Raw genomic sequence first — 93593 nt, 5'->3', positions numbered from 1 at the left:
GGCGCTTCCCAAGCGTGTCTCGACTTCGCTCGACACGAACGGGAATAGAAGGCGGTCTGGAATCCACCCCAATGCAGACATCGCAAAATCAGGACACATCCCGCGCCGGCAAACTCAGTGTAAAGCGCGCGCCCTGTCCCGGGGCGCTGTCGATGGTCAGGTCACCATCCATCGCACGCGCGAGCCGGCGGGCGATGTAAAGGCCGAGGCCCGAGCCGCCGCTGTCGGTGCGGCCGAGCCGCTCGAACTTTTCGAACACTACCGCCTGCTGGTCGTTCGATATCCCCTGACCCTGATCGGCGACGGTGACCATCGCGCGGTCACCTTCGCGGTCGACGCGTATCCATATCTGCGAGTTTTCGGGCGAGTATCGGATCGCATTGCCGAGCAGATTCAAGAGCACCTGCAACACGCGGCGGAACTCGCCGGTCGCGGGCATCTTGTCGTCGGTGCGCGGCGCATCGATGCGAATCGCCTTTTCTTCGGCCTTCATGCCGAGCAGCCCGACCGCGCGGCGCGCGAGGTCGCCGAGGTCGATTTCGTCGGCGGCGGCCTTGAATCCCGGACGCTCGATATTCTGAAGGTCGGCGAGGTCGTCGACGAGGCCGAGAAGATGGCGCCCCGCATGCGCGATGTCGCCGGCATAGCGGGCATAATCGGCGCGGATCGGGCCATCGAATTGCCCATGAATCGTCTCGGCGGTCGCGATGATGCGGCTGAGCGGGCCGCGTAGCGCACCATCGATGCGGCGGCCGAACTGCGGATCGGACAACGGGAGCGAACCGAAAGCGGGGTCGGCGAGCGCGGCGGTGGTTTCGCTCGCGTGGCTGTTTTTGGCCCCGATCGGGGTTTCGGGCTCGACCATGGCCTCGCCGCGAAAGCCAGTGAAACGTCCCGTCGCGTCGAACAGCGGATCGGCCGACAGGATCATCGCGATGCGGCCGGCAGCACCATCGGCGCGAACATGCTGGGCCTCGAAATGCGTCTGACGGGCGAGCGCGCGCAGCACCGGAAAGCGGCCTTCCTCGTCCGGCTGCAATTCGAAAAGCTCCGAAAGCGAACGGCCTTCCCAGTCCGCGGGAACGGGCGGGGCCTCATCGCCGCGGCGCAGCGCGATCATCCGCAACTGCTGGTCGCATTCCCAGGTCCAGCCGTGCGGCGCCATGGCCATATCGCTGGCCTGAGGTGCCGGCATGGGCTGTGCCATCGGTCCCGCGTGCCAATCGCTGATCTCGAGGCTCGCCCCGCTCTCGTCAGGAAGGATACGGACGAGCGCATGGATGTCGCTATGGTCGTCGGCAGTGTAGAGCGGGCGCGCAATGTCGCGCTGGAGCCGCTGCGCCAGCGCGACGAGCCGGGCGAGCTGCGGCAGCGCGAGCGGCTTGCCGAGCCCGGCGCCCGCGCGCTGCTGAAGCCGTAGCAGTGGCGCGTCGGCGCTGACGAGCACGCCGCTGTCGTCGATCCGGCCGCGGATGAGGCGCGCGCTCATCGGATACCCTCCTCGGCGCGCCCGGGCAGGGCGGCGAGCGAGGCTTCGAGCGGGGCGAGCGATGCGCGGTCGAGGCGGAGCGGCGCAAGCAGCGACGGCAGCGCGGCGGGTTCGGCGCTGACCAAAGCGAGCGCCATGTCGGAATAGGTGCGGCGGCTGCTCGCCGCGGCAAGCGCGATCAGCGCCAGCCAGTCGTGGCCAGCGATGGCGGAAGCCGCTTCGGCCGCGGCGTCGGCGGTGTCGAACGCGGCGTAATAGTCGGCCGCGGCGCGGTCGAGCCCTGCGGGCGAGACGCGCCGATCGAGCGCGCGCTCAACAAGGGTTTCGGGGTCGGCTGTCGCGCCGGCCTCGGCGTCAGCGTGCGCGATTCGCCACGCCGCAATGTCGCGCAGCAGGGCCCGAAACAGGTCCGCATCGACATCGGCGATCGCAATCCGCGGATGGCCCTGATCGTCGAACCGGCGCCGGTCGGCGATCTGCAGCGCGAGGTAAACGCCATCGATGGCTGCCGCTCTTTCGGCGGGAGAGGGGCGCGCGGTGTCGGTATTGCCCTCGCCGCCGTCAGGAGCGCTCGTCTGCATTGCCGAATATTCGCGCCAGCGATGTTCTTCGGCGCGCGCGAAACAGGCTGCAGCAAGGCGCGCGGCGGTCGGCAAGCCGGCGCCCAGCCAGTCGGCCCAGAGCTTCGCGCCATCGATCCCTTCGTCGAGCGTCCGCGCCGCATCGACGGCCAGCCGCCGTGCGATGCCGAGCGATAGCGCGCGCTGCTCCTCGGTCAGCCGGCCCATCAGCGGCGCGCCCAGATAGTCCGCCAGCTCGCGCAGGCGCGCCGACAGCGTCGGCGACGGCGGATCGATGCCGGGTGAGGAGAGGGATTCGGCCATGCACGCCCGCGATAGCAGCCCATCGTTAATAGGCATTAAACCTTGAAGCGCTTTGCTCTAGCGCCCCTCTCGCATCAGCGCGCCTCCGGCCGCCGCGCGAGGCGCAGCCACAGCAGGATCTGGAGCAGCGCGAGCAGCGGCAGGATCGCGAACATCAGCGAGGCGAAGTCGAACAGCAGCGCCGGGACGAGCATGATCCACGCCTGATCGGAGTCGGGAAGGAGCCAGTGGAAGCGGCGCTTGTCGCCCGAATCTTCATAAAGAGCGCGCGCGAGCAGGATTGCGGCGGCGAGGCAGGGGGCGAGCGCGGCTTCAGAGAAACGCGGCATCAGATGGTCGGCGCCGCCCATCGAGACCAGCCATGGATAGGCGGCGAGCAGCAGCCAGCCGAAGATGCGGATGACATCGCGAACCCGGTCCTGTGCCGCGCTTTCGGCGCGGAAGGCCGAGAGGAACCGCATCGCCGCGAGCCCGAACCCGCCGAGCACCGCGACGATGGCGCCCGCTGCGGCGAGACCACTGCCCGCGAGCGCTGCGACCATGATCCATAAAAATGCGGTTATATAAGGGAGATATCGAGCGGTCTTGGGTGACTTTACCAAGAGGGGGCCGGCGAGCCGGATCAGCGGCATCATGATCGCCGAGCGGCCGAGGCCCATGCCGCCATATTCGACCTGTTGCAGGCTCGACTGCTCGATCAGGGCCGCGGTCGGGCGGTCGGTGACGATCGCGATCTCGCCCTGTTCGAACAGCGCGGGCTCGCAATAGAGCCGCCGCGAGCCCGCCTGCACCGCGAGCCGCAGCAGGGTCAGCATCATGTCCCATTCGCCGGGCATCGCCGCGAGGTCCGCGACCATCGGCTGCGATATGCTCGCGAGCCCGCCCCAGCGCCGCGTCGCGTCGATCCGCTCGAACCCCTGCGTCAGCATCGTGTCGCCGGTGACGAGGATCGCTGGCGATCCTGGGCGGGCGATCGCAGCATAATGGGTGCCCCCGGCGCGAAGCCCGTCGGCGACGAGGATGATCCGGTCGTCGCTTTCGACCAGCGGGATGAGATCGGCGGCGGCGCGCACCGGCGTCACCTTCATGCCCCGGCGGCGGATGCGGTCGCAGGTGGCGAGCAGTTCGGCGGGAACCGCGGCGACGGCGACCGCGATATGCGTCACGCCGGCGTCGGCGAGGCGTGCTGCCTGCCGCTCGATCAGCGTCTCGCCCGCCACGGTGACGAGCGCGCGCAGCAACCCGTCGGGCAGCGTTTCGCTCGCGCCGACGAGCGCGATCAGGGCCACCGGCGCCCCCCAGGCAGGCAGTTGCTCATCGCGCGGCAGCTTTAGGGGCGGGCGCGCGATTGGCAAGCGGCTTGTCGCGCGTCATGACGTCGCCCGACGCGCCGCGATGCCGTGCGATTCCACCGGCATTTCAATCATAAAAATTATCCCGGAAAAGCTCCGAATCGCTGGCCTTTCGCGCCTCCATCGGCTAGGCCCGAACCACCTCCCGATAAGCAGAAAAAAGGCCGGGTCTTGACCGAAGAAAATACGCCTGTGCAGCCGTCCGACGACGGCGTTTCGCCGATCAATATCGTCGACGAAATGAAGACCAGCTACCTCGATTACGCGATGAGCGTGATCGTCAGCCGCGCGCTCCCCGACGTGCGCGACGGCCTGAAGCCTGTGCATCGCCGCATTCTTTACGCGGCGCAGGAAGGCGGCTTCATCCCCGGACGTCCGTACAAGAAATCGGCGAAGATCGTCGGCGACGTCATGGGCAACTATCACCCGCACGGCGACAGCGCGATCTACGACGCACTCGCGCGTATGACGCAGGACTGGTCGCTGCGCGTCCCGCTGATCGACGGGCAGGGCAATTTCGGCTCGATGGACCCCGACCCACCGGCGTCGATGCGCTATACGGAAGCGCGGCTGGCCAAGACCGCGATGGTCCTGCTCAACGACCTCGACAAGGATACGGTCGACTTCCAGCCCAACTATGACGCGAGCCGCGACGAGCCGACGGTGCTCCCCGCGCGTTTCCCGAACCTGCTCGTCAATGGCGCGGGCGGGATCGCTGTCGGCATGGCGACCAACATCCCGCCGCATAATTTGGGCGAAGTCATCGACGCGACGCTCGCGACCATCGATAATCCGTCGATTTCGCTCGAAGACCTGATGGCGATCGTTCCCGGACCGGACTTTCCGACCGGCGCGCTGATGCTCGGCCAGGGGGGCGCGCGCAACGCCTATCTGACCGGACGCGGTTCGATCATGATGCGTTCGACCCACATCATCGAGGAAGGAAGAAACGACCGGCAATCGATTGTTCTAACATCGATTCCCTATCAGGTTGGCAAATCCGGCCTCGTCGAGAAGATCGCCGAAGCCGCGCGCGACAAGCGCATCGAGGGTGTCGCCGACATCCGCGACGAATCGAACCGCGAGGGTGTGCGCGTCGTTATCGAGCTGAAGCGCGACGCGACCGCCGAGGTGGTGCTCAACCAGCTCTGGCGCCATACCCCGGCGCAGTCGAGCTTCCCCGCGAACATGCTCGCGATCCGCGGCGGCCGCCCGGAAATGCTGGGCCTCAAGGAGATTTTGACCTCCTTCATCGCCTTCCGTGAGGAAGTGATCACCCGCCGCTGCAAGTTCGAGCTCGCCAAGGCGCGCGACCGCGCGCACATCTTGCTCGGTCTCGTCGTCGCAGTCAGCAATCTCGACGAAGTCGTCCGCATCATCCGCGGTTCACCGTCGCCCGCCGCGGCGCGCGAAGCGTTGCTCGCCCGCGAATGGCCGATCGGCGAAATCGCGCCCTACATCCGCCTCGTCGAGGCGATCGAGGGCGAGATGGAGGAAAGCGCCACCTATCGTCTGTCGGAAATTCAGGTGAAGGCGATCCTCGACCTTCGTCTCCATCGCCTGACCGCGCTCGGCCGCGACGAAATCGGCAAGGAACTCGGTGAGTTGGCGGCCGAGATTGAAGAGTTGCTTTCGATCCTCGCCGACCGCGAAAAGCTTTATGCGGTGATGCGCGAGGAACTCGTCGCGGTGCGCGACGAATTCGCGACGCCGCGCAAGACGCTCGTCGCCCCCGCCGCCGACGGTATCGACGACGAGGATCTGATCGAGCGCGAGGAGATGGTCGTCACCGTCACCCTCGACGGCTATATCAAGCGCACCCCGCTCGACACCTTCCGAGCGCAGCGCCGTGGCGGCAAGGGCCGCGCGGGCATGGCGACGAAGGACGAGGATGTCGTCACCGAACTCTTCGTTACCTCGACCCACACGCCGGTGCTGTTCTTCTCGACCGCGGGCAAGGTGTACCGCATGAAGGTCTGGCGCCTGCCCGAGGGCGGGCCGGCGACGCGCGGCCGTCCGATGATCAACCTGCTGCCGCTGGCGCAGGGCGAAACCATCTCGACCGTGCTGCCGCTGCCCGAGGACGAGGCCGAATGGGGCAAGCTGCACGTCATGTTTGCAACCGCGAAGGGTAATGTGCGTCGTAACAGCATGGACGCTTTCACCAACGTGCCCTCGAACGGCAAGATCGCCATGAAGTTCGAGGGCGAGGACGAGGACGACCGGCTGATTGGCGTCGCCTTGCTCGACGAAAGCGACGATGTGCTGCTCGCGACACGGCAGGGCAAGGCGATCCGCTTCGCCGGCGACGATGTCCGCGAGTTCCAGAGCCGCAATTCGACCGGCGTGCGCGGAATGCGGCTGGCGGACGGCGACGAAGTGATCTCGCTCTCGATCCTCCATCGCGGCGGGATGCGCGATCAGGACGAGCGCGAGGATTATCTGCGCTTCGCTCCATGGAAGGCCGAAAAGGACGGCGCGCCCGAGATGGATGCCGACCGCTTCGCCGATCTTGCGGGCCGCGAACAGTTCATCCTGACCGTTTGCGCCAACGGCTATGGCAAGCTGTCGTCGGCCTATGAATATCGCCGCACCGGCCGCGGCGGGCAGGGGATCACCAATATCGACAATATCGGCCGCAACGGGCCGGTCGTCGCAAGCTTCCCAGCGACGCAGGCGCATCAGCTGATGCTCGTCACCGATCAGGCAAAGCTGATCCGCATGGGACTCGACAGCCTCCGCGTCATCGGCCGCGGGTCGGCGGGCGTGCGCCTGTTCGACGTGGCGAACGACGAGCATGTCGTATCGGCGGCGCTGATCGAGGAAGATGAGGCCGAGGGCGCCGGGGGCGCGGTCGAAGAAACGCCGGCAACGGAGGCTCCTTCGGAATGAGCGCATCGACGGCCTTCAAGGTGCTGACGCAGCAGCAATGGGCCGATTTCGAGCGCGAGCGCGTGTTCCGCGGTGCGCCGGTGGATATTGCCGATGGCTATATCCACCTGTCGGCCGCGGAACAGCTCGAGGGTACGCTGGCGAAGCATTTCGCCGGGCAGACCTGTCTGATGATCGCCGAGGTGGATTTGCTTCAGCTCGGCGATGCGATCCGCTGGGAGGAATCGCGCGGCGGCGACCTGTTCCCGCACCTCTACGCCGAATTGCCGATCCATGCGGTGGTGAGCCTGCAAAGGCGGGATTGAGGCGAGGGGTAGAGCATCCGGGATTCGGTTCGTGGGTGTCGGGCGATCATCTGCTTTGGGGTGGGGAGCGGACGCTGCCCTTTCTTTACTTCGTCATCCCCGCGAAAGCGGGGACCCAGAGCGTCCGTCCGCTTACCCATCCCTGGGTTCCCGCTTTCGCGGGAATGACGAAGGGAGAGTGTGCGGCAACTCTCGGCCGCTTCCAGCCATTCCGCCACTAAAGAAAAAGGGGCCGTGAAAGCGGCCCCTTTTTCTTTTCCCTGCGCTCGCTCAGCGCTTGTCGACCGGCACATACGGACGGTGCGTCGGGCCGGTGTAGAGCTGGCGCGGACGGCCGATCTTCTGCGCGGGGTCCGAAATCATCTCGTTCCACTGCGCGACCCAGCCGACGGTGCGGGCGAGCGCGAAGAGGGCGGTAAACATCGTCGTCGGGAAACCGATCGCCGACAGGATCACGCCCGAATAGAAATCGACGTTCGGGAACAGCTTCTTCTCGACGAAATAGCTGTCGTTCAGCGCCATTTCCTCGAGTTGCAGCGCGACCTCGAACACCGGGTCGTTGACCTTCAGTGCGTCGAAAACCTCGCGCACCGTCTTCTGCATCACGGTCGCGCGCGGATCGTAATTCTTGTAGACGCGGTGCCCGAAGCCCATGAGGCGGAACGGATCGTCCTTGTCTTTCGCGCGGGCGATATATTCGGGGATGCGTTCCGGCCGGCCGATCTCGCGGAGCATGTTGAGCGCGGCTTCATTGGCGCCGCCGTGCGCAGGGCCCCAGAGGCAGGCGATGCCCGCTGCGATGCATGCGAAGGGGTTGGCGCCCGACGAGCCGGCGAGACGGACGGTCGAGGTCGAGGCGTTCTGCTCGTGGTCGGCATGCAGGATGAAGATGCGGTCGAGCGCGCGGACCACCGCCGGATCGACCTCATAGTCCTCGGCGGGGACGCCGAAGGTCATGCGCAGGAAATTATGCGTATAGCTCAAGTCGTTGCGCGGATAGACGAAGGGTTGGCCGACCGCATATTTATAGGCCATCGCGGCGATCGTCGGCATCTTCGCGATCAGCCGGTGGCTCGCGATCATCCGCTGGTGCGGATCGTGAATCTCGGTCGAATCGTGATAGAAGGCGCTGAGAGCCCCGACGACGCCGCACATGACCGCCATCGGGTGCGCGTCGCGGCGGAAACCGCGATAGAAGGTTGCGAGCTGCTCGTGGAGCATCGTGTGGCGGGTGATGGTAGTGTCGAAATCGGTCAGTTCCTGCGCGTTCGGCAGCTCGCCGTTGAGCAGCAGATAGCAGACCTCCATGAAGCTCGAATGCTCGGCGAGGTCGCCGATCGCATAGCCGCGGTGAAGGAGGACGCCTTCGTCGCCGTCGATATAGGTGATCTGCGATTCGCAGCTCGCGGTCGACGTGAAGCCGGGGTCGTAGGTGAAGGCGCCCGTCTGGGCGTAGAATTTGCGGATATCGACGACATCGGGGCCGACCGTGCCCTTGAGCACGGGATCTTCGACGGTGGTGTCGCCCAGGGTGATTTTTGCGGTATCGGTCATTATTCTTCCCCTGATCTGACGGCGGGAGAGTTGCGGTTACGCCCCTGCCGGATAATTGTGCGCTGCGTCAAGTCGCGCCAGGCTTGCATCGCGGCCGAGGAGCAGCAACACGTCGAAAATCCCCGGAGACACGGTGCGTCCGGTCAGCGCTGCGCGCAGCGGCTGAGCGAGTTTGCCGAGCCCGACTCCGGCCGACTCGCTCGTTTCGCGAACCGCGGCCTCGATGTCTTCGGCGTTCCAGCCGTTCAGCCCGCGCAGCTTTTCGGTAACGCCGGCGAGCACTCCCTCCGGCGCATCCCTTAGCACCTGCACGGCCTTTTCGTCCACCGCCAGCGGCAGCGATTCGAACAGGAAAAGCGCTCCCTCGGCGATTTCGTCGAGCGTCCTGGCGCGCGGTTTGAGCGATTCCATCGCGCGCGTCAGCAGATCGCGGTCGAGGCCATCGAGCGCACGGCCCACGAGTTTTTCGACGCGCGGCGCGACGAGATCGGCAAGGCGGGCGTTATCGGCTTCGCGGATATAATGACCGTTGAGATTCTCCAGCTTCTTGAAGTCGAAGCGCGACGGCGAGCGGCCGACATGATCGAGGTCGAACCATTCGACGGCCTGTTCGCGGCTGATGATTTCGGCGTCGCCATGGCCCCAGCCGAGGCGGAGGAGATAATTGTTCACCGCCTCGGGCAGATAGCCCATCTCGTCGCGATAGGCATCGACGCCGAGCGCGCCGTGACGCTTCGACAGTTTCGCGCCGTCGGCGCCGTGGATCAACGGGACATGGGCATAAACCGGCTCACGCCAGCCCATCGCGCGGATCAGCGCAAGCTGCCGAAAGGCGTTGTTGAGATGGTCGTCGCCGCGGATGACATGGGTGATCCCCATGTCGTTATCATCGACGACGACGCTCAGCATATAGGTCGGCGTGCCGTCGCTGCGCAGCAGGATGAAATCGTCGAGCTCGGCATTCTGGACAGTGACCGCGCCCTGAACCTTGTCAAAGATCGTGACCTCGCCTTCCTGCGGCGCGCGCAGGCGGATGACGTGCGGGACCGACGGGTCGCCGTCGTCGCGATCGCGCCACGGACTGCGGACGCGGAAGGGGATGCGCTTTTCCTGCGCTTCGGCGCGCATCGCGGCGAGCTCGTCCTGCGTGAGGTAGCAGCGATAGGCCTCGCCCCTGGCGAGCAGCTCGTGCGCGACCTCGGCATGACGCGGAGCACGCGCAAACTGATGGACCGTTTCGCCGTCCCAATCCAAATCCAGCCACTGCATGCCGTCGAGGATCGCGTCGATTGCGGCGTCGGTCGAGCGTGCGCGGTCGGTATCTTCGATACGGAGCAGGAACTTGCCGCCGTGATGGCGCGCGAACAGCCAGTTGAACAGCGCGGTGCGCGCGCCGCCGATGTGCAGATATCCGGTCGGGGAGGGGGCGAAGCGCGTCACCACGTCGGCGCCCGTCGCTTCGGGGGTCGCTTCTGCCATATTGGTCGGGTTTTCGGTTGCCACCATGGCCTCTTTCAAACAGGTTGTTCCCTCGGCGAGGGAGGATCGGGGCAGCCCCTAGCATGGCGACAAGGCCGCTTCAAACGCCCATTGGCGCGCGCGTGTTGGCGATGGCGCGCGGGCTTGCGGAGCGGATCGAGACGCGACTCGATGCCGAGCGCGAACGGATGGGGCTTTGGCTTCCTGTCGCGCTGGGTGCGGGGATCGGCGCCTGGTTTGCGCTGCCGACGGCCGCGCAGTGGATCGGCCTGCTCTTTCTGTTCGCGGCAGGGGCATCTGCGGCGCTGCTCGTCGGGTGGCACCGGCGATCCGGGCGTATCGTGGCGATCGGCTGCGCGGCGATGATGATCGGGATGCTGCTGATCTGGGCGCGTGCGTCCTGGGTGGCTGCGCCGGTGTTGGCACAGCCGGTGACGACGCAGTTTTCCGCGCGCATCGAAGCGGTCGAGCCGCAGCCGGCGCGCGAGCAGACGCGGCTGATCGTCCGTCCGCTGCGGCGTCCCGACCTGCCGCCGCGGATTCGGGTGACGATGCGCGGCGAGAGCGGCGGAGTCGCGCCGGGTGATCTCATTGGGCTGCGCGTGCGGCTGATGCCGCCGCCGACCGCGAGCCTGCCGGGTGGCTATGATTTCGCGCAGCGCGCCTGGTTCGACCGGATCGGGGCGGTCGGGACGGTGTTGGGGGACGTGGCTAAATCACCGGGCGCCCGAAATGGTGGCCAGCCGTTGCGCGCGCGGCTGAGCGCGCATATCCACGCGCAGGTCGCGGGATCGCCGGGCGGGGTCGCGGCGGCGCTGGTCACGGGCGATCGCGGTGCGATCTCGGCCGAGGATGACGAGGCGATGCGGCGTGCGGGCCTCGCGCATCTGCTGTCGATCAGCGGACTGCACGTTACCGCGGTGATCGGCTTCGCGATGTTCGCCGCGATGCGGCTTTTCGCGCTCAGCCGGCGGCTCGCCCTCGCGGGCTATGTGCTGCCGATCGCCGCGGCGGCAGGCGCGTTGGCGGGGGCGGGTTATACCTGGCTCGCTGGCGCCGAGGTGCCGACGCTGCGATCGCTGATCGCGGCGCTGCTTGTTCTCGCCGCCTTTCTGATGGGGCGCGAGGCGGTGACGCTGCGGTTGGTTGCGGCGGGCGCTCTGCTCGTACTGCTGTGGCGTCCCGAATCGCTCGCGGGGCCGAGCTTTCAGCTCAGTTTCGCGGCGGTGACCGCGATCGTCGCGCTCCACGAAAGCCCGATGATGCAGCGCTTCGTTGCGCGGCACGATGAGGCACTGCTGCTGCGATGGGCGCGCGGGTTGGCGGGATTGCTGATCACGGGCTTCGTCGTCGAGGCTGCACTTGCGCCGATCGCATTGTTCCATTTCCACAAGGCGGGGCTGTACGGTGCGCTGGCCAATGTCGTCGCGATCCCGCTCACCACCTTCGTGATCATGCCCGCCGAGGCGCTGGCGCTGCTGTTCGACACCGTCGGGCTCGGCGCGCCCTTCTGGTGGGTGGCCGACCGTGCGCTCCGCGCGCTCATCGCGCTCGCCCATGCCGTTGCGGACACGCCGGGGGCGGTTGCGACACTGCCGACCTTTCCGCCCTGGGGGGTCGCGCTGGCAGTCTGCGGCGGCTTGTGGATCCTGATCTGGCGCACCGGCTGGCGCTGGGCAGGAGCCGTGCCGGTGGCAATCGGCATGGCTGCGCTGCTCGTACAGCCGCGCCCGGACTTGCTCGTCACCGGCGATGGCCGCAATATCGCCGCAGCTGTTCCTGCGGGCGGCTATGCGCTGCTGCGCGATCGCGCGGGGGATTTCGTCCGCGACACGATGAGCGAGGCTGCGGGTATCGACACGCCGCTCGGCGCGCTCGCCGGCCTCGATCATGTCGAATGCAACGCCGATTTCTGCCGCTGGCGGCAGGGCGCGGAAGGCGTGCAACGCATCATTCTCGCTTCGCGCGGGCGCGACCGGATCGAGGGCGCCGAGATGGCGGCAGCGTGCGCTGCTGCCGACGTCGTGATCAGCGACCGCTGGCTGCCACGCGAATGCGTCGGCCGCTGGTTGACGATCGACCGAGACAGCCTCGCGACAAGCGGCGGGCTGGCGATCTACCTCGGCGAGCGGCCCCGCGTCGTCGCGGCGCTACGCGCGGGCGACGAGCATCCGTGGCGCCGCCCGCAGCAGCTTAGTGGTAACGACGAAGCAATCCCGACAGCCGCCCCTGCACGATGACGCGCCCCGCCTCGTAGCGCTGGGGTTCGTAGGCGCTGTTCGCGGGGTCGAGCCGGATCATCTTGCCCTCGCGGCGGAAATATTTGAGCGTCGCATCCTGCCCATCGACGAGCGCGACGACGATATCGCCTTCGCGTGCGGTGCTGGACTTCTGGATGAGCGCATAGTCGCCGTCGAAGATGCCAGCCTCGACCATCGAGTCGCCCGACACTTCGAGCGCATAATGCTCGCCTGCGCCGAGCAGCGCGGCGGGAACCGCGAGCTGGTTGTGATTCTCGAACGCTTCGATCGGGACGCCAGCGGCGATCTTGCCATGCAGTGGCACCTCGATGATGTCGTTCGCGGCGATCGGCTTCAGCGCCGGCGCGGGCTTGCGGAGCGGCACCACATTGTCGCGATCGTTGCGCACGGGCGCCTTGGCGCCTTCCGCGGTCTTGAGCACCTCCAGCGCGCGGGCGCGATTGGGGAGGCGGCGAAGAAAACCTCTTTCTTCCAAGGCGCTTATGAGGCGATGGATGCCCGATTTCGACTTGAGGCCAAGCGCCTCCTTCATCTCCTCGAACGAGGGCGAGATGCCGCTTGCGTCGAGGCGCTGCTGGATGAAGTGCAGCAGTTCGTGCTGCTTCGCGGTCAACATCTCTCGTTCTCCATGATGCCAGTTCCGGACATAGGGAGAACGATAGTGGAACAAAGCGGAACTTGTCAAGCGATGTCGATATAATCCGCCGCCTCGCCTGCGACTTTCGCGGGCGCGCCGATTTCGCGGATCACGAGGGCGTTCGCTGCGGCAAGCGGAAAGGTGCGGCCGCTGTCCTGCCCGTCGATGACGGCGAGCGCGCCGCCGGCAAGCTGCGCGCGGAGATAATCGCGCCGGGTTCCGCCGGGGCCGAGCGCGGAGGCGAGCGGTGCGTGACGGATTTCGGGCAATGGATTGCGCGCTCCCGCGAGATGGCGGACGAGGGGGAGCAGGAAGAGGGTCGCGGTCACGAACGCCGACGAGGGATTGCCGGGCAGTCCGAGCAGGATCGCGTCGCCGACTGTTCCCGCGATCAGCGGCTTGCCGGGCTTCATTGCGATTTTCCAGAAATCGATCCGCCCGCCGGCATCCTCGATCGCGCCGCGGACATGGTCATGATCGCCGACCGAAGCGCCGCCGACGGTGACGATGACGTCGTGACGTCGCGCCAGGTCCTTCAATACACGCGCAATCATCGTCCGGTCGTCGCGCATGTGAAGCGGCAGGCTGGCCTCGGCAGGCTCGTTCGCGAGCATGGCGGCGAGCATCGTGCCGTTGCTGTCGGGGATCTGGCCGGGGGCGAGCGGGTGTCCCGGCTGGACGAGCTCGTCGCCGGTGGTCAGGAGCGCGACGCGGGGGCGCGTCCCGACCGGAAGCTGGGCCGCGCCGCTCATGATCGCGGTCGCGATTGCGCCGGGGGTGAGGCGGGTGCCGGCCTGAAGGAGCGAACTGCCCGCCGCGAAATCGCAGCCGCGCGGGCGGACATGCTGTCCGGGCGCGACCGCATCGCCGGTGGCGAGACTCAATGCCGTGCCCGCGGCGGCCACATCTTCCTGCATGACGACCGTATCGGCACCGCCGGGAAGGATCGCGCCGGTGAATATCCGCATGGCCTGGTCCGCATCGAGCGAGGCGGGGGGAGGGGCGCCCGCGGCCGCCTCGCCGATGATCGTCCACGGGCCGGGAAGGTCGGCAAAGCGGATCGCATAGCCGTCCATCGCCGAGAGCGGCGCCGAAGGTTGATCGCGCAATGCGACCAAGTCCTGAGAAAGATAACGGCCAAGTGATTGCGAAAAGGCAATCGTTTCGGATGATAGCGGCTCGTGCATCGCCAGAAGACGCGCTTGCGCGTCCGCGACGGGAAGCAGCCCGGTCATTCGGCGCGCCAGTCGCCCGAGCGGCCGCCGCTCTTTTCGAGCAGACGAATGCCCTCGATGACCATTGCGCGATCGAGCGCCTTCGCCATGTCGTAGAGCGTCAGCAATGCGACCGAGGCGGCAGTCAAGGCTTCCATCTCGACCCCGGTGGGGCCGGTGGTTGCGGCGACGGCGCGGACCGAAAGGCCAGTGTCTTCCCAGTCGAATTCGACCGAAACCTGGGTTAGCGCGATCGGATGGCAGAGCGGGATGAGGTCGGCGGTGCGCTTTGCGGCCATGATGCCGGCGATGCGCGCGGTCGAGAGGACGTCGCCCTTCGGAGCATTGCCGCTGCGGATCGCTTCGAGCGCTTCGGCCGACATGGCGATGCGGCCACCGGCGATGGCGCGGCGCCCGGTGGCGGGTTTGGCGCCGACATCGACCATATGCGCGGCGCCGCTGTCGTCGAGGTGAGTCGGTTTGTTGGTCATCGCCGGGAAGCGAAGCAATCCGGGCGGAGAAAGGCAAGGGGGATGGCGGTTTTCGACCAGGAGTTGCCGCACTCTCTCCCTTCGTCATTCCCGCGAAAGCGGGAACCCAGGGATGGGTAAGCGGACGGACGCTCTGGGTCCCCGCTTTCGCGGGGATGACGAAGTAAAGAGAGGGCAGCGTCCGCTACCCACCCCAATGCAGACATCCGGGATCAGCCCTTCAGCAGCGCCCGCGTCGCGGCCTCGACATCGTCCTGCCGCATCAGGCTTTCGCCGACGAGGAAGGCGTGGACCCCGCATTGCGACAGGCGGTGACAGTCGGCGTAGGTCGCGATGCCGCTCTCGCCGACGAGCAGCGTGCCCGCCGGCGCGCGCTTCGCGAGCCGTTCGGTGACGGCAAGATCAGTCTCGAAAGTCTTGAGATTGCGGTTATTTACCCCGATCAGCCGCGACGAGAGCTGCATCAGCGCGCGGTCGAGTTCGGCTTCGTCATGGACCTCGACGAGGACGTCCATGCCGCGTTCGATCGCGGCGGCCTCGATCTCGCGCATCGCGCCATCGTCGAGCGCGGCGACGATGATCAGGATCGCGTCGGCGCCGATCGAGCGCGCCTCGGCGACCTGCCATGGGTCGATCATGAAATCCTTGCGGAGGACGGGGAGTTCGCAGGCGGTGCGGGCGGCGATCAGAAATTCCTCATGCCCCTGGAAATAGGGCGCGTCGGTCAAGACCGACAGACAGGCTGCGCCGCCTGCGGCATAGGCGCGAGCATGGTCTGCGGGATTGAAATCTTTTCGTATCAATCCTTTGGATGGTGATGCTTTCTTGATTTCGGCAATCAGGCCGAAATCGCCGTCGCCGATTTTCCGTTCGAGCGCGGCCTTGAAACCTCGCGGGGCGCCGGCGTCGATGCGGTCGAGGTCGGCGATCGAATAGGCCTGGCGCCGCTCGGACACCTCCTCTGCCTTGGTCGCGAGGATTTCGGAGAGTTTGTTCACGGATTGTGCCCTATTTTCGCGTCATCGCGAGGAGCCGAAGGCGACGCGGCAATCTCCAGCTATCGGCCTTTGCGCAAGGCCGATGGCTGGAGATTACTTCGCTTCGCTCGCAATGACGATGTGCCTGCTTGTTCATTTATAGGCGATCCAGCAATTGAGCAGGGCGTTGGCGAGGCCCTTGTCGATGGCTTCGGCGGCTTCCTCGACGCCATCGACGAGCGTGTCGACCGCGCCCGCGACGACCAGCGCTTCAGCGGCGTTATACAGCACCGCATCGCGATAGGCACTGGCTTCGCCCAGCAGCAGCGCGCGCAGCGCCTTTGCGTTCGATTGCGCGTCGCCGCCGCGGATCGCCGCGATCGGGTGGCTGGGAAGCCCGGCGTCGGCGGCGGTGCTGCGCTGCATCCGCACGCCTTCGGGGGTGATGACGGCGACCTCATTACCCCCGGCGAGCGACAGTTCGTCGAGACCTTCGTCGCCCGAAATGACGCACGAGTGATCGGTGCCGAGCCGGTGCAGCGCCTCGGCATAAACGGGGACATAGGCGGGGCGCGCGATGCCGATCAGCTGGCGCGAGACGCGCGCCGGATTGGCGAGCGGACCCATGAGGTTGAAGATGGTGCGGCGGCCGATCGCCTTGCGGATCGGCTGGATGTGCTTCATCGCCGGATGATGGTTGGCGGCGAAAAGGAAGCAGATGCCGAGGTCGGCGAGCTGTGCTTCGGCCATCGCGCCCGCGCGCTCCATGTCGAGCCCGAGTGCCTCGAGCGTATCGGCGGCACCTGATTTGGAAGAAGCGGCCCGATTTCCGTGCTTTGCAACCGGAACTTCGCACGCCGCGACGACGATTGCGACCGCGGTCGAGACGTTGAGCGTGTGGTGGCCGTCGCCGCCTGTGCCGCAGACGTCGATCGCGCCGGCGGGCGCGTCGATCGGGATCATGCGGTCGCGCATCGCCTGCGCGGCGGCGGCGATCTCGACCATCGTCTCGCCGCGGTCGGACAGGGCGATCAGGAATCCGGCGATCTGCTCGTCGCTGGCCTTGGCGTCGAGGATCGCCGCGAAGGCGGACGCCGCCTCGTCATGATCCAGCAGCGCGGTGGGATCGGGAAGCGGCCCGAAGCGGCTCATGCCGCCTGTCGCGCCGCGACCGGCAACCCCGCGAGACGCAGGAAATTGGCGAGCATCGCGTGACCATGTTCGGTGGCGATGCTTTCGGGGTGGAACTGGACGCCGTGGATCGGGAGGCCGGTGTGGCGGAAGCCCATCACCGCGCCGTCGTCGCTCGTCGCATTGATCGCGAGGCAGGCGGGAATATCGACGACCTCGAGGCTGTGGTAGCGTGTCGCGGTGAGCGGCGACGGGAGATCGGTGAAGAGGCCGGTGCCGTCGTGACAGACGGGCGAGGTCTTGCCGTGCATGAGATGGCCGCGCTGCACGGTGCCGCCGAAATGCTGGCCGATCGCCTGATGGCCGAGGCAGACGCCGAGCAGCGGCTTGTTCGCCTCGGCGCAGGCGGCGACGAGGTCGAGGCTGACCCCGGCCTCGTTCGGGGTGCAGGGGCCCGGCGAGATGAGGAAGGCCGAGGCGCCCGTCGCCAGCGCTTCGGCGGCGGTTAGCGTGTCATTGCGTTCGACGCGGACGTCGGCTCCCAGCTCGATCAGATAATGAACGAGGTTGAAGGTGAAGCTGTCGTAATTGTCGATGACGAGGATCATGGGGGCGCCCTAACGGCTTTGCGGGGGTTGGGGAAGCTTTACGAACTATTCCGCGGACAATCGTGTCTTCGTCATTCCGCCATCAGCTTCGCGAGATCGTCTTTCCAGAATTTGGCCCAGGTGTGCGTGCTGTGGCCCTTGGTTTCGGCGCTCGCCGGGATCAGGATATATTTCGCGCGCGGCATCCGTTTCACCCCGTCCTGCGGGTAGCTGTAGCCCGGCGGGTTGATGAAATCGTCGGCGGAGTTGATCCAGAGGACCGGAACCCCGATCTTTTCGAGGTTCGGCCACGGATTGTAATTGCGCGACGAATCAAGCTGATAGATGGTGTCGTTCGCATCGTTGCGGCCGAAAATGCGCGCGAAGGCTTCGTCCTTGTATTTTTCCGCTGCGGCGCGCGTCGGATATTGCGCCTGCAAGGCATAGGGGTTGGCGCCCGCGATCATCGAGAGCGAGGCGGCGGTGCGCAGGCCCGACAGCGGCGGATCGGTGTAATTGCCGTCCTTCCACAGCGGGTCGGCCTTGATCGCGTCGATCGACAGCGCACGCCACATGCGGTTTTCGCCCGCGATCTCGACCGGTTGGCACGCGAAAGGCGCGAGCCGCTCGGCGAAGCCCGGATGCGTCTCGCCCCAGACGAACGCGTGCATGCAGCCCATCGAAGTGCCGAGAATCAGCTTCAGGCTCTTCACGCCGAGCTTTTCGGTGAGCAGCCGGTATTGCGCGGCGACCATGTCGTCATAGTCGTAGTGCGGGAATTTCATCCTGAGGCCGTCGCTGGGCTTCGACGAGCCGCCATGGCCGATGTTGTCGGGGAGAATGATGTAATATTTCGCGGTATCGAGCGGCTGGCCGGGGCCGAACAGTTCGTCGGCAAACTGCGGCTGGAAGAATTGCTTGCCGGTGCCGCCGGTGCCGTGGAGGATCATCACGGCGTTGGTGACATTGCCCTTTGCGTCATGCTGCGGCGTGCCCAGCGTGATGTAACGGATCGTGAGTTCGGGCAGTTTCTCGCCGCTGGCGAAGGTGAAGTCTTCGAGGACGGCATCGACCCCGGCGGCGCCGTCGACGCTGAACCGCCAGGGTTCGGCGTGGGCGGGAACGGCGCTGGCGAGCAGCAGGGCGAGCGGGACGAGGATCTTGCGCATGCGATGATGCTAGCGCCTTTGACGGCGGGAGATAAGTCTTGCCTGAGGCGGACACATCATTTGGTTTCGCGATGAGGAAGGTTGCTAGTTCCGGTTCAATCCCATTTCACGGCTTTGTAGCTTGCGCTTCCATAAAGATTCCCGAAAATCCAGATCGCCCTTGGTAGTATCCGATCCGCATATTTCCAATATGCTGACCTGATAGTCGCTCAGGTCACGGCTTTTCAGGCCGACGTTGCCGCCATGCCCCGTCGCCACGTAAGAGAGCCATCGCCCCCAGAAGCCAGCTTCGCCGAACGCCTGGCCGACATATTGCTCTTTGGTGCGGGGACAAGTCAGCAGGTAGATGCCGCTCACTGAGGAAAGCGCGGTCCGCCAACCCATGGGCAGGTTCGCGAGGCCGCTGAGTGTCGAAATGAACTTCTTATAACCCGGAAAATGGGGCTCCGAAAATCTTTCCCGAATCTCGGCAATGGGCTTGTTCCGGCCGGCGTCGCTGTCCGCTCGCTGCACCCAGCTTCGCGTCCCCGGACCCCATTCGATAATGAGCCGTCCGATCAGATCGCGGATATGATCGGTCAGGAGGCAATCATATTGATCGACCTTGCCGATCTCTCCGGCAGGAAGTGGCTTCTCGTCGAACGGGTGCAGATACCCGGCGTTGGCTGGCCCCCGGAGTGACGCTGCGAAAATACCCACGAACATCGTCTTCCCGTCGGGCTGAACCACGAAGCTGGCCCAGAATGGCGCGGCGAAACGTGGGCGTCGGTCGGTTCGCTGAACTTCCTGGTAGCGGCGCAGTTTGTCGGGAGACTCGACCCATAAGCTATAAGGTGTTTGGCCCCTTGGCCCATATTCCTGATGCCGCAAGAGCCGGACATCGTCGAGATGAAGGCCGGTTTTCAGGAGGATGTCGTTGAAGTGGAGAATCTGGGTCACTGCCCGTAACCCGGCGCGTTCGCGAGCTTCACCGCCTCGCACGCCGCCGCGAAAAGCGCGCCGGCCTTGGCTTCGCATTCGCGCTGCTCATAGGCGGGGTCGCTGTCGGCGACGATGCCTGCGCCGGCCTGCACATGCATCTCGCCGTCCTTGACGATCGCGGTGCGGAGCACGATGCAGCTGTCCATGTTTCCGTCGGGCGCGAAATAGCCGACGCCCCCGGCGTAAGGCCCGCGCGCATCGGCTTCGAGTTCGGCGATGATCTGGCAGGCGCGGACTTTCGGCGCGCCGCTGACCGTGCCCGCCGGGAAGCCCGCGAACAGCGCGTCGATCGCGTCCTTGCCGGGTGCGATACGGCCGATGACGTTCGACACGATGTGCATGACATGGCTGTAGAATTCGACCGTGTAGCTGTCGGTCACGGTCACGCTGCCGCCGGTCGCGGCGCGGCCGACGTCGTTGCGGCCGAGATCGAGCAGCATCAGATGCTCGGCGCGCTCCTTGGGATCGGCGAGCAGGCTTTCGCGGTTCTCGGCATCCTCGGCGCTGGTGCGGCCGCGCGGGCGGGTGCCGGCGATCGGGCGGATCGTGATCTCGCCGTCGCGGACGCGCACGAGGATCTCGGGCGACGAGCCGATCAGCGCGAAACCGGGAAGGTCGAGGAAATAGAGGAAGGGCGAGGGGTTGATGCGGCGGAGCGCGCGATAAAGGTCGAAGGGCGGCAGGTCGAACGGGGTCGAGAAGCGCTGCGACAGCACGACCTGAAAAATGTCCCCCGCGGCGATATAGTCCTTCGCCGCCGCGACCATTTCGGCGAAGCGCTCGGGCGTCGTGGCTGGATTCGCGGCGATATCGGCGGGAAGCGCATCGGTGACGGCGCGCTCGCCGTGCGCGCTGACGGTCGCAAGGCGCGCGGCGATGGCGTCGAGCCGGTCGCTGGCCGCGTCGATCATCCGGTCGATCGCGCCATTGCTGTCGGGCCAGATCGGCGCGATCAGGAAGAGTTCGTCGGCGAGGCGGTCGAAGACGAGGATCGTCGTCGGGCGCACGAACACCATGTCGGGGAGGCCGAGCCCTGCGCCCGGCGCGCGCGCGATGCGCTCGACGAGGCCGATCGTTTCATAGGCGAAGAAGCCGACGAGCGTCGCGAGCGCCTTGGGCAGCCCCTCGGGCACGTCGAAACGGCATTCGGCGACGAGATCGCGCAGCGCCTGGAGCGCCCCGGCCCCGAGCGGAACGAACGCATCCTTGTCGTGGCGCCAGTCGCGGTTGATCCGCGCGGCGTCGCCGATGACTTCGAACAGCAGGTCGGGATCGAGCCCGATCAGGCTGTAGCGCCCGCGCGTCTCGCCGCTTTCGACCGATTCGAGCACCCAGTCGCCGCGCCCGGGCTCGATGAGCTTGAGCGCTGCCGAAACCGGCGTCTCGATGTCGGCGATCAGCCGCTGCCAGACGACTGCGCCGCGACCGCCGGCGAGCGCTTCGAGCGCCGCGGCCCTGCCTTCGAGCGTCACTATTCGCCGACCGGAGCGGTGCCGGTCAGTTCCTTGCGGAGCTGTTCGACCAGATCCTTGTTGATCTTGACGCCGACGCGGCGCTTCGCTTCGGCGGCGAACTGCTCGACCAGCTCGTTGCCGAACGCGGGCGACAGCGGCTGCGCGATCGCCGCGACGCGTGCCTGTTCGATCGCCTTGGGATCGGGGCGATCGACCTCGCCGAGCGCGACGACCATCCAGCCGCGGTTGCCGGGGACTTCGAGCGTCTTCACGCTGCCCTTCGCCATCGAGAAGAGCAGGGCGAGTTCGGGCGGAACCGGCTTGCCGCCCTGACCGAGGTCGGCGCGGCGGCCGCCGATCGTCTGGACCCCGGCCATCGCCGCGCCCGCGGCGCTCGCGGCTTCGGGAAGCTTCTTGCCGCCTTCGACCGCCTTGGCGATCGCGCGGGCCTTGTCGCGGGCGACCTTCTGTCCCTGCGCGAAGCGCCATTCGGTGAGCAGGTCGGCGCGAATCCTGGCGAAGGGCGGCGGCGCGGCGGCGGTGATTGATTTGACCGAATAGACCGCGAACTTCTCATTCTCGACGAGCGTCGCGAGCTGTGCCTCGCCTTCGCCGGCGGCCTGGAAGGCGCCGCTGACCATCGGGGCGAATTCGGGTGCCAGCGCGAAGCCCGGCATGTCGGGGGCGCGGCCGCTGGGAAGCAGGGCGGGAGTCTCCTCGACCTTGAGCTTGCGGTCGGCGGCGATTTCCTCGATCGAGGCGCCGCCGTTCACGGCGTCCTGGATTGCGTTGTAATAATCGACGATCGCTTCGTTCGCCTTGTTCTTGGCGAGCTCGGCGCGGATTTCGGGGGTCGCTTCGGCGAGCGTGCGCGCGGGCTTGGCGGTCACCGCCTCGACGCGTGCGACGACCCAGCCGAGCCCCGACTGGACGGGGCCGAGGACGTCGCCCTGCTTTGCCGCGAAGGCGGTTTTGGCGATCGCGTCGCTGGTCGTCGCGGCGTAGGCGGTCTGGGCGAGGTCGCCGGTGGTCGAAGCGGACAGGCCTGACGCCTGCGCGGCGGCGGCAAGCGAGGTGCCACCGCGGACTTTGGTTGCGATCGCGTTGGCGGTCGCCTGATCGGGCGCAATCACCTGCGCGAAGCGGCGCGTCTCGCTCGCGGCATAGTGCGCGGCGTTGGCTTTATAGACCTTGGCGATTTCGGCGTCGCTGACCGCGGGCACGGGGACCGCGCTGCGGTCGAACAGCGCATATTGCAGGGTGCGGCGTTCGGGGATGGTGAACTTGCTGCGGTTCTGGTCGAGGAAGGTCTTGAGCGCCGCGTCGCCGGGATCGCCCGCGGGAGCGAAGGCGCTGGCCGGCACGAACAGCGCCTGACCCTGCCGCTGCTCGAGAAGCAGCGCGGCATAGGGGCGCGCGAGGCCGAGCGAGACGCGCGGCATCGACCCGATCGGCACGCCGATCTGTTCGAGCAATATCTGCTGCTTGAGCTCGCGGCGAAGCTGCGCCTCGCTCATGCCGTTCTGGCGCAGGAAGGCTTCGAAGACCTTCTGGTCGAATTTGCCTGACACGCCCGCGAAGGCGGGGATGTCGGCGATGCGGCCGTCGATCTGGCGCTTGCTGACCCCGAAGCCGAGGTCGGTCGTGAATTGTTCGAACGCCATGCCGTCGACGAGCTGGTTCAGCACCTGGTCGAGGCCGCCGCCCTCGACGAAAGCAGCCTTGGTCAGGCCGGGCTGTTGCTGGCGCGCCTGATTATAGGCCTGATTGACCCGCTCGCGCAGTTCGCCGAGCCCGATCTCGCGATTGCCGACCTTGGCCGCGTTCGCGCCGCCGAGCCCGCCGAACGAGGCGTTGCCGGTGACGTCGCCGAGCGCGAACAGCACCCCGATCAGCACGATGAAGGCAAGCGCGATGAATTTGCCGATGGTCGATCCGAAAAGGTTACGAAGAGCGGTAATCATGAAGCAGACTGTCTTTCGGCCGGGCGCCACGGGCGCGGTTCGGCGCTGCTTTAGGCGGGAGGCGGGCAGGCTTCAAGGCGGGAAAGCGCGACGGTGTGCGACCCGCTTGCCTTTGCCGCCCGCGCGCCGCTAGGGGCGGACATCATAGTGTCGGATGGAGGAGCAGGCGATGGCGCGGCGCAAATATGTGGTCGGCAACTGGAAAATGAACGGGCTGACGGCCGCGCTGGGCGAGGCGCAGGCGATCTTTGCCGCGGCCGGGGCGCATCCCGCTGTCGACATCGCGCTGTGTCCGCCATTCACGCTGATCGGCGCGATGGTCGCCGCTGCTCCGGGCGCGGTGGTCGGCGGTCAGGATTGCCATGCGGCGGCGTCGGGCGCCTTCACCGGATCGATCGCGGCGCCGATGCTCGTCGACGCGGGCGCAGCATTGGTGATCGTCGGACATAGCGAGCGGCGCGAGGGCTTCGGCGAAAGCGACGCCGATGTCCGCGCCAAGGCCGAGGCGGCGCTGTCGGCGGGGCTGTCGGTGATCTTGTGCGTCGGCGAGCCGCGCGAGGTGCGCGAATCGGGTGATGCGGTCGATTATGTGCTGGCGCAGGTCGCGGGTTCGCTTCCCGGGGCTTTCGATCCCGCGCGGCTTGCCATTGCGTATGAGCCGATCTGGGCGATCGGGACCGGGCTGGTGCCGACGGTTGCCGATGTCGCCGAAATGCACGGCGCGATCCGCGCGAAGCTGGGCGAGCAGGCAGGGGCCGAGGCCGCGGACGCGATGCGAATCCTGTATGGCGGGTCGGTCAACGGCGAGAATGCCGCCGAACTGCTGGGCGCGGGCGACGTCGACGGCGCGCTGGTCGGCGGTGCGAGCCTGACCGCGGGCAAGTTCGTGCCGATCGTCGAGGCGGCGGCGGGGCTGGGGTGAACAATATGCCCTCCCCTGGATGGGGGAGGCAGCGAGACTTGCGGACTTGTCCGCTAGTCGCAGCGGAGGGGGTGCGGCTTCGACCTGAAGCGGACGGCGCGAGGACGTACCGTCACCCCCATCCAACTTCGCCTAATCGCTTCGCGATAAGGCTCCGTATCCTTCCCCCATCAAGGGGGAAGGGAAGGGGCGGCCGGCATAGTCCCGCGCTTCTGCCTTGAACCCCCGGCGCTTCGTCTCTATGTGCGCCGCGGGCGTGGTCCGCGTGGGGCCGTGCAAGTCCGGGAATAAATAATGTCCAGTCTCTTCACCTTCCTGCTCGTCGTCCAGGCGCTGATCGCCGCGGCGATGATCGGCGTCATCCTGATGCAGAAATCGGAAGGCGGCGGTCTGGGCGTCGGCGGCAGCCCCGCGGGCCTGCTCTCGGCGCGCGGTGCGGCGGACTTCATGACCCGGCTGACGACGATCCTCGCGACCCTGTTCGTCGGCCTGTCGATCCTGCTCGCAGCGCTGGCATCGGTCGGCAGCGCGGGTGGTTCGTCGCTCGACACCTCGCTGTCGAAGGCCGCGCAGACGAGCGCTCCCGCTTCGTCGATGACCGGACCGGCGCAGGCTCCGGCGGCTGGTACGCCCGCGCAGACCGCGCCGGCTTCGGACGATCCGCTGGCGGCAGCCGCAGCGGCCGCCAGCCAGAACGCCCCGGCGCAGGCGCCCGCGAAGAAATAAGCCCAAATCCCTCCGGAAGCTTCGGTTCCCGGTTCCGTTCACGCGGCGGCGGAATTTTTTCCGCCGCATGCGATTCGACGGCTTGCGCCGTCACCCTCCTGTTGAGTAAGTCTTTCCTCCCATGGCGCGGTTCATTTTTATCACCGGCGGCGTGGTCTCCTCGCTTGGCAAAGGTTTGATGGCGGCTAGCCTTGCAGCCTTGTTGCAGGCGCGTGGCTATCGTGTCCGTATCCGGAAATTCGATCCCTATCTGTACGTCGATCCGGGCACCATGTCGCCCTATCAGCACGGCGAGGTCTATGTGACCGACGACGGGGCGGAGACCGACCTCGACCTCGGCCATTATGAGCGCTTCACCGGCGTCGCGGCGCGGCAGAGCGACAATGTCACCTCGGGCCGCATCTATCGCGACATCATCGCCAAGGAACGCCGCGGCGACTATCTGGGCGCGACCGTGCAGGTGGTTCCGCACGTGACGGACGCGATCAAGGCCTTTGCGCGCGCCGAGACCGACGATCTCGATTTCGTGCTGTGTGAGATCGGCGGCACCGTCGGCGACATCGAATCGCTGCCGTTCATCGAGGCGATCCGCCAGCTTCGCAACGAGGAGGGGCGCGAGAACACGCTCTCCGTGCATGTGACGCTGGTGCCCTACATCGCCGCCGCGGGCGAGCTCAAGACCAAGCCGACCCAGCATAGCGTGCGCGAGCTTGCCTCATTGGGCGTCCAGCCCGACGTGCTGCTCTGCCGCTGCGAAAAACCGCTGCCCGAGGGCGAGCGCGCGAAGATCGCGCAATTCTGCAACGTGCGGAAGGAAGCGGTGATCCCGGCGCTCGATGCCGATTCGATCTATTCGGTGCCGGTGCAATATCATGGCGAAGGGCTCGATTCGGAGGTTCTGCGCGCCTTCGGCATCCACGATGCGCCCGAACCCGACCTGACGGCCTGGTACGACATCATGGACCGCAAGCAGCACCCCGAAGGCGAGGTGACGATCGGCGTCGTCGGCAAATATGTCTCGCTGCCCGATGCCTATAAGTCGCTCAACGAGGCGCTGGTCCATGGCGGCATGGCGAACCGGGTGAAGGTCAATATCCGCTGGCTCGATGCCGAGATGTTCGAAAAGGGCGACGATCTTGCCGCCGAGCTCGAGCCGATGCACGGCATCCTCGTCCCCGGCGGCTTCGGCGAGCGCGGTTCAGAAGGCAAGATCGAGAGCGTGCGCTTCGCGCGCGAACAGGGCGTGCCCTTCTTCGGCATCTGTCTCGGCATGCAGATGGCCTGCATCGAGGGGGCGCGGAACACCAGCGGCATCGAGGACGCGTCGAGCACCGAATTCGGCCCGACCGGCGAGCCCGTCGTCGGCCTGATCACCGAATGGATGAGCGACGAGGGGCTGCAGAAGCGCGGCGCGAACACCGATCTCGGCGGCACGATGCGGCTCGGCGCCTATGAGGCGAAATTGTCGCCGAACAGCCATGTCGCGACCATCTATGGGGCGAACGAGATCAGCGAGCGGCATCGCCACCGCTATGAAGTCAACGGCGCGTATCGCGAAAATCTCGAAAAGGGCGGCCTCGTCTTTTCTGGCATGTCGCCCGACGGCATGTTACCCGAAATCGTCGAGCGACCGGACCATCCGTGGTTTATCGGGGTGCAGTTCCATCCGGAACTCAAATCCAAACCCTTCGATCCGCATCCCTTGTTCAAGGGATTCATCGAAGCCGCGGTGAAGAAGAGCCGGCTCGTCTGACGACCCGGGGGCGGGGTAACAGGAAGGACGTACAGAGGGCATGGATCACGCGAAACTTGCCGCACTTCAGGGCCCCGATTCGATCTTTTCCGGCCTGACGGTCGAGGATTGGGCGGAGATCGCCAGCCGGTCGGTGCAGATCAGCTTTGCCAAGGGCAAGGAATTGCTCGTTCAGGGCGACCCCGGCGACATGATGCTGATCCTGACCGAAGGCACGGCGCGCGTCTCGATGCTGACCGCCGGCGGGCGCGAGATCGTCCTCGCCTATGCCGAACCCGGCGCGGTGCTGGGCGAGATCGCGCTGCTCGACGGCGGCGAGCGCACCGCTTCGGTCACCGCGACCAGCGCGGGCAGCGCGCTCCAGCTCGGCCGCAATGCGCTCAAGGATTTCTCGGCGAGCCACCCCGAATTCACCTGGTCGCTGATGCAGCAGCTCGCGCGGCGGCTGCGCACCGCCGACCAGACGATCGAGAGCGACCGCGCCTATGCGTCGGGACCGCGGCTTGCGCGCTACCTCAAGCGCCTGATCCGCAAGGATGCTGCCGAGACGACGCACCGCGTCGAGCTCAGCCAGACCGAACTCGGCAATTTCGCGGGGATGAGCCGCGAGCATATCAATCGTCAGTTGAGGAGCTGGGAGGAATCGGGCGTGATCTCGCTGGAACAGGGGCGGGTGCGGGTGCTCGACGCCGAGATGCTCGAGGATATCAGCGAAAGCGAGGGGTAGGGCGGCTAACGACCGAACCTTGTCATTTGCCGTGGTTCAAGGTGCAGCTAAAAGCGGAGGTTCACGAAAGGGACATATGGTCGCCTACCTAGGTATCCTCTTAACCGGTTGTCTCTATCATTCGCATGATCTCTCGTGGCTTGAGAAAGCAAATTGCGATGCGCCGAATTCTGGCTTTAGGCTTGCTTGCTACATCATCTTGCGGTGTAGAACCAACCACCAGCAACCCGGTCTATGACTACTCGAATTCGAATGCGTGCATAAACCCAGACTCAGATGATCCGGCATTTCTCGCCCAGATGAAACTTGATCAAGAAGTTTTCGATCGGGCTGGGAAGGGAGAGGCGAACGCCGCAACGGAGGCCGCAATAGCCGTCAAGAAGGGCGATTTTCGTTTTTTTGCCTACTCTAGAACGGTTCCCGGAATTTTCCCTTCCGCCTACGGAGTGGAATGCCGGCCTGACCTCGTGACTCAAAATACTCCTGGCTACTTTCGTGGCATGTTCGCCGCGTCAGATGTTCCCCTCTCGGGCGAAGCTTTGCGTGCCAGTAAGCTATTCAAACAACACTATTCTGCTTTTGCAACTGCCTACAATCGCTCCGTCTTGGAGGACATTCGCTATCCTTGGCGTGATATCTGCCGAGCGGTTGATCGACCGTCCCAGTTTAGTTTGAAGGGCGAAACTGAAGCAGAATTTTATGGATATCGAGACCTTGAAGAAACTGCGTCACCCATCGACCTCGGTGAGGCAGCAAGACGGGGGACGTTGGAAAGTGTTGAACGACTGGCACGAGTAGACAGCGGCGCAATCAACCGCACTGACGCTTTTGGCCTAACGCCGCTAGCTTGGGCGGTTATCTATCAGCGCGGCGATCAAGCTGGCGCTCTTCTGAGGCACGGCGCAGCTCCGTCAGGTTCCTCGTGCCAAGGGCTATCATCCCCGACTTCGCCAATGCAATTGGCTCGATCGATGCAGTGGCGAGAGATGATCGATCAGATGAAGCCCCACGTGAAGAACGCAGCGAACGCCGCAAACGCTAAACTGCATGACCCCCCGACGCTTCTATCTAAACCACCTTATCAGGAACTGACCCGCGGCATCGAACGCAGCCGGAAACGACACGCAGGCCAGTTGGTGAAGGATGCGTCTGTAATCGCAAAAATCAGCATCGATGTGAATGGCAAGGCGCAGGCCTGCAAATTGGAATCCAATACTGGTGTGAAGCTGCTCGACGACGAAATTTGCGCCCAAGTGGTCACTGCTACGCGCTGGAAGCCCGCGCGCGGTGAATATGGGGAGCCGGTGGCTGGCGAGGGTGTCATGCGATTTCGTGTAGCTGCGGATAGGTAGTACGCCGATGATCGGGATCTCGGCTGCTTCCACGCATCGTCGCTTAAAGTCTGCAAGTTAGCTTCCCACCCCGAAGCCGTCTTTATCGTGAAGCCGCGCCGGAATCACAACGCCCGGGCCTCGCTTTCGAGACCCGGGCGCCTGTGACGAACACTCGCCATCCCCCTTGTGCGCAGACCGGCGAAGGATCTGCACTCCCTGGAGCCGGGCCTTTGGGCCGCGTTGAACCAGAAATTACGGGCTAAGCCGACAGGGGGGCTTTGTCACCCTTTCACGGTGCTTTGCGACTCCTTTTGCGCCCGCCCTGTGGCGGATGAGCAACAGGTTGTGCGAATCGCTCGCAACATGGTGGCGCTGACGCCCATTGCCAGCAATGTTCGTGCGCCCTAAAGCCCCTGCATGCATGTTGTTTGCTATGCGCTTCAAAGGCCGCGCTTCCCATGATCCTGCGATCTTATGAGCGCGCCATCTTCAAACGCTATCTGCTGCCGCAGCGCGGCGAAGGCTTCATCTTCGTCGCGGCGGCGTTCAGCTTCATCGCGGTGACGCTCGGCGTCGCGGCGCTGGTGATCGTGATGAGCGTGATGAACGGCGTGCGGTCCGACCTGTTCGACAAGATCGTCGGGCTGAACGGCCATGCGGTCGTCCAGGGCTTCGGCGGACGGCTCGACGACTGGCAGGACGTGCTGAAGCAGGCGAAGGCGACGCCGGGCGTCGTGTCGGCGACGCCGCTGATCGAACAGCCCTTGCTCGCGAGTTTCAGCGGGCGGGTCGAGGGCGTGCTGGTGCGCGGCATGACCGTCCCCGACATTCGCCGCAACGACGTGCTCGGCGGCAAGGTGCTGCAGGGCAGCCTCAATTCGCTCACCCCCAATTCGGGCAATATCGCGCTCGGCAGCGAGCTTGCGAAGAATCTGGGCGCGCAGGTCGGATCGACGGTGACGATCATCAACCCGCAGGGGCGATCGACCCCGTTCGGGACGGTGCCGCGCGAGATCGCCTATCGCGTGTCGGCGATCTTCGAGATCGGGGTCTATGATTTCGACAAGGCCTATATCGTGATGCCGATGGAAGATGCGCAGCTTCTGCTGCTCACCGGCGATCAGGTCGGGATGATCGAGGTCAAGGTCACCGACCCCGACCGGGTGGGCGAGACATTGCAGCCGCTGGCGGAGAAGGTGGCGGCCAAGGCGGTGATCTCCGACTGGCGCTCGATGAACGCCAGCCTGTTCGAGGCGCTGTCGATCGAGCGGGTCGCGATGTTCGTGATCCTGTCGCTGATCATCCTTGTCGCCGCATTCAACATCATCTCGTCGCTGATCATGCTTGTCCGCGCGAAGACGCGCGACATGGCGATCCTGCGGACGATGGGCGCGCCGCGCGATTCGGTGATGCGGATTTTCATGGCGATCGGCCTGTCGATCGGGGTTGCGGGAACGCTGGCGGGGATGGGAATCGGGTTCGGCCTCTTGTTCTTCCGGCAGAATGTGCTGCGCGGTTTCGAGTTCATCACCGGGCAATCGCTGTGGGACCCGTCGATCCGCTTCCTGACCGAATTGCCGTCGAAGCCCGATCCGTTCGAGATCACGGGGATCGCGGCGATGACGATCGTCTTCAGCTTCCTTGCAACGCTCTATCCCGCCTACAAGGCCGCGAACACCGATCCGGTGCAGGTGCTGCGCTATGAGTGATGTCGTGCTGGACCTCGTCGACCTCAAGCGCAGCTTCACACAGGGCGAGGTCACGATCGATGTGCTGCGCGGGGTGAACGCCAGCCTGCGCCGCGGCGAGATCGTCGCGTTGCTCGGACCCTCGGGGTCGGGCAAGTCGACGATGCTGCAGGCGGTGGGCCTGCTCGAAGGCGGCTTCGGCGGGACGATCCGCATCGACGGCGAGGATGTCACGCGCCTCGCGCAGGGCGAGCGGACGAAGACGCGGCGCGAGAAGATCGGCTTCGTCTATCAGTTCCACCATCTGCTCCCCGATTTCACCGCCATCGAGAATGTCGTGCTGCCGCAGCTGATCCGCGGTGCGGGACAAGCAGCGGCAGACGAGCGCGCGACCGACCTGCTTGGGCGGCTGGGGCTGGCCGAGCGGCTGCACCACAAGCCGAGCAAGCTGTCGGGCGGCGAGCAACAGCGCGTCGCGGTCGCGCGCGCGCTGGCAAACCGGCCGTTGCTGGTGCTCGCCGACGAACCCACGGGCAACCTCGACGAGGCGACCGCCGACCGCGTGTTCGACCAGTTCGTCAAGCTGGTACGCGATCATGGCTCGGCGGCGCTGGTCGCGACGCACAACGAGCGGCTCGCGGCGAAGATGGACCGTGTGCTGCGCTTGCACGAGGGGCATATCGAGGCGTAGGTTGTCGCGGGCAGGAGGGGATAGACCATGGCTTTATACGATCTTTCGGCGAAACTGCCCGGCGGCGGTGCGCAGTCGCTCGCCGACTATCGCGGCAAGGTGCTGCTGATCGTCAACACCGCGTCGAAATGCGGCTTTACCCCGCAATATGAAGGGCTCGAGGAGTTGTACCGCGATTACAAGGATCGCGGGTTCGAGGTGCTGGCCTTTCCGTGCAACCAGTTCGGAGCGCAGGAGCCCGGCGATGCCGAGGAAATCAGGAATTTCTGCTCGCTGACCTATGATGTCAGCTTTCCTTTGATGGCGAAGATCGACGTCAATGGCGACGAGGCCGATCCGATCTTCAAATATCTGAAGAAGGAAAAGACCGGCCTGCTCGGCAGCGGGATCAAGTGGAATTTCACGAAGTTTCTGGTCGATCGCGACGGCAAGGTCGTGTCGCGCCATGCGCCGACGACGAAGCCCGAGTTGCTGCGGAAAGAGATTGAGGAATTGCTGGGTTAACCCTTGGCAGAATCACCGCTGTCACTGTAGCGTCATCCGATGGCCTACAGCCCCTTTGTTCCCCTGCGCGTCTTTTCCAGTTTCACCATGCTGGAAGGAGCAATCGAGCCCAAGACGATCGCGAAAGCAGCGCGCGAGCGGGGATTTCCGGCGATTGCGGTCGCCGACCGCAACGGGCTTTATGGCGTCATGGCGTTCGGCGAGGCGTGCAAGGCGGCGGGGGTGCAGCCGATCGTCGGGGCGTTCCTGAGCGTCGCGCGGCCGGGGCAGCGGCTCGCCAATGGCGCGCCGATGATCGACTGGCTGGCGCTCTATGCGCAGGACGATGCGGGCTATAATAATCTCTGCGCGCTGGTTTCGGCGGCGCATCTCGGCCGGCCTGTGGAGCAGGAGCCGCATGTCGTGCTGTCCGACCTCGCAGGGCGCACCGAAGGGCTGGTCTGCCTGACCGGCGGCGGCGAGGGCGCGCTTGCGCGGCTGCTCGCGGGCGAGCAGAAGACGGCGGCCGACGATTACGTCGAGCAGCTCGAGGCGCTGTTCGGCGGGCGGCTCTATATCGAACTGTCGCGGCGCGGCGATGCGACCGAGATGGCGGCCGAGGATGCGCTGATCGATCTGGCCTATGCCCGCGCGCTGCCGATCGTCGCGACCAATCCGGCCAATTTCCAGGAACCGCAATTCCATGCCGCGCACGACGCGATGCTGTGCATCGCGCAGTCGGCTTATGTCGAGAGCGAGGATCGCCGCACGAGCAACCCCGAAGCCTGGCTGAAACCCGCCGAGGCGATGGAGGATGCATTTTCGGACTTGCCCGAGGCGATCCGCAACACGCTGGTCGTCGCGCAGCGCTGCGCCTTCATGGCGCCGAAGCGCGCGCCGATCCTGCCGAGCCTCGCGGGCGATCGCGAGGGCGAGGCGGCACAGCTCAAGGCGGACGCGCACGCGGGACTGGAAGCGCGGCTCAGGGTCCATCCCGAGCTGACCGCCGAAGAACGGCAAGCCTATGTCGAACGCCTCGATTTCGAGGTCGGCGTTATCACCCAGATGGGGTTTCCCGGCTACTTCCTGATCGTCGCCGACTTCATCAAATGGGCGAAGGCGCACGATATTCCGGTGGGACCGGGGCGCGGTTCGGGCGCGGGCAGCGTGGTCGCCTGGGCGCTGACGATCACCGATCTCGATCCGCTGAAGCTCGGCCTGCTGTTCGAACGCTTCCTCAATCCCGAACGCGTGTCGATGCCCGACTTCGACATCGACTTCTGCGAAACGCGGCGCGGCGAAGTGATCCGCTATGTGCAGGAGAAATACGGCCGCGACACCGTGGCGCAGATCATCACCTTCGGAAAGCTGAAGGCGCGCGCGGTGCTGAAGGACACCGGCCGCGTGCTCCAGATGAGTTACGGCCAGGTCGACCGGCTCGCCAAGCTGGTGCCGAACCACCCGACCGACCCCTGGACGCTCGAACGCGCACTGAACGGCGTCAGCGAGCTGATGACCGAATATAAGCAGGACGATGGCGTCCGCCGCCTGTTCGACATGGCGCGCCAGCTCGAAGGCTTGCCGCGGCACAGCTCGACCCATGCTGCGGGCGTGGTGATCGGCGACCGTCCGCTCGACCAGCTCGTCCCGCTCTATCGCGATCCGCGTTCGGACATGCCGGTGACGCAATTCGACATGAAATATGTCGAAAGCGCGGGCCTCGTGAAATTCGACTTTCTTGGCCTCAAGACGCTGTCGGTGCTCAAGGAGGCGCGGCGGCTGCTCGCGCTGCGCGGGGTCGATGTCGATCTCGACGCGCTCGGCTGGGACGATCCGGGCGTCTACGAATTGCTCCAGCGCGGCGAGACGGTCGGTGTGTTCCAGCTCGAATCCGAAGGGATGCGGCGCACGCTGTCGGCGGTGAAGCCGACCAATTTCGGCGACATCATCGCGCTGGTCGCGCTTTATCGGCCGGGACCGATGGATAACATCCCGCTGTTCGGCGCGCGCAAGAACGGGCGCGAGCCGATCGCCTATCCGCACCCGCTGCTCGAAGGCATCCTTGCCGAAACCTATGGCATCTTCGTCTATCAGGAACAGGTGATGCAGGCGGCGCAGATCCTCGCCGGCTACAGCCTTGGCGGCGCCGACCTGCTCCGCCGTGCGATGGGCAAGAAGGTCCAGGCCGAGATGGACGCGCAGCGCGACACCTTCGTCAAGGGATGCGGCGAACATAACAATATCGATCCCAAGGCGGCGAACGAGCTGTTCGATTTGATCGACAAGTTCGCGGGCTATGGCTTCAACAAGAGCCATGCCGCTGCCTATGCGCTGCTGTCGTACCAGACGGCGTGGCTGAAGGCGCATTATCCGCACGAATTCTTTGCGGCGTCGATGTCGTTCGACAGTCACCAGACCGATAAATTGTCGATCTTCATCGACGATATGCGGCGGCTCGACGTCGGCATCGCGCCGCCGTCGGTCAACGACAGCGAGGCCGATTTCTCGGTCGGGCGCAGCGATGAGGGGCTGACCGTCCGCTATGCGCTCGGCGCGCTCAAGGGCGTCGGCGAAAAGGCGATGGAAGCGCTGGTCGCCGAGCGGGCGAAGGGCGATTTCGCGTCGCTGGACGATTTCGCGAGCCGCATCGATCCCAAGCTGCTCAACCGGCGCCAGATCGAGGCGCTGGCGGGGGCGGGGGCGTTCGACTGTATCGAACCCGACCGCCCGCGCGCCTTTGCGGGTGCGGAGAGCCTGCTCGCCTGTGCGAACAGTTCGGCGCATGAGCGCTCGACGGGGCAGGGCGGCCTGTTCGGCGGCGACATCGCAATCGCCCCGGCGCTGCAGCTTCCCGCCGCCGAGCCGTGGACGCTCGCCGAACGGATGACGCGCGAGAAGGATGCGTTCGGCTTCTATTTCTCGTCGCACCCGGTCGAGCAATATGAGGCGATCGTCTCGGCGCGCGGCGCACGCTCCTATGGCGACATCTGCGACAATGTTGAAATGACGCCGGGCACGCGCATCCCGATGGTGATGGCGGCGATGGTCGAAAGCGCAAGGCCACGCGTGTCGCAGCGCGGCAATCGCTTCCTCAACCTGACCTTGTCGGACCGCAGCGGCCAGTTTCAGTCGAGCTGCTTCGACGAGCAGGCGGGGAAAATATTGGAGACGCTCGCGGCCGACGGCGGCTGCGCGATCCTGTCGGTCGAACTCGACCTGCTCGAAGGCGAAGAGACGCCGCGCGTGACCGTCCGCGGCGCGCAAGCGCTTGCCGACATTGCCGCGACCGCGGCGCTGCAGCTGACGTGCCGGGTCGATGTGCCCGAAGCGATGCCGGAGATCTCCCGCCTGCTCGAAACACGCGACGATGCGCGCGGCAAGGTCGTCGTCAGAACGCGCGATCCGTTGACCGATGAGGATATTCGAATCGAGCTTGGCCGCAACTTCGCGCTCGGCCCCGATACGGTCTCGCGGCTCGAACTGGTTACGGGCGTAACCGAAGCGGCGCTGTCGCTGGTCGCGCCGCGCGATTTCAGGGTGCGCTAGCCGCTTCACCCCTTGCGCAGCGCGCATTTCCGGCCCTATCCCTAGGCGGCAACGATAATCAGAGGATGCCGAAAATGGGAATGCAAGGTCAGCCGCTGCTGGTCACCAGCCTGATCGATCATGCCGCGCGCGAACATGCAGGACGCGAGATCATCTCGCGCTGGGCTGATGGAAGCGTGACGCGATCGACGTGGGGCGAGGTCGGCCGCGATGCGCGGCGCTTTGCCGCGGCAATGGAGAAGCTGGGGATGCAGAAGGGCGATCGCATCGCGACGCTCGCGATGAACCACGGGCACCATCTGGTGAGCTGGTATGGCACCGCGGGCATGGGCGGGGTCTTGCATACCGTCAATCCGCGGCTGTTCGACGAGCAACTCGTCTATATCGTCAACCATGCCGAAGACCGCGTGCTGCTGTTCGACGCGGCGTTCCTGCCGATCGTCGAACGGTTGCGGCCCGAGTTGAAGAGCGTCGAGCATTTCGTGCTGTTCGATGCGCCGGCTGAGGACGGCTATCTCTCCTATCATGATCTGATCGCGGCCGAAGATGGCAATTTTCCGTGGGTCGAACTCAACGAGCGCGATCCGGTCGGGCTCTGCTACACTAGCGGTACGACCGGGAATCCCAAGGGCGTGCTGTACGAGCATCGCTCGAATGTCCTTCACGCGATTACCGAAGTTCAGCCCGACGCCTTCGATATGTCGAACCGCAGCGTGATCTTGCCGATCGTGCCGATGTTCCATGCGAACAGTTGGGGGGTTCCCTTCGCGGCGGCGGCGGTAGGGGCGAAGATGGTCTTTTCGGCGACCAACGACGCGCAGGCGCTTTGCGATCTGATGCAGGCCGAGGGAGTGACGCACAGTGCAGGGGTGCCGACCGTGTGGCTCGCGATGTTCGCGCATATGGATGCGACCGGTATCGGCTATGGGGCGCTTCAGCAGGTCAATATCGGCGGGTCGGCGGCGCCGCGTGCGATGATCGAGCGCTTCATGAAGGCAGGGGTCTATGTCGGTCACGCCTGGGGCATGACCGAAACCAGTCCGATCGGGACGATGGGCCGTCGGCCTTGGAACTGGGACGAGTTGAGCTTCGACCAGCAGGTCGATGTCATCGGTCGTCAGGGCTGCCCGCCGTTCGGGGTCGAACTGCGCATCGTCGATGACGAGGACAAGGAACTGCCGCGCGACGGGGTGACGAGCGGGCGGCTGCAATGCCGCGGGCCGTGGATCATCCAGCGCTATTTCAAGGCCGACGCCGATGCCGCCGATGCCGATGGCTGGTTCGACACCGGCGACGTGTCGGTGATCCATCCCGATGGCGTCATGCAGATCACCGACCGCGCGAAGGACGTGATCAAGTCGGGCGGCGAGTGGATCAGCTCGATCGAACTCGAAAATGCCGCCGTCGGCGCGCCCGGGGTGCAGGAAGCGGCTGCGGTCGGCGTCTTCCACCCGAAATGGGATGAGCGGCCGATCCTGCTGATCGTGCGGAAACCGGATGCCGATGTCAGCGAGGCGAGCATCCTCGATTACCTCAAGGACAAGGTCGCCAAATGGTGGCTGCCCGACGAGATCGTTTTCGTCGACGAACTGCCGCATACGGCGACGGGGAAGATTCTGAAGCGGCAGATCCGGGACGATTACAAGGATTACAAGCTGAAGTCGCTGGTGGGAGCTTGACCGCGCCAACGGTATAACGCTTCGTCATTGCGAGGAGCCGAAGGCGACGCGGCAATCCAGCGCAGGCCTGAACCGCTCTGGATTGCTTCGCTACGCTCGCAATGACGATTTTCTAGAACAGTTCCATCTGTCCGTCTCGCTCCGGCGGCCGGAACAGGTCGCAGCGGAGCGGCGGGAAGCGGCGATCCATGCCGTGCTCGCGGGCGGCGCGCCTGACGCGCTGGCGGATGAGCTCAGGCCAGATGCCTTGCCCCTTCATGCGGGTGAAGAAATTCGGGTCGTTGTCGCGGCCGCCGCGGATGTCCTGGACCATGTGCATGACCTTGTCGGTGCGGTCGGGGTAATGCGCCGCGAGCCAGGCGCGGAAGAGCGGCGCGACCTCGAACGGCAGGCGCATCAGGATGTAAGAGGCACGGATCGCGCCGGCTTCGGCGGCGGCGGCCATGATGGCCTCGATCTCGTGGTCGGTGATTGCAGGGATGATCGGGGAGATATTGACCTGCGTCGGGACGCCGGCATCGAACAGCTTGCGGATCGCGGCGAGGCGGCGGCGCGGATGCGGGGCGCGGGGCTCGAGCGTGCGCGCAACCTTCGGATCGAGCGTCGTTACCGAAATCGCGACGCCGATCAGATTGTCGCGCGCCATGGCGGTGAGCAGATCGATATCGCGGAGCAGCCGGTCGGACTTGGTCGTGATGAGGAGCGGATGCTTCGTCTCGGCGAGCACTTCGACGATCGAGCGGGTGATGCCCCATTCGCGTTCGATCGGCTGATAGCCGTCGGTGTTGGTGCCGATCGCGAGCGGTGCGACCTTGTAGCCCCGCTTCGCGAGTTCGACCCGCAGCAGCTTCGCGGCATCGGGCTTCGCGAACAGCTTGCTCTCGAAATCGAGCCCCGGCGACAGGTCGTGAAAGGCATGGGTCGGCCGTGCGAAACAATAGATGCAGCCATGCTCGCAGCCGCGATAGGGATTGATCGAGCGGTCGAAGCCGATGTCGGGGGAAGTATTGCGTGAAATGATCGTCTTTGGATGTTCGACGGTGACCGTCGTCCGGAGCGGCGGCGGGGCGCCGTCGATATCCTCTGCCGCGTCAAGCCAGTCGCCATCGGCCTCGCGGTCCAGCGATCCCGTGCGCGTCGGGCGCAAATTGGTCGGCGCGCCGCGGCCCGAAAGCGGGGGGAGGGGTTTCGACGATTCCATCGGGGAAGGGTAATCCTCCGATGGGAACAAATAAAGAACAAATGATTGTCGCCCCCGCGAAGGCGGGGGCGACGGTTATGCTATTCCATCAGCCGCGGCATCAGCTCGACGAAGTTGCAGGGCCGGTGCCGGCTGTCGAGCTGGGTCGCCAAAATGCCCTCCCACGCGTCGGTCACCGCGCCGGTCGAACCGGGGAGCGCGAAGATATAGGTGCCGCGCGCGACCACGGCGCAGGCGCGCGACTGGATCGTCGAGGTGCCGATCGTCTGGTAGCTCAGCCAGCGGAACAGTTCGCCGAAGCCGGGAATATCCTTGCCGTCAAGGCGGTGCAGCGCCTCGGGCGTGACGTCGCGGCCGGTGAGGCCGGTGCCGCCGGTGGTGATCACCACATCGATCTCCGGATCGTCGATCCAGTTGTGGAGGCGCGAGACGATGAGGTCGCTCTCGTCGCGGATGATCGCACGCGCAGCGAGAATGTGGCCGGCGGCGGTCAGCAATTCTTCCAATTTGTCGCCCGACCGGTCGTCGGCCGCGCTGCGGCTGTCCGAAATCGTCAGGATCGCGATGCGGACCGGCTTGAAGGTCAGGCTCTCGTCAATCGGCATTGGCGAGCGCGGCGGGGCCGGCATAAGTCAGCCGGGTGCGGTCCTTGCTGTCGGGAAAACGCGGCCATTTGCCCTGCGCGAGCATCGCGCGGCTGACCGAGGGTTTGCCCTGCTGCGCCTCGTACATCCAGTAGTTGCGGAGCACGATGCCGACATAGCCGCGCGTTTCCCAATAGGGGATCGATTCGATGTAGAGCAAAGGATCGCCCCCATCGCGAATCTCGCTCTGCCAGCGCGCGATCGGCGCGGGGCCGGCGTTATAGGCGGCGATGACCTTGGGCAGCAGCCCGCCCGTCGAACCGTCCTTGCTGAGATATTCGAGATAGCGCTGGCCGAAATCCATGTTGACCGCGGGCGATTTGAGGTCGCCCGGCGCGCGGCCGTCGCCGTTCCAGCGCGCGAGGTCCGACGCGGTGCCCGGACGCACCTGCATCAGCCCCATCGCGCCCGCGGGACTGACCACCGACCGCCGGAAGCGCGATTCCTGCAGCGTATGGGCAAAGACGAGGGCGGGATCGACCCGCCAGCCGCCATTGGGTTCCCATTTGGGCTGCGGATAGCGCGCCGCCGCCGCGAGCTTGCGGCCCTGCGGCGTGTTGTGCGCGAGATAGAGCTGGGTTTCGGGCAGGCTGAGCGCCTGCGCCATGCCGACGAGCTGCGCGTGCTGGTTCGGATTGCCGATGCGCGCCTGATGCTGGAGCAGCTCGCCGGCATAGGCATCCTCGCCGATCTCGGCGAAGGCCATCGCGGCGCGGACATTGGGCAGATCCTCGAGCGCGCGCCAGGCGCTGCGGTCGGGGCGGACATTCTCGCGCTGGCTGCTCGTCTCGACACCGAGCGTCTCGGCGGCGAGCAGGCCGTAGAGCGTCTCCTCGTTCGCGGCGGCGGCGCGCAGGCGCTGCTGCACCGATTGCGGCTGACCCGCAGCGATCGCGGCGCGCGCCGACCAGTAATAGGCAGCGGCGCGCAGTTCGGCATCGGGCGCCTCGCGCGCGACGCGGTCGAAGGCGGCAAGCGAGGCGGCGTAATCGCGCAGGCGCCACGCGGCGAGGCCCTGCACCCAAGCGCCCTGCGTCGCCCAGGCGCCACGGCCCTCGGTGCAGGCCTGCGCGAGGCGGAGCGCATTCGCGTCGTCATTTTCGATATAATAGGACCAGGCGATCTTCTGCCGCCATTCGTCGCGCGCCTCGGGCGCCAGCTTGTCGGCGACGGCCGTGTAGAGTGCCTCGGCGCCCGCGGGATCGTCATTCTTGATTCGCTCGGGGATCGAGCGGGCGAGGCTCGACGCGAAGGGGTCGCTGACGCTGTCGGCGCCGACGCGGCGCGGTGCGGTGCCCGACCAACTCAGGCGGTTCTGATAGGGGAGCGTCGGAATATCGGTCGCGCCGCGCTTCGCCGCGAGCCGGCCGAGCTGTTCGGCCTGCGGCAGTTGCGGCGAACGCGCGAGGATCGGCATGATGTCGGCGACTTCGGCGCGCGGGCTGTTAGCAGCGGTGAGCAGTTCGGCGCGCAGAAAATCGCTGAGCGGGCCATTGTCGTCGCCGAGCAGCGATCTGGCTTCATCCCAGCGCTGGCCGCGGATCGCGGTCAGCACCTGCGCGTAGAGCTGCTTCTGCTTCGACGACAATATGTCGGGCACCGTCTGCGGCGCGGCGAGCAAGTCGGGCGCGCCGGCATCGGCGGCAAGAGCAGGCGATGCGGTCGCGGTCAGCGCGGCGAGCGCGCAGGAAAGAAGTTTCGCGGTCATATTCCTCATCTGTCAACGTCCCCGGTTGAGCAGTTTCAGACTGTCCCAGGCGGCGGCTTTTTGCGCCGGCCGGGCGAGCAGCATGGCGGGATGCGCGACTGCTACGGCGTCCACCTTGCCGCCATTTTGGTTAAGATCGAGTAACCTTCCGCGCGCGTCGGGAAGCGAAAGTTTCGCCGCCATCCGCACGATGTCGCTGCCGATCAGCAGCAGGCGTGCCGGTTTCGCCAGCCGCAGATGATGCCAGAGCAGCCGTTCGAGCTCGGCAGCATCGCGCTCGTCGATACGGCCACCGGGCGGGCGGGTGACGGCGAGGCTCGCGAGATAGCAGTCGGCGCGCGTCCTGCCGATCGCGCGGAGCATCGCGTCGAGCAACTGGCCCGCGGGGCCGGAAAAGAGAACGCCGTCGCGCTGGTCGTCGATCTCGGGCCATGCGGTGAGCAGCATCAGCGGAGCTTCGGCTTGCCCCTCGGGAAGCACGCGGCGCGCGTCCCATTGGCTGCCGGGTACATCGGGATTCGCCGCAAGCCATGCCTGGAAGGCGTCCCACTCATCGGGAAATACGACCGGGCCTCTGGCTTCCGCGGCTTCGGGGGGCTGCTGCCGCTGGAGCGCGGCGGGAAGAACCGGCGCTTCGGGTTCGGCGAGCGGCGACACTTTCGGCCGTGCCGCAACGTCATTCGCCGCGGGCACGTCGAGCCAGCCCGCCGGCACCTCGCCGACGAGCGAATCGACACCGGCCAGCGACCACCAGTCGTGATAGCTCGCTGCCAGCAAGGCTGAATTGCGCCCACCCATGATTTTGTTTCAAACAGGCAGTTGACGGGGCCGTCAATTGGCGGGCATCGCAATTCGTGACAGAATGAGCGCCGGACACGATGAATGATCGGCGCGGGGACGGCAGAAAGGGACTTGCGGTGAGCGAACGGGAATCGATGCCTTATGACGTCGTGATCGTCGGGGCGGGGCCTGCGGGGCTTTCGGCAGCGATCCGGCTGAAGCAGCTGGCGAACGAGGCGGGCAGCGAATTGTCGGTCTGCGTCCTCGAAAAAGGGTCCGAAGTCGGCGCTCATATCCTGTCGGGGGCGGTGATCGATCCGAAATCCCTTGACGAGTTGATTCCCGATTGGCGTGAGCAGGGCTGTCCGCTCGCCGAGGTTGCGGTGAACGACAATCAGCATTGGGTGCTGACGAAGAAGAAGAAGTTCGGCGTGCCGCACTTCATCACGCCCGGCTTCATGCACAACAAGGGCACCTATACGGGCAGTCTCGGCAATCTCTGCCGCTGGCTGGCCGAGCAGGCCGAAGGGTTGGGGGTCGAAATTTTCCCGGGCTTCGCGGCCGCCGAAATCCTCTATAACGAGGATGGCTCAGTGAAGGGCGTCGCGACCGGCGACATGGGCATCGCGCGCGACGGCAGCCACAAGCCCGACTATGCGCCCGGCCTCGAACTCCATGCGAAATATACTTTCTTCGCCGAGGGCGTGCGCGGGCATCTGACCAAGATGCTCAAGCCGCAATTCGCGCTCGACGCCGATTGCGAGCCGCAGGTTTACGGCATCGGCGTCAAGGAACTCTGGGACATCGACCCCGCGAACCATGCGCCGGGCCGCGTTATCCACACGCAGGGCTGGCCGCTGGACGAGAATGCCAATGGTGGCGGATTCCTCTACCATCAGGCGAACGGGCAGGTCGCGCTCGGTTTCGTGACCTGGCTCAACTATCGCAACCCGCACATCTCCCCCTTTCAGGAGATGCAGAAGTGGAAGACCCATCCCGAGATCGCCAAGATTTTGAAGGGCGGCAAGCGCGTCTCCTATGGCGCGCGCGCGATCAGCGACGGCGGCTGGCAGTCGGTGCCGAAGCTGGCGTTCCCCGGCGGCGCGCTGATCGGCGACACCGCGGGCTTCCTCAACGTGCCGCGCATCAAGGGCACGCATACCGCGATGAAGTCGGGGATGATGGCGGCGGAGGCAGCCTTTGCCGCCGTCACCGCGGGGCGCGAGGGAGATGTGCTCACCGCCTATCAGGACGCTTATGACGAAAGCTGGGTGAAGAAGGAACTCGGCGTCGTCCGCAACGTGCTGCCGCTGGTCGAGAAGTTCGGCGACCTTGCCGGCACGATCCTGTCGGGCATGACCATGTGGCTCGAAACGCTGGGCATTCGCGTGCCCTTCACGATGAAGCATCATCCCGACAATACGACGCTCTATCGCGCCGACCAGATGAAGAAGCCCGATTATCCGAAGGCCGACGGCGTGCTGACCTTCGATCGCCTGTCCTCGGTGTTCCTGTCGAACACCAACCATGAGGAGGATCAGCCGGTCCATCTGCAATTGAAGGACCCGTCGATCCCGATCGAATATAATCTGCCGCTTTATGACGAGCCCGCGCAGCGTTATTGCCCCGCTGGCGTTTATGAGGTGGTCGGTGAGGACGAGGGCAATCCCCGTTTCGTCATCAACGCGCAGAATTGCGTCCACTGCAAGACCTGCGACATCAAGGACCCGACCCAGAACATCAACTGGGTCACTCCCGAAGGCGGCGGAGGCCCCAATTACCCCAATATGTAAGCTCGCGAGCCTGTTGCTGATTGTCGGCACGTTTGCTGGTGGCTCTGCGCAGGCGGCACCCGTCGACAATGGGGCTGCACTCAACGCATTGGCGCAGGCGCGGCTTGCCGAGGATGCGGGCGATCCGGCGGCGGCGCTCTCGGCGCTGACGCGGGTCGCGAGCGAGGCGCCCGATCTGCCGGGACTGCGCGGCCGGATGCTCGAACAGGCGATCGACGCGGGTGATCTTGCGGCGGCGCGTGGAGCCGCGCTGAAATTATGGCAGGCGGGCGAACGGCGTTTCGATGCGCAGCTGGTGCTCGCCGTCGATGCGATGCGGCGTTCGGACTGGCGTGCGGCGCGCGACACTATCGGCGGGCAGGGGGACAAGACGGGCGGCGATGCGATCGCCAAGCTGATCCAGCCCGCTTTCAACAGCTGGATCGACGTCGGCGCGCGGGGAAAGACGCCCGAGCAGCCTTTGCTGGACGCGGCGGGGAAGGGACGTCCCGAACCCGTGCTCGCGTTCGAGGCGGCGCTTGTCCAGCTTGCCGCGAAGCGCCCCGCCGACGCGGCCGCATTGGCGGGCCGGACCGCGCCCACCGATCGCACGAGCCAGCTGGTCGCGCTGCGCCTTGCCGCGACGCTTGAGGCGGCGGGCGAGGTCGAGGCGGCACGGGCGCTGCGCGAGCGGATCGCGATGGCGGCGGGCGGGCGCGAGGACCCGATGCTGTTGCTCCCCGATCAGCCGGTCACCACCTCGCGCGGCGGCATGGCGCAATGGCTCGCCATGCTGGGCGACGGCTTCGCGCGGATGCCGAACGGCAGCCCGAAACTGTCGATGCTTTTTGCGCGCGCCGCCTGGTGGCTCGACGATCGCGACTGGACCGTGCGTTCGGCGCTTGTCGAGGCGCTCGATCGCAGCGATCGGGGTGCCGAGGCCGCGGCCTTGCTGGCGGGAGGCCGCACCGCGCTGCCGCCGGTGCTGGAAATGCGCCGCGCCGAGTTGATGGCCGATGCCGGCGATCTTGCGGGTGCGGCGGCGCTTGCCGAGAAGGCGGCGCGTGCCACGCCGTCGGCGCGCTCCATGCTCGTCCGTTTTGCCGACATCGCGCGCCGCGCGGACGATCGGGACGCGGCCGAACGCGCCTATGCGGCGATCGAGGCCACGCTCGGCGACGAGGCCGAGGATCGGGCGCTGCACGGGACGCTGCTGATCGCGCGCGCCGAATTGCGGTTGCAGGCCGACGACTGGGACGGCGCGTCGGCGCTCATCGAAAGGGCGCTTGCGCTGCGCCCGGCCGATCCGACGATCCTCAATTTCGCCGGCTATTCGGCGCTCGAGCGGCGCAAGAATGTCGGGCAGTCGCTGAAGCAGATCGAGACGGCGTGGAATGCCGAGCCGCAGAATGCGGCGATCACCGATTCGCTCGGCTGGGCCTATTTCCTGACCGGCCGTACCGCGGAGGCGGTGCCGCTGCTCGAACAGGCGCAGGCGAGCGAGCCCGGCAATGCGGTGATCGTCGAACATCTGGGCGATGCCTATTGGAAGGCGGGGCGGAAGTTTCAGGCGCGCTATACCTGGCGCGCGGCAGCGCTGCTGGCTGAGGATGACATGGCGGTGCGGCTCGATGCGAAGCTGCGCGACGGGCTGACATCGGCGACGACGGCGCCGTGATGGCGATGTTCGGCGAAACCGGTTGGGCGAAGATCAACCTGGCGCTGCACATCCGGTCGCGGCGCGCCGACGGCTATCACGAGATCGAGACCTTATTCGCCTTCGTCGATGCCGGCGATACAATAGCTGCCGAGGTGGCCGATGCCGACCGGCTGATTCTCGATGGCGAATTTGCCGGGGGATTGACGAGCGGCGCCGACAATCTGGTGCGGCGCGTTCTGACGCTGATGCGCGAGCGGAGTGGCGCGGACCGCGTGCCGCCGCTTGCGATCGGACTGACCAAGGCGCTGCCGGTCGCTGCCGGAATCGGCGGCGGATCGGCCGATGCCGCGGCGATGGCCCGGCTGATACGGCGGCATTTCCTGCCCGAGATCGGCGATGCGCCGCTCGCGCGGCTGGTCGCGCCGCTCGGCGCAGACATCGCGGCCTGCGTTGCCAGCGCGACCTGCCTCGGCACCGGGGTCGGCGAACAGTTGAGCGCGGCGCCCGAGCTCGCGCTGGCGGGAACGCCGGTGCTGCTCGTCAACCCGCGCCAGCCGGTCGCGACCGGGCCGGTGTTCGCGGCGTGGGACGGCGTCGATCGCGGGCCGCTATTCACCGGCGCCGATCTTCGCGCACAGCTTTTCGCCTCGCGCAACGATTTGCAGCGACCGGCGATCGCGCAGTGTCCGGCGATCGTCGACGTGCTGACCGAGCTTGGCGCGTTGAAGCCCTGGCTGGCGCGCATGTCGGGGTCGGGGGCGACCTGTTTCGCGCTGTTCGATGCGCCAGCCGAACGCGATGCCGCCGCGGCGCGGCTCGCGGCGAGCCATCCGCACTGGTGGCAGATGGCGGGAGCGCTGCGATGAGCGAGGCGTGGCGCCAGCTCGGAACGCCGCGTGCCGGCGGCGTCCTGCTGATCGGCGATCATGCGTCGGCTCATGTTCCGGGCGACATCGATCTTGGCATCGATCCCGCGCTGCTCCGCGAGCATATCGCGATCGACCTTGGCGTCGCCGAAGTCGCGGCGCTGCTGGTCGACGGGGGCGCCGTCGATGCGGCGATCCTCGGCGGGGTGTCGCGGCTTGTCGTCGACTGCAACCGTGACGAGGATGCGCCGGGTGCGGTGCCGGTTGCGAGCGACGGCCATGCGATCCCCGGCAACGCGCTCGATCATGCAGGACGTGAAGCGCGAATGGCGCGCTTCTTCCGTCCCTATCATGGCCATATCGCGGCGACGATCGCGGCGCATCGCCCGGCGATGATCCTGTCGTTGCACAGTTTCACGCCGTCGCTTGCAAGCGACCCGGGGCAGGCGCGGCCATGGCATGTCGGTGTGCTGTACAACGAAGACGAGCGGCTCGCGGCGCCTGCGATTGCCGCGTTGGCGGAGGAAGGTCTTACCGTCGGCGACCAGCTTCCCTATTCGGGCAAGCTGCTCAACGCGACGATGAACCGCCATGCCGAGGCGAACGACATTGCCTATGTGGGGATCGAGATGCGGCAGGATCTGGTAGGTGACACGACCGGGCAGGCGCGATTTGCCGGCTATCTTTCTCGCATGTGCAGCAAAGTTGCATTGAATCTTGCCTGATAGGCGTGTAGACGCACGTTTCTTCGCTTATTTTTGAAATAAAATTATCAGGATTGCGCAAAATGCCTTCTTATCGTTCTCGCACCACCACCCACGGCCGCAATATGGCGGGCGCGCGCGGACTTTGGCGCGCGACGGGAATGAAGGACGAGGATTTCGGCAAACCGATCGTCGCGGTGGTCAACAGCTTCACCCAGTTCGTGCCCGGACATGTTCACTTGAAGGACCTCGGCCAGATGGTCGCGCGCGAGATCGAGGCGGCGGGGGGCGTCGCCAAGGAATTCAACACGATCGCGGTCGATGACGGCATCGCGATGGGGCATGACGGCATGCTCTATTCGCTGCCGAGCCGCGACCTGATCGCCGACAGCGTCGAATATATGGTCAACGCGCATTGCGCCGACGCGATGGTGTGCATTTCCAACTGCGACAAGATCACGCCGGGCATGCTGATGGCGGCGCTGCGGATCAACATTCCGGTGGTGTTCGTTTCGGGCGGGCCGATGGAGGCCGGCAAGGTCATATTGAAGGGCAAGGAGGTCGCGCTCGACCTCGTGGACGCGATGGTCGCCGCCGCCGACGAGAAATATAGCGACGAGGAGGTCGCGGCGGTCGAGCGTTCGGCATGCCCGACGTGCGGGTCGTGCTCGGGCATGTTCACGGCGAACTCGATGAACTGCCTGACCGAAGCGCTGGGGCTGTCGCTGCCGGGCAATGGTTCGACGCTCGCGACCCACGCCGACCGCAAGGCGCTGTTCCTGCGCGCGGGGCGGATGATCGTCGAGATGTGCCGCCGCCATTATGAGGAAGGCGACGACCGGGTTCTGCCGCGCACGATCGCGAGCTTCGAGGCGTTCGAGAATGCGATGAGCCTCGACATCGCGATGGGGGGGTCGACCAACACGGTGCTGCATCTGCTCGCCGCCGCGCACGAGGCGGGGGTCGATTTCACCATGACCGACATCGACCGGCTGTCGCGCCGCGTGCCGTGCCTGTCGAAGGTCGCGCCGGCGAAGAACGACGTGCACATGGAGGACGTTCACCGTGCCGGCGGGATCATGGCGATCCTTGGCCAGCTCGAGCGCGCGGGGCTGCTCCATGCGCATCTGCCGACCGTCCACAGCGCGACGCTGGGCGATGCGCTGAACAAATGGGATATTTCGCGCACCAACGATCCCGACGTGCAGACCTTCTTCATGGCGGCGCCGGGCGGCGTGCCGACGCAGACCGCGTTCAGTCAGGATCGGCGCTGGGACTCGCTCGACCTCGACCGCGAGGCCGGGGTGATCCGCTCGGCCGAGCATGCGTTCAGCAAGGATGGCGGGCTCGCGGTGCTGTCGGGCAATATCGCGCTCGACGGCTGTATCGTGAAGACCGCCGGGGTCGACGAATCGATCCTCAAATTTGCCGGGCCGGCCAAGGTTTATGAAAGCCAGGACGCCGCGGTCGCGGGTATCCTCACCGGACAGGTCGAGGCGGGCGACGTCGTCGTCATCCGCTACGAAGGACCGAAGGGCGGACCGGGGATGCAGGAAATGCTTTATCCGACGAGCTATCTCAAGTCGAAGGGGCTCGGCGCCGCGTGCGCGCTGATCACCGACGGACGTTTTTCGGGCGGCACCTCTGGCCTGTCGATCGGCCATGTTTCGCCCGAGGCCGCCGAAGGCGGGGCGATCGGGCTGGTCGAGAACGGCGACCTGATCGAGATCGACATTCCCGCGCGCAGTATCAAGCTCGTCCTGCCCGAAGGCGAACTCGCGGAACGGCGCGCGGCGATGGAAGCGAAGGGCGCGGAGGCGTGGCAACCGGCAAAAGCGCGCCCGCGCAAGGTTTCGGTGGCGCTCCAGGCCTATGCCGCGATGACGACAAGCGCGGCGCGCGGCGCAGTGCGCGACCTGTCGCAGTTGAAAGGCAAGAGATGACCTATCGGGGGGGCGCGGCTCTGGTTTTGCTGCTTTTGGCGGGCTGCGACGGCCGCCCCGACAATGGTGCGCTGGCGGAGGCCGAGGCGCGCGGATCGAAGGAAGCGGCGGATAATGGCCGGATCGACTGCGCGCTCGAAGGCGCCAAGGTGTTCGATCGCGACTGCACGGTGACCGAGATGAACAGTGCCGACGGCACGGTGCTGGTCGTCGGGAAGTCCGATGTCGGATACAGGCGCCTGCAGATCACGAGCGACGGGCGCGGCGTGGTATCGGCCGACGGTTCGGAGCCCGCGAAGGTGACGATCGTCGACGACGGGATGATCGAGGTCGCGGTGGGCGCCGACCGCTATCGGCTGCCGGCGAATACGGGCGGGGCGAAATAGGGCCTTTGCCGACGCCAGATCCGTTCGTGCTGAGCTTGTCGAAGCGCTGTCCTTTCCTTTTCCGCAAAGGAAAGAACGGCCCTTCGACAAGCTCAGGGCAAATGGTTCAATTGAGGCTGGTTATCCTATAGGTTGCGACCATGCCCGTTCCACCTGACGCCCCGATCCTGACCAGCGATGCGATGCGCGCCGCCGAGGCCGCATGCGCCGCGGCAGGTACGTCGCTGTCCGAGCTGATGGAACGGGCGGGCGCGGCGGTGGCCGATACGGCCTGGCGCATGGCCGCTGGCGCGCCGGTGCTGATCCTCTGTGGACCCGGCAACAATGGCGGCGATGGCTATGTTGCGGCGCGGCTGCTGCGCGAGCGTGGGGCGGCGGTTCGTGTCGCTACGCTCGCGCCGCCTTCGACCGATCTGGCGAAAGCTGCCAGAGAAGCATGGGGCGGAGACATTGAGGCAATCGAGGATGACCTGATGCCCGCGCCGGTGGTGATCGATGCGCTGTTCGGGGTCGGCCTGACGCGTCCGCTCGGCGACGATCTGGCGCGGCGCCTGCGTGGCTTGACCGGCAAGCGTATTCTCGCCGTCGATGTGCCGAGCGGCGTCGATGCGGACGGCGTTCATGGCCGGGAGCCACCACTTCCGGCGAACGTCACGGTTGCGCTTGGCGCGCTCAAACCCGCGCATGTACTGCTTCCTTCGGCTGGGCATTGCGGCACGACCCTGCTCGCACCGATCGGGATCGACGCGGATCGGGCGATGCGGACGCTGTCGAGACGGGCGGCGCGGTCGCCCGATGCGACCTCGCACAAATATAATCGCGGGATGATGCTCGTGAAGGCGGGGCCGATGGCTGGGGCAGCAGGCCTTGCCGCGGCGGCGGGGCTGCGCGCGGGAGCGGGCTACGTCGTGCTGAGCGGCGCTGGCGGTGAGCTCTTTTCGGCGATCATCGCCGAGGATGAGGCGAATTATGCCGAGCGGCTCCGCGACAAGCGGCTCGGCGCGGTTGTCATCGGGCCGGGCTATCCGGCGAGCGAAGCCCTGGATCGCGATGTCGCGGCGGCGCTCGATGCGGGCAGGCCGCTCGTGCTCGACGCGGCGGCGATCGAGGCGGCGCTGCCGCGCCTGCGGCGGGGAGGCGTCGCGGCGATCCTGACCCCGCACGAAGGCGAATTCGCGCGCGCCTTTCCCGACCTTGCGGGCAGCAAGATCGATCGCGCGCGGGCGGCCGCGAAAATTGCGGGCGCGGTTATGGTCTACAAGGGCGCCGATACCATCGTCGCCGCGCCCGATGGCCGCGTCGTCGCGGCATGGCCGGGAAGCCCCTGGCTCGCGACAGCCGGAACGGGCGATGTCCTTGCGGGCGCGTGCGGGGCAATGCTGGCGCACGGCGGTGATGCGTTCGACGCGGCGGTGGCAGCGGTGGGCTGGCATATCGCGCAGGCGCGCCGTATAGGCCCCGGCCTTGTTGCCGACGATCTGATAAGGGACTGACATGAGCGAAGCCGCGCTGATCGAGCGCATTGCCGCGCGGGGCGACGGCGTGACCGCCGACGGACGCCATGTCGCGGGCGGCGTGCCGGGCGATCGTCTCGCTGCCGACGGGACGCTGATGCCGGGACCGAACCGGGCGGAGCCCGTGTGCCGCCATTTCGGCAAATGCGGCGGGTGCCAGCTCCAGCATGTCGCCGAAGCTGCACTTGCCGATTTCGTGCGCGACCGCGTCGTCGGCGCGCTGGAGGGGCAGCAGGTCGCGGCGGGCGAAGTCCTGCCCGCGTTGTTGTCGCCGCCCGCGAGCCGTCGCCGCGCGGCGTTGACCGCGCTCAAGATCGGCAAGCAGGTCGCGCTCGGCTTCAATGCGGCGCAGAGCAATCAGGTCGTCGATATGCGGATGTGTCCGCTGCTGGTGCCCGAGCTGTTTGCGCTCGTCGCTCCGATCCGCAGCCTGCTCGCCACGATTGCGCCGCAGCGGCGCCCGGTGAAGGTCAAGCTGCAGATGCTCGATCAGGGCGCGGAGGTGGTGCTGGAAGGCGTCAGGGCCGAGGGGCTCGACGCGGCGATGGCGCTGCAGGATTTTGCCGCCGAGCATCGGCTGGCACGGCTCGCGATCGATCAGGGCGACGGGCTGGAGACGCTGTGGCAGCCGGAGCCGCCGACGGTGCATTTCGGCAAGATCGGCGTCGAGGTGCCGCCCTTCGCCTTTCTGCAAGCCACCGCGACGGGGCAGGCGGCGCTGGTCGAGTCGGTGCGGAGTGCGATCGGCGAGGCCGGTGCGGTCGCCGACCTGTTCGCGGGTGTCGGCACCTTCGCGCTGTCGGTTGCGGAAGGGCGCAAAGTCTACGCCGCCGAGGGCGCGCGCGATGCGATTGCGGCCTTGACGGGGGCGGCGAACCGCGCGCGGGCGCTCGTCGCGACCGAGCATCGCGATTTGTTCCGCCGGCCGCTTGTTCCCGCCGAACTCGACCGCTTCGGCGCAGTGATCCTCGATCCGCCGCGCGCCGGAGCCGAGGAGCAGGTCAAGCAGCTCGCCGCATCGGCGGTGCCCGTGATCGCTTATGTCAGCTGCAACCCCGCGAGCTTCGCGCGCGATGCGAAGCTGCTTGTCGCGGGCGGCTATGCGCTCGACCGGGTGCAGCCGGTCGGCCAGTTCCGCTGGTCGACCCATGTGGAACTGGCCGCACGGTTCAGTCGCTGAAAGCTCAGTGCAGCACGAAGCCCATGAAGGCGTGCAGGCAGAGCGCGATCAGCGCAAGGCTGGCCAGCGCGAAGATCGCGAAGCGCCACAAGACGCGGTTCACCGTCGCCTGAACGAGGCTGTGCAGAATGCGCAGGCCGACATAGGCCCAGGCGATCTTCGCATTGAGTCCGCCGCCAAGGCCGCCGACCGCGAGCGCCAGCGCGACGGCGTAGAAGACCGTCGGCTGCTCCATCAGATGATTATAGTTGTGCGCTTTCCACTGGACCTCGGCTGGCAGCACCTCGTCGAGGCCGCGGCCCGTCGTGCCGACGAGATTCTTCGCGTCGATCTTGGCGCGGCTCATTGCCGGGATGCGCGTCGCGTACATCCAGACCCACATGACCATCGACCAGAGCGCGAGCGTCGCGACCGGTCCCAATATGGCATTCGTTTCCATCCTTCTTTCCCCCTCAGCCCAGTGTTGCGATCACGGCCAGCACCGCCAGCACGAACAGGCAGAGCGTCGATAGCAGGAACAGGGTGAAGCGCACCGGGATGCGGTTCACCGTCGATTGCCAGAGGCTGTGGACGATGCGGATCGCGACATAGGCCCAGGCGAGCCCGCGCGTCAGGCCGGTGTTGCCACCCGACAGGTGCAGGAAGATGATCGTCGCATAGAAGATGGTCGGCTGTTCGAGCAGATGGGTATAATTGTGCGACTTCCAGTTGACCTGGGGCGGGAGCACGCCCTCCAGATCGGCGCCGCGGCCGCCCGGCGGTGCGGTCTTGAGATCGACCCCCATTTTCTTGAGCGCCGGCAGGCGCGTCGCGGCGACCCAGCCGGCCATCACGAGCGTCCACAGCACGAGCACCGCGCCGGGTGCGAGCAGGCTTTGCGACATATGTTCCCCCTTTTGTCCGTGCGCGCGATGCTAGGCCGCACGCGCCATTATGCAACGGGCGATGTTCATCCCTTGCCGTGCGCGAGTTCGGCGCGGATCGCGGCGCCGTCGCCGTCGATTCTGGGCGCGAAGCCGAGTTCGCGCGCGGGGGCCGCGCCATATTTCACCGGCGGTTGCATCTCGTAGAAGCCGCCGACGTCGGGATGTTCGCGGCGGCGGAAGAATCCGGTGGCGGCGAGATGCGGGTCTTCCCGGACATCTTGAAGGTCGCGTGCTGCCTTCGCAGGAATATCGTTGGCGGCGAAGAGTTCGAGCCATTCGGCGTTGGTTTTTGCCGGCGTCTTGCGCGCGATCTCTGCATAGACGAGCGGCATCTGCTGGCCTTTCGCTTTCGCCGCCTCGAACTCGGGCGAAGCGAGAAAAGCCTCGCTGCCGATGAGGCCCATCAGCCGCGCCGTCGATTCGGGGGTGTAGGGAACGATAGCGAGATAGCCGTCGGCAGTCGGGAAGGGCTGTCGTTCGGGGTCGAGTTGGCGCGGATAGCCCGCGGGCCCGATCGCGGGGTCGAGCGTATCGTCGCGCAAATGCTCGGTCAGCATGAACGCCGTGAAGCATTCGAACATCGGCACCTCTACCGCCTGACCCTCGCCGGTGCGCAATTTATGGACGAGCGCGGCGAGAATCGCCTGCGCGCCGAAATGGCCGGCGAGCTTGTCGGCGATCAGCGACGGTATGTAGCGCGGCCGCGGATTGCCGTCGGCGCGGGGCAAGAGGCTCGTCGTGCCGCTCGCGGCCTGGATGACGTCGTCATAGGCCTGAAGGTCGGCATAGGGACCGTCCTGCCCGAAGCCGGTGCCGTGGACATAGATGATGTCCGGCTTGAGCGCCTTGCAGCTCGCATAATCGAAGCCGAGCCGCTCGATCGCCTTGCCGCGGATATTGTGGAAGAAGACGTCGGCGCCCGCGACCAGATCGCGGAGCACGGCAGCATCCTCCGGCTTCTTGAGGTCGAGCGCGATCGAGCGCTTGCCGCGGTTCACGGTCAGATGGATCGACCCCATCGTCGGATCGGGAACCCCGCTGCCGAGATAGCGCGAGACGTCGCCGAGTCCCGGGGCTTCGACCTTGATCACCTCGGCGCCGAGGTCGGCGAGCATCTGCGTCGCATAGGGGCCGAAGATGACGGTCGTAAGATCGACGATACGGATGCCGGAGAGCATGATGCTGTGCCTCCCGCCGATCAGGGCGCCGCCGGTGCTGCGGCGGGCGGCGTCCAGCCTTTGCGGTATTTTTCGAACCAGGCGAGGATCGCGGCGGCCTTGGCGGCGGATTGCGACGGCCGCGCGGCGATGCCGCCGTGGCTTGCGCCGGGCACCTTGATCAGCGCGCTGGGCACCCCGCGCAGGCGGAGTGCGGTATAATATTGCTCGGCCTCGCTGGCCGGGGTGCGATAATCCTCGCTGCCGACGATGACGAGCGTTGGTGTCCTGACATTGCCGACGAGCGAGAGCGGCGATTGTTTCCAGAAGATTTCGGGCTTTTCCCACGGCATCGCGCCGAGCCAGTAGCGCGCGAACAGGCCGGGGCCGTCGGCGGTCAGCGCCTGCGTCGTCCAGTTGATCACCGGCTTTTGCGCGACCGCCGCCTTGAAGCGGTCGGTCTTGCCGACGATCCAGCTGGTCAGCACGCCGCCGCCCGAGCCGCCGGTCACGAACAGCGCATCGGGGTCGGCGATGCCGAGCGCGACGGCGCGGTCGACGATGCTCATCAGGTCGAAATAGTCGTTGCCCGGATAGGCCTTGTCGATCTCGTTCGCGAAGGCCGCGCCATAGCTCGTCGAGCCGCGCGGATTGGCCGAGAGGACGGCATAGCCCGCGGCGGCATAAAGCTGATCGTCGGTGGAGAAATGCGGACCATAAGCCGAAAAGGGGCCGCCGTGAATTTCGAGGATCAGCGGGACGCGCTGTCCCTCGACATAGGCGGGCGGAAGGGTGAGCCAGCCCTCGATCGTCTTGCCGTCATGGCTCGACGGGACGCTGATCTTGCGGACTTCTCCGAGCGCCTTCACCTCGCGGAGCGAACGGTTGAGGTCGGTCAACATGCGGGGAGAGCCGCCGGCGCGGGTCAGCTGGACCTCGGCAGGCCGCGTGGCGGTTCCCCCGGTGAAGGCGATCGTCCCGTTGTTCGACACCGAGAAGCTGCCGCCGGTATAGGGTCGGTCGAGGCCGCCCCCCGAAAGCCCCGTGGCGACGTCGCGGACCGATCCGTCGAGGCCGATGCGCGCGACCTTGGTTTCGCCATGATCGTCATATTGGGCGTAAATGCCGCGGCTGCCGGCGTCCCAGAGGATCGCGTCGGCGCTGAAATCCCAGGCGCCGGTCAGGCTGCGCTTCCCACTGCCGTCGCGGTTCATCACATAGACCTGATTATTCTCATAGGCGCGCAGCTTGTCGTCGAAGCCGGTATAGGCGATCAGCCGGCCGTCGGGCGAAACGATCGGGCTACCGTCGGGGCCGTTGCGGTCGGTCAGCGCGGCGATTGCCCCGCTGGCGATATCGAGCGCATAGACTTCGCCATCGACCGGGTCGGTTTCCCAGCCGGGATTGCGGTTCGCGCCGAAATAGATCGTGCGCCCGTCGCGCGACCAGCTGACCGGGCCGGTGTCGTGATACGGGCCGAAGCTCAGCTGCCGCGGCGCGCCGCCGGTCGAGGGCACGACGAAAATCTTTTCGAATCCGGGTTCGAGATAGCCCTCTCCATCGGCGCGATAGGTGAGGAGCTGGTGGATTTCGAGCGGTTCCGCCCATTTCGCCCCCTCGGGCTTGTTCCCCGGTGCATGGCCGAGCCGCGGGCCTTCGTCCTTGACCAGCATCGTATAGGCGATCGAGCGGCCGTCGGGCGACCAGCTGAGGCTGGAGGGGCTGGTCGGGAGGCTGGTCAGGCGGACGGCCTCGCCGCCGTTCATCCAGCGCACCCAAAGCTGCGCGCTGCCGCCCGCGGTCGAAATATAGGCGAGGCGCTTGCCGTCGGCCGACCAGCGGGGCGAGAAGGCGGAGCCCTGATCGGCCGCGACCGGAATATCGTCCCCGGTCTGGGTGTCGATCAGCCAGATGGCGCCGACCGCCCGGTCGGACATGATATCGTTCGACCGGCGGACATAGGCGATATGGCGGCCATCGGGGCTGATCTGCGGATCGGCGGCGATGGAAAGGTCGAACAGATCCTCGCCGGTGAAGCGATGCTGCGCGGCGGTGCGCGCGCTTCCGGTCGCGGAATCGGCGGTGGCGGCTGACGGCGGAGCCTCCTGTCCGGCGCCAAGTTGCGGGTAAAGCAGGAACAGGCTTGCACCCAGAACCGTCGATTTGCGCATGAAGAGCCGCTCCCTTTGGTTTTTTGGATGAGGCCGGTCTGTAACTTTCGTCCAGCGTCGTCAATCACCTGCGCCCGTCGTTCGCCGCAGCCGACAGCAAAAGGCCGGCGGCATCGCTGCCGCCGGCCCCTGATTTTCGGTCGCCTTGGGTTCGGTCAGAAGAGCTTGGTAACCGTCGCGCTGCGGCGTTCCTGTTCGACTTCGCCAGTGTAGAGGCTCGCCATCGGTTCGTCGCTGACGACGTGGATTTCTTCCGCGCCGAAGCCGTTGAACTTGGTGCGCATCGCGCAGCCATAGGCGCCGAGCATCCCGATCTCGATGAAATCGCCCGCCTTGATGTCGCCCGGCAGGAAGAACGGCCCCGCCATATGGTCGAGGTCGTCGCACGTCGGGCCATAGAAGCTGAACGCCGTCATCTCGGCATCGCTCGCGGTTTCGCGAAGCAGCGTCACCGGAAAGCGCCAGCCGACATGCGCGGCATCGAACAGCGCGCCATAGGCGCCGTCGTTGATATAGAGCTCGTCGCCGCGGCGCTTTTCGACGCGCACAATCAGCGAACTGTACTCGGCCGACAGCGCGCGGCCCGGCTCGCACCAGAGCTCGGCCGAATAGCTGATCGGCAGGCTCTCGAAGCTGCGATGGATCGTCTCGAAATAGGCGCCGAGCGGCGGGGGCTCCATGCCCGGATAGGTCGAGGGAAAGCCGCCGCCGACGTCGATGATGTCGACCGTCACCGCCGCCGCGACGATCGCGGCGCGGACGCGCTCCATCGCCTGCGCATAGGCGTGCGGGGTCATTGCCTGGCTGCCGACGTGGAAGCAGATGCCGAGCGCGTCGGCGGCCTGACGGGTCGCCATGAGGAGTTCGGCGACCTCTTCGGGCTCGGCGCCGAACTTGGCGGCCAGGCTGAGCTTCGAATGGTCGGACGAGACGCGCAGGCGCACGAGCAGGTTGAGGTCGGCCGCGCCCTCGGTCGCGCGGACGATCTTTTCGAGCTCGTCCATCGTGTCGAGCGAGAAGGTGCGCACGCCATGCTTCCAATAGGCTTCGGAAATCGCTTCCTCGGCCTTCACCGGATGCATGAAGCAAAGCGTTGCCTGGGGCAGGGTGCGCGCGACGAGGCGCACCTCGGCGATCGAGGCGACGTCATAGTGGGTGACGCCCGAATCCCAGAGGATGCGCAGCAGGTCGGGCGACGGATTCGCCTTGACCGCGTACATGGTCGTGCCGGGAAATCGCTCGATGAAGAAACGCGCTGCGCGCGCCGCGGCGTGCGGACGGACAAGCGTGACAGGTTCGACCGGCGAAAGTGCCTGAATCAGCCCGTGGGCGCTATGATGCTGGTGCAACTCAAGGGACCCCCAAAAATAACGTTAAACACAAAGGCTGCCTTGCGGTTATTGGAAGTCCCCCTGGGGCAGCGGGGGCGATATATTGAGGGGGGTCCCCCCTGTAAAGACCCTATCGCGCAATTTTGTAACGCGGCGGCAACAGGCGCGCCGAACCGGGGCTGCGCTGCGCCGAAGGGGGGCAAGACAAGTGCACGGGCCCGCGCTAGACACGATGGACGCCCGCAGAAAGGACACGCCCGCTTATGGTTTCCCGTGCCGACGTGAATCACACCTTCACCGACGCCGAACTCGACGAGTTGCAGGCCTTCGGCACGGTCGAATCGCACCGCGCGGGCGACCTGATCGTCGAGGAGGGCGCGATGGCGCCCGACTGCATCGTCACCCTGTCGGGCCATACCGACATCTTTGCATCGACCGACGAGGGGCGGAAACGGGTCGGCTGGATGGAACGCGGGCAGTTTGCGGGCGACCTGTCGGTACTCACCGGGCAGCGCCATCTGTCGCGCGTGGAGATGGGGGCTGACGGCGCGATATTGCGGATCGCGAACGCCGACTTCCATCGCCTGATTGCGGGCAATTCGCACTATTCGGACATTTTCATTCGCGTGCTGTCGGCGCGGCGCGAATTCAGCAATCACCGCGGCTTCGCGGCCGTGATCGTCATCGGCGCGGCGATGGATCGCGGCGTCTATGCGGTGCGCGACCTGCTCGCCAAGCATGGCGTCGCGCATCGCTGGTTCGACCCGGCCGACGGTCCGGTCGCGGCACATCTGATGGCCGAGCGCGGCCTGACGGACGAACAATTGCCTGCGGTGATCCTCGGCGCCGCCGACGTGCTGATCCAGCCGACCCCCGAGCAATTGGCGCAGGGTCTGGGGCTCGACCTGCTTCCCGACGGGGCGACCGCCGACGTGATCGTCGTCGGCAGCGGCCCCGGCGGTCTGGCTGCGGCGGTTTACGCCGCGTCCGAAGGGCTAACGGTGATCGCGATCGATTCGCTCGCGCCGGGCGGGCAGGCGGGCACCTCATCGAAGATCGAGAACTACCTTGGGTTCCCGACCGGCATTTCGGGCAACGAGCTCGCCCGGCGCGCCACGGTGCAGGCGCAGAAATTCGGCGCGCGGCTCGTCGCGCCGGTGCGCGCGAGCGCTCTCGACCGCGATGGCGACGCCTATTGCCTCAGCCTCGCCGACGGACGGCGGTTGCGTTCGCGCGCGGTCGTCATCGCGTCGGGTGCGCAATATCAGCGGCTGCCGATCGACGGCATCGAAGCCTATGAGGGGCGCGGCATCTTCTATGGCGCGACGCCGATGGAGGCGCAGCTCTGCAGCGATGCCGAGGTGACGGTCGTCGGCGCGGGCAATTCGGCGGGGCAGGGCGCGATCTATCTAGCGAGCGTGGCGAAGAAGGTCCGCGTGGTGTTCCGCCGCGCAAGCCTGCGCGACACCATGTCCGAATATCTGGTCAAGCGGCTGGAGGAGCATCCGAATATCGAGATCATTCCCTCGACCGACGTCGTGGGGCTGCGCGGCGCGGAGCGGCTGGACGGCATCACCTATCGCTGCCGTGAAACCGGTGCCGAGGGGCATTGCGATTGCGGTTTCCTGTTTCTTTTCCTCGGCGCGAGCCCCAACACCCGCTGGCTGCCGCGCGAAATGGTGTGCGATGAGCGCGGGTTCGTGAAGACCGGCGCCGACATCGCGCCGCTCGAACTGGTCAAGGCGGGCTGGTCGCTCGACCGGATGCCGAGCCGGTTTGAGACGAGCTGGCCGCGCATCTATGCCGTCGGCGACGTCCGCAAGGGATCGGTGAAGCGCGTCGCCTCATCGGTCGGCGAGGGATCGGTGGTGGTCAGCGACATCCACCAGGCGCTGGCGGAGATCGGTGCCGACGTCAGCTGAGGCGCGTCTTGAAATCCTCATAGCCGAAATCGCGGACCAGCTGGAGCTCGTCGGTTTCGCTGTCCCACAGCCAGATCGAGGGCAAGGGGACGCCGTTGAAGGTGTTCGTCTTCACCATCGAATAATGTGCCTGATCGAGGAAGGCGAAGCGCTGGCCGATGCGCGCGCCGCCGGGCAGGCGATAGTCGCCGATCACGTCGCCCGCGAGGCACGAGGGGCCGCCGAGGCGCGTGGGCATGCCTTCCGTTCCTTCATCCAGCATGGCCGGCCTGTACGGCGCCTCGATCACGTCGGGCATGTGACAGGTCGCCGAAATGTCGGTGATGCCCACGGCCATGCCGTTGTCGAACAGGTCGAGCACCTCGCCGACGAGGATGCCGGCATCGAGCGCCACTGCTTCGCCCGGCTCGATCATCACGTCGCAGTCGGTTGCGGCGCGCACCTGCTTCAGGAAGGCGATGAGGTCGTCCACCTGATAATCGGCGCGGGTGACGTGATGGCCGCCGCCGAAGTTGATCCATTTGAGCTGCCCGAAAAAGGGGCGTAGCATCGGCTGCACCGCGGCCCAGGTGCGTTGAAGCGGCGGGAAATCCTGTTCGCACAGGCTGTGCATATGCACGCCGTCGACGCCTTCCATATGTTCGGGAAGCAGTTGCGTGACCGGGAAGCCGAGGCGGCTGCACGGCGCGGCGGGGTCGTACTTCGGGGTCTCGCCCTCGCTGTGCATCGGGTTGATGCGGAGGCCCACGTCGAAGCGCTCGCCCTTCGCGCGCAATTCGTCGAGGAGCGGACGGAAGCGCGCGATCTGGCCGGGTGAGTTGAAGATCAGATGGTCCGACAGCGCGGCTATTTCGGGCAGGTCGGCTTCCTTGTAGCCCGCGCAATAGGTCGCGACCTCGCCGCCATAGGCCTCGCGGCCGAGCTTCGCCTCATAGAGGCCCGAAGCGCAGACGCCGTCGAGATAGTCCGCCACGGTCGGGCCGAGAGACCACATCGAGAAGGCCTTGAGCGCCGCGAGCACGCGCGCGCCCGACGCATCGCCGATACGGCGCAGGACCGACAGGTTCGCGCGGACCTTCGCGGCATCGACGACGAAGGCGGGCGAGGGGACGCGGGTCAGGTCGAAACGGGCAAAGGCTCCGGGGTCGCCGGCACGGGTTTCCATGTCGTTGTATCCTATGCGACCGTGATCGGTCCTTTGAAGATGAAGAACGCCCCCGCCGCAATCAGAGCAAAGCCGACGAGATGGTTCACGGTCAGCTTCTCGCCGAGCCAGAAGACCGCGAACCCCGCGAATATGACCAGCGTGATGACTTCCTGCAAGGTCTTGAGTTCGGCGGCGCTGTAAACGCCATAACCGATGCGGTTCGCGGGAACCGCCAGGCAATATTCGAAAAAGGCGATGCCCCACGCCATCAGGATCGCGAGCCACGTCGGACGCGAAAGATCGCCCAGATGCCCGTACCAGGCGAAGGTCATGAAGATGTTCGAGAGGCAGAGCAGGGCGATGGGGGCGAGATAGGCGGTCATGGGAAACCTCTTGGTATTCGAGAGAGTGAGGTTGTACCAAACCACTCCGTGCCCCTGCGAAGGCAGGGGCCTATCTCCTGCCATAGTCCATTCATCCTCGCCGGTTGAAGACGGAAAGTCGGATGATGGGCCCCTGCCTTCGCAGGGGCACGGAAGCTGATCTAGAAGTCCAGTGGGCCTTCCAGTTCCTTCACCTGCCACGGCAGGCCCTGCTTGTTCAGCATGTCCATGAACGGGTCGGGGTCCATCTGCTCCATGTTGAACACGCCCTTGCCGCTCCACGTGCCGGTCACCATCATCGCCGCGCCGATCATCGCGGGGACGCCGGTGGTGTAGCTCACCGCCTGATTGCCCGTTTCTGCATAAGCCTCTTCATGGTCGCAGATATTGTAGAGGTAGAGCGTCTTTTCCTTGCCATCCTTGCCAAGCCCGGTGGCGATGACGCCGATGTTGGTCTTGCCCTTCGTCGTTTCGCCGAGGCTCGACGGTTCGGGAAGCACGGCTTTCAGGAATTGCAGCGGGATGATCTCCTTGCCTTCATAGATCACCGGATCGATCCGCGTCATGCCGACATTCTGGAGGACGGTCAGATGCTGGATATAGGCGTCGCCGAAGGTCATCCAGAAGCGGATGCGCCGGATCTCGGGCAGGTGGGTCTTCAGACTTTCGATCTCCTCATGATACATGAGGTACATATTCTTCGGCCCGACCGCCTCGAAGTCGAAGCTTTGCTTCACCGACATCGGCGGGGTTTCGACCCAGTCGCCATTTTCCCAGTGGCGCGCGACTGCGGTCACTTCGCGGATGTTGATCTCGGGATTGAAGTTGGTCGCGAAATGCTGGCCGTGGTCACCGCCGTTGCAGTCGAGGATGTCGAGCGTGTCGATACGGTCGAAATGATGCTTGCGAAGCCAGGTGGTGAAGACGCTCGTTACGCCGGGATCGAAGCCCGAACCGAGCAGCGCCATGAGACCCGCTTCCTTGAAGCGGTCCTGATAGGCCCATTGCCAGTGATATTCGAACTTCGCCTCGTCGCGCGGCTCGTAGTTGGCGGTGTCGAGATAATGTGCGCCGGTCGACAGGCACGCCTCCATGATCGTCAGATCCTGATAGGGCAGGGCGAGGTTCACGACGTGCGTCGCGCCGATCTGCCGGATCAGCGCCGCGGTCGCGTCGATATGGTCGGCATCGACTTCGGCGGTCTGGATCGTCACGCCGGTGCGTGCCTTCACCGACTCGGCGATCGCGTCGCACTTGAACTTGCGGCGGCTGGCCAGCGTGATGTCGGGAAAGATGTCCGCGTTCATCGCCATCTTGTGCACCGCGACCGAACCGACGCCGCCTGCGCCGATCACCAATACCTTGCTCATCGTGAAAATTCTCCTGCGCCTGACTATGCGGCTTGTCTTGTATGCCGCGGCCTATAGGACGAAGCGATGACACAGCAAAGCCCCCAGACCCTGCTCGACCCGGACCGCGCGCCAACGCTCGCAGGGGTCGAACGCGCGGCGGCGAAAGTCGCTGCGTTGCTCCCGCAAACCCCGCTGCTGCCGCTCGAGGTCGAGGGCCGGACGATATGGTGCAAGGCCGAGTGCCTGCAGCCCGTCGGTGCGTTCAAGATCCGCGGCGCGTGGCACCGGCTGACCGACCTGACCCCCGAGCAGGCGAATGAAGGCGTCGTCGGCGTGTCGAGCGGCAACCATGCGCAGGGCGTCGCCTGGGCAGCGAAGCGGCTGGGGATCAGGGCGACGATCGTGATGCCGGGCAACGCGCCGGTGATGAAGCTCGCGGCGACGCGCGCGCTTGGGGCGGAGGTCGTGCTCTACGACCGCGTCACCGAATCGCGCGATGCGGTCGCGGCAAAGCTGCTCGACGAACGCGGCGGGACGCTCGTCCATGCCTATGGCGATCCGTGGATCATCGAGGGGCAGGGCAGCGCCGGGATCGAGGCGCGCGCGCAGATGGTGGCGCGCGGCATCGGGGAACCCGATCAGGTGATCGCCTGTTGCGGCGGCGGCGGTTTGTCCGCGGGATTGGCGCTCGCTTGCCCGGACGCACGGATCGTTGCGGTCGAGCCCGAAGGATGGGACGATGTGACGCGCAGCTTGGCGGCAGGCGAAATCCTGTCGGTCGAGGATCTCGCCTATCCGACCGAGTGCGACGCGCTGCAGACGCCGCAGACCTGGCCGATCAATTTCGCGGTGTTGCAGGCGCGCGGCGTGCGCGGCATCGTCGTGACACGGAGCGAGGTGCGGCATGCGATGCGCATCGCGTTCGAGAAGCTGCATCTGGTCGTCGAACCCGGCGGGGCGGCGGCGCTCGCGGCGGTGCTGGCGGGGAAGATAGAATTGACCGGCGCGACGCTGGTCACGCTGTCGGGCGGCAATGTCGATCCGCTGAAGTTCGCCGAGATCATCACCGAATAGGAAACTTATCGGCGGCCATGCGTTGGGATGGGATAAGGAGAAGCAAGATGCGAACGAGCATGATCCTGGCCGGCGCCGCGGCGTTGGCGATATTGTCAGGCTGCGAAAAGGCCGAGGCGCCGGCGCCGGCGCAGAATACGACCACCACCGAAGTTCCCGACGAAACGGTGCCGCCCGACGAAACGGCGGACGCCGGCGGCGATGCGGCCGCCGATCCCGCCACCGCGCCGCATCGCTTTGCGAGCTGGGCGGGCAAATGGACCGGCGTTGAGGGCATGTACGTTACCATCACCCCCACCGCACCCGAGAAATACAAGCTGGAGATGCAGTCGGACCTCGACACCAAGGGGACCTATGAGGGCTGGGACAGCGAGCATGGCATCAAGTTCAAGCGCGGCGGCGAGGAATTGTCGCTGCACCGCGGCAACGGCGAGGACACGGGGCTCAAATATCTTGTCGGCAAAAAGGAATGCCTGATCGTCAAGGAAGGCGAGGGCTACTGTCGGGATTGATAACCCACGGATTAGGTCCGTCATTGCGAGGAGCGAAGCGACGCGGCAATCCAGAGCTTGCGTAAACCGCTCTGGATTGCTTCGCTTTGCTCGCAATGACGAATCGCGAGGACCAGACAAGCCGGATCGTTGAAGTGGGGGACGAGGATCAACCCGCGCTGATCGAAACGCTGGCGCAAGCGTTCCAGTCCGATCCTGCGCTGTCGTGGATATTACCCGATCCGGATCACCGTGCCCGTGCCTTGCGAAGCCTGTTCCGGGTGCTGGTGCCCGCCGACAGACGCGCCGGGGTCGCATTGAGATCCGAAGAGGATGAGGCGGCATCGCTGTGGCGTGCGCCGGGACGGGCCCATAGCGGCATGCTGGAATTTTTGCGCACCGTCGCACCTTTGGTCGCAACCTTCGGCACCGCCTTGCCGCGCGGGCTGAAGGTGCAGGGCGGCATCGATGCGCATCGGCCCAGGGGACGCTTCTGGTATCTCCACTATGTCGGGGTACGCCCCGAGTATCAGGGCAAGGGGCACGGCGGGCGGATCATCCGCGCGCAGACGGCGATGGCGGATGGCGAGGGTCTGCCCTGCTGGCTGGAAACCGCGACCGCCGAGAATGTGCCGCTTTATCAGCGGCTGGGGTTCGTGACGGAGGTCGAATGGGACGTGCCCGGCGGCGGGCCGCATTTCTGGGGGATGATGCGGCCGGCGCGCTAGCTGCGCGGATATAAGGCTCTTGTGTCCCAGCGAAGGCGGGGACCCATCTCCGGCCGGTTCAAAATAGCACCGACCGGAGATGGGCTCCCGCCTTCGCGGGAGCACACGGTTTTATTCAAAAGAGTATCAGGCCCTAATCGTCGAACCCGACGAAGCGGACCGCTTCCGCGACGCCCTTGCGGTTCGATACCACCGCGTTGGCCGGAAACGTCTCGTCGGGCCAGCCCATCGCGACGCAGATCATGATGACCTGATCGTCGGGGATATGCGCCTGTTCGCGCACCACGGGGCTCTGCATGATCCCCTGGCTGTTGATCACGCAGCCGAGCCCGCGCGACCAGGCGGCATTGACCAGCGCATTGGTCACCGCGCCGCAATCGAAGGGCGCGATGTCGCTGCCGAGCAGGACGCGATCGTAGGTGACGACGATGCTGACCGGCGCGTCGAACTGACGAAAGCCGCGGAGTACCCAGTCCTGCCGTCCGTCCCTGTCGTCGCGCGCGATCCCCATCGCGCCGAACAATTGCTTCGCGACTTCGATCTGCCGCCCGCGATGCTCGTCGGGCACCACGTCGAAGCGGCGGAATTCGCGGCTGTCGGGCTTGCCGGCGAGGATGCCGTCGGTGTTGCCGCGGCGGATCGCGTCGAGCGGCGCGCCGGTGACGACCGAGAAATTCCAGCACTGGTTGTTGTAGGACGAGGGCGCGCGCATCGCGACCTCGATCACCTCGGCGATCAGCTCCTTCGGAACGGGCTTGTCGAGGAAACCGCGGATCGAGCGGCGGCCGAGAACGACCTCGTCGTAGCGCAAGACCCCGCTCACGCCGCTTTCTGGAGTTCGAGTTCGAGCCGGTCCCAGATCTCGACCAGCGCCTCGGTAAGGTCGCGCATCATCGCCTCGTCATGCGTCGGCCCCGGCGTGAAGCGCAGGCGTTCGGTGCCGCGCGGCACGGTCGGAAAATTGATCGGCTGCACATAGACGCCATATTCGGCGAGCAAGATGTCGCTGATCTTCTTCGCGCGCACCGGGTCGCCGACCATCAGCGGCACGATATGCGTCGTCGAATCCATCACCGGCAGACCGGCATCGCGAAAGCTCTGTTTCAGGTAAGCGGCGGCAGATTGCTGCGCCTCGCGCTCGACGCTCGATTCCTTGAGGTGGCGGACGCTCGCGAGCACGCCCGCGACGAGCACTGGCGAGAGGCTGGTCGTGAAGATGAAGCCCGGCGCGTAGGAGCGGATCACGTCGATGATGTTGCGGTCGGCGGCGATATAGCCGCCCATCACGCCGAATGCCTTGCCGAGCGTGCCCTCGATGATCGTCACGCGGTGCGCGGCTTCGTCGCGGTCGGTGATGCCGCCGCCGCGCGGCCCGTACATGCCGACGGCGTGGACTTCGTCGCAATAGGTGAGGGCGTTATATTTCTCGGCGAGGTCGCAGATCGCGTGGATCGGCGCGACGTCGCCGTCCATCGAATAGACGCTCTCGAACGCGATCAGTTTCGCGGCTTCCGGATCGTCGGCGGCAAGCAGCTCCTCGAGATGATCGAGATCGTTGTGGCGCCACACGCGCTTTTCGCAGCCCGAGTTGCGGATGCCCGCGATCATCGAGGCGTGGTTGAGCTCGTCCGAATAGATGATGCAGTTCGGCAGCAGCTTGCCGAGCGTGCCGAGCGTGGCTTCGTTCGAGATATAGCCCGAGGTGAAGAGCAGCGCGCCGTCCTTGCCGTGCAGGTCGGCAAGCTCGGCCTCAAGGTCGATATGATAATGGGTGTTGCCCGCGATGTTGCGCGTGCCGCCGGCGCCTGCGCCGACGTCGTGCAGCGCTTCCTCCATCGCCGCGACGACCTTGGGATGCTGGCCCATCGACAGATAGTCGTTCGAGCACCAGACCGTGATCGGCTTCGGCCCGTTGTGCCCCGCGAAGCAGCGCGCGTTCGGAAAGGCGCCCTTGTTGCGCAATATGTCGATGAAGACGCGATAGCGTCCCTCTTCGTGCAGCCGGTCGATCGCGCGCGCGAAAATATCGTTGTAGTTCACGTCTCAGCCCCGCATGTCAGGTGCCAGTCCAGGCTCTTCGGCCGCTCGCTTCGGCGGCTATTAACATGCGGGCCAATAACGCCGAATGAGGCTTTAGGCCAGTGCGAACGATTCGCAGCAGATAGGTCAAATTGTCTCAATGCGCCCGATGCCATAGGGCGCGAGCGCGGCGGGCGGGGGCGGGGGGCGGTCGTCGCTGCGCGTGAAGACCGCGATGCCGGGCGCGACCTCGGCGGGCCACGGCTGTCCTTCGGTCAGATGGGCGATACGCCGCGCGATCCCGGCGGCGCCATCGATCAGCCGGACATCGGCGCCCGCCGCGGCCTGCAATTCGTCTTGCAGCAGCGGGAAATGGGTGCAGGCGAGGACGATGACATCCATCGCATCGCCGCCCGGTTGATCGCGCAGCCCTGCAATGGCGCGTTCGGCTGCTTCGTCGGTATCGACCGGCCTGCCGTTGAGTTTCGCCTCGGCCGCGGCGACGAGGGCGGGGCTGCCATGGCGCAGCACGGTCTTGTCGCTCGCGAATTGGGCGCTGAGGTCGTCGACATAGGGCTGGCGCACCGTCGCCTCGGTGCCGAGGACGCCGATCACGCCGCTCTTCGTCAGCGCGGCGGCGGGCTTGATCGCAGGGACGGTGCCGACGATCGGCAGGTCGAGCGCGGCGCGGACATGCGTCAGGGCGATCGTCGAGGCGGTGTTGCACGCGATCACCGCAAGCCGCGGCTGATAGCGCTCGACGAGACGTCCGAGCAGCGCCGGAACGCGCGCGGCGAGTTCCTCATTGCTCTTTTCCCCATAGGGAAGGCCGGCATAATCGGCGGCATAGACGATCGGGGCGGTCGGCAGCAGCGCTCGGGTGGGGCCAAGGACGGTAAGGCCGCCTAGACCGCTGTCGAAGAAGAGAATAGGCGCGTCGGGAGCAGGGGAATGATCCATATCGGACGCGGCGATACGCCAATCGCGCGCCCGGCGGCAAGCGCGGCGTTGACCCGTGCCCCTGCTTGCCGCCAAAAGACGCGGCGAAGCGCCGCGAGCGAATCCGGCGGGTAGGGGACGCCAGCATGTTGATCGCGACACTCGCCCTGATGGGTTATCTTCTGGGCTCGATTCCGTTCGGCGTCATCCTGACCCGGATGTTCGGTGCAGGCGATCTGCGCCAGATCGGATCGGGCAATATCGGCGCGACCAACGTGCTGCGCACCGGGCGCAAGGAGCTGGCGGCGGCGACGCTGATCCTCGACGGCGCGAAGGGCGCGGTCGCGGTTCTGCTCGCGCGCCATTTCGTGCCCGAAGCCGGCGCCGACGGCGCGATGATCGCGGGTGCGGCGGCGATGATCGGGCATTGCTATCCGGTGTGGCTGAGGTTTCGCGGCGGCAAGGGGGTGGCGACGCTGCTCGGCCTGTCGCTCGCGCTCGCCTGGCCGATCGGAGTGATCTTCGCGGCTGTCTGGCTCGGCACGGCGCTGCTCTCGCGCATCTCGTCGCTCGGCGGCATGGCGGGCGCGGTGGCGGCGCCGATCGCCGCGGCAGCGCTCGGCCATCGCGCCTATGCGATCGGGCTCGCGGCGCTCGCGGTGATCGTGCTGTGGCGGCACCGCGAGAATATCGCGCGGCTGCGCGCGGGAACCGAGCCGCGCATCGGCGGCAAGAAGGGCGGGGCGGCGTGACGCATGCCGAGCGGATCGCGCGGCTGCGCCTGATCCGCACCCCGAATATCGGGCCAGTGAGCTGGCATCAGCTGATGCAGCGCTTCGGTTCGGGCGAGGCGGCGCTGGAGGCCTTGCCCGATCTTGCGGTTCGCGGCGGCGGCAAGTTGCGGCTCGCACCGGCCGAGGTCGCCGAGCGCGAGATCGCGCGGGTCGCGGCGCTCGGCGCGCGGCATGTCTTTTGCGACGACGGCGGCTATTCGCCGCTGCTCCGCGAAGTCGAAGCGGCGCCGCCGGTCCTGATCGTGCGCCGCGACACCGCGATGCTGGAGCGTCCGTGCGTCGCGATCGTCGGCGCGCGCAACGCCTCCGCGATCGCCTGCCGCTTCGCGCGCCAGCTCGCCGCCGATCTGGCGGCGCGCGGCGTCACGGTGGTCAGCGGGCTGGCGCGAGGGGTCGATACCGCGGCGCATGTCGGCGCGATGGGCGGGAACACGGTCGGGGTGATCGCGAGCGGGATCGACATCGCGTTCCCGCCGGAAAATGCGGCGTTGCAGGACAGGATCGGCACCGATCAGCTGCTGGTCGCCGAACAGCCGCCGGGAACCGAACCGCTCGCGCGGCATTTTCCGGCGCGCAACCGGATCATCGCCGGGATGGCGCATGGCACGGTGGTGATCGAGGCGGCGCCGAAATCGGGGTCGCTGATCACCGCGCGCCGTGCGGGCGATTACGGGCGCGAGGTGATGGCGGTGCCGGGCTCGCCGCTCGATCCGCGCGCGCAGGGTTGCAACCTGCTCATCCGCGAAGGCGCGACGCTGATCCAGACCGTCGACGATGTGCTCGAGGCGGTGGGGCCGATCGATGCCCGGATGGCGCGCGAGCCGCGTCAGGCTTTCGCCGCGCCGGCTGCAGCGGAACCGATGGGCGAGGGCGATCGCGCGGCCGTCGCGAATCTGCTCGGTCCGACGCCGGTGGCCATCGACGAGATTGTCCGTCAATCGGGACGCCCCGCCGCTGCGGTGCAGCTCGTGCTGCTGGAACTCGAACTCGCCGGGCGGCTCGAACGGCACGCCGGCGCGCGAATTTCGCTGCTGTGAGCGGGCGCACTGAGCGCCAAGTTTCGATAATATAACGATTCGTCGTGGTTCAGCCACCGTTCAGCGGCTGACCAACAGGTTGATGATATTGTATCTCATGCCGGGGAGACGAAGATGCGAAGCCGACTTTTGACGAGCGTGACGATGGTCGCCGTGCTCGCCGCCATACCCGCGCCGCTGCCCGTGACGATCGCCAGCGCGCGCACCATCGCCCCGCAGCAGGGTTTCTGCCGTAACGCCGATCCGCTGCCGCGCCTCGATCCCGAGCCGGCGCCGCGCCAGGAGCAGGCGAACCGCGGCTATGGGAGCGATGACGACCGGGCCGAGACGGCCGAGCTGATGGAACCGGCTCCGCCACCGCCGCCACCACCTCCTCCCCCTCCTCCACCGCCGTCTCCCATTGCGGAAGCCGTAGAGGTTACGGGCTCACGTGCGTCGGGAGATATCGCCCCGCCCGCCGCGGCGAGCGCTCCATCGTCTTCCGAGAGCATCGCCGCCGGGTCGTCGGCTGATTACAAGAGCCGCGCGCCGATCGTTCCGCCGCGTCCCTGGCCGCAGCCGCAACCGCAGTCGGGACTCCTGACCGCAGGCGAGCATGACGATCTGCTCAATCCCGAACTCTATGCGGCCTACGTCAACCGCCGCGGCGATCTGGGGCAGCAGATTCGCGACTTGCCGCGCGTCGACACGATGCGCGTCGTGACGGTGAAGGTGAACGACCGCAGCGGCCAGCCGATCCCCTTCGCCGACGTCGTGGTGACGTGCAGCGACGGCAACAGCATCACCATGGCGACGCAGGCCGACGGCAGCGCGGTGTTCTTCCCCGGCCTCGACCGGCTGAGCGAGCGGATCACCGTGTCGGCGAAGAAGGCGGGGAGCGTCATCGCCGCCGCGCGGCCCGTGCTGGTCGCCGATGCGCCGGGCGGTCAGACCATCGGGTTGACCGCGAACCAGGCGGCGGTCAAGGCGACCAAGCTCGACCTGATGCTCGTCGTCGACACGACGGGCAGCATGGGCGACGAAATCCGCTATCTCCAGTCCGAATTGCGCTCGATCATTTCGTCGATCACGGCAAAGCACCGCGATCTCGACATTCGCGTCGGCTTCGTCTTCTACCGCGATCTCGGCGACGATTATGTCACGCGCACCATTGCCTTCGATCGCGACATCGGCCGCGCGCAGGGCGTGCTCGCGCAGCAATATGCGACCGGCGGCGGCGACTATCCCGAGGCGATGGATCAGGCAATGATCCGCGCGGTCGGGCAGGACTGGCGCCCCGATGCGGTGAAGTCGCTGCTGCTCGTCGCCGACGCGCCGCCGCACGATGACCTGTTCGGACGAACGTGGCAGGCGGCCGAGGCAGCGCGCGCCAAGCGCATCCATATCACCCCGGTCGCCGCCTCGGGCGTCGCCGACGAGGCCGAATATGCGATGCGCGCGATGGCGGCGGCCACCCAGTCGCGCTATCTGTTCCTGACCGACGACAGCGGCGTCGGCAATCCGCACGCGCCGCCGGCAATCGACTGCTACCTCGTCACGCGCCTCGACGCGCTCGTCCGCCGCGTGATCGACAGCCAGATCAGCGGCCGCCGGATCGAACCCGACGATAAGGAGGTCATTCGCAGCGTCGGCAAATATGACGCGGGCAAATGCATCCTGCCGGCCGATTTCAAATGGCGGACTAACTGACGCCCTGACGTCAAATATTGACACGCTCCCGCATCTGCCCGATGCGGGGGCCGTGGGTTGCTTCGATTAACCTCTCTCTTCGGTCGGATGGGTCGGCTGGCGGGGCGAGGGGTCGGAGGAAAGACCCATGAAAAAATTGCTGTCGGCCGCCGCCGCGCTGGCGTTGCTGACCCAGCCCGCCATCAGCTTCGCCAAGGACCAGGAGCCGGTCAAGATTTCGGGACCGGCCAATGCGAAGGGCGTCGCCACCGTCGCGGTCGGCGCGTTCAACGTCGGCTTCATCTTCGAATCGGTGGACCAGACCGCCGCGACCGGCGGCCTGATGGGCGCCTTCGGCGGTACGACCAAGGCGAAGAGCGAACTGGTCGGCGTGACGCCCGAAATGATGCAGGCGATCACCGATGCCGCCTATGCCGACTTCGTGTCGCAACTCACCGCAGGCGGCTACACGGTGCAGCCCGCCGCCGAGCTGTTCGGCCATGCGGCGCTTGCGAAAACCAAATCGCAGGAGGTGCCGCTCGACATCAACATCGCGCTGGAGAAAGGCAGCAAGGGCAAGGCGACCTATTTCAAGCCGACCGCGCTCCCTTCGCTGTTGATGGTGCCCGGCGATTTCCTCGGTTCGGGGATGAGCAGCATGGGAATCAACATGTCGGCGGGGCAGGCGAGCATGGCGCTCAATACTTATGCGCGCGAAAGCGGGGTCGGGGTGGTCGATGTCGTCTATCTGATCGACTTTTCGCAGCAGAAGCGCCCCGGCGCGTTCAGCTTCGGCGGGTTGCAGGTGAACAGCGCGTTGTCGGTCAGCGCCGACTATTCGCGCATCACGCTGATCGCGCCGAGCGGCAAGCAGGCGGTGATCACCGTCAAGGCGCCCGTCGCGGTCGAGGGCGAGTTCATCGAAAAGAGCGACGCTTCGAGCGGCACCGACAAGGCACTGCAGTCGGGCGCCAATGTCGCGGGCGGCGTCGCGGCGGTGATGGGATTCGGCGGCCTCCGCTTCGGCAAGACGCGCAAGTTCGCGTTCACCGCCAAGCCCGGCAATTATGAGGAGGGCGCTGCTAAGGCCGCCAGCCTCGCGAGCGAGGTGCTCATTGGCCGGCTGAGCGCGCTCCGTTGACCCCGGCGCGGGCGCTCCCTAAATCCGCTTGACGGAGGGCCGGAGCGCCCGCCACCCTCGCGCGTACATGTGTGAGAGTTTTCGGGGATCGAATTTTCAATGCAATTGGTGATAGTGGAATCGCCCGCCAAGGCGAAGACGATCGAGAAATATCTCGGCCGCGATTTCAAGGTGCTGGCAAGCTATGGCCATGTTCGCGACTTGCCGCCCAAGGACGGCTCGGTCGACCCGGACGACGGCTTTGCGATGCAGTGGCAGCTTTATCCCGACAAGGCGAAGCGGCTGAAGGATATTCAGGACGCGGCGAAGCAGGCCGACCGCCTGATCCTCGCGACCGACCCCGATCGCGAGGGCGAGGCGATCAGCTGGCATGTGCAGGAATTGCTGCGCAGCAAAAAGGCGCTGCCGCAGAGCGTCGACCGCGTGACCTTCAACGCGATCACCAAACAGGCGGTGACCGACGCGATGGCGCATCCGCGCGCACTCGACGACGATCTGATCGACGCCTATCGCGCACGCCGCGCGCTCGACTATCTCGTTGGTTTTACGCTGTCGCCGGTGCTTTGGCGCAAGCTGCCCGGTGCGAAATCGGCGGGCCGCGTGCAGTCGGTTGCGCTGCGGCTGGTGGTCGAGCGCGAGCGCGAGATCGAGGCGTTCGTCACGCAGCAATATTGGTCGGTGACCGGCCTGTTCGAGATGGGCGGGACGCCGTTCAGGGCGCGGCTCGCGCGCTGGCGCGGCGACAAGATCGAGCGGCTGTCGATCACGACCGAGGCCGACGCGCGCGCCGCCGAAGCCGATGTGAAGGCGGGGCATTTCACCGTCGATACGGTCGAGACCAAGCCGCTGACCCGCAACCCGCCGCCGCCCTTCACGACCTCGACCCTGCAGCAGGAGGCGGCGCGCAAGCTCGGCTTTTCGGCCAGCCACACGATGCGGGTCGCGCAGGATCTCTACGAGGACGGCGCGATCACCTACATGCGTACCGACGGCGTCCAGATGGACGGCAGCGCGATCAGCGCCGCGCGCCGGGCGATCGCCGACCGTTATGACGGCGGCTATGTCCCCGACCAGCCGCGGCAATATCAGACCAAGGCGAAGAATGCGCAGGAAGCGCACGAGGCGATCCGCCCCACCGATTTCGGCAAGGACAAGGTCGGCGGCGGCGACCATGCGCGGCTCTATGAGCTGATCTGGAAGCGCGCGCTCGCGAGCCAGATGGCGTCGGCACGGCTCGAACGCACGAGCGTCGATTTGAGCGACGGCACCGGCAAGACGATGCTGCGCGCGACGGGCCAAGTGGTGAAATTCCCCGGCTTCCTCGCGCTCTACGATGAAAGCCGCGACGACAGCAGCGATGACGAGGATGCGCGCCTGCTGCCCGCGATGAACAAGGGTGACGCGCCCGCGAAGACCGGAGTCGAGGTCGAAAGCCACGAGACCCAGCCGCCGCCGCGCTATTCGGAGGCGAGCCTCGTCAAGAAGATGGAGGAGCTCGGCATCGGGCGTCCCTCGACCTATGCCTCGATTCTGCAGGTGCTGAAGGACCGCGCCTATGTGCGAATCGAGAAGAACCGCTTCATTCCCGAGGAGAGCGGGCGGCTGCTGACGGCGTTCCTCGAACGCTTTTTCGAGCGCTATGTCGGCTATGATTTCACGGCAGGGCTCGAAGAGGAGCTCGACGACGTGTCGGGCGGCCGCGCGCAGTGGCAGGCGGTGCTCGAACGCTTCTGGCAGGACTTCAAGCCGCGCACCGGCGAGGTGATGGAGCAGAAGCCGTCGGAGATCACCGCGGCGCTCGACGAATTTCTCGGCCCCTATCTCTTCCCCGACAAGGGCGATGGCAGCGATCCGCGTCTCTGCCCCAATTGCGGCACCGGGCGGCTCGCGCTGCGCGGCGGCAAGTTCGGGCCGTTCATCGCCTGCAGCAACTATCCCGACTGCAAGTTCACGCGGAAATTCGCGCAGCCGAGCGGCCCCGACAATGGCGATGGCGGCCCCGAGGCCATGGGCACCGACCCCGAAAGCGGGCTGGAGGTGTCGAAGCGCAGCGGGCGTTTCGGGCCCTACATCCAGCTTGGCGAGGGCAAGGAGGCGAAACGTTCTTCGATCCCGAAGGACATCCCCGCCGAGGATTTCGACCTCGACTATGCGCTGCGGCTGCTGAGCCTGCCGCGCGAGGTGGGCACGCATCCCGAAAGCGGCAAGCCGATCGTCGCGGGGCTGGGGCGCTATGGCCCCTATCTGCTCCATGACGGCAAATATGCGAAGCTGACGGGCACGGCGGAAATCTTCGACATCGGCATGAATGCCGCGGTTGCGCGCATCGCCGATGCGGCAAACGGCGGCGGACGCGGTGCGCGGGCAAAGGCCGAACCTCTCAAGACCTTTGGCGCGCATCCGACCAGCGGCGGCGAGATGAAGCTGATGGCCGGGCGCTTCGGGCCTTATGTGACCGATGGGACCACCAACGCCACCTTGCCCAAGACGATCGAGCCGGGGGCGTTGACCGAAGAGGAAGCGATCACGCTGATCGATGCCCGCGCGGCCAAGGGGCCTGCGAAGGGCAAGAAGAAAGCGCCCGCGAAAAAGGCAGCGGCGAAGAAGCCCGCTGCGAAGAAGGCGCCGGCCAAGAAGAAGGCGGCGGACTGACAACTCCCGTCATTGCGAGCGAAGCGCAGCAATCCAGCGCGGTTTACGCCATCTCTGGATTGCCGCGCGGCTTCGCCGCTCGCAATGACGAGGGCAAGGCAGAAACAGGATCGTTGTTTTCTCGTGACATGGTAGCATCGGTGCTTCGAGAGGATATTCGATGCGCTGCTTGCTTGCCCTGTCGCTTGCCCTGCTTTCGGTCCCCGCCGCGGCGCAGCAGGCCGGAACGCTCGTTTCCGCCGACCCGGTCGTCGAAACTCCGCCGGGCACCCAGGCGTGGCGGGTCCGCTACTGGACGTCGAATCAGGATGGCCAGCGGCAGGAAGTAACGGGCATGGTGGTCGCGCCGCGCGAGGCCGTCCCCGCCGCGCCGCGCCGCGTCATCGCCTGGGCGCATGGCACCTCGGGCGTAGCCGGGAAATGTGCACCGTCGAACAATCCCGATTTCTTTACCGCGAACCCGATGGTCGAGGCGATGGCGCGGCGCGGCTATGTCGTTGCGGCGCCCGATTATCCGGGGCTCGGCAGCGCGATGCCGCATCCCTATCTGGTCGGCAACGACACGGCCTTTTCGGTCCTCGATGCGGTGCGCTCGGCGCGCGCGATTCCCGGCGCGGCGGCGGGCACCAGATTCGTAGTCTGGGGTGAATCACAGGGCGGCCACGCCGCGCTATGGACGGCGATTTCGGCGCGCAGCTACGCGCCCGATCTGACGCTGATCGGCACCGCTGCCGCCGTGCCGCCGACCGACCTCGGCGCCAATATGCGGCAGGCGAGCGATGCGAATGCCCGCGCCCTGCTTCTCGCCTTCACGCTGCACAGCTGGTCTGGCCGCTTCGGCTATTCGCTCAATGGCTTCACCAACAAGACCACGCAGGGCGTCATTCACCGTCTCGCCGAAAACAATTGCATCGAACTCAATAACAAGCCGAAACTCGGAACGATCCTGGGCATCCTTTCGGTGCGGCAGGCGGTCAGGAAGAAGGACGTGACGCGGATGGAGCCCTTCGCTGCGGCGATGCGCGCGAACAGCGTCGACCCGGCGCGCGTTCCGGGGCCGCTGCTGATCTCGCAGGGAACGAAGGACACGCTGGTCGCACCGGCGGTAACGCGGACCTTCGCAAAGGCGGTGTGCAAGCGCCGTACTCCGGTGCGCTGGATCGAAATTCCGGGTGGCAGCCATATCGACGGCGCCCGCGGCCCGCGGACCGACGAGACGCTCGACTGGATCGATGCTCGCTTCGCCGGGCAGACGCCGCCCGACGATTGCCGGCGGATTTAGCCCGCGCAGGGCGGGTCGGCAGGGCGGAAGCTGTGCTGGCTTACGTTGTCGTGGCGCACGAGGCGGATTTTCGATCCTGCGTGGCAGGGCGTGCCGCTCGGCAGCACGACCACGGCTTCCTGCGCTTCGCCGAGGCGCACCGTCGCGCGCGGTTTGCCGTTCGCGGTGTCGATGCGCTCGACCTCGCCGCTCACGAGGTGATCCTTGTTTTCGCGCGCGATGAGATTGCGCTCGGTAAGAACGACCAGCACCGCGGCGATCGCGAGCCCGGCCTTCCAATATTTGAGGACGCCGCGGATGCGGTCGGCGGGGGTATTGAACGGATCGTGCGCCATCTTGCTTCCCTCAATCGACCCAGTCGAGGCCCATGTCGCGATAGACGCCGCGGTCCTCGTCCCAGTTTTCCTTGACCTTCACGTGCAGGAATAGATGGACCTTCCGGCCCATCAACTCGGCCAATTCGGCCCGCGCCTTCGCGCCGATTTCCTTGATCCGGCTGCCGCCCTTGCCGAGCACGATCGCGCGCTGGTTGTCGCGCGCGACATAGATTTGCTGGTGAATCTCGGCGCTGCCGTCGGGGCGCGTCTTGAACAGCTCGGTCTCGACGGTCGATTGATAGGGGAGCTCCTCGTGGAGCTGGCGGTAAAGCTGCTCGCGGGTGATTTCGGCGGCGAGCATACGTTCGGGCGCGTCGCTGACCTCGTCCTCGGGGAAGTGCCACGGTCCCTCCGGCATCAATGCCGCGAGATGCGCCTTGAGTTCGGGCACGCCGTCGCCGCTGCTCGCCGCGATGAAGAAGGTTTCGTCGAACGCGAGCCGCGAATTCAATTCGGTCGCGATGGTGAGCAGCTTGTCCTTCTTCGTCAGGTCGACCTTGTTGAGGACGAGATATTTCTTCTCGGGCCGGTTCGCGACGCCCTCCAGAACGCGCTCGACGCGGCCCGTCAGCTTGGCGGCGGCATCGACCATGACGAGGATCGCCTCGGCCTCCTCGAGGCTGCCCCAGGCGGCGGCGACCATCGCGCGGTCGAGCCGGCGCGTGGGCGCGAAGATGCCCGGCGTGTCGATCAGGACGATCTGCGCGTGGCCTTCCATCGCGACGCCCATCAGCCGGGTGCGCGTCGTCTGTGCCTTGGGGCTGACGATCGCGACCTTCTGGCCGACGAGCGCGTTGACGAGGGTCGATTTGCCGGCGTTCGGCGCGCCGACGACGGCCACGAAACCGCAGCGCTGGGTCATTTCTTTTCTTCCTGTGTCACGATGTCGAGCAGCGCCGTGGCGGCCGCTTTCTCGGCTGCCTGCTTCGACGCGCCTTCGCCCTCGGCCTCGGCGAGCTTGCCGATCGCGACCGCGACGCGGAAGCGCGGGGCATGGTCGGGGCCTTCGCGGCGGACGAGGCGATATTCGGGGGGCTTGCGCTTGCGGGCGAGCGCCCATTCCTGGAGCGCGGCCTTCGGGTGCTTCGGCGCCGCGACCTGACCCTCGATCATGTCGCCCCATCTGGCGACGATGAACGCGCGCGCCGCCTCCTCGCCAAGGTCGAGCCACAGCGCGCCGATCAGCGCCTCGAGCACGTCGGCGGCGATATTGTCGCTATACCGCCCGCCGTCGCCGATCGCCTGGCTGCCGAAATGGACATGCGCGTTGAGGTCGAGCGCCTGCGCGATCCGCGCGCAGGTCTCGCCCGAGGCGAGCGCATGGAGCCGCGACGACAGCTCGCCCTCGGCCGCCTTTGGGAAGCGGCGGAAGAGTTCCGACGCGATGACGAGGCCGAGCACCCGGTCGCCGAGAAATTCGAGCCGCTGATAGTCGCCAGCCCCGCTGCTGCCGTGGGTCAGCGCCTCGTGATAGAGGCCAAGGTCGCGGGGGTCGGCGCCGGTGATCGCCGCGATCGTCGCCGCGGAGACGCGTTCGCTCAAAAGCCTTCCCCGATGCGGCTCCAGCGTGCCGCGGTGAACCAGCTGATCGGGTTGAACCAGCTCGCCGATCCGTCGGTCGAGAACATGCCGACGAGGGCGTGGCCGACGAGGTTCTTTTCGGGAACCAGCCCGATGCCGCCATTTTCCTCTGCCGGGAAGCGGCTGTCGGCGCTGCGGTCGCGGTTGTCGCCCATCAGGAACAAATGGCCTTCGGGGACGGTGATCGGCGAGGTGTTGTCCTGCGGGATCGTCGTGATGTCGAGGATCGCATAGCTCTTGCCGCTCGGCAGCGTTTCGCGGAACTGCTTGTAGCGGCACTGGCGCTCGCCCGCCGCACTCACTTCCTCGAACTGCGGGGCGTAGCAGGGAAGGGTGCCGGTCTGCCGCGAGGCGTCGATCATGTTCTGCGTCACCGGGATGACGAAATCGGCCATCGGCTCGCGCTTCAGCGGTTTGCCGTTCAGCCAGACGATGCCGTCCTTCAGCTGGATCGTGTCGCCGGGAAGGCCGATCACGCGCTTGATATAGTCATTGTCGTTGACCGGCGGCGCCTTGAACACGACGACGTCGCCGCGCTCGGGCGTGCGTGCGAAAATGCGGCCCGGGATCAGCGGCACGCTGAACGGCAGGCTGTATTTCGAATAGCCATAGGCCATCTTGTTCACGAGCAGATAGTCGCCGATCAGCAGCCGCGGCTGCATCGATTCCGACGGAATATTGAAAGGCGACAGGAAAAAGCTGCGGAAAATCAACACCGCGACCGCGAGCAATGCGAGAAAACGGATCGTATCGACCGCCTCTTCCTTCGCCGATACGGGGGTCGGTTCGGGCTTGACCGGACGGGGATCGTCGGCGGGGGCGTTTTCGGCGGTAATGCTGGCGTTGGTCATCTCCGCGCATTGGCGACGAATAGGTCTGCACGTCAAGCGAATATCGGCGGATGGCGCTGGCGCGAGGGCGGTCGCGGGCTTATGAAAGTCCCGATCAAGGACATAAGGAAAAATCAAATGACCGCTCCCTCCGAAGCGTGGCAAGCGCTCTCCGCCTGGCAGCCGCAAAAGCTGACCGATCTCGTCGCCGCCGATCCGGACGCGCGGCTTCAGATACTCGTCCGCAACGTTGCCGACATCCGCTTCGATTTCGCGAAGACGCATCTCGACGGTGAAGCACTGGCGATCCTGTCGGGACTTGCCGATGCACAAGGCTTCGTCGATCGCCGCAAGACGCTCTTCTCGGGCGGGATCGCCAATCCGACCGAGGGCCGCGCCGCCGAGCATAGCGCCGAGCGCGGCGAGGGGGCGCCCGAATCCGTGCATATCGCGCAGGCGCTGCACCAGCGGATGCGGATGATGGTCGATGCGATCGAGGCCGGCGCGTTCGGCGAAATCCGCCATTTGCTCCACATCGGCATCGGCGGATCGGCGCTCGGCCCCGACCTGCTCGTCGATGCGCTCGGGCGACACAGCGAACGCTATGACGTCGCGGTGGTCTCGAACGTCGACGGCGCGGCGCTGGCCGAGGCGTTCGCAAAGTTCGATCCTCAATACACGCTTGTCGCGGTCGCATCGAAGACCTTCACGACGACCGAGACCTTGCTCAACGCCAATTCGGCGCTGCAATGGCTGGGCGAGGCCGGTGTCGACGATCCGCTCGGCCGCTTCATCGCGCTGACCGCGAACCCCGCCAAGGCGATGGAATGGGGGATCGACGAGACGCGCATCCTGCCGTTCAGCGAAACGGTCGGCGGCCGCTATTCGCTCTGGTCGTCGATCGGCTTTCCCGCTGCGCTCGCGCTCGGCTGGGATGCCTTCGCCGACCTGCTCGAAGGCGCGGCCGAGATGGACCGGCATTTCCGCCTTGCCGACGGCGCCGACAATATCTGTCTGCTCGCCGCCTTCGTCGATCAGCTTTATGCCAACCGCCTCGACTGCCAGACGCGCGCGGTCTTCGCCTATGATGAAAGGCTGCGGCTGCTGCCTTCCTATCTTCAGCAACTCGAAATGGAATCGAACGGCAAGTCGGTGACGCTCGACGGCGCGCCGCTCGGCCACCAGAGCGCCGCGATCACCTGGGGCGGCGTCGGCACCGATGCGCAGCATGCGGTGTTCCAGCTCCTCCATCAGGGCACGCATCTGACCCCGGTCGAGTTCGTCGTCGCGCGTGAGCCCGATCATCTGCTCGACGACGCGCATCACGATACGCTCGTCGCCAACTGCATCGCGCAGGGCGCCGCGCTGATGACGGGGCGAACCAGCGAGGATGGCGCGCGCGCCTATCCGGGCAATCGCCCTTCGACGACGATATTGCTCGATCAGGTGAGCCCGCGCAGCCTCGGCGCGCTGATCGCCTTCTACGAGCATCGCGTCTTCGCGAATGCGGTGCTGCTCGGCATCAACCCGTTCGACCAGTTCGGGGTCGAACTCGGCAAGGAAATGGCGAAAGGGCTCGCCGAAGGAACGGTTATCTTCGATCCGGCGACGCAGGCGCTGATGCAGGCGGCGTTGGGGGAATGATATCCTTCGTCATTGCGAGCGGCGAAGCCGCGCGGCAATCCAGAGTGTGCGTAAACCGCCCTGGATTGCTTCGCTCCGCTCGCAATGACGAACCCGATGGCTCTAAGCGCAAAATTCGATTGGCAAGCTATTATCGCGTAACCACATGGACGGCCGTTGCCAATAGCGGCCTGTCTATATCAGGGGTAATCCATGAGCGATTTCGACTATGATCTCTTCGTCATCGGCGCCGGTTCGGGCGGCGTGCGCGCCTCGCGCGTCGCGGCCTCGCACGGCGCGCGCGTCGCGGTGGCGGAGGAGTATCGGGTCGGCGGAACCTGCGTCATCCGTGGCTGCGTTCCCAAGAAGCTGCTCGTCTATGGCGCCCATTTCGCCGAGGATATCCACGACGCGCGCAAGTTCGGCTGGGACGTTCCCGATTGCCGGTTCGACTGGAACGTGCTGCGCGACAATGTGCTCGCCGAGGTCGACCGGCTCGAAGGGCTTTACGGGCAGACGCTCGACAGCCACAAGGTCACCGTTTTCCGCACCCGCGCGACCGTCATCGGCCCGCAGAAGGTACGGCTCGCCGACGGGCAGGAACTGAGTGCCGAACGCATTTTGATCGCGACCGGCGGCTGGCCGCACGTTCCCGAATTTCCGGGCAGCGAATATGCGATCACCTCGAACGAGGTCTTCCATCTCGATGCGCTGCCGAAGCGGATCGTGATCGCGGGCGGCGGTTATATCGCCAACGAGTTCGCCGGCATCTTCAACGAATTCGGCAGCAAGGTGACGATCGTCAACCGCGGCGACACGATCCTGCGCGGCTATGACGAGCAGATTCGCGACCGGCTGCTCCAGATTTCGATGACCAAGGGCATCGATTTCAAGTTCAACGCACCGTTCAAGTCGATCGCGAAGAATGACGACGGCTCGCTGACCGTCCACCTTGAAAATTGCGAGCCGATCGTCGCCGATGCGGTGCTCGTCGCCGCCGGCCGCGTGCCCAACATCAAGGGGCTCGGCCTCGCGGAAATCGGCGTCGAACTCGACGCGCAGGGGGCGATCAAGGTCGGCGACGACAACCGGTCGTCGGTGCCCAGCATCTACGCTGTTGGCGACGTCACCAACCGCATCCAGCTCACGCCGGTCGCGATCCGCGAGGGACAGGCGTTCGCGGACTCGGTGTTCGGCGGCAAGCCGACCGTGGTCGATTACCGGAATGTTCCGAGCGCGGTGTTCAGCCATCCGCCGATCGGCGCGGTCGGGATGACCGAGGCCGAGGCGCGCAACAAGCTCGGCTCGATCCGCGTCTACACCAGCGATTTCCGCGCGATGAAGAACGTCCTCGCCGGGCGCAACGAACGCGCGCTCTACAAGATGATCGTCAATGCCGCGACCGATCAGGTCGTAGGCCTGCACATGATCGGGCCGGATTCACCGGAGATTTTGCAGGCCGCGGCGATCGCGGTGAAGGCGGGGCTGACCAAGGCCGATTTCGATGCGACCGTGGCCTTGCATCCGAGCATGGCCGAAGAGTTGGTGTTGATGAAATAAGGTTTCGGCCTGCAACCTTCATGCGCTATTCTCTTCGCCATAGGCAAGGGAGGGGCGCATGGCGGGCACGGCATTGGTCACGGGAGGCAGCGGTTATATCGCGGGCTTCCTGATCCGGCAGCTGATCGATAACGGCTGGACGGTGAACACGACGGTCCGCAGCCTCAAGCGCGAAAGCGAAGTGCGCGGCTGGCTGAACGTCGATGACGCCAGGCTCCGCTTCTTCGCCGCCGACCTCGAAAACGACGCCGGCTGGGCCGAGGCGATGGCGGGGTGCGGCCATGTCGCGCATGTCGCTTCGCCCTTTCCGCTGGGCGTACCGAAGCATCCGGACGAGCTGGTCGTTCCCGCGCGGGAGGGCGCGCTCCGCGCCTTGCGCTTTGCCAAAGGCGCGGGGGTGAAGCGCTTCGTTCTCACCTCGTCGATGGCGGCGATCGCTTATGGCCATGGCGATGGCGGCGGCATATACAGCGAGGCCGACTGGACCAATCTCGATAATCCCGGCGTAATGCCATACCCGCGCTCCAAGACGGTCGCCGAACGCGCAGCGCGCGACTGGGTCGCGGCGGAGGGCGGCGATATGGAATTCGCGTCGGTCAATCCCGCCGCAGTGTTCGGGCCGCTGCTGTCCGACGACCTGTCGACCTCGATCGAGCTGGTGAAGCAGTTGCTGGAGGGCAAGGTGCCGATGTGCCCCGACATCGGCTTCGGCATCATCGACGTGCGCGATGTCGCCGACCTCCATTATCGCGCGCTGACCGCGCCGGGCATCCACGACGAGCGCTATGTCTGCTCGGGGCCGTTCCTGAAGATGATCGACGTTGCGAACATCCTCACCGCGAACCTTGGCGGGCAGGCAAAGAAGGTGCCGACGCGCAAGATGCCCGACTGGTTGCTCAAGCTGTTTGCGCTGGTGCGGCCTGAACTGAAACAACTCGTCGCCGAACTCGGCAATGTTCGCGGCGGCGACAGCCGCCATGCGATGGAAACGCTCGGCTGGACGCTGCGTCCGCCCGAAGAAGCAATCCTTGCGACCGCACACAGCCTGATCGAGCGGAGGATCGTGAAGGCGTGAACAACTTCGTCATTGCGAGGAGCGTAAGCGACGAAGCAATCTCCAGCTATCGGTCTTGCGCAAGGCCGATAGCTGGAGATTGCTTCGCTCCGCTCGCAATGACGTTTAGCTATCCGATCCGGTACGGCACGACCCCGCGCCGGTCCGGGTCGACCAGGATCGGGCGGTCGCTCGGCGGAAAGGCGCGCTGGTCGCAGTCGTCGCGCGGGCAGATGCGGCACGACAGGCCGATGCGCGCAGCCGCCTGTGGCGCGGCGACATCGACCCCGTCGGCATAAACGAAGTCGGCGGCATATTGCGCCTCGCACCCCAGCGCGACGGCATAGCGGCGCGGCGACCGCGCATAGCTGCCCGAGGGCTTTACCAGCCCCTTCGCCATCGACACATAGCGCAGGCCATCGGGCGTCTCGGCAAGCTGGAAGAGGATGCGGTCGGGGATCGCCGCCGCTTCGTGGACGACCCACAACGGACAGGCGCCCCCGAAGCGCGCGAATTGCAGGCGCGTTGCGCTGTGCCGCTTGGTGATATTGCCCGCCATATCGACCCGGCAGAAGAACATCGGAATGCCGCGCGCGCCGGGCCGCTGGAGCGTCGAGAGGCGGTGACACGCCTGCTCGAAGCTCACACCATAGTCGAGCCGCAGCCGGTCGATGTCGTGGCGCACCGCGCGGGCGCTGGCGCGGAACGGGCCATAGGGCATCAGCACCGCGCCCGCGGCGTAATTGGCGAGCCCGACGTGGAGAAGCTGGCGAGCCGCTGCGGTCCGAAGCGGCGAGGCCTCGACCACCGCCGCGATCTCGTTCGCGAGCGCGAGCGCGGCGAGCTGGTGCGCGAGCTGAAAACGGCGGCTCTCGGGCGGCTGCGCCGGATCGATGACGAGGTGCCGCATCGTCGCGTCGAATTCGCGCAGCGCCTGCGCCTGATTGTAGACGATCGAGATGCCGAGCGCGTCGCGCAGCCGCCGCTCGATCGTCTCGATCGCGGGCGAGGGTTCGCGGCCGCGAAGCTGACCCGCCAGCGTTTCGGCCGCGCGGTCGATGCTGTCGACGTAATTGCCTGCATCGTGGAACCAGTCGCGCACCTCCTCCCACGGCAGGCGGCTGCCCTCGGCGGTGCCGCCGGTCAGCGCCTCGTCGATGATCTGTAACCGCTGCCCCGCGCGGCGATAGGCGGCGTGGAGCGCGACGAACTGGTCGGCGAGTTGCGGCTGCTGGAGCGCCGCGCGTTCGAGTTGTTCGGGGGCCAGCGGCGCGGCGGCGAACAAGGGATCTGCCGCGGCTTCGCGCAAGGCGCCCGCGCGGCGATCGCCCGCTTCGGCGGCGACTTCCTCCCATTCGAGCGGGAACAGCTTTTGCAGCCGGTCGAGCAGCGCAGGGGTCAGCGGGCGGTCGTCATGTTCGATCTGGCTGAGATAGGAGGCCGAGATGCCGAGGCGGGCGGCGAAGTCGGCCTGACGAATCGCGCGAGCTTCGCGCAGCGCGCGAAGTTGGCGTCCAGCGAAGAGGCGACGCGGCAGCATGCCCGCAAACTAGTTTGCAAATATCGACTTTGCAACTTTGCAAATTCACATTTGCATAATGGCGTATGCAGGGGCAGATGGCAGTTTCAGGATCAACCGGAGAGCCGCATGTCCGCCAATATCGCCGAAATGGAAGCCCGCCGCGCCGCAGCAGCTTTGGGGGGCGGTCAGAAGCGCATCGATGCGCAGCACGCCAAGGGCAAGCTGACCGCGCGCGAGCGGCTGCTCGTGCTGCTCGACGAGGGGAGCTTCGAGGAACTCGACACCTATGTCGAGCATGATTGCGTCGATTTCGGGATGCAGGACCAGAAGGTGCCGGGCGACGGCGTCGTCACCGGATCGGGCACGATCAACGGCCGCCTCGTCTATGTCTTCAGCCAGGATTTTACCGTCTTCGGCGGATCGCTGTCGAAGCGTCATGCCGAGAAGATCTGCAAGATCATGGACAAGGCGATGCTCGCGGGCGCGCCGGTGATCGGGCTCAATGACTCGGGCGGCGCGCGCATTCAGGAGGGCGTCGCGTCGCTGGGCGGCTATGCCGAGGTGTTCCAGCGCAACGTCCTCGCGAGCGGCGTGGTGCCGCAGATTTCGCTGATCATGGGGCCGTGCGCTGGCGGGGCGGTCTATTCGCCCGCGATGACCGACTTCATCTTCATGGTGAAGGACAGCAGCTACATGTTCGTCACCGGCCCCGATGTCGTCAAGACGGTGACCAACGAGGTGGTGACGCAGGAGGAGCTCGGCGGCGCCATCACCCACACGACCAAGAGCTCGGTCGCCGACCTCGCGCTCGAGAATGATATCGAGGCGTTGCTCGCGGCGCGCGATTTCTTCGACTATCTGCCCGAGAACAACCGCAGCGGCGTCCCGGTTCGCCCGACCAGCGATCCCTACGACCGCGAGGAGTCGAGCCTCGACACGCTGATCCCGCCCAACGCGAACCAGCCCTATGACATGCACGAGCTCATTCGCAAGACGGTCGACGAGGGCGATTTCTTCGAGGTGCAGCCGGCGCATGCGGGCAACATCATCTGCGGCTTCGGGCGCATCGAGGGGCGCACGGTCGGCATCGTCGCGAACCAGCCGCTCGTGCTCGCGGGCGTGCTCGACATCAACTCGTCGAAGAAGGCGGCGCGCTTCGTCCGCTTCTGCGATGCGTTCGAGATTCCGATCGTCACCTTCGTCGATGTTCCCGGCTTCCTCCCCGGCACCGCGCAGGAATATAACGGCATCATCAAGCATGGCGCGAAACTGCTCTTCGCCTATGCCGAGGCGACGGTGCCCAAGATCACGGTGATCACGCGCAAGGCCTATGGCGGCGCCTATGACGTGATGGCGTCGAAGCATCTGCGCGGCGATTTGAACTATGCGTGGCCGACCGCCGAGATCGCGGTGATGGGCGCGAAGGGCGCGGTGGAGATCATCTTCCGCAGCGACATCGGCGACCCCGAAAAGATCGCCGAGCGCACGAAGGAATATGAAGACCGTTTCGCGAACCCGTTCGTCGCGGCGCAGCGGGGGTATATCGACGAGGTGATCTACCCGCACTCGACGCGGCGGCGGATCGCGCTGGGGCTACGGAAGCTCAGGAACAAGCAGTTGGAAAATCCGTGGAAGAAGCACGACAATATTCCACTGTAGGATTGGTGATGGAACTGACTTGGGCCGCATTTTCTGCAATCTGGACGCTTGCTGCATGGTTTCTCGCAAGGGGCTGTCTGCGGATGGTGAAACGATGGGACGATGTCGGGGAAATCAATAACGGACTAGGCTATCTGCTCCGGCGCGAAACTCACCCGACTGCATTTGCGCTTGCCTGTAAATTCAATCGTTTCATGTCTCTGTTGGGCTTCTTGTTCGTAATGTTTGGAATTGCCGTGACAATTGGATGGATTGTGAAAGCACTATGAAACTGGGCCGCCTCAACCACATCGGCGTCGCAACGCCGTCCATCGCCGACAGCATCGTTTTTTACCGCGACGTGATGGGCGCGACGAACATTCACGAGCCGTTCGATCTGCCCGATCAAGGCGTGAAGGTGTGTTTCGTCGATACACCGGGCGCCGATGGCGCGCTCAACGGCACGCAGATCGAACTGGTCGAGCCGTTGCCGGGCAACACCTCGATTGCGGGCTTCCTCGAGAAGAACCCGGCGGGGGGGCAGCATCATATGTGCTATGAAGTGCCCGACATCCATGCCGCCAAGGCGGAGTTCGAGGGACAAGGAAAGCGCGTGCTGGGCGAACCGCGGATCGGCGCGCACGGGACGCTCATCTTCTTTGTCCATCCGCGCGACATGGGCGGGGTGCTGACCGAGATTATGGAGACGCCGAAAGGGGCGCACTAAAGACCTTCTCCCCTTGCGGGAGAAGGATACGAAGGCTTGTGAGCGAAGCGAGCTAGCCGCAGTTGGATGAGGGGTCGCGAGCGAAGCTCGCGCGGTTTCGATGAAACCGCATACCCCTCACCCAGCTTCAACTAGGCGGCATAGCCGCCAAGTTTTCGCAACCCTCTCCCGCAAGGGGAGAGGGGAATGGGACTGAGACGAATTATGACCGATAAACCCACCCTCGGCCAATGGGCGGCCGCCGCCGAGAAGGAAGTGAAGGGCAAGGACCTCACCTGGCACACGCCCGAAGGGATCGACGTCAAGCCGCTCTATACGGCCGAGGATGTCACCGCCGATCCCGGCCTGCCCGGTTTCGCGCCCTTCACGCGCGGGGTGCGCGCGTCGATGTATGCGGGGCGGCCGTGGACGATCCGGCAATATGCGGGCTTCTCGACCGCCGAGGAATCGAACGCCTTCTATCGCCGCAACCTAGCCGCCGGGCAGAAGGGGCTGTCGGTCGCCTTCGACCTTGCCACCCACCGCGGCTATGACAGCGACCATCCGCGTGTCGTCGGTGACGTCGGCAAGGCGGGCGTCGCGATCGACAGCGTCGAAGATATGAAAATCCTCTTCGACGGCATCCCGCTCGATCAGATGTCGGTCAGCATGACGATGAACGGCGCGGTGATCCCGATCCTCGCCTTCTTCATCGTCGCGGGCGAGGAGCAGGGGGTCGAGCGCAAGCTGCTCGACGGGACCATCCAGAACGACATCCTCAAGGAGTTCATGGTCCGCAATACGTACATCTATCCGCCCGAACCCTCGATGCGGATCATCTCGGACATTTTCGGCTACACGAGCCGCGAGATGCCCAAGTTCAACAGCATCTCGATCAGTGGCTATCATATGCAGGAAGCCGGCGCGACGCAGGTGCAGGAACTGGCCTTCACCATCGCCGACGGCGCCGAATATGTGCGCTACGGCGTCGCGTCGGGGCTCGACATCGACAAGTTCGCGGGCCGCCTGAGCTTCTTCTTCGCGATCGGCATGAACTTCTTCATGGAGATCGCCAAGCTGCGCGCCGCGCGCGTGCTGTGGCACCGCGTGATGACCAACCTCGGCGCCAAGGACGAACGCAGCAAGATGCTGCGCACCCACTGTCAGACGTCGGGCGTCTCGCTCACCGAGCAGGACCCCTACAACAATGTCATGCGCACGACGATCGAGGCGATGGCGGCGATGCTCGGCGGCACGCAGAGCCTCCACACGAACGCGCTCGACGAAGCGATCGCGCTGCCGACCGACTTCTCGGCCCGCATCGCGCGCAACACGCAGATCGTCATTCAGGAAGAGACGGGGATGACCAAGGTCGTCGATCCGCTCGGCGGCTCCTATTATGTCGAGGCGCTGACGCAGGAACTGGTCGACAAGGCGTGGGAGATCATCGAGCGCGTCGAGAAGGAAGGCGGCATGGCGAAGGCCGTCGCCGCGGGCTGGCCCAAGGCGATGATCGAGACCGCCGCCGCGGCGCGGCAGGCGCGGGTCGACCGCAGCGACGATGTGATCGTCGGGGTGAACAAATATCGCCTGAAGGACGAGGACCTGCTCGAAACGCTCGAGGTCGATAACACCAAGGTCCGCGAGGCGCAGGTCGCGCGGATCAATCGGGTAAAGGCGAGCCGCGACGAGGCGGCCTGTCAGGCCGCGCTCAAGGCGCTGCGCGATGCTGCGGCGGGCGAGCAGTCGATCGAGAATAACCTTCTTGCGCATGCGGTCGAGGCCGCTCGCGCCCGCGCGACGCTCGGCGAGATTTCGTCGGCGATGGAGGAAAGCTTCGACCGTTACGGCACCCGGCCGACCCCGGTGAAGGGCGTCTATGCGGCACCCTATGAAGGCGACAGCCGCTGGCAGCAGGTGCTTGACGGGGTGAAGGCGGTCGAGCGCCGCATGGGCCGCAAACCGAAGCTGCTCGTCGCCAAGATGGGGCAGGACGGCCACGACCGCGGCGCGAACGTCATCGCCTCGGCATTCGGCGACATGGGTTTCGACGTCGTGTCGGGGCCGCTGTTCCAGACGCCCGAGGAGACCGTCGTGCTCGCGCTCGACAGCGGCGTCGATGTCGTCGGTGCGTCGAGCCTTGCTGCGGGGCACAAGACGTTGATCCCCGAACTCATCGCCAAGCTCCGCGAAGCCGGCCGCACCGACATCAAGGTGATCGCGGGCGGCGTCATTCCGCCGCAGGACTATGATTATCTGCGCGACGCGGGGGTGCAGGGCATCTATGGCCCCGGCTCGAACGTGGTCGAATGCGCCGCCGACGTGCTGCGCCTGCTCGGCCACAATATGCCGCCGCTGGAGGATGCCGCGTGAGCGACGATATCGACGAGGCCAAGGTAGCGGTCGTGCCCCCGGTGCATGACGGTGCCGCCTATCTCTATGATTATTTCAAGCATCTCACCTCCCTGTCGATCCTGACGCTCGGCGGCGTGCTTGCCATCTCGCAGCAGGAAGGGGCCGCGCCCGCGGCCACCAAGATGTATGCCGTCGTGGGGTTCGTCGGGCTTGCGGCCGTGTCGGCCTTTTCGGGAACCGGCGCCATCGTGCGCCAGCAAAGCACCGGGAAAATGCCGGGCAAATGGTTCAATCCGAATTTCTACCGCATCGTATCGCCCATCGCGCTTTCGCTGGGCGTCGGCATGTTCCTGGCACTCTATCTGGAAGGGCTCGGCAAATGACGCAGAAACCCGAGACGCTGAGCGTCCACGCGGGCACCGCACCCGACCCGACGACCAAGGCGCGGATCACGCCGATCTATCAAACGTCGTCTTACGTGTTCGACGATGTCGATCACGCGGCGCGGCTGTTCAATCTGCAGGAATTCGGGAACATCTACACCCGGATCATGAACCCGACGAACGGCGCGCTCGAGGGCAAGATCGCGGCGCTTGAAGGCGGGCAGGCGGCGCTGGCGGTGGCGTCGGGTCACGCCGCGCAGTTCCTCGCTTTCCACACGCTGATGGAGCCGGGGTGCGAGATCGTCGCGGCGAAGAAGCTCTACGGCGGCTCGCTCAACCAGCTCGGGCAGAGCTTTCGCAAGATGGCGTGGACGACGCGCTTCGTCGATGCCGACGATCCTGCCAATGTCGCTGCCGCGATCAATGAAAACACCCGCGCGGTGTTCATCGAAAGCCTCGCCAATCCCGGCGGCGTCGTTCAGGATATCGAGGCGATCGCGAAGGTTGCGCACGACGCGGGCGTGCCGCTGATCGTCGACAACACGATGGCGACCCCGATCCTCTGCCGCCCGATCGAGCATGGCGCCGATATCGTCGTTCATTCGACGACCAAATTCCTCAACGGTCATGGCAATGCGATCGGCGGGGTGATCGTCGATGCGGGCAGCTTCGACTGGGCGAAGGGCGGCAAATATCCGACGCTGAGCGAGCCCAATGCCTCCTATCACGGCCTCAAATTCACCGAGGCGTTCGGTCCGCTGGCCTTCATCCTCGCCGCGCGAACGCTCGGCCTCCGCGATCTCGGCCCGGCGCTCGCACCGATGAACGCCTTCCTTGCGCTCACCGGCATGGAAACGCTGGCGCTGCGTATGGAGCGGCATTGCAGCAATGCGATCGCGCTCGCCAAATGGCTTCAGGCGCATCCGGCGGTGAGCTGGGTATCCTATGCGGGGCTGCGCGAGAGTCCCTATCACGAGCTTGCGCACAAATATCTGGGCGGCAAGGGCGGCGCGGTGTTCACCTTCGGGCTCAAGGACGGGTACGACGCCGGGGTCCGGCTCGTCTCGTCGGTCAAGCTGTTCAGCCATCTCGCCAACCTCGGCGACACGCGCTCGCTGATCATCCATCCCGCCTCGACGACGCACAGCCAGCTATCCGAAGCCGAACTGGTCGAGGCCGGCGCCGGCCCCGACGTCGTGCGCGTGTCGGTGGGCATCGAGCATATCGACGACATCATCGCCGACCTGGTGCAAGCATTGGAGGCCATCGCATGACCGAGACCCGCAACGACTGGACGCGCGAGGAGATCGCCGAACTGTTCGACCTGCCGTTCGACGAACTGATGTGGGAGGCGCAGGGCGTCCACCGCCGCCATCACGCGCGCGGTGAGGTGCAGCTTTGCACCTTGCTCAGCATCAAGACGGGCGGCTGCGTCGAGGATTGCGGCTATTGCTCGCAGTCGAAGCACGCCGACAGCGGCCTCAAGGCCACGAAGCTGATGGACGTCCGCGCGGTGCTGCAGGCAGCGGCTGAGGCCAAGGATTCGGGCTCGAAGCGCTTCTGCATGGGCGCCGCCTGGCGCAACCCCAAGGACCGCGACATGCCGGCGATCGTCGAGATGATCGAGGGCGTGCGCCAGATGGGCATGGAAACCTGCATGACGCTGGGGATGCTCAGCAAGGAACAGGCGCAGACGCTCGCGGTCGCGGGGCTCGACTATTACAACCATAATATCGACACGAGCCCGGAGAATTACGAGAATATCATCTCGACCCGGACGTTTCAGGACCGTCTCGACACGCTCGAGGAAGTCCGCAATGCGGGAATCAACGTCTGTTCGGGCGGCATCGTCGGGCTGGGCGAAACGCGGCAGGATCGCGTCGGTTTCATCCACGCGCTCGCGACGCTTCCCGAACATCCGGGAAGCGTGCCGATCAATGCGCTGGTGCCGGTGAAGGGCACGGTGCTCGGCGACATGCTCGCCGACACCCCGCTCGCGAAGATCGACGATATCGAGTTCGTCCGCACCATCGCCGTTGCGCGCATCACCATGCCGAAATCGATGATCCGCCTGTCGGCGGGCCGCGAGAGTATGTCCGAGGCGACGCAGGCGCTCTGCTTCATGGCGGGCGCGAACAGCATCTTCACCGGCGACAAGCTGCTCACCACCGGCAACCGCGGCGACAATGCCGATGCGGCGCTGTTCGCGAAGCTGGGGATCGTCCCGATGGTGAGCGAAGAGCCGATGCGGATGGAGGCGGCGGAATAGAGTTCCCCTCCCGCTTGCGGGAGGGGTTAGGGGAGGGCCTGTTCCCTCTGAAACCATATCGAATTTCGCGAACGGGACAGGCCCTCCCCCGGCCCCTCCCGCAAGCGGGAGGGGAGTAAAGAGTGTTCAAGAAAATCCTGATCGCCAATCGCGGCGAAATCGCCTGCCGCGTCATCAAGACCGCGCGCCGCATGGGCATTGCGACCGTCGCCGTCTATTCGGACGCCGACGCGCGCGCGCCGTTCGTGCGGATGGCCGACGAGGCGGTGCATATCGGCCCGTCGCCCGCGTCCGAATCCTATCTGATCGCCGACAAGATCATCGAAGCCTGCAAGGCGACCGGCGCCGAGGCGGTGCATCCGGGCTATGGCTTCCTGTCGGAGCGCACCAGCTTCGCCGAAGCATTGGCGAAGGAAAATATCGCCTTCATCGGCCCGCCGGTGAACGCGATCGCCGCGATGGGCGACAAGATCGAGTCGAAGAAGCTCGCCAAGGAAGCGGGCGTCAACGTCGTCCCCGGCTTCGTCGGCGAAATCCGCGATACCGAACATGCGGTCGAGATCAGCAACGAGATCGGCTATCCGGTGATGATGAAGGCGTCCGCCGGCGGCGGCGGCAAGGGGATGCGCCTTGCCTATGACGAAAAGGACGTCCGCGAAGGCTTCGAGAGCGTCAAGCGCGAGGGGCTGAACAGCTTCGGCGACGATCGCGTGTTCATCGAGAAGTTCATTCTCAACCCGCGCCATATCGAGATCCAGATCCTCGGCGACCAGCACGGCAACACGCTCTACTTGAACGAGCGCGAATGCAGCATCCAGCGCCGCCACCAGAAGGTCGTCGAGGAGGCGCCGTCGCCCTTCGTCACCGAGAAGATGCGGAAAGCGATGGGCGAGCAGTGCGTCGCGCTGTCGAAGGCGGTCGGCTATTACAGCGCGGGGACGGTCGAACTGATCGTCTCGGGCGCCGATCCGACGGGCGAGAGCTTCTACTTCCTCGAAATGAACACCCGGCTTCAGGTCGAGCATCCGGTGACCGAAGCGATCACCGGCATCGATCTGGTCGAACAGATGATCCGCGTCGCGGCGGGCGAGAAACTCGCGATGACGCAGGACGACATCGGGATCGACGGCTGGTCGATCGAGAACCGCGTCTATGCCGAGGACCCCTATCGCGGCTTCCTGCCCTCGACCGGGCGGCTGACGCGCTACAAGCCGCCGGTGCCGGGCTGGACCGACGACGGCGCCGAGAACGGCCGCCGCGGGGTCGACGGGGTTCGCGTCGACGACGGTGTCTATGACGGCGGCGAGGTGTCGATCTTCTACGACCCGATGATCGCCAAGCTGATCACCTGGGGCAAGACGCGCGACGAGGCGGCCGACCTGCAGGTTGCGGCGCTCGACCGCTTCGAGCTCGAAGGGCTGGGCCACAATATCGATTTCGTCTCTGCGATCATGCAGCACCCGCGCTTCCGTTCGGGCGAGCTGACGACGGGCTTCATCGCCGAGGAATATCCCGAAGGGTTCCACGGCGCGCCGACCGACGCCGCGGTGACGCGCGCGCTCGCGGCGATCGCGGGCTTCATGGCGAGCGCCGAGGCCGACCGCGCGCGGCGCACCGACGGCCAGCTCGGCGACCGGCTCGACCCGCCCGCCAAATGGCAGGTGACGATCGGCGGCGAGAGCCACAAGGTGAAGCTCGGCCACAAGCATATCAAGGTCGATGGCGAAAAGGTCGACATCGCGCTCGAATATACGCCGGGCGACCGGCTGGTGATCGCGGAGATCGACGGCAGCGAACTGGCGGTGAAGGTCGCGAAGACCCGCGCGGGCTGGAAGATGACGACGCGCGGCGCGATCCACGACGTGCGCGTGCTGCCGTGGCACGTCGCGCCGCTCGCGTCGCACATGATCGAGAAGATCCCGCCCGACCTCTCCAAATTCCTCATCTGCCCGATGCCGGGCCTGCTCGTCGCGCTGCATGTCGGCGAGGGCGACAAGGTCGAGGCAGGCCAGCCGCTCGCGACGGTCGAGGCGATGAAGATGGAGAATATCCTGCGCGCCGAAAAATCGGGCGTGGTGAAGACGGTCAACGCCGCGCAGGGCGACAGCCTGGCGGTCGATGCGGTGATTTTGGAGATGGAATGACGCTTTTCTCTCATTTCGTCATTGCGAGGAGCGAAGCGACGAAGCAATCCAGTGTGGCGTAAGCTCGCTCTGGATTGCTTCGCTTCGCTCGCAATGACGGAATCCCGATATGCACCTCAATCACAACGCCGATGCTCCCGCCGCGGACGCCATCACCTTCGACGATTTTCTCCGCGTCGACATCCGCATCGGCACGATCGTCGAAGCCGAACCCTTCCCCGAAGCCCGCAAGCCCGCGTTCAAGCTGAAGATCGATTTCGGTCCGACGATCGGTGTGAAAAAGAGCAGCGCGCAGATCGTGTCGCGCTATGCGCTCGAGGAATTACCGGGGCGGCAAGTCGCTGCGGTCGTCAACTTCCCGCCGCGCCAGATCGGCAAGTTCATGTCCGAAGTGCTGACATTGGGCTTTGCGGACGAGGACGGCGAAGTGATCCTCTTCGCGCCCGACCGCGCGGTGCCGAACGGATCGCGGCTGTTCTAGCGGAGCATTGCGTGCCCGGTTTGGGGTGGATTCCAGACCGCCCTCTATTCCCGTTCGTGTCGAGCGAAGTCGAGACACGCGAAGGCTGGCGCTTCCCAAGCGTGTATCGACTTCGCTCGACACGAACG

The 93593-nt window shown here is 65.9% G+C and carries 78 protein-coding genes; 43 read left to right on the top strand and 35 right to left on the bottom strand.

Annotated elements, in window-relative coordinates:
* Window positions 1-88 precede the first annotated feature (88 nt).
* The 3 genes from ACE3SL_RS00795 to ACE3SL_RS00785 all read right to left on the bottom strand — a co-directional run bounded on the left by ACE3SL_RS00795 (window position 89) and on the right by ACE3SL_RS00785 (window position 3662).
* Window positions 89-1489 (bottom strand): sensor histidine kinase, encoded by a 1401-nt coding sequence (locus ACE3SL_RS00795; RefSeq protein ID WP_374523860.1) that lies wholly within the window; start codon window positions 1487-1489, stop codon window positions 89-91.
* Entirely contained in the window at window positions 1486-2373 is an 888-nt protein-coding gene (locus ACE3SL_RS00790) for a hypothetical protein (protein WP_374523859.1), read from the bottom strand. Before ACE3SL_RS00790 ends, ACE3SL_RS00795 begins: the two co-directional genes overlap by 4 nt.
* A gap of 74 nt (window positions 2374-2447) precedes the next feature.
* Entirely contained in the window at window positions 2448-3662 is a 1215-nt protein-coding gene (locus ACE3SL_RS00785; RefSeq protein ID WP_374523858.1) for a hypothetical protein, read from the bottom strand.
* 234 nt (window positions 3663-3896) lie between these two features.
* On the opposite strand from ACE3SL_RS00785, the gene gyrA reads away from it, so the two are divergent.
* Window positions 3897-6617: a DNA gyrase subunit A gene (gene gyrA / locus ACE3SL_RS00780; protein ID WP_374523857.1), complete on the top strand. Its 2721-nt coding sequence runs from the start codon at window positions 3897-3899 to the stop codon at window positions 6615-6617.
* On the top strand, window positions 6614-6922 hold the full coding sequence (locus ACE3SL_RS00775; RefSeq protein ID WP_374523856.1) for a DUF952 domain-containing protein: 309 nt from the start codon (window positions 6614-6616) through the stop codon (window positions 6920-6922). The genes gyrA and ACE3SL_RS00775 overlap by 4 nt, the downstream gene beginning before the upstream one ends.
* Window positions 6923-7192: 270 nt before the next feature.
* Here ACE3SL_RS00775 and ACE3SL_RS00770 read toward each other — a convergent pair whose 3' ends face one another.
* Window positions 7193-8476 (bottom strand): citrate synthase, encoded by a 1284-nt coding sequence (locus tag ACE3SL_RS00770; RefSeq protein ID WP_374523855.1) that lies wholly within the window; start codon window positions 8474-8476, stop codon window positions 7193-7195.
* Window positions 8477-8512: 36 nt separating this feature from the next.
* A complete protein-coding gene (gene gltX, locus ACE3SL_RS00765; RefSeq protein WP_374523854.1) occupies window positions 8513-9955 on the bottom strand; it encodes a glutamate--tRNA ligase in 1443 nt (480 codons plus the stop codon).
* Window positions 9956-10086: 131 nt separating this feature from the next.
* Here gltX and ACE3SL_RS00760 point away from each other — a divergent pair, with 131 nt between their 5' ends.
* Window positions 10087-12195, top strand: coding sequence for a ComEC/Rec2 family competence protein (locus tag ACE3SL_RS00760; protein WP_374523861.1), 2109 nt, complete (start codon window positions 10087-10089; stop codon window positions 12193-12195).
* On the opposite strand, the gene lexA is transcribed toward ACE3SL_RS00760, so the two are convergent.
* From lexA to ACE3SL_RS00710, 10 genes are all read right to left on the bottom strand, one after another.
* Window positions 12149-12832, bottom strand: a complete 684-nt coding sequence (gene lexA, locus ACE3SL_RS00755) for a transcriptional repressor LexA (RefSeq protein ID WP_374523853.1) — start codon at window positions 12830-12832, stop codon at window positions 12149-12151. The two genes, ACE3SL_RS00760 and lexA, sit on opposite strands and share 47 nt — an antisense overlap.
* A gap of 65 nt (window positions 12833-12897) precedes the next feature.
* Window positions 12898-14088, bottom strand: coding sequence for a molybdopterin molybdotransferase MoeA (locus ACE3SL_RS00750; protein ID WP_374523852.1), 1191 nt, complete (start codon window positions 14086-14088; stop codon window positions 12898-12900).
* Window positions 14085-14558 carry a cyclic pyranopterin monophosphate synthase MoaC gene (gene moaC / locus ACE3SL_RS00745; protein ID WP_374523851.1) on the bottom strand — a complete coding sequence of 158 codons (474 nt, stop codon included), beginning with the start codon at window positions 14556-14558 and terminating at the stop codon, window positions 14085-14087. Before moaC ends, ACE3SL_RS00750 begins: the two co-directional genes overlap by 4 nt.
* Window positions 14559-14770: 212 nt before the next feature.
* Window positions 14771-15556: an indole-3-glycerol phosphate synthase TrpC gene (gene trpC, locus ACE3SL_RS00740; RefSeq protein ID WP_374523850.1), complete on the bottom strand. Its 786-nt coding sequence runs from the start codon at window positions 15554-15556 to the stop codon at window positions 14771-14773.
* Between the two features lie 132 nt (window positions 15557-15688).
* Complete coding sequence (gene trpD / locus ACE3SL_RS00735) at window positions 15689-16687, bottom strand: anthranilate phosphoribosyltransferase (protein WP_374523849.1); 999 nt, start codon at window positions 16685-16687, stop codon at window positions 15689-15691.
* Window positions 16684-17274, bottom strand: a complete 591-nt coding sequence (locus ACE3SL_RS00730; RefSeq protein WP_374523848.1) for an aminodeoxychorismate/anthranilate synthase component II — start codon at window positions 17272-17274, stop codon at window positions 16684-16686. Before ACE3SL_RS00730 ends, trpD begins: the two co-directional genes overlap by 4 nt.
* A 71-nt stretch (window positions 17275-17345) precedes the next feature.
* A complete protein-coding gene (locus ACE3SL_RS00725) occupies window positions 17346-18422 on the bottom strand; it encodes an alpha/beta fold hydrolase (RefSeq protein ID WP_374523847.1) in 1077 nt (358 codons plus the stop codon).
* An 84-nt stretch (window positions 18423-18506) separates the two neighbouring features.
* The gene (locus ACE3SL_RS00720) at window positions 18507-19361 is read right to left on the bottom strand and encodes a GIY-YIG nuclease family protein (RefSeq protein WP_374523846.1); all 855 of its coding nucleotides are present in this window, start codon (window positions 19359-19361) and stop codon (window positions 18507-18509) included.
* Window positions 19358-20875, bottom strand: a complete 1518-nt coding sequence (locus tag ACE3SL_RS00715) for an anthranilate synthase component I family protein (RefSeq protein ID WP_374523845.1) — start codon at window positions 20873-20875, stop codon at window positions 19358-19360. Before ACE3SL_RS00715 ends, ACE3SL_RS00720 begins: the two co-directional genes overlap by 4 nt.
* Entirely contained in the window at window positions 20875-22821 is a 1947-nt protein-coding gene (locus ACE3SL_RS00710; protein ID WP_374523844.1) for a SurA N-terminal domain-containing protein, read from the bottom strand. The genes ACE3SL_RS00715 and ACE3SL_RS00710 overlap by 1 nt, the downstream gene beginning before the upstream one ends.
* 169 nt (window positions 22822-22990) lie before the next feature.
* Here ACE3SL_RS00710 and tpiA point away from each other — a divergent pair, with 169 nt between their 5' ends.
* The 10 genes from tpiA (at window position 22991) to ACE3SL_RS00660 (ending at window position 36370) form a co-directional block, all read left to right on the top strand.
* On the top strand, window positions 22991-23743 hold the full coding sequence (gene tpiA / locus ACE3SL_RS00705; RefSeq protein ID WP_374523843.1) for a triose-phosphate isomerase: 753 nt from the start codon (window positions 22991-22993) through the stop codon (window positions 23741-23743).
* Between the two features lie 294 nt (window positions 23744-24037).
* Window positions 24038-24469: a preprotein translocase subunit SecG gene (gene secG, locus ACE3SL_RS00700; RefSeq protein ID WP_374523842.1), complete on the top strand. Its 432-nt coding sequence runs from the start codon at window positions 24038-24040 to the stop codon at window positions 24467-24469.
* 121 nt (window positions 24470-24590) lie between these two features.
* Window positions 24591-26222: a CTP synthase gene (locus tag ACE3SL_RS00695; protein ID WP_374523841.1), complete on the top strand. Its 1632-nt coding sequence runs from the start codon at window positions 24591-24593 to the stop codon at window positions 26220-26222.
* A 40-nt stretch (window positions 26223-26262) separates the two neighbouring features.
* Window positions 26263-26949: a Crp/Fnr family transcriptional regulator gene (locus ACE3SL_RS00690; protein WP_374523840.1), complete on the top strand. Its 687-nt coding sequence runs from the start codon at window positions 26263-26265 to the stop codon at window positions 26947-26949.
* Window positions 26950-27074: 125 nt separating this feature from the next.
* Entirely contained in the window at window positions 27075-28301 is a 1227-nt protein-coding gene (locus ACE3SL_RS00685; RefSeq protein ID WP_374523839.1) for a hypothetical protein, read from the top strand.
* Between the two features lie 440 nt (window positions 28302-28741).
* On the top strand, window positions 28742-29992 hold the full coding sequence (locus ACE3SL_RS00680; protein ID WP_374523838.1) for a lipoprotein-releasing ABC transporter permease subunit: 1251 nt from the start codon (window positions 28742-28744) through the stop codon (window positions 29990-29992).
* Window positions 29985-30662 (top strand): ABC transporter ATP-binding protein, encoded by a 678-nt coding sequence (locus ACE3SL_RS00675; protein ID WP_374523837.1) that lies wholly within the window; start codon window positions 29985-29987, stop codon window positions 30660-30662. The genes ACE3SL_RS00680 and ACE3SL_RS00675 overlap by 8 nt, the downstream gene beginning before the upstream one ends.
* A gap of 27 nt (window positions 30663-30689) precedes the next feature.
* Complete coding sequence (locus tag ACE3SL_RS00670) at window positions 30690-31166, top strand: glutathione peroxidase (RefSeq protein WP_374523836.1); 477 nt, start codon at window positions 30690-30692, stop codon at window positions 31164-31166.
* Window positions 31167-31205: 39 nt separating this feature from the next.
* Window positions 31206-34691, top strand: a complete 3486-nt coding sequence (dnaE, locus tag ACE3SL_RS00665) for a DNA polymerase III subunit alpha (protein ID WP_374523835.1) — start codon at window positions 31206-31208, stop codon at window positions 34689-34691.
* 74 nt (window positions 34692-34765) lie between these two features.
* Window positions 34766-36370 (top strand): long-chain fatty acid--CoA ligase, encoded by a 1605-nt coding sequence (locus tag ACE3SL_RS00660; RefSeq protein ID WP_374523834.1) that lies wholly within the window; start codon window positions 34766-34768, stop codon window positions 36368-36370.
* A 112-nt stretch (window positions 36371-36482) separates the two neighbouring features.
* Here the strand turns inward: ACE3SL_RS00660 and ACE3SL_RS00655 are convergent, their stop codons facing one another.
* The 4 genes from ACE3SL_RS00655 to ACE3SL_RS00640 form a co-directional block, all read right to left on the bottom strand.
* Entirely contained in the window at window positions 36483-37571 is a 1089-nt protein-coding gene (locus tag ACE3SL_RS00655) for a PA0069 family radical SAM protein (RefSeq protein ID WP_374523833.1), read from the bottom strand.
* A gap of 80 nt (window positions 37572-37651) precedes the next feature.
* Window positions 37652-38176, bottom strand: a complete 525-nt coding sequence (moaB, locus tag ACE3SL_RS00650) for a molybdenum cofactor biosynthesis protein B (RefSeq protein ID WP_374523832.1) — start codon at window positions 38174-38176, stop codon at window positions 37652-37654.
* Entirely contained in the window at window positions 38166-39923 is a 1758-nt protein-coding gene (locus ACE3SL_RS00645; RefSeq protein ID WP_374523831.1) for a transglycosylase SLT domain-containing protein, read from the bottom strand. The genes moaB and ACE3SL_RS00645 overlap by 11 nt, the downstream gene beginning before the upstream one ends.
* Before the next feature lie 12 nt (window positions 39924-39935).
* Window positions 39936-40721 (bottom strand): uracil-DNA glycosylase family protein, encoded by a 786-nt coding sequence (locus ACE3SL_RS00640; RefSeq protein ID WP_374523830.1) that lies wholly within the window; start codon window positions 40719-40721, stop codon window positions 39936-39938.
* 119 nt (window positions 40722-40840) lie between these two features.
* Here ACE3SL_RS00640 and ACE3SL_RS00635 point away from each other — a divergent pair, with 119 nt between their 5' ends.
* The 8 genes from ACE3SL_RS00635 to ACE3SL_RS00600 all read left to right on the top strand — a co-directional run bounded on the left by ACE3SL_RS00635 (window position 40841) and on the right by ACE3SL_RS00600 (window position 50728).
* The gene (locus ACE3SL_RS00635) at window positions 40841-42496 is read left to right on the top strand and encodes an electron transfer flavoprotein-ubiquinone oxidoreductase (RefSeq protein WP_374523829.1); all 1656 of its coding nucleotides are present in this window, start codon (window positions 40841-40843) and stop codon (window positions 42494-42496) included.
* 13 nt (window positions 42497-42509) lie between these two features.
* The gene (locus ACE3SL_RS00630) at window positions 42510-44153 is read left to right on the top strand and encodes a tetratricopeptide repeat protein (RefSeq protein ID WP_374523828.1); all 1644 of its coding nucleotides are present in this window, start codon (window positions 42510-42512) and stop codon (window positions 44151-44153) included.
* Window positions 44153-45001 carry a 4-(cytidine 5'-diphospho)-2-C-methyl-D-erythritol kinase gene (locus ACE3SL_RS00625; RefSeq protein WP_374523827.1) on the top strand — a complete coding sequence of 283 codons (849 nt, stop codon included), beginning with the start codon at window positions 44153-44155 and terminating at the stop codon, window positions 44999-45001. Before ACE3SL_RS00630 ends, ACE3SL_RS00625 begins: the two co-directional genes overlap by 1 nt.
* Window positions 44998-45726 (top strand): N-formylglutamate amidohydrolase, encoded by a 729-nt coding sequence (locus ACE3SL_RS00620; protein ID WP_374523826.1) that lies wholly within the window; start codon window positions 44998-45000, stop codon window positions 45724-45726. The genes ACE3SL_RS00625 and ACE3SL_RS00620 overlap by 4 nt, the downstream gene beginning before the upstream one ends.
* A gap of 62 nt (window positions 45727-45788) precedes the next feature.
* Window positions 45789-47648 (top strand): dihydroxy-acid dehydratase, encoded by a 1860-nt coding sequence (gene ilvD, locus ACE3SL_RS00615; protein ID WP_374523825.1) that lies wholly within the window; start codon window positions 45789-45791, stop codon window positions 47646-47648.
* Entirely contained in the window at window positions 47645-48034 is a 390-nt protein-coding gene (locus ACE3SL_RS00610) for a hypothetical protein (protein ID WP_374523824.1), read from the top strand. Before ilvD ends, ACE3SL_RS00610 begins: the two co-directional genes overlap by 4 nt.
* A 140-nt stretch (window positions 48035-48174) precedes the next feature.
* Window positions 48175-49527 (top strand): NAD(P)H-hydrate epimerase, encoded by a 1353-nt coding sequence (locus tag ACE3SL_RS00605; RefSeq protein ID WP_374523823.1) that lies wholly within the window; start codon window positions 48175-48177, stop codon window positions 49525-49527.
* A 1-nt stretch (window position 49528) separates the two neighbouring features.
* Complete coding sequence (locus tag ACE3SL_RS00600) at window positions 49529-50728, top strand: class I SAM-dependent RNA methyltransferase (RefSeq protein WP_374523822.1); 1200 nt, start codon at window positions 49529-49531, stop codon at window positions 50726-50728.
* A gap of 4 nt (window positions 50729-50732) precedes the next feature.
* Here the strand turns inward: ACE3SL_RS00600 and ACE3SL_RS00595 are convergent, their stop codons facing one another.
* From ACE3SL_RS00595 to ACE3SL_RS00575, 5 genes are all read right to left on the bottom strand, one after another.
* The gene (locus tag ACE3SL_RS00595; RefSeq protein ID WP_374523821.1) at window positions 50733-51167 is read right to left on the bottom strand and encodes an MAPEG family protein; all 435 of its coding nucleotides are present in this window, start codon (window positions 51165-51167) and stop codon (window positions 50733-50735) included.
* A 13-nt stretch (window positions 51168-51180) separates the two neighbouring features.
* A complete protein-coding gene (locus ACE3SL_RS00590; protein ID WP_374523820.1) occupies window positions 51181-51612 on the bottom strand; it encodes an MAPEG family protein in 432 nt (143 codons plus the stop codon).
* A gap of 65 nt (window positions 51613-51677) precedes the next feature.
* The gene (locus tag ACE3SL_RS00585; protein ID WP_374523819.1) at window positions 51678-52832 is read right to left on the bottom strand and encodes a CaiB/BaiF CoA transferase family protein; all 1155 of its coding nucleotides are present in this window, start codon (window positions 52830-52832) and stop codon (window positions 51678-51680) included.
* Window positions 52833-52852: 20 nt separating this feature from the next.
* Complete coding sequence (locus tag ACE3SL_RS00580) at window positions 52853-54982, bottom strand: prolyl oligopeptidase family serine peptidase (protein WP_374523818.1); 2130 nt, start codon at window positions 54980-54982, stop codon at window positions 52853-52855.
* 155 nt (window positions 54983-55137) lie between these two features.
* Entirely contained in the window at window positions 55138-56331 is a 1194-nt protein-coding gene (locus ACE3SL_RS00575; protein WP_374523817.1) for a type III PLP-dependent enzyme, read from the bottom strand.
* A gap of 245 nt (window positions 56332-56576) precedes the next feature.
* Here ACE3SL_RS00575 and ACE3SL_RS00570 point away from each other — a divergent pair, with 245 nt between their 5' ends.
* Window positions 56577-58235 (top strand): FAD-dependent oxidoreductase, encoded by a 1659-nt coding sequence (locus tag ACE3SL_RS00570; protein ID WP_374523816.1) that lies wholly within the window; start codon window positions 56577-56579, stop codon window positions 58233-58235.
* On the opposite strand, the gene ACE3SL_RS00565 is transcribed toward ACE3SL_RS00570, so the two are convergent.
* From ACE3SL_RS00565 to ACE3SL_RS00555, 3 genes are all read right to left on the bottom strand, one after another.
* Window positions 58228-59400 (bottom strand): carboxynorspermidine decarboxylase, encoded by a 1173-nt coding sequence (locus ACE3SL_RS00565; protein ID WP_374523815.1) that lies wholly within the window; start codon window positions 59398-59400, stop codon window positions 58228-58230. The genes ACE3SL_RS00570 and ACE3SL_RS00565 overlap by 8 nt on opposite strands.
* An 11-nt stretch (window positions 59401-59411) precedes the next feature.
* Window positions 59412-59765 carry a DMT family protein gene (locus tag ACE3SL_RS00560; protein WP_374523814.1) on the bottom strand — a complete coding sequence of 118 codons (354 nt, stop codon included), beginning with the start codon at window positions 59763-59765 and terminating at the stop codon, window positions 59412-59414.
* 161 nt (window positions 59766-59926) lie between these two features.
* Entirely contained in the window at window positions 59927-61135 is a 1209-nt protein-coding gene (locus ACE3SL_RS00555) for a saccharopine dehydrogenase family protein (RefSeq protein ID WP_374523813.1), read from the bottom strand.
* A 66-nt stretch (window positions 61136-61201) separates the two neighbouring features.
* On the opposite strand from ACE3SL_RS00555, the gene ACE3SL_RS00550 reads away from it, so the two are divergent.
* From ACE3SL_RS00550 to ACE3SL_RS00540, 3 genes are all read left to right on the top strand, one after another.
* Window positions 61202-62191 (top strand): threonine/serine dehydratase, encoded by a 990-nt coding sequence (locus ACE3SL_RS00550; RefSeq protein WP_374523812.1) that lies wholly within the window; start codon window positions 61202-61204, stop codon window positions 62189-62191.
* A 47-nt stretch (window positions 62192-62238) separates the two neighbouring features.
* On the top strand, window positions 62239-62703 hold the full coding sequence (locus ACE3SL_RS00545) for a hypothetical protein (RefSeq protein ID WP_374523811.1): 465 nt from the start codon (window positions 62239-62241) through the stop codon (window positions 62701-62703).
* A 95-nt stretch (window positions 62704-62798) separates the two neighbouring features.
* Entirely contained in the window at window positions 62799-63410 is a 612-nt protein-coding gene (locus ACE3SL_RS00540; protein ID WP_374523810.1) for a GNAT family N-acetyltransferase, read from the top strand.
* Between the two features lie 133 nt (window positions 63411-63543).
* On the opposite strand, the gene ACE3SL_RS00535 is transcribed toward ACE3SL_RS00540, so the two are convergent.
* The 3 genes from ACE3SL_RS00535 to murI all read right to left on the bottom strand — a co-directional run bounded on the left by ACE3SL_RS00535 (window position 63544) and on the right by murI (window position 66389).
* The gene (locus ACE3SL_RS00535) at window positions 63544-64233 is read right to left on the bottom strand and encodes a nitroreductase (RefSeq protein WP_374523809.1); all 690 of its coding nucleotides are present in this window, start codon (window positions 64231-64233) and stop codon (window positions 63544-63546) included.
* On the bottom strand, window positions 64230-65450 hold the full coding sequence (gene hemA, locus ACE3SL_RS00530; RefSeq protein ID WP_374523808.1) for a 5-aminolevulinate synthase: 1221 nt from the start codon (window positions 65448-65450) through the stop codon (window positions 64230-64232). The genes ACE3SL_RS00535 and hemA overlap by 4 nt, the downstream gene beginning before the upstream one ends.
* Window positions 65451-65576: 126 nt before the next feature.
* Complete coding sequence (murI, locus tag ACE3SL_RS00525) at window positions 65577-66389, bottom strand: glutamate racemase (protein WP_374523807.1); 813 nt, start codon at window positions 66387-66389, stop codon at window positions 65577-65579.
* 125 nt (window positions 66390-66514) lie between these two features.
* Here murI and plsY point away from each other — a divergent pair, with 125 nt between their 5' ends.
* From plsY to ACE3SL_RS00495, 6 genes are all read left to right on the top strand, one after another.
* Window positions 66515-67120 (top strand): glycerol-3-phosphate 1-O-acyltransferase PlsY, encoded by a 606-nt coding sequence (plsY, locus tag ACE3SL_RS00520; RefSeq protein WP_374523806.1) that lies wholly within the window; start codon window positions 66515-66517, stop codon window positions 67118-67120.
* Window positions 67117-68199 (top strand): DNA-processing protein DprA, encoded by a 1083-nt coding sequence (gene dprA / locus ACE3SL_RS00515; RefSeq protein ID WP_374523805.1) that lies wholly within the window; start codon window positions 67117-67119, stop codon window positions 68197-68199. Before plsY ends, dprA begins: the two co-directional genes overlap by 4 nt.
* A gap of 114 nt (window positions 68200-68313) precedes the next feature.
* Window positions 68314-69888, top strand: a complete 1575-nt coding sequence (locus ACE3SL_RS00510) for a VWA domain-containing protein (protein ID WP_374523804.1) — start codon at window positions 68314-68316, stop codon at window positions 69886-69888.
* A 127-nt stretch (window positions 69889-70015) separates the two neighbouring features.
* The gene (locus ACE3SL_RS00505) at window positions 70016-71008 is read left to right on the top strand and encodes a hypothetical protein (RefSeq protein ID WP_374523803.1); all 993 of its coding nucleotides are present in this window, start codon (window positions 70016-70018) and stop codon (window positions 71006-71008) included.
* Between the two features lie 99 nt (window positions 71009-71107).
* Window positions 71108-73660 carry a type I DNA topoisomerase gene (gene topA / locus ACE3SL_RS00500; protein WP_374523802.1) on the top strand — a complete coding sequence of 851 codons (2553 nt, stop codon included), beginning with the start codon at window positions 71108-71110 and terminating at the stop codon, window positions 73658-73660.
* A 160-nt stretch (window positions 73661-73820) separates the two neighbouring features.
* Window positions 73821-74942: an alpha/beta fold hydrolase gene (locus tag ACE3SL_RS00495; RefSeq protein WP_374523801.1), complete on the top strand. Its 1122-nt coding sequence runs from the start codon at window positions 73821-73823 to the stop codon at window positions 74940-74942.
* On the opposite strand, the gene ACE3SL_RS00490 is transcribed toward ACE3SL_RS00495, so the two are convergent.
* The 4 genes from ACE3SL_RS00490 to lepB are packed head-to-tail and all read right to left on the bottom strand — an operon-like array spanning window position 74939 to window position 77751.
* A complete protein-coding gene (locus tag ACE3SL_RS00490) occupies window positions 74939-75277 on the bottom strand; it encodes a hypothetical protein (RefSeq protein ID WP_374523800.1) in 339 nt (112 codons plus the stop codon). The two genes, ACE3SL_RS00495 and ACE3SL_RS00490, sit on opposite strands and share 4 nt — an antisense overlap.
* 10 nt (window positions 75278-75287) lie before the next feature.
* Window positions 75288-76181, bottom strand: coding sequence for a GTPase Era (gene era, locus ACE3SL_RS00485; protein WP_374523799.1), 894 nt, complete (start codon window positions 76179-76181; stop codon window positions 75288-75290).
* Window positions 76178-76861 (bottom strand): ribonuclease III, encoded by a 684-nt coding sequence (gene rnc, locus ACE3SL_RS00480; protein WP_374523798.1) that lies wholly within the window; start codon window positions 76859-76861, stop codon window positions 76178-76180. The genes era and rnc overlap by 4 nt, the downstream gene beginning before the upstream one ends.
* Entirely contained in the window at window positions 76858-77751 is an 894-nt protein-coding gene (gene lepB, locus ACE3SL_RS00475) for a signal peptidase I (protein WP_374523797.1), read from the bottom strand. Before lepB ends, rnc begins: the two co-directional genes overlap by 4 nt.
* Window positions 77752-77868: 117 nt before the next feature.
* Between lepB and pgi the strand changes: the two genes are divergently transcribed.
* The 3 genes from pgi (at window position 77869) to ACE3SL_RS00460 (ending at window position 81988) form a co-directional block, all read left to right on the top strand.
* A complete protein-coding gene (pgi, locus tag ACE3SL_RS00470) occupies window positions 77869-79374 on the top strand; it encodes a glucose-6-phosphate isomerase (protein WP_374523796.1) in 1506 nt (501 codons plus the stop codon).
* A gap of 192 nt (window positions 79375-79566) precedes the next feature.
* On the top strand, window positions 79567-80913 hold the full coding sequence (gor, locus tag ACE3SL_RS00465) for a glutathione-disulfide reductase (RefSeq protein WP_374523795.1): 1347 nt from the start codon (window positions 79567-79569) through the stop codon (window positions 80911-80913).
* A 58-nt stretch (window positions 80914-80971) separates the two neighbouring features.
* Window positions 80972-81988: an NAD-dependent epimerase/dehydratase family protein gene (locus ACE3SL_RS00460; protein WP_374523794.1), complete on the top strand. Its 1017-nt coding sequence runs from the start codon at window positions 80972-80974 to the stop codon at window positions 81986-81988.
* Window positions 81989-82097: 109 nt separating this feature from the next.
* Here ACE3SL_RS00460 and ACE3SL_RS00455 read toward each other — a convergent pair whose 3' ends face one another.
* Complete coding sequence (locus tag ACE3SL_RS00455) at window positions 82098-83507, bottom strand: short-chain fatty acyl-CoA regulator family protein (RefSeq protein ID WP_374523793.1); 1410 nt, start codon at window positions 83505-83507, stop codon at window positions 82098-82100.
* A gap of 108 nt (window positions 83508-83615) precedes the next feature.
* Here ACE3SL_RS00455 and ACE3SL_RS00450 point away from each other — a divergent pair, with 108 nt between their 5' ends.
* From ACE3SL_RS00450 to ACE3SL_RS00410, 9 genes are all read left to right on the top strand, one after another.
* Window positions 83616-85148 (top strand): acyl-CoA carboxylase subunit beta, encoded by a 1533-nt coding sequence (locus tag ACE3SL_RS00450; protein ID WP_374523792.1) that lies wholly within the window; start codon window positions 83616-83618, stop codon window positions 85146-85148.
* A gap of 8 nt (window positions 85149-85156) precedes the next feature.
* Entirely contained in the window at window positions 85157-85417 is a 261-nt protein-coding gene (locus ACE3SL_RS00445) for a hypothetical protein (protein WP_374523791.1), read from the top strand.
* Window positions 85414-85854, top strand: a complete 441-nt coding sequence (mce, locus tag ACE3SL_RS00440; RefSeq protein ID WP_374523790.1) for a methylmalonyl-CoA epimerase — start codon at window positions 85414-85416, stop codon at window positions 85852-85854. The genes ACE3SL_RS00445 and mce overlap by 4 nt, the downstream gene beginning before the upstream one ends.
* Window positions 85855-86058: 204 nt before the next feature.
* Window positions 86059-88206, top strand: a complete 2148-nt coding sequence (gene scpA / locus ACE3SL_RS00435) for a methylmalonyl-CoA mutase (RefSeq protein WP_374523789.1) — start codon at window positions 86059-86061, stop codon at window positions 88204-88206.
* Window positions 88203-88571 (top strand): hypothetical protein, encoded by a 369-nt coding sequence (locus ACE3SL_RS00430; protein WP_374523788.1) that lies wholly within the window; start codon window positions 88203-88205, stop codon window positions 88569-88571. Before scpA ends, ACE3SL_RS00430 begins: the two co-directional genes overlap by 4 nt.
* Window positions 88568-89845: an O-acetylhomoserine aminocarboxypropyltransferase gene (locus tag ACE3SL_RS00425; protein WP_374523787.1), complete on the top strand. Its 1278-nt coding sequence runs from the start codon at window positions 88568-88570 to the stop codon at window positions 89843-89845. Before ACE3SL_RS00430 ends, ACE3SL_RS00425 begins: the two co-directional genes overlap by 4 nt.
* On the top strand, window positions 89842-90840 hold the full coding sequence (bioB, locus tag ACE3SL_RS00420) for a biotin synthase BioB (RefSeq protein ID WP_374523786.1): 999 nt from the start codon (window positions 89842-89844) through the stop codon (window positions 90838-90840). The genes ACE3SL_RS00425 and bioB overlap by 4 nt, the downstream gene beginning before the upstream one ends.
* 122 nt (window positions 90841-90962) lie before the next feature.
* Window positions 90963-92984: a biotin carboxylase N-terminal domain-containing protein gene (locus ACE3SL_RS00415; protein ID WP_374523785.1), complete on the top strand. Its 2022-nt coding sequence runs from the start codon at window positions 90963-90965 to the stop codon at window positions 92982-92984.
* Between the two features lie 109 nt (window positions 92985-93093).
* Window positions 93094-93465 (top strand): tRNA-binding protein, encoded by a 372-nt coding sequence (locus ACE3SL_RS00410; RefSeq protein ID WP_374523784.1) that lies wholly within the window; start codon window positions 93094-93096, stop codon window positions 93463-93465.
* Window positions 93466-93593: the final 128 nt, after the last annotated feature.

The sequence above is a fragment of the Sphingopyxis sp. genome (assembly GCF_041916015.1).
In the GTDB taxonomy this organism is placed as follows: Bacteria; Pseudomonadota; Alphaproteobacteria; order Sphingomonadales; family Sphingomonadaceae; genus Sphingopyxis.
This window is presented reverse-complemented; position numbering and strand designations above follow the sequence as displayed.

Excerpts from the sequence above, each read along its gene's own strand:
- ACE3SL_RS00795 (WP_374523860.1), bottom strand. The coding sequence starts at position 1,489 with ATGAGCGCGCGCCTCATCCGCGGCCGGATCGACGACAGCGGCGTGCTC.
- ACE3SL_RS00790 (WP_374523859.1), bottom strand. The coding sequence starts at position 2,373 with ATGGCCGAATCCCTCTCCTCACCCGGCATCGATCCGCCGTCGCCGACG.
- ACE3SL_RS00775 (WP_374523856.1), top strand. The coding sequence starts at position 6,614 with ATGAGCGCATCGACGGCCTTCAAGGTGCTGACGCAGCAGCAATGGGCC.
- ACE3SL_RS00770 (WP_374523855.1), bottom strand. The coding sequence starts at position 8,476 with ATGACCGATACCGCAAAAATCACCCTGGGCGACACCACCGTCGAAGAT.
- gltX (WP_374523854.1), bottom strand. The coding sequence starts at position 9,955 with ATGGCAGAAGCGACCCCCGAAGCGACGGGCGCCGACGTGGTGACGCGC.
- ACE3SL_RS00760 (WP_374523861.1), top strand. The coding sequence starts at position 10,087 with ATGGCGCGCGGGCTTGCGGAGCGGATCGAGACGCGACTCGATGCCGAG.
- lexA (WP_374523853.1), bottom strand. The coding sequence starts at position 12,832 with ATGTTGACCGCGAAGCAGCACGAACTGCTGCACTTCATCCAGCAGCGC.
- ACE3SL_RS00750 (WP_374523852.1), bottom strand. The coding sequence starts at position 14,088 with ATGACCGGGCTGCTTCCCGTCGCGGACGCGCAAGCGCGTCTTCTGGCG.
- moaC (WP_374523851.1), bottom strand. The coding sequence starts at position 14,558 with ATGACCAACAAACCGACTCACCTCGACGACAGCGGCGCCGCGCATATG.
- trpD (WP_374523849.1), bottom strand. The coding sequence starts at position 16,687 with ATGAGCCGCTTCGGGCCGCTTCCCGATCCCACCGCGCTGCTGGATCAT.
- ACE3SL_RS00730 (WP_374523848.1), bottom strand. The coding sequence starts at position 17,274 with ATGATCCTCGTCATCGACAATTACGACAGCTTCACCTTCAACCTCGTT.
- ACE3SL_RS00725 (WP_374523847.1), bottom strand. The coding sequence starts at position 18,422 with ATGCGCAAGATCCTCGTCCCGCTCGCCCTGCTGCTCGCCAGCGCCGTT.
- ACE3SL_RS00710 (WP_374523844.1), bottom strand. The coding sequence starts at position 22,821 with ATGATTACCGCTCTTCGTAACCTTTTCGGATCGACCATCGGCAAATTC.
- tpiA (WP_374523843.1), top strand. The coding sequence starts at position 22,991 with ATGGCGCGGCGCAAATATGTGGTCGGCAACTGGAAAATGAACGGGCTG.
- secG (WP_374523842.1), top strand. The coding sequence starts at position 24,038 with ATGTCCAGTCTCTTCACCTTCCTGCTCGTCGTCCAGGCGCTGATCGCC.
- ACE3SL_RS00695 (WP_374523841.1), top strand. The coding sequence starts at position 24,591 with ATGGCGCGGTTCATTTTTATCACCGGCGGCGTGGTCTCCTCGCTTGGC.
- ACE3SL_RS00690 (WP_374523840.1), top strand. The coding sequence starts at position 26,263 with ATGGATCACGCGAAACTTGCCGCACTTCAGGGCCCCGATTCGATCTTT.
- ACE3SL_RS00685 (WP_374523839.1), top strand. The coding sequence starts at position 27,075 with ATGATCTCTCGTGGCTTGAGAAAGCAAATTGCGATGCGCCGAATTCTG.
- ACE3SL_RS00680 (WP_374523838.1), top strand. The coding sequence starts at position 28,742 with ATGATCCTGCGATCTTATGAGCGCGCCATCTTCAAACGCTATCTGCTG.
- ACE3SL_RS00675 (WP_374523837.1), top strand. The coding sequence starts at position 29,985 with ATGAGTGATGTCGTGCTGGACCTCGTCGACCTCAAGCGCAGCTTCACA.
- ACE3SL_RS00670 (WP_374523836.1), top strand. The coding sequence starts at position 30,690 with ATGGCTTTATACGATCTTTCGGCGAAACTGCCCGGCGGCGGTGCGCAG.
- dnaE (WP_374523835.1), top strand. The coding sequence starts at position 31,206 with ATGGCCTACAGCCCCTTTGTTCCCCTGCGCGTCTTTTCCAGTTTCACC.
- ACE3SL_RS00660 (WP_374523834.1), top strand. The coding sequence starts at position 34,766 with ATGGGAATGCAAGGTCAGCCGCTGCTGGTCACCAGCCTGATCGATCAT.
- ACE3SL_RS00655 (WP_374523833.1), bottom strand. The coding sequence starts at position 37,571 with ATGGAATCGTCGAAACCCCTCCCCCCGCTTTCGGGCCGCGGCGCGCCG.
- moaB (WP_374523832.1), bottom strand. The coding sequence starts at position 38,176 with ATGCCGATTGACGAGAGCCTGACCTTCAAGCCGGTCCGCATCGCGATC.
- ACE3SL_RS00645 (WP_374523831.1), bottom strand. The coding sequence starts at position 39,923 with ATGACCGCGAAACTTCTTTCCTGCGCGCTCGCCGCGCTGACCGCGACC.
- ACE3SL_RS00640 (WP_374523830.1), bottom strand. The coding sequence starts at position 40,721 with ATGGGTGGGCGCAATTCAGCCTTGCTGGCAGCGAGCTATCACGACTGG.
- ACE3SL_RS00625 (WP_374523827.1), top strand. The coding sequence starts at position 44,153 with ATGGCGATGTTCGGCGAAACCGGTTGGGCGAAGATCAACCTGGCGCTG.
- ACE3SL_RS00620 (WP_374523826.1), top strand. The coding sequence starts at position 44,998 with ATGAGCGAGGCGTGGCGCCAGCTCGGAACGCCGCGTGCCGGCGGCGTC.
- ilvD (WP_374523825.1), top strand. The coding sequence starts at position 45,789 with ATGCCTTCTTATCGTTCTCGCACCACCACCCACGGCCGCAATATGGCG.
- ACE3SL_RS00610 (WP_374523824.1), top strand. The coding sequence starts at position 47,645 with ATGACCTATCGGGGGGGCGCGGCTCTGGTTTTGCTGCTTTTGGCGGGC.
- ACE3SL_RS00605 (WP_374523823.1), top strand. The coding sequence starts at position 48,175 with ATGCCCGTTCCACCTGACGCCCCGATCCTGACCAGCGATGCGATGCGC.
- ACE3SL_RS00600 (WP_374523822.1), top strand. The coding sequence starts at position 49,529 with ATGAGCGAAGCCGCGCTGATCGAGCGCATTGCCGCGCGGGGCGACGGC.
- ACE3SL_RS00595 (WP_374523821.1), bottom strand. The coding sequence starts at position 51,167 with ATGGAAACGAATGCCATATTGGGACCGGTCGCGACGCTCGCGCTCTGG.
- ACE3SL_RS00590 (WP_374523820.1), bottom strand. The coding sequence starts at position 51,612 with ATGTCGCAAAGCCTGCTCGCACCCGGCGCGGTGCTCGTGCTGTGGACG.
- ACE3SL_RS00585 (WP_374523819.1), bottom strand. The coding sequence starts at position 52,832 with ATGCTCTCCGGCATCCGTATCGTCGATCTTACGACCGTCATCTTCGGC.
- ACE3SL_RS00580 (WP_374523818.1), bottom strand. The coding sequence starts at position 54,982 with ATGCGCAAATCGACGGTTCTGGGTGCAAGCCTGTTCCTGCTTTACCCG.
- ACE3SL_RS00570 (WP_374523816.1), top strand. The coding sequence starts at position 56,577 with ATGGTTTCCCGTGCCGACGTGAATCACACCTTCACCGACGCCGAACTC.
- ACE3SL_RS00565 (WP_374523815.1), bottom strand. The coding sequence starts at position 59,400 with ATGGAAACCCGTGCCGGCGACCCCGGAGCCTTTGCCCGTTTCGACCTG.
- ACE3SL_RS00560 (WP_374523814.1), bottom strand. The coding sequence starts at position 59,765 with ATGACCGCCTATCTCGCCCCCATCGCCCTGCTCTGCCTCTCGAACATC.
- ACE3SL_RS00555 (WP_374523813.1), bottom strand. The coding sequence starts at position 61,135 with ATGAGCAAGGTATTGGTGATCGGCGCAGGCGGCGTCGGTTCGGTCGCG.
- ACE3SL_RS00550 (WP_374523812.1), top strand. The coding sequence starts at position 61,202 with ATGACACAGCAAAGCCCCCAGACCCTGCTCGACCCGGACCGCGCGCCA.
- ACE3SL_RS00545 (WP_374523811.1), top strand. The coding sequence starts at position 62,239 with ATGCGAACGAGCATGATCCTGGCCGGCGCCGCGGCGTTGGCGATATTG.
- ACE3SL_RS00540 (WP_374523810.1), top strand. The coding sequence starts at position 62,799 with ATGACGAATCGCGAGGACCAGACAAGCCGGATCGTTGAAGTGGGGGAC.
- murI (WP_374523807.1), bottom strand. The coding sequence starts at position 66,389 with ATGGATCATTCCCCTGCTCCCGACGCGCCTATTCTCTTCTTCGACAGC.
- plsY (WP_374523806.1), top strand. The coding sequence starts at position 66,515 with ATGTTGATCGCGACACTCGCCCTGATGGGTTATCTTCTGGGCTCGATT.
- ACE3SL_RS00510 (WP_374523804.1), top strand. The coding sequence starts at position 68,314 with ATGCGAAGCCGACTTTTGACGAGCGTGACGATGGTCGCCGTGCTCGCC.
- ACE3SL_RS00505 (WP_374523803.1), top strand. The coding sequence starts at position 70,016 with ATGAAAAAATTGCTGTCGGCCGCCGCCGCGCTGGCGTTGCTGACCCAG.
- topA (WP_374523802.1), top strand. The coding sequence starts at position 71,108 with ATGCAATTGGTGATAGTGGAATCGCCCGCCAAGGCGAAGACGATCGAG.
- ACE3SL_RS00495 (WP_374523801.1), top strand. The coding sequence starts at position 73,821 with ATGCGCTGCTTGCTTGCCCTGTCGCTTGCCCTGCTTTCGGTCCCCGCC.
- ACE3SL_RS00490 (WP_374523800.1), bottom strand. The coding sequence starts at position 75,277 with ATGGCGCACGATCCGTTCAATACCCCCGCCGACCGCATCCGCGGCGTC.
- era (WP_374523799.1), bottom strand. The coding sequence starts at position 76,181 with ATGACCCAGCGCTGCGGTTTCGTGGCCGTCGTCGGCGCGCCGAACGCC.
- lepB (WP_374523797.1), bottom strand. The coding sequence starts at position 77,751 with ATGACCAACGCCAGCATTACCGCCGAAAACGCCCCCGCCGACGATCCC.
- pgi (WP_374523796.1), top strand. The coding sequence starts at position 77,869 with ATGACCGCTCCCTCCGAAGCGTGGCAAGCGCTCTCCGCCTGGCAGCCG.
- gor (WP_374523795.1), top strand. The coding sequence starts at position 79,567 with ATGAGCGATTTCGACTATGATCTCTTCGTCATCGGCGCCGGTTCGGGC.
- ACE3SL_RS00460 (WP_374523794.1), top strand. The coding sequence starts at position 80,972 with ATGGCGGGCACGGCATTGGTCACGGGAGGCAGCGGTTATATCGCGGGC.
- ACE3SL_RS00455 (WP_374523793.1), bottom strand. The coding sequence starts at position 83,507 with ATGCTGCCGCGTCGCCTCTTCGCTGGACGCCAACTTCGCGCGCTGCGC.
- ACE3SL_RS00450 (WP_374523792.1), top strand. The coding sequence starts at position 83,616 with ATGTCCGCCAATATCGCCGAAATGGAAGCCCGCCGCGCCGCAGCAGCT.
- ACE3SL_RS00445 (WP_374523791.1), top strand. The coding sequence starts at position 85,157 with ATGGAACTGACTTGGGCCGCATTTTCTGCAATCTGGACGCTTGCTGCA.
- mce (WP_374523790.1), top strand. The coding sequence starts at position 85,414 with ATGAAACTGGGCCGCCTCAACCACATCGGCGTCGCAACGCCGTCCATC.
- scpA (WP_374523789.1), top strand. The coding sequence starts at position 86,059 with ATGACCGATAAACCCACCCTCGGCCAATGGGCGGCCGCCGCCGAGAAG.
- ACE3SL_RS00425 (WP_374523787.1), top strand. The coding sequence starts at position 88,568 with ATGACGCAGAAACCCGAGACGCTGAGCGTCCACGCGGGCACCGCACCC.
- bioB (WP_374523786.1), top strand. The coding sequence starts at position 89,842 with ATGACCGAGACCCGCAACGACTGGACGCGCGAGGAGATCGCCGAACTG.
- ACE3SL_RS00410 (WP_374523784.1), top strand. The coding sequence starts at position 93,094 with ATGCACCTCAATCACAACGCCGATGCTCCCGCCGCGGACGCCATCACC.